The sequence below is a fragment of the Flavobacteriales bacterium genome, assembly GCA_021739695.1.
Taxonomy (GTDB): Bacteria; Bacteroidota; Bacteroidia; order UBA10329; family UBA10329; genus UBA10329.
The window spans coordinates 57,672-173,014 of record JAIPBM010000001.1; the positions used below are offsets into that span (position 1 = coordinate 57,672).

108 protein-coding genes (2 of these 108 cut by a window edge) are annotated in these 115,343 nt (G+C 44.5%); 65 read left to right on the forward strand and 43 right to left on the reverse strand.

Annotated features, from left to right (window positions below; all coding sequences use genetic code 11):
• The 3 genes from K9J17_00215 to K9J17_00225 all read left to right on the forward strand — a co-directional run.
• A protein-coding gene (locus tag K9J17_00215; GenBank protein ID MCF8275127.1) for a TonB-dependent receptor crosses the window boundary here: on the forward strand, window positions 1-1,883 show its 3' portion. 637 nt of this gene lie to the left of the window's left edge; only the last 1,883 of its 2,520 coding nucleotides appear in the window; the start codon falls outside the window, past its left edge; its stop codon occupies window positions 1,881-1,883.
• A 78-nt stretch (window positions 1,884-1,961) separates the two neighbouring features.
• A complete protein-coding gene (locus K9J17_00220) occupies window positions 1,962-3,407 on the forward strand; it encodes a Glu/Leu/Phe/Val dehydrogenase (GenBank protein MCF8275128.1) in 1,446 nt (481 codons plus the stop codon).
• Window positions 3,408-3,575: 168 nt separating this feature from the next.
• Window positions 3,576-4,472: a M48 family metallopeptidase gene (locus tag K9J17_00225; protein ID MCF8275129.1), complete on the forward strand. Its 897-nt coding sequence runs from the start codon at window positions 3,576-3,578 to the stop codon at window positions 4,470-4,472.
• A 34-nt stretch (window positions 4,473-4,506) separates the two neighbouring features.
• Here the strand turns inward: K9J17_00225 and K9J17_00230 are convergent, their stop codons facing one another.
• The gene (locus K9J17_00230; protein MCF8275130.1) at window positions 4,507-7,977 is read right to left on the reverse strand and encodes a hypothetical protein; all 3,471 of its coding nucleotides are present in this window, start codon (window positions 7,975-7,977) and stop codon (window positions 4,507-4,509) included.
• Window positions 7,978-8,094: 117 nt separating this feature from the next.
• Window positions 8,095-8,430: a tRNA-binding protein gene (locus K9J17_00235; protein MCF8275131.1), complete on the reverse strand. Its 336-nt coding sequence runs from the start codon at window positions 8,428-8,430 to the stop codon at window positions 8,095-8,097.
• 131 nt (window positions 8,431-8,561) lie between these two features.
• Between K9J17_00235 and K9J17_00240 the strand changes: the two genes are divergently transcribed.
• The 13 genes from K9J17_00240 to K9J17_00300 all read left to right on the forward strand — a co-directional run bounded on the left by K9J17_00240 (window position 8,562) and on the right by K9J17_00300 (window position 20,790).
• Window positions 8,562-9,794, forward strand: a complete 1,233-nt coding sequence (locus K9J17_00240) for a fatty acid desaturase (GenBank protein ID MCF8275132.1) — start codon at window positions 8,562-8,564, stop codon at window positions 9,792-9,794.
• Window positions 9,795-9,966: 172 nt separating this feature from the next.
• Complete coding sequence (hisG, locus tag K9J17_00245) at window positions 9,967-10,821, forward strand: ATP phosphoribosyltransferase (protein MCF8275133.1); 855 nt, start codon at window positions 9,967-9,969, stop codon at window positions 10,819-10,821.
• Window positions 10,821-12,101 (forward strand): histidinol dehydrogenase, encoded by a 1,281-nt coding sequence (hisD, locus tag K9J17_00250; protein ID MCF8275134.1) that lies wholly within the window; start codon window positions 10,821-10,823, stop codon window positions 12,099-12,101. The genes hisG and hisD overlap by 1 nt, the downstream gene beginning before the upstream one ends.
• Window positions 12,094-13,128, forward strand: a complete 1,035-nt coding sequence (gene hisC, locus K9J17_00255; protein ID MCF8275135.1) for a histidinol-phosphate transaminase — start codon at window positions 12,094-12,096, stop codon at window positions 13,126-13,128. Before hisD ends, hisC begins: the two co-directional genes overlap by 8 nt.
• Complete coding sequence (gene hisB / locus K9J17_00260; GenBank protein MCF8275136.1) at window positions 13,125-14,210, forward strand: bifunctional histidinol-phosphatase/imidazoleglycerol-phosphate dehydratase HisB; 1,086 nt, start codon at window positions 13,125-13,127, stop codon at window positions 14,208-14,210. Before hisC ends, hisB begins: the two co-directional genes overlap by 4 nt.
• A complete protein-coding gene (gene hisH / locus K9J17_00265) occupies window positions 14,207-14,788 on the forward strand; it encodes an imidazole glycerol phosphate synthase subunit HisH (GenBank protein MCF8275137.1) in 582 nt (193 codons plus the stop codon). Before hisB ends, hisH begins: the two co-directional genes overlap by 4 nt.
• The gene (hisA, locus tag K9J17_00270; protein ID MCF8275138.1) at window positions 14,785-15,507 is read left to right on the forward strand and encodes a 1-(5-phosphoribosyl)-5-[(5-phosphoribosylamino)methylideneamino]imidazole-4-carboxamide isomerase; all 723 of its coding nucleotides are present in this window, start codon (window positions 14,785-14,787) and stop codon (window positions 15,505-15,507) included. Before hisH ends, hisA begins: the two co-directional genes overlap by 4 nt.
• A 37-nt stretch (window positions 15,508-15,544) precedes the next feature.
• Window positions 15,545-15,922 (forward strand): four helix bundle protein, encoded by a 378-nt coding sequence (locus tag K9J17_00275; protein MCF8275139.1) that lies wholly within the window; start codon window positions 15,545-15,547, stop codon window positions 15,920-15,922.
• 45 nt (window positions 15,923-15,967) lie between these two features.
• Window positions 15,968-16,720, forward strand: a complete 753-nt coding sequence (gene hisF, locus K9J17_00280; GenBank protein MCF8275140.1) for an imidazole glycerol phosphate synthase subunit HisF — start codon at window positions 15,968-15,970, stop codon at window positions 16,718-16,720.
• A complete protein-coding gene (gene hisIE / locus K9J17_00285) occupies window positions 16,717-17,307 on the forward strand; it encodes a bifunctional phosphoribosyl-AMP cyclohydrolase/phosphoribosyl-ATP diphosphatase HisIE (GenBank protein ID MCF8275141.1) in 591 nt (196 codons plus the stop codon). The genes hisF and hisIE overlap by 4 nt, the downstream gene beginning before the upstream one ends.
• A gap of 31 nt (window positions 17,308-17,338) precedes the next feature.
• Window positions 17,339-18,322, forward strand: a complete 984-nt coding sequence (locus tag K9J17_00290; GenBank protein MCF8275142.1) for an SDR family oxidoreductase — start codon at window positions 17,339-17,341, stop codon at window positions 18,320-18,322.
• A gap of 236 nt (window positions 18,323-18,558) precedes the next feature.
• The gene (locus K9J17_00295) at window positions 18,559-19,611 is read left to right on the forward strand and encodes an OmpA family protein (protein MCF8275143.1); all 1,053 of its coding nucleotides are present in this window, start codon (window positions 18,559-18,561) and stop codon (window positions 19,609-19,611) included.
• Window positions 19,612-19,632: 21 nt separating this feature from the next.
• Window positions 19,633-20,790 carry a glycoside hydrolase family 27 protein gene (locus tag K9J17_00300; protein MCF8275144.1) on the forward strand — a complete coding sequence of 386 codons (1,158 nt, stop codon included), beginning with the start codon at window positions 19,633-19,635 and terminating at the stop codon, window positions 20,788-20,790.
• A 129-nt stretch (window positions 20,791-20,919) separates the two neighbouring features.
• On the opposite strand, the gene K9J17_00305 is transcribed toward K9J17_00300, so the two are convergent.
• The 13 genes from K9J17_00305 to panC all read right to left on the reverse strand — a co-directional run bounded on the left by K9J17_00305 (window position 20,920) and on the right by panC (window position 31,766).
• Window positions 20,920-21,564: a carbonic anhydrase gene (locus K9J17_00305; GenBank protein MCF8275145.1), complete on the reverse strand. Its 645-nt coding sequence runs from the start codon at window positions 21,562-21,564 to the stop codon at window positions 20,920-20,922.
• A 24-nt stretch (window positions 21,565-21,588) separates the two neighbouring features.
• The gene (locus K9J17_00310; protein MCF8275146.1) at window positions 21,589-22,689 is read right to left on the reverse strand and encodes an MBL fold metallo-hydrolase; all 1,101 of its coding nucleotides are present in this window, start codon (window positions 22,687-22,689) and stop codon (window positions 21,589-21,591) included.
• 64 nt (window positions 22,690-22,753) lie between these two features.
• Window positions 22,754-23,380, reverse strand: coding sequence for a hypothetical protein (locus tag K9J17_00315; GenBank protein ID MCF8275147.1), 627 nt, complete (start codon window positions 23,378-23,380; stop codon window positions 22,754-22,756).
• Window positions 23,377-23,946, reverse strand: a complete 570-nt coding sequence (locus K9J17_00320; GenBank protein ID MCF8275148.1) for a phosphoribosylglycinamide formyltransferase — start codon at window positions 23,944-23,946, stop codon at window positions 23,377-23,379. The genes K9J17_00315 and K9J17_00320 overlap by 4 nt, the downstream gene beginning before the upstream one ends.
• A gap of 21 nt (window positions 23,947-23,967) precedes the next feature.
• Complete coding sequence (locus K9J17_00325) at window positions 23,968-24,300, reverse strand: cation transporter (protein ID MCF8275149.1); 333 nt, start codon at window positions 24,298-24,300, stop codon at window positions 23,968-23,970.
• A gap of 6 nt (window positions 24,301-24,306) precedes the next feature.
• Entirely contained in the window at window positions 24,307-26,517 is a 2,211-nt protein-coding gene (locus K9J17_00330; protein ID MCF8275150.1) for a TonB-dependent receptor, read from the reverse strand.
• Between the two features lie 66 nt (window positions 26,518-26,583).
• A complete protein-coding gene (locus K9J17_00335) occupies window positions 26,584-26,988 on the reverse strand; it encodes a hypothetical protein (GenBank protein ID MCF8275151.1) in 405 nt (134 codons plus the stop codon).
• 18 nt (window positions 26,989-27,006) lie between these two features.
• Entirely contained in the window at window positions 27,007-27,576 is a 570-nt protein-coding gene (locus K9J17_00340) for a MarC family protein (GenBank protein MCF8275152.1), read from the reverse strand.
• 76 nt (window positions 27,577-27,652) lie between these two features.
• Window positions 27,653-29,020 (reverse strand): DNA repair protein RadA, encoded by a 1,368-nt coding sequence (gene radA, locus K9J17_00345; GenBank protein ID MCF8275153.1) that lies wholly within the window; start codon window positions 29,018-29,020, stop codon window positions 27,653-27,655.
• 20 nt (window positions 29,021-29,040) lie between these two features.
• The gene (locus tag K9J17_00350) at window positions 29,041-29,481 is read right to left on the reverse strand and encodes a hypothetical protein (GenBank protein ID MCF8275154.1); all 441 of its coding nucleotides are present in this window, start codon (window positions 29,479-29,481) and stop codon (window positions 29,041-29,043) included.
• A 39-nt stretch (window positions 29,482-29,520) separates the two neighbouring features.
• Complete coding sequence (locus K9J17_00355) at window positions 29,521-30,531, reverse strand: flippase-like domain-containing protein (protein MCF8275155.1); 1,011 nt, start codon at window positions 30,529-30,531, stop codon at window positions 29,521-29,523.
• A gap of 11 nt (window positions 30,532-30,542) precedes the next feature.
• The gene (locus K9J17_00360; GenBank protein ID MCF8275156.1) at window positions 30,543-30,893 is read right to left on the reverse strand and encodes an aspartate 1-decarboxylase; all 351 of its coding nucleotides are present in this window, start codon (window positions 30,891-30,893) and stop codon (window positions 30,543-30,545) included.
• Between the two features lie 15 nt (window positions 30,894-30,908).
• Window positions 30,909-31,766 (reverse strand): pantoate--beta-alanine ligase, encoded by an 858-nt coding sequence (gene panC / locus K9J17_00365; GenBank protein ID MCF8275157.1) that lies wholly within the window; start codon window positions 31,764-31,766, stop codon window positions 30,909-30,911.
• Between the two features lie 146 nt (window positions 31,767-31,912).
• Between panC and K9J17_00370 the strand changes: the two genes are divergently transcribed.
• The 3 genes from K9J17_00370 to glmS all read left to right on the forward strand — a co-directional run bounded on the left by K9J17_00370 (window position 31,913) and on the right by glmS (window position 35,975).
• Window positions 31,913-32,743 carry a glycogen/starch synthase gene (locus K9J17_00370; GenBank protein ID MCF8275158.1) on the forward strand — a complete coding sequence of 277 codons (831 nt, stop codon included), beginning with the start codon at window positions 31,913-31,915 and terminating at the stop codon, window positions 32,741-32,743.
• Window positions 32,744-32,818: 75 nt separating this feature from the next.
• A complete protein-coding gene (locus K9J17_00375) occupies window positions 32,819-34,126 on the forward strand; it encodes a DUF4270 domain-containing protein (protein ID MCF8275159.1) in 1,308 nt (435 codons plus the stop codon).
• A gap of 4 nt (window positions 34,127-34,130) precedes the next feature.
• On the forward strand, window positions 34,131-35,975 hold the full coding sequence (gene glmS / locus K9J17_00380) for a glutamine--fructose-6-phosphate transaminase (isomerizing) (GenBank protein ID MCF8275160.1): 1,845 nt from the start codon (window positions 34,131-34,133) through the stop codon (window positions 35,973-35,975).
• A 91-nt stretch (window positions 35,976-36,066) separates the two neighbouring features.
• Here glmS and K9J17_00385 read toward each other — a convergent pair whose 3' ends face one another.
• A complete protein-coding gene (locus K9J17_00385; GenBank protein MCF8275161.1) occupies window positions 36,067-36,513 on the reverse strand; it encodes a nucleoside deaminase in 447 nt (148 codons plus the stop codon).
• 156 nt (window positions 36,514-36,669) lie between these two features.
• Between K9J17_00385 and aspS the strand changes: the two genes are divergently transcribed.
• The 21 genes from aspS (at window position 36,670) to K9J17_00490 (ending at window position 58,912) form a co-directional block, all read left to right on the forward strand.
• A complete protein-coding gene (gene aspS, locus K9J17_00390) occupies window positions 36,670-38,421 on the forward strand; it encodes an aspartate--tRNA ligase (protein ID MCF8275162.1) in 1,752 nt (583 codons plus the stop codon).
• A gap of 54 nt (window positions 38,422-38,475) precedes the next feature.
• Entirely contained in the window at window positions 38,476-39,360 is an 885-nt protein-coding gene (locus K9J17_00395; protein ID MCF8275163.1) for a glycosyltransferase, read from the forward strand.
• Window positions 39,357-40,148: an MBL fold metallo-hydrolase gene (locus tag K9J17_00400; protein ID MCF8275164.1), complete on the forward strand. Its 792-nt coding sequence runs from the start codon at window positions 39,357-39,359 to the stop codon at window positions 40,146-40,148. The genes K9J17_00395 and K9J17_00400 overlap by 4 nt, the downstream gene beginning before the upstream one ends.
• Entirely contained in the window at window positions 40,145-40,825 is a 681-nt protein-coding gene (locus K9J17_00405) for an acylneuraminate cytidylyltransferase family protein (protein MCF8275165.1), read from the forward strand. The genes K9J17_00400 and K9J17_00405 overlap by 4 nt, the downstream gene beginning before the upstream one ends.
• 4 nt (window positions 40,826-40,829) lie before the next feature.
• Complete coding sequence (locus K9J17_00410) at window positions 40,830-41,762, forward strand: phosphoglycerate dehydrogenase (protein MCF8275166.1); 933 nt, start codon at window positions 40,830-40,832, stop codon at window positions 41,760-41,762.
• Between the two features lie 3 nt (window positions 41,763-41,765).
• Complete coding sequence (locus tag K9J17_00415) at window positions 41,766-42,503, forward strand: SDR family oxidoreductase (protein ID MCF8275167.1); 738 nt, start codon at window positions 41,766-41,768, stop codon at window positions 42,501-42,503.
• 20 nt (window positions 42,504-42,523) lie between these two features.
• Complete coding sequence (locus K9J17_00420) at window positions 42,524-43,960, forward strand: hypothetical protein (protein ID MCF8275168.1); 1,437 nt, start codon at window positions 42,524-42,526, stop codon at window positions 43,958-43,960.
• The gene (locus K9J17_00425; GenBank protein MCF8275169.1) at window positions 43,957-44,925 is read left to right on the forward strand and encodes a Gfo/Idh/MocA family oxidoreductase; all 969 of its coding nucleotides are present in this window, start codon (window positions 43,957-43,959) and stop codon (window positions 44,923-44,925) included. The genes K9J17_00420 and K9J17_00425 overlap by 4 nt, the downstream gene beginning before the upstream one ends.
• Entirely contained in the window at window positions 44,922-46,004 is a 1,083-nt protein-coding gene (locus tag K9J17_00430) for an NAD(P)-dependent oxidoreductase (protein MCF8275170.1), read from the forward strand. Before K9J17_00425 ends, K9J17_00430 begins: the two co-directional genes overlap by 4 nt.
• Before the next feature lie 8 nt (window positions 46,005-46,012).
• Window positions 46,013-46,840, forward strand: a complete 828-nt coding sequence (locus tag K9J17_00435) for a DUF115 domain-containing protein (GenBank protein MCF8275171.1) — start codon at window positions 46,013-46,015, stop codon at window positions 46,838-46,840.
• A gap of 9 nt (window positions 46,841-46,849) precedes the next feature.
• The gene (locus K9J17_00440) at window positions 46,850-47,737 is read left to right on the forward strand and encodes a sulfotransferase domain-containing protein (protein MCF8275172.1); all 888 of its coding nucleotides are present in this window, start codon (window positions 46,850-46,852) and stop codon (window positions 47,735-47,737) included.
• 13 nt (window positions 47,738-47,750) lie between these two features.
• Window positions 47,751-48,650, forward strand: coding sequence for a glycosyltransferase (locus K9J17_00445; protein MCF8275173.1), 900 nt, complete (start codon window positions 47,751-47,753; stop codon window positions 48,648-48,650).
• Between the two features lie 23 nt (window positions 48,651-48,673).
• Window positions 48,674-49,969: a hypothetical protein gene (locus tag K9J17_00450; protein MCF8275174.1), complete on the forward strand. Its 1,296-nt coding sequence runs from the start codon at window positions 48,674-48,676 to the stop codon at window positions 49,967-49,969.
• A 285-nt stretch (window positions 49,970-50,254) separates the two neighbouring features.
• Window positions 50,255-50,938 (forward strand): DUF115 domain-containing protein, encoded by a 684-nt coding sequence (locus K9J17_00455; protein ID MCF8275175.1) that lies wholly within the window; start codon window positions 50,255-50,257, stop codon window positions 50,936-50,938.
• The gene (locus tag K9J17_00460) at window positions 50,907-51,680 is read left to right on the forward strand and encodes a WecB/TagA/CpsF family glycosyltransferase (protein ID MCF8275176.1); all 774 of its coding nucleotides are present in this window, start codon (window positions 50,907-50,909) and stop codon (window positions 51,678-51,680) included. Before K9J17_00455 ends, K9J17_00460 begins: the two co-directional genes overlap by 32 nt.
• A gap of 81 nt (window positions 51,681-51,761) precedes the next feature.
• On the forward strand, window positions 51,762-52,871 hold the full coding sequence (locus K9J17_00465; GenBank protein MCF8275177.1) for an endo-1,4-beta-xylanase: 1,110 nt from the start codon (window positions 51,762-51,764) through the stop codon (window positions 52,869-52,871).
• Between the two features lie 194 nt (window positions 52,872-53,065).
• Window positions 53,066-54,160: a GDP-mannose 4,6-dehydratase gene (gene gmd / locus K9J17_00470; GenBank protein ID MCF8275178.1), complete on the forward strand. Its 1,095-nt coding sequence runs from the start codon at window positions 53,066-53,068 to the stop codon at window positions 54,158-54,160.
• Window positions 54,161-54,165: 5 nt separating this feature from the next.
• The gene (locus tag K9J17_00475; protein ID MCF8275179.1) at window positions 54,166-55,113 is read left to right on the forward strand and encodes a GDP-L-fucose synthase; all 948 of its coding nucleotides are present in this window, start codon (window positions 54,166-54,168) and stop codon (window positions 55,111-55,113) included.
• A gap of 96 nt (window positions 55,114-55,209) precedes the next feature.
• Window positions 55,210-55,974: a polysaccharide export protein gene (locus K9J17_00480; protein MCF8275180.1), complete on the forward strand. Its 765-nt coding sequence runs from the start codon at window positions 55,210-55,212 to the stop codon at window positions 55,972-55,974.
• Window positions 55,975-55,986: 12 nt separating this feature from the next.
• The gene (locus K9J17_00485; GenBank protein MCF8275181.1) at window positions 55,987-58,395 is read left to right on the forward strand and encodes a polysaccharide biosynthesis tyrosine autokinase; all 2,409 of its coding nucleotides are present in this window, start codon (window positions 55,987-55,989) and stop codon (window positions 58,393-58,395) included.
• A 208-nt stretch (window positions 58,396-58,603) separates the two neighbouring features.
• The gene (locus K9J17_00490) at window positions 58,604-58,912 is read left to right on the forward strand and encodes a cupin domain-containing protein (GenBank protein MCF8275182.1); all 309 of its coding nucleotides are present in this window, start codon (window positions 58,604-58,606) and stop codon (window positions 58,910-58,912) included.
• Between the two features lie 249 nt (window positions 58,913-59,161).
• On the opposite strand, the gene K9J17_00495 is transcribed toward K9J17_00490, so the two are convergent.
• The 6 genes from K9J17_00495 to cysC form a co-directional block, all read right to left on the reverse strand.
• Complete coding sequence (locus K9J17_00495; GenBank protein ID MCF8275183.1) at window positions 59,162-60,841, reverse strand: hypothetical protein; 1,680 nt, start codon at window positions 60,839-60,841, stop codon at window positions 59,162-59,164.
• Window positions 60,838-62,211, reverse strand: a complete 1,374-nt coding sequence (locus tag K9J17_00500) for an undecaprenyl-phosphate glucose phosphotransferase (protein ID MCF8275184.1) — start codon at window positions 62,209-62,211, stop codon at window positions 60,838-60,840. The genes K9J17_00495 and K9J17_00500 overlap by 4 nt, the downstream gene beginning before the upstream one ends.
• Window positions 62,212-62,333: 122 nt before the next feature.
• Window positions 62,334-63,713, reverse strand: a complete 1,380-nt coding sequence (gene rfaE1, locus K9J17_00505; protein MCF8275185.1) for a D-glycero-beta-D-manno-heptose-7-phosphate kinase — start codon at window positions 63,711-63,713, stop codon at window positions 62,334-62,336.
• 14 nt (window positions 63,714-63,727) lie between these two features.
• The gene (gene cysN, locus K9J17_00510; GenBank protein ID MCF8275186.1) at window positions 63,728-65,020 is read right to left on the reverse strand and encodes a sulfate adenylyltransferase subunit CysN; all 1,293 of its coding nucleotides are present in this window, start codon (window positions 65,018-65,020) and stop codon (window positions 63,728-63,730) included.
• A gap of 11 nt (window positions 65,021-65,031) precedes the next feature.
• Complete coding sequence (cysD, locus tag K9J17_00515; protein MCF8275187.1) at window positions 65,032-65,937, reverse strand: sulfate adenylyltransferase subunit CysD; 906 nt, start codon at window positions 65,935-65,937, stop codon at window positions 65,032-65,034.
• Between the two features lie 3 nt (window positions 65,938-65,940).
• Entirely contained in the window at window positions 65,941-66,543 is a 603-nt protein-coding gene (gene cysC / locus K9J17_00520) for an adenylyl-sulfate kinase (GenBank protein ID MCF8275188.1), read from the reverse strand.
• A gap of 100 nt (window positions 66,544-66,643) precedes the next feature.
• On the opposite strand from cysC, the gene deoC reads away from it, so the two are divergent.
• The 5 genes from deoC (at window position 66,644) to K9J17_00545 (ending at window position 72,161) form a co-directional block, all read left to right on the forward strand.
• Window positions 66,644-67,546 carry a deoxyribose-phosphate aldolase gene (gene deoC, locus K9J17_00525; protein ID MCF8275189.1) on the forward strand — a complete coding sequence of 301 codons (903 nt, stop codon included), beginning with the start codon at window positions 66,644-66,646 and terminating at the stop codon, window positions 67,544-67,546.
• Window positions 67,546-69,018, forward strand: coding sequence for an aldehyde dehydrogenase family protein (locus K9J17_00530; GenBank protein ID MCF8275190.1), 1,473 nt, complete (start codon window positions 67,546-67,548; stop codon window positions 69,016-69,018). The genes deoC and K9J17_00530 overlap by 1 nt, the downstream gene beginning before the upstream one ends.
• A 62-nt stretch (window positions 69,019-69,080) precedes the next feature.
• The gene (locus K9J17_00535) at window positions 69,081-69,458 is read left to right on the forward strand and encodes a GxxExxY protein (GenBank protein MCF8275191.1); all 378 of its coding nucleotides are present in this window, start codon (window positions 69,081-69,083) and stop codon (window positions 69,456-69,458) included.
• Window positions 69,459-69,507: 49 nt separating this feature from the next.
• Window positions 69,508-70,395 carry an aldehyde dehydrogenase family protein gene (locus K9J17_00540; GenBank protein ID MCF8275192.1) on the forward strand — a complete coding sequence of 296 codons (888 nt, stop codon included), beginning with the start codon at window positions 69,508-69,510 and terminating at the stop codon, window positions 70,393-70,395.
• Between the two features lie 5 nt (window positions 70,396-70,400).
• Window positions 70,401-72,161 carry an SLC13 family permease gene (locus tag K9J17_00545; protein MCF8275193.1) on the forward strand — a complete coding sequence of 587 codons (1,761 nt, stop codon included), beginning with the start codon at window positions 70,401-70,403 and terminating at the stop codon, window positions 72,159-72,161.
• 11 nt (window positions 72,162-72,172) lie between these two features.
• On the opposite strand, the gene cphA is transcribed toward K9J17_00545, so the two are convergent.
• Window positions 72,173-74,827 (reverse strand): cyanophycin synthetase, encoded by a 2,655-nt coding sequence (gene cphA, locus K9J17_00550; protein ID MCF8275194.1) that lies wholly within the window; start codon window positions 74,825-74,827, stop codon window positions 72,173-72,175.
• Between the two features lie 101 nt (window positions 74,828-74,928).
• Between cphA and K9J17_00555 the strand changes: the two genes are divergently transcribed.
• A complete protein-coding gene (locus tag K9J17_00555; protein ID MCF8275195.1) occupies window positions 74,929-75,792 on the forward strand; it encodes a cyanophycinase in 864 nt (287 codons plus the stop codon).
• A gap of 3 nt (window positions 75,793-75,795) precedes the next feature.
• On the opposite strand, the gene K9J17_00560 is transcribed toward K9J17_00555, so the two are convergent.
• The gene (locus K9J17_00560; protein MCF8275196.1) at window positions 75,796-76,725 is read right to left on the reverse strand and encodes an isoaspartyl peptidase/L-asparaginase; all 930 of its coding nucleotides are present in this window, start codon (window positions 76,723-76,725) and stop codon (window positions 75,796-75,798) included.
• A gap of 357 nt (window positions 76,726-77,082) precedes the next feature.
• On the opposite strand from K9J17_00560, the gene cysQ reads away from it, so the two are divergent.
• Entirely contained in the window at window positions 77,083-77,877 is a 795-nt protein-coding gene (gene cysQ, locus K9J17_00565; protein ID MCF8275197.1) for a 3'(2'),5'-bisphosphate nucleotidase CysQ, read from the forward strand.
• Between the two features lie 37 nt (window positions 77,878-77,914).
• Here cysQ and K9J17_00570 read toward each other — a convergent pair whose 3' ends face one another.
• Together K9J17_00570 and K9J17_00575 are read right to left on the reverse strand one after the other, a co-directional pair.
• Entirely contained in the window at window positions 77,915-78,508 is a 594-nt protein-coding gene (locus K9J17_00570; GenBank protein MCF8275198.1) for a 4'-phosphopantetheinyl transferase superfamily protein, read from the reverse strand.
• Entirely contained in the window at window positions 78,508-79,416 is a 909-nt protein-coding gene (locus K9J17_00575) for an alpha/beta hydrolase (GenBank protein MCF8275199.1), read from the reverse strand. Before K9J17_00575 ends, K9J17_00570 begins: the two co-directional genes overlap by 1 nt.
• Window positions 79,417-79,443: 27 nt before the next feature.
• Here K9J17_00575 and K9J17_00580 point away from each other — a divergent pair, with 27 nt between their 5' ends.
• Entirely contained in the window at window positions 79,444-80,010 is a 567-nt protein-coding gene (locus K9J17_00580; protein ID MCF8275200.1) for a DUF1287 domain-containing protein, read from the forward strand.
• On the opposite strand, the gene K9J17_00585 is transcribed toward K9J17_00580, so the two are convergent.
• Complete coding sequence (locus tag K9J17_00585) at window positions 80,007-80,165, reverse strand: hypothetical protein (GenBank protein ID MCF8275201.1); 159 nt, start codon at window positions 80,163-80,165, stop codon at window positions 80,007-80,009. The genes K9J17_00580 and K9J17_00585 overlap by 4 nt on opposite strands.
• Window positions 80,166-80,233: 68 nt before the next feature.
• Here K9J17_00585 and K9J17_00590 point away from each other — a divergent pair, with 68 nt between their 5' ends.
• A complete protein-coding gene (locus K9J17_00590) occupies window positions 80,234-80,758 on the forward strand; it encodes a GNAT family N-acetyltransferase (GenBank protein MCF8275202.1) in 525 nt (174 codons plus the stop codon).
• On the opposite strand, the gene K9J17_00595 is transcribed toward K9J17_00590, so the two are convergent.
• Window positions 80,755-81,216 carry a hypothetical protein gene (locus tag K9J17_00595; GenBank protein MCF8275203.1) on the reverse strand — a complete coding sequence of 154 codons (462 nt, stop codon included), beginning with the start codon at window positions 81,214-81,216 and terminating at the stop codon, window positions 80,755-80,757. The two genes, K9J17_00590 and K9J17_00595, sit on opposite strands and share 4 nt — an antisense overlap.
• Entirely contained in the window at window positions 81,216-82,265 is a 1,050-nt protein-coding gene (locus K9J17_00600; protein MCF8275204.1) for a fatty acid desaturase, read from the reverse strand. The genes K9J17_00595 and K9J17_00600 overlap by 1 nt, the downstream gene beginning before the upstream one ends.
• 156 nt (window positions 82,266-82,421) lie before the next feature.
• On the opposite strand from K9J17_00600, the gene K9J17_00605 reads away from it, so the two are divergent.
• From K9J17_00605 to K9J17_00650, 10 genes are all read left to right on the forward strand, one after another.
• Window positions 82,422-84,821, forward strand: a complete 2,400-nt coding sequence (locus K9J17_00605) for an MMPL family transporter (GenBank protein MCF8275205.1) — start codon at window positions 82,422-82,424, stop codon at window positions 84,819-84,821.
• Complete coding sequence (gene rfbA / locus K9J17_00610; GenBank protein MCF8275206.1) at window positions 84,818-85,678, forward strand: glucose-1-phosphate thymidylyltransferase RfbA; 861 nt, start codon at window positions 84,818-84,820, stop codon at window positions 85,676-85,678. The genes K9J17_00605 and rfbA overlap by 4 nt, the downstream gene beginning before the upstream one ends.
• A 2-nt stretch (window positions 85,679-85,680) precedes the next feature.
• Window positions 85,681-86,646 carry an NAD-dependent epimerase/dehydratase family protein gene (locus K9J17_00615; protein ID MCF8275207.1) on the forward strand — a complete coding sequence of 322 codons (966 nt, stop codon included), beginning with the start codon at window positions 85,681-85,683 and terminating at the stop codon, window positions 86,644-86,646.
• Entirely contained in the window at window positions 86,647-87,615 is a 969-nt protein-coding gene (locus K9J17_00620) for a polyprenyl synthetase family protein (protein ID MCF8275208.1), read from the forward strand.
• A gap of 45 nt (window positions 87,616-87,660) precedes the next feature.
• Entirely contained in the window at window positions 87,661-88,041 is a 381-nt protein-coding gene (locus K9J17_00625; GenBank protein ID MCF8275209.1) for a hypothetical protein, read from the forward strand.
• An 80-nt stretch (window positions 88,042-88,121) separates the two neighbouring features.
• Window positions 88,122-88,574 (forward strand): hypothetical protein, encoded by a 453-nt coding sequence (locus tag K9J17_00630; GenBank protein MCF8275210.1) that lies wholly within the window; start codon window positions 88,122-88,124, stop codon window positions 88,572-88,574.
• Complete coding sequence (locus tag K9J17_00635) at window positions 88,571-89,782, forward strand: hypothetical protein (protein MCF8275211.1); 1,212 nt, start codon at window positions 88,571-88,573, stop codon at window positions 89,780-89,782. The genes K9J17_00630 and K9J17_00635 overlap by 4 nt, the downstream gene beginning before the upstream one ends.
• A gap of 198 nt (window positions 89,783-89,980) precedes the next feature.
• Entirely contained in the window at window positions 89,981-92,716 is a 2,736-nt protein-coding gene (locus K9J17_00640; protein ID MCF8275212.1) for a 2-oxoglutarate dehydrogenase E1 component, read from the forward strand.
• Window positions 92,717-92,736: 20 nt separating this feature from the next.
• Window positions 92,737-94,005 carry a 2-oxoglutarate dehydrogenase complex dihydrolipoyllysine-residue succinyltransferase gene (gene odhB, locus K9J17_00645; protein MCF8275213.1) on the forward strand — a complete coding sequence of 423 codons (1,269 nt, stop codon included), beginning with the start codon at window positions 92,737-92,739 and terminating at the stop codon, window positions 94,003-94,005.
• Between the two features lie 141 nt (window positions 94,006-94,146).
• The gene (locus K9J17_00650) at window positions 94,147-95,544 is read left to right on the forward strand and encodes a serine/threonine-protein phosphatase (protein MCF8275214.1); all 1,398 of its coding nucleotides are present in this window, start codon (window positions 94,147-94,149) and stop codon (window positions 95,542-95,544) included.
• 9 nt (window positions 95,545-95,553) lie between these two features.
• Here K9J17_00650 and K9J17_00655 read toward each other — a convergent pair whose 3' ends face one another.
• From K9J17_00655 to K9J17_00670, 4 genes are all read right to left on the reverse strand, one after another.
• Window positions 95,554-96,027, reverse strand: coding sequence for a YkgJ family cysteine cluster protein (locus K9J17_00655; protein MCF8275215.1), 474 nt, complete (start codon window positions 96,025-96,027; stop codon window positions 95,554-95,556).
• A gap of 18 nt (window positions 96,028-96,045) precedes the next feature.
• Entirely contained in the window at window positions 96,046-96,765 is a 720-nt protein-coding gene (locus tag K9J17_00660) for a redoxin domain-containing protein (protein MCF8275216.1), read from the reverse strand.
• 71 nt (window positions 96,766-96,836) lie between these two features.
• Window positions 96,837-97,442, reverse strand: coding sequence for a NifU family protein (locus tag K9J17_00665; GenBank protein MCF8275217.1), 606 nt, complete (start codon window positions 97,440-97,442; stop codon window positions 96,837-96,839).
• A 2-nt stretch (window positions 97,443-97,444) separates the two neighbouring features.
• Window positions 97,445-100,945: a PKD domain-containing protein gene (locus K9J17_00670; protein MCF8275218.1), complete on the reverse strand. Its 3,501-nt coding sequence runs from the start codon at window positions 100,943-100,945 to the stop codon at window positions 97,445-97,447.
• A gap of 104 nt (window positions 100,946-101,049) precedes the next feature.
• On the opposite strand from K9J17_00670, the gene K9J17_00675 reads away from it, so the two are divergent.
• The gene (locus tag K9J17_00675) at window positions 101,050-101,571 is read left to right on the forward strand and encodes a gamma carbonic anhydrase family protein (GenBank protein ID MCF8275219.1); all 522 of its coding nucleotides are present in this window, start codon (window positions 101,050-101,052) and stop codon (window positions 101,569-101,571) included.
• Between the two features lie 58 nt (window positions 101,572-101,629).
• Here the strand turns inward: K9J17_00675 and murI are convergent, their stop codons facing one another.
• From murI to K9J17_00725, 10 genes are all read right to left on the reverse strand, one after another.
• The gene (murI, locus tag K9J17_00680) at window positions 101,630-102,460 is read right to left on the reverse strand and encodes a glutamate racemase (GenBank protein ID MCF8275220.1); all 831 of its coding nucleotides are present in this window, start codon (window positions 102,458-102,460) and stop codon (window positions 101,630-101,632) included.
• Between the two features lie 183 nt (window positions 102,461-102,643).
• Entirely contained in the window at window positions 102,644-103,141 is a 498-nt protein-coding gene (locus K9J17_00685) for an OmpH family outer membrane protein (protein MCF8275221.1), read from the reverse strand.
• A 32-nt stretch (window positions 103,142-103,173) separates the two neighbouring features.
• On the reverse strand, window positions 103,174-103,698 hold the full coding sequence (locus tag K9J17_00690) for an OmpH family outer membrane protein (protein ID MCF8275222.1): 525 nt from the start codon (window positions 103,696-103,698) through the stop codon (window positions 103,174-103,176).
• Between the two features lie 12 nt (window positions 103,699-103,710).
• Complete coding sequence (gene bamA, locus K9J17_00695; protein MCF8275223.1) at window positions 103,711-106,185, reverse strand: outer membrane protein assembly factor BamA; 2,475 nt, start codon at window positions 106,183-106,185, stop codon at window positions 103,711-103,713.
• A gap of 25 nt (window positions 106,186-106,210) precedes the next feature.
• On the reverse strand, window positions 106,211-106,954 hold the full coding sequence (locus K9J17_00700) for an isoprenyl transferase (GenBank protein MCF8275224.1): 744 nt from the start codon (window positions 106,952-106,954) through the stop codon (window positions 106,211-106,213).
• A 53-nt stretch (window positions 106,955-107,007) separates the two neighbouring features.
• Window positions 107,008-107,832, reverse strand: coding sequence for a DUF6089 family protein (locus K9J17_00705; GenBank protein ID MCF8275225.1), 825 nt, complete (start codon window positions 107,830-107,832; stop codon window positions 107,008-107,010).
• A 21-nt stretch (window positions 107,833-107,853) separates the two neighbouring features.
• Entirely contained in the window at window positions 107,854-108,816 is a 963-nt protein-coding gene (locus tag K9J17_00710) for a hypothetical protein (GenBank protein MCF8275226.1), read from the reverse strand.
• Between the two features lie 78 nt (window positions 108,817-108,894).
• Window positions 108,895-109,758, reverse strand: a complete 864-nt coding sequence (locus tag K9J17_00715) for an NAD kinase (GenBank protein MCF8275227.1) — start codon at window positions 109,756-109,758, stop codon at window positions 108,895-108,897.
• A 3-nt stretch (window positions 109,759-109,761) separates the two neighbouring features.
• On the reverse strand, window positions 109,762-111,153 hold the full coding sequence (locus K9J17_00720; protein MCF8275228.1) for a BamA/TamA family outer membrane protein: 1,392 nt from the start codon (window positions 111,151-111,153) through the stop codon (window positions 109,762-109,764).
• A complete protein-coding gene (locus tag K9J17_00725) occupies window positions 111,153-111,848 on the reverse strand; it encodes a CBS domain-containing protein (GenBank protein ID MCF8275229.1) in 696 nt (231 codons plus the stop codon). The genes K9J17_00720 and K9J17_00725 overlap by 1 nt, the downstream gene beginning before the upstream one ends.
• Window positions 111,849-111,933: 85 nt before the next feature.
• Between K9J17_00725 and K9J17_00730 the strand changes: the two genes are divergently transcribed.
• From K9J17_00730 to gldM, 5 genes are all read left to right on the forward strand, one after another.
• Window positions 111,934-112,653, forward strand: coding sequence for a pyridoxine 5'-phosphate synthase (locus tag K9J17_00730; GenBank protein MCF8275230.1), 720 nt, complete (start codon window positions 111,934-111,936; stop codon window positions 112,651-112,653).
• Window positions 112,650-113,417 (forward strand): alpha/beta fold hydrolase, encoded by a 768-nt coding sequence (locus K9J17_00735; protein MCF8275231.1) that lies wholly within the window; start codon window positions 112,650-112,652, stop codon window positions 113,415-113,417. Before K9J17_00730 ends, K9J17_00735 begins: the two co-directional genes overlap by 4 nt.
• 158 nt (window positions 113,418-113,575) lie before the next feature.
• On the forward strand, window positions 113,576-114,130 hold the full coding sequence (locus K9J17_00740) for a sigma-70 family RNA polymerase sigma factor (GenBank protein ID MCF8275232.1): 555 nt from the start codon (window positions 113,576-113,578) through the stop codon (window positions 114,128-114,130).
• Complete coding sequence (locus tag K9J17_00745) at window positions 114,127-114,351, forward strand: hypothetical protein (protein ID MCF8275233.1); 225 nt, start codon at window positions 114,127-114,129, stop codon at window positions 114,349-114,351. Before K9J17_00740 ends, K9J17_00745 begins: the two co-directional genes overlap by 4 nt.
• Window positions 114,352-114,665: 314 nt before the next feature.
• Window positions 114,666-115,343, forward strand: the start of a protein-coding gene (gene gldM, locus K9J17_00750; protein MCF8275234.1) for a gliding motility protein GldM. 936 nt of this gene lie beyond the right edge of the window; the window shows 678 of its 1,614 coding nt (coding positions 1-678); the start codon lies at window positions 114,666-114,668; its stop codon lies beyond the right edge, outside the window.

A 115,343-nucleotide genomic window follows, 5' to 3' on the forward strand; every position in this document is an offset into this window, starting at 1 on the left:
CATCGTCTGTACTCTACGGTTCTTCGGCACTTAATGGTATCATTAACATTAGAACAGCATATCCAAAGGACAAGCCTAAGACGAAAATCAATATCTATACAGGTCTATACAGTGCTCCTCAACAAGAGAGTGCTATTTGGTGGGATAAGAATGATGTGCCTATTTATAGCGGAATGAACTTCTTCCACTCTCGAAAAATCAAGAAAACATGGGACCTTGTAATAGGAGGTAACTTCCTTATTGATAACGGCTTCATCGGACCAGAACCTTCTGATACTCTGATCAATTCCGTGGGGTACGTTACCAATGTGAATAAAGATACGGACGGCAACATCGTTGACACCACTTATACACAACCACGTAAAGGTTTTGAGAACAGGTTTAGAATGAATTTCAATTTGCGCAAGCGCTCTGAGAAGATTCCGGGCCTCGCGTTCGGGATCAATGGTAACGCCATGTATTCTAAAAGTGCAGGAAGCCTTTTGTGGCTAAATAAGGATGATGGTCTTTTCCGACCTTTCGGTGGTAGCATCACGCTTACTAAGCAGACATCTTACAACATTGACCCTTTCATCACCTATTCTGGTCCTGCAGGATCCAAGCATACTTTGCGTGGACGTGTATTTCATCAGAACAACGATAACAACAACAATCAAGGAAACTTGAATTACGTAGGGTTTTTGGAGTATCAGTTTGCTCACAAATTTGCCAATATCAACGATTTCACCATCACCATTGGGGCTATGGGACAATATGTTTACAGTAAGGCACAGCTGTATGCCGGTAATGGAAAAGGAAACGGAATCAATAATGCGATAAATGCTGCTGCGTACGTTCAATTAGACAAGAAATTCTGGAAACGTGTGAACGTGAATGGTGGAGCTCGTTTCGAGTACTTCGCAGTGAACGGAAATGACACGATCATCCGACCTGTTTTCAGAATCGGAGCTAATACTAAGCTTTGGAAAGAAGGTTATTTGAGAGCGTCTTTCGGAGAGGGTTTCCGATTCCCTACCATTGCAGAACGCTACATTTTCACGGTAGTTGGAGGTTTACCAATTGTGCCAAACACCAACATTAAACCAGAGCGAAGCTATGCCGCAGAGGTGGCTTTAATGCAAGGAATCAAGATCGGCAAGTTCATGGGCTATTTGGACATTGCGGGTTTCTACCAATACTACAAGAATTTTGTTGAGTTCAATGGAGGTAACTTCGGTCCAGTAACCGGTCCATTTGGACGCTATGCATTCAGATCATTAAATACTGGAGATGCCCGTGTTTATGGAGCGGACGTTTCGTTGATGGGTAAAGGCGAATTCAATTCTTGGTTCGGCATGAATGTCCTTTTGGGATACACCTATGCTCGTCCAGAAACAATGGACCCGAACTACGTGTATGGAACGGATAGTACTGGCCAGCAACTTACCCAATTGAATACAAGTTCAACGATTCCAAACGCAACAGTTTTCGATACTCCAGAACAAACTGCAGCTCGTGAAAAGGCTATTGCAGATTTCATAAAATATCCTGTGCTTAAATACCGATTTGAGCATTTGGTGAATGCGGATGTGGAATTCCTTTTTACCATTAAGAAGAACCAAAAATTGTCTGTTGGTCTGACTTACCGTTATTACAGCTACATGAAGAGTGTGGATAAGGTATTCTATACCTTGGACGCACTTGTTGGTTGGGGCGCTGTGGATTTCCGCAATAGCCACAACAAAGGCGACCATGTATTTGATTTAAGGGCAGCTTACGATTTTTCGGAAAACATCAAACTTGGAGTTTCGGTCAAGAACCTAACTAATCGTTTGTATGCACTTCGCCCTTTGAAGGTAAATCCACCTAGAACCATACAGCTTCAGCTTACGGTAACTTTCTAAGTTACGTCTGAAAAACGTCAGTTTCTGTTTGGATAAAATTTTCACCTTTGAGCCCTTACAAACAAACAAAGGGATCAAATGGCTAAAAGGAAAATTGAACCGCTAACCGAGAAACGGGAACACAGTTTCTTTGGTGATGTATTGAAGTATTTTGATCATGCCGCCCAGTTTTTGGAGCATGACAGTTCGTTGCTTGAGCAGATTAAATACTGCAATAGCGTTTATCGCATGCGCTTTCCTGTGAAGAACGATGAAGGCAAGATTGAAACCATTGAGGCTTACCGTGTAGAGCACAGTCACCACAGACAGCCGACCAAAGGTGGAATCCGTTTTAGTTTCCACGTGAATCAGGACGAGGTAATGGCATTGGCTGCGCTGATGACCTACAAATGTGCCTTGGTAGATGTGCCTTTTGGAGGAGCAAAAGGAGGCATCAAAGTAAGTCCACGAACATGCAGTGTAGGCATGCTTGAGCGTATCACCAGACGCTACACCACAGAGCTGGTTAAGAAGAATTTCATCGGTCCCGGAATCGATGTTCCTGCACCTGATTATGGTAGTGGTGAGCGTGAAATGGCATGGATGGCTGACACTTATTCGACTTTCTATCCAACAGACCTCAACGCAATTGCCTGTGTAACTGGAAAACCGATTTCACATGGCGGTATTGCTGGTAGAAGAGAAGCAACAGGATTGGGCGTTTTCTATGGTGTGCGACATGCTTGCAGCTACAAGGAAGACATGGATAAGTTGGGAATGACCACAGGCTTGGAAGGAAAACGAATTGCCATTCAAGGTATGGGCAACGTGGGTTACTGGGCAGCTAAATTCTTTCACGATGGAGGAGCAAAGATTATTGCTGTTGCCGAGTGGGATGGATCTGTTTATAATGAGAATGGAATCGATCCAGACGATTTGCTTGCATACAAAAACAAGAACAATGGTATTCTAGGATTCCCAGGAGCCAAAGACCTTGGTGGTCCTGGAGCTGCGTTGGAAGTTGAGTGCGACATTCTCATTCCTGCCGCTTTGGAAAATCAGGTGAATAGCGAAAATGCCGCCAATGTCAAGTGTAAGATCTTGGCCGAAGCAGCTAACGGACCTGTAACGCCAGAAGCAGAAGAAGTGCTTCTTAAAAAAGGTGTTCTACTTATTCCAGATATTTACATCAATGCTGGTGGTGTTAGCGTATCGTACTTCGAATGGTTGAAAAACCTTTCTCACGTTCGTTTTGGGCGAATGGAGAAACGCTATCGTGCAACTATGAATCACAACATCATTGATGCAATTGAAGGTGCCAGTGGAACGAAAGTTTCTGATGATTCCGTGAAATTGATAGAACGCGGAGCTGATGAGCGCGATCTTGTTTATTCTGGTTTAGAGGAAACGATGATCACTGCTTACGACAACATCCGTAACCGAATGGTAAGCACTGACGGAATCAACGACCTGCGTACTGCAGCATTTGTGGAAGCCATTGATAAAGTTGCGGTTAGTTACCACAACCTTGGAATCTGGCCATAATTCGTGAGATTGAAATATTTAAAAAGCCCGATCGCTTCCAACGGTCGGGCTTTTTTGTGTTCTTCACACACGATTGATCAGCATCAGCGCTCAAAACGGTGTTGAGAGCGAGGGCCAAAAAAATGATCAAGGTTCACTATTTTCATCACATCATTAATTTCTGCTACCATGGCAAAAACACCCAATTATAAAGTTGACCCTAAGGAAAATATCTATTTCGCTATCTGTCTTGTCTTCAGTCTGCTTATCTACACAAGCATCATTGTAGGCATTATGGCGGGCATGGATTTTGGCAAAGGTCCATTGATTGCAGCTTTCGGTTTCTATGCTCTGATGATCATTGTGGCATTACACATAATGCGAGGAGTAATGATCGGTTACATCCGTGGTAATGCTGTGAAACTTGGCCCTAAACAGTTTCCGGACATCTACCAAGTAGTCATGAGCCAATCGCAAGCTTTAGGGCTGAATCGCATTCCTGAGGTTTTCCTATTACAGCAAGGCGGTTTGCTCAATGCTTTTGCCACGAGATTCATGGGCTCGGACTACGTTGTACTTTATTCCGACCTGATGGAAGAAGCCTACAAGAAAAATCAGGAAACGGTTGATTTTGTCATTGCCCATGAATTAGGACACATAAAACGCAATCATATCTTGAAGCGCCTGATCGTACTTCCAAGTCTGATGATTCCATTTTTAGGAAACGCTTATTCGCGTGCCTGCGAATACACTTGTGATAGTATTGGTGCATCATTGAGTCCTGAAGGCGCACATTCAGGTTTGCTCGTTTTGGCTGCTGGAAAGCAGCTATATCGCAAGGTTGATGCACATTTTTTCATAGAGCAACGACAAACCGAATCAGGCTTTTGGACATGGTTTGCTGAGAAAATATCGACACATCCGCACCTCACAAATCGCTTGGCCCGTTTTACACACAACATTGGGTTTGCGGAAAAACCTCAAGTTTCAAAAAGTAATAGCTGGGATATGCCTCCTACGCAGGCTCCAAAAGAAGAGGTGACAAAAGAATCAGTATCTGACGCAAGCAAGTACATGCCGAAGTAATCAGAACTGTTCTTTCTCCTAACTCTTTCTTATTTCAGAAAAATGCTCGCACTTGCACGGTTCCTGTGTGCACCGCATTGTTCTTCTCGCTTTTCCGGCCACTGTATTGAATATTCACCTGCATGTTTTTGCCTACGCGTAGTTGTGCAAACGTGCTCCAAGTATAGTTGAGCCCCGCCTTCAAGCCTTCAAGCAACTCGAATTCTACCGTGTTGCCAGTAGAGCCATCATATGAAATGCTGATGAAATTGAATGTGGCATTGATGCTACCTCGCTGAAGAATATTGTACTTGCCATCAATCCCAGCATCGCGCAGAATGGCCTGTTCCGTTCCCACATTTTCAGGTTTGAAATTCAACTTATCTGCATAACGGAACTTGCCTCGTACGCGCCATTTTGTTCCTGGCTGAAATACCAACTGTGGTTCAATTTCGTAATACTGCACGTCCAATTTATTGTTGGCAAAAAATGAATCAGTGATTTTCCAGCCGAATTCGCCACTGGCATTCAGCGTAAAGATCTTAGCGAGATTCCAACGGATTTTCAGCGTATGGGAAGTGTTCGAGCGTGTTTCGAAACCATTGGCTAGGTAAACTTTACTCCGCGTATCTGAATACGTGTAATCAGCACCCACTTTAGAACTGCTTCGATTGAAGAAGAAGGTATTTCTGAGGGATGATGCGAGCGTGACGAGCGTACTGTCTGAAACCGTGCTGAAAAATGGATCGAAGGCAGCTAGTAGATTATTACGCTGCGTCTTTCTATCAATACGATAAACCAATTGGTCGGAGAATCGTGAAACAAATTTTCGAATTCCTGTCTTGCCTGCCCACACTACTTGCGGGCTCAGGTTGATGACTTCGTTGAATTGCGTTGTGTAAACTTTTGTGAAATTATTGGTGGGCGTGAATACGCGAATATAGCGTGCCGTATCCTGATACACGGCCTGCACATATTCGTTCAATTCCTTAATTCCATTCTCGTTTTGATCTAGCCAACTGTAAGCGCCCTGCCCCGCAGGTACTTCCACATACGTGTATTCCTTCTTGCTTTCTAATCCTGAACCAACTTCGTAAAATGTGGAAGAAGTGATGGCGCCTTTCAGCACTTTCAAATTATACTCCAAACGATTAACCAAAGTGTTGTCGGGACGATTGGTGCTCAATAAGGTGTCTTTCACAGAAAGTCTTCGGTAGGTCACCGTCAATTTCAAGATACTGTTCGGATTCTTGGCCAGTTCGCCTGTCAATCCTGCACTTTCTCCAACACTCGAATACTTGAGTTGAGCATTTCCAGGCAACCAATCGTCCCGTCTTTGATAAAAAAGCGAGAAGCGATTTTTCCAGCTATCGGGACTTTTGATGTAAACCTTCGAGTCGTTCCATCGGTAACTCGTGCTCGATAGCGAATCGGCTGTGGAGATGAAGAAGCGGTTGTCTTCGAAAATATCGGTACCACCCAAAACAAACCATTTGAATTTCTGCTGAACGCCTGCCTGAAATCGCCCAAAACGGTTGTTGGTCTCGGTTCCATTGGAAAAAATATGACTTCCGTTCAGGTCAAAACTGAATCCTTTATGGGCAATTTTGGCCGTAATGGCATTTTGGTACGCATTGAAAATGTTCTCATTCAGAAATGAACGGAATGAATATTCCACATCGACAATGTCTTTTCGGATAAAGCCAACACGTGCCGTGGATATGTACTGCGTGGTGTAAGCAGTTTGGCTTCGAAGATTCCAATCGCGGTCAAACTCTACCGAACGGAAACGTTCAATTGGTCTAAACCGATCGTTGATATTCTCAAACTCAAGCCCAGATTTAATGGCCCATTTGGCCGAATCATCTAAAGGAATTACATGGTCGTATTTCACTTTCACCCCGTAACCTACATTATCGTTGTTGTTCACGCTCGAAAAGCGATTCAGATCACTGTTCGATAAGGCGCCTTCTACTGCTACGTTTCCGTTCTTCCCTATTCGATACTCAGCGCCCAGCGTATAGAGCTGGTTCATTTTTGGGGTGATGATCTGCTGTGCTGGAATGTATCGGCCTTTGTGCGCACCCGTTATCGAATCTGGTGCTATCCACTGATAAACACGACCATTGGCAGCACTCTGAATCTGAACATAATCTCCGTTGCCAATTCCAACATCTGAAAATCGAACTTGATACAAAGCCTTGTTCGGGTCAATGCTGTAGATATAGATCTCTTGGAAGTAAACAGGAATGCTGTTCACGTTCACAGTTGTGTCTGCCTTCTGATATCGGACTTGGTCATTGTCAAATCCTACCGAATCGATGGCGGGGATGATGGCCAGCTGAACACTATCGCCAATGTCTTGCAAGAGCTGCAGTTGGTCTCCGGTCAGGTCGCCATTTAACAGGCTTGATTTTCCATCCTGTTCCGAATAAAGATTGAAATGAATTTTTGCGCGATTCTTTTCATAATCGGCACTTGCGTGGAACAGCGATCGCGAATAGTTCCGCTCCGAATATTGGAACTCAACAATGATTCTCGAATCCTTTGTGATCAACCGCTTGGAAGTAAACGTCAATTCAGCCGTATTGTAATCGATCACATAATCGTGTTCTTGGCCTCGTGTAAGTAATTGCCCGTCAATATAAACCCGTTCCGTTCCGGCAATGACGATGATGAACGATTCATTTTCCGCTCCGCGAAGGCGATATGGCCCTTGGTTACCTTCAACTCCCTGAACGATCTGCCTGTTGAATTTTCCGCGCGAAAGTGCTCCGCTACCTTTCACTTCCAAAAACCCAGGATGTTCGTCCGTTACCTTTTTCTTAATGATCGGAAACCGATGTTTGATGCTCAAACCCTGCGCCCTTTTTAGGAAGGTCATGAAGTAGCTGTTGGCTTGCTGAATCCGGAAATCGCCTGCGGTAAGTTCCGTTTCATCCGTAAAAATTTGAATATAGATCTGATCGAAATCCTGCAATTGTTGGGTGTTCCCTTCTGGCTGAAAAGGAATGTTATTGTCAGTGATGGAAGCGCGGATACCGATCTTTTGCGTCAACTGACCAGAAAGGTTCAGGTTCAAACTCGAACTCACGCCCAGATCCTGGTTGTTTCCGATAGTAATGCCTCGCGAAATAGAACCACTCTTGCTCAAAGTTCCCAGATCGAACAACTGATCGGCCGTTCCCGGTTTTACCGTGTAGCTGAACGGATTCTGCGGCACATCTCGAATGTCTCTGATCAGCGATGGGTCTTTATTGAAAGTTCTTTCAGAATAGAGCGAAGGAAAAACCCGATAACTAGCCACAACAGATGAACCGATCATCGATTCATCGAGCATCAATTTTCCAGAATACCATTCCAAATTGTACTTGGTCGAATCAATGGAAATCCCGTTTAAGGTCAGCTCGAAACTCGTTGGAACAATACTCAGCGTATCAAGCATGATCGTATCATTGGTCAGCTCGATGGTCCGATTGCGCAGGCTGCTAAGATTCTGACCCCAAACGGGTAGAATAAAAAGCATAGTCACTAATGTGAGTATAGGTCTTAACAATCGTATATGGCCAATAGGAACCGGCAATTGAACAAGTATAACGCAATAAATTCTGAGAAGTATGTGACGAGTGGTTTGCTCTTTATCTTATCCCACTACCGATCCGTTCGGCAATTTGTTTTCTGGACCAAGAAGTACCACATCGTCTGCTTCGGGAGTTGCTCCCAGAACCAGCACTTCACTTTTAAATCCTGCCACTTTCTTGGACGGAAAATTGAAAACAGCCACAATCTGTCGCCCAACCAATTCTTCCGCTGTGTAGCGCTTGGTTACCTGTGCGCTACTCTGTTTTGTGCCAAGCGTACCGAAATCTATCGTGAGTTTATAGGCCGGTTTTCTTGCTTCTGGGAAAGGCTCAACTGTAGTAATTGTTCCAACCCGCAGGTCAATTTTCTGAAAGTCTTCGAACGTGGCATTTTCCATGGAAGCAAAGATACTTCAAGCTTCATGCAAGGCATCTATGGTCTCTAGTTGACATAAGTCAAATTTCGTTCTCAAATTTCGCTTGTTCCCTATTACATTCGCAACGTATTGAAATATTCACCAATAGATATATGGCCTATTTAAGTCAAACGTTAAATGAAGCTGCCGAAGGAAAAACCTTTGCGCTGAAGTCTAAATACGCACTATTTCTTGTTGCAACTGGCGTGTTGCTCCTGCCTATTCCGTGGTTAGTAGTGGTCATCGCCCTCACCATGCTTTGGGTGGGCATCATTGGATGGACCTACAAAACCGCTCCAGCAAAATGGTTGACTGCCAAAACAGATGCGGCAACGCTTTGGTTGGCACGAAAGATCATGAAAGATGAGCGCGACAGCCCATACCTCTATTCCTATATCGGAATCGGAATTATTGCGCCAATTCTGTTCTTTGGTTCGTACTACATTCAGGTAACCTATTTAGGCGCCAACGAATCTTGGGGTTGGAAGAACTGGTTGGCGGCATTGGCTTACAACGTGCTCAATTACGGCCCGTATTTCGCATTTTTCTCGAAGGTAGCCACCATGATCCACAAGGAAGGACATACTCCGAAAGGCATGTTCAAGGGTGCTTTTGGCATTTTCAACAATTTTCACGGACACGTACTTTCCTTGCTTTACGGTCACGTTCCACAAGGTTACCCAATGGGGCACATGCGTATCCATCACAAGCATGATAATGCAGCCGATGATGTCACCTCCACCATCTTTTACGACCGTTCGCACGCAGCACGTTTCCTCATATATCTCTTCGAATTCTCGCTCTTTTGGACCGGGCTTTCCGTAGCCAATTACCATTACAAAAAAGGCAAAATGGAAGAGTTCCGAAAGATGGTTTACGGGATGATCGCTTTTTACGGATTCATGGCTTTGGTGATGTACATCAACTTCTGGTTTGGTGTGGCGTATCTTCTCATTCCGCACATGAGTTGCATTTTCCTCCTTGCAGCCATCAACTACACGTGGCACGCTTGGACTGATCCATCTGAACCGAAAAACATTTACAAAAACAGCATCACCGTACTTTCTGGTCAATACAACGTTTACAACGAGGATTATCACGTGGAGCATCACAAGCGTCCGCAAACGCATTGGACAGAATATCCGATCAATTATGCTAAGCACATTGAAGAATACAAGTCAAATCGTGCAGTCATTTTTCAGGACACGCAGGCATTTGAAGTCTTCTTTCTCATTCTGTTCAATGATTTTGAGAAGATGGCAGATAAGTTTGTTGACCTCAATGGAGACATGAGCCGTGATGAAATCATTGCGTTGCTTAAACACCGATTACAACCCGTTCATTGATTGGAAAGGATTTCTTTCGTTAATTAGCGGCTCAATTATGAACAGAACACACCATCACCATCATCTTACCTACTCGGAAAACCCGGAGTAAGCTGATGCATTGATGCCAATTAAAAGGATTTATCAAGCCCCATCGGAACTCCGATGGGGCTTTTTTGTTGAATGAACTGACATGGAAAAACTAAGAATAGCGATACAGAAAAACGGGCGGTTAAGCGAGAAGAGTCTCCAGCTTCTGGCAGACTGCGGCATCCGCGTGAATAACGGAGGCAAACTGAAGGCCGATGCTGCCAATTTCCCCTTGGAAGTACTTTTTCTACGTGATGATGATATTTCGCAATACGTGGAAGAAGGAGTGGCCGATGTAGGCATGTTGGGCGAGAACACGGTTCTTGAAAAAGACAAGAATGTGGAAATTGTGCGGCAATTGGGCTTTGCCAAATGCAGGCTTTCATTGGCCGTCTCTAAAGAGGTGAATTACACTGGAACCAATTGGTTTGAAGGAAAGAAAGTAGCCACGAGTTATCCGAAAATATTAGGCGACTACTTCAAAAATAAAGGCGTGAATGCCACCATTGAAGTCATCAGCGGAAGTGTGGAAATTGCCCCAGGAATCGGTTTGGCCGAAGGAATTTGCGACATCGTAAGTACAGGAAGTACGCTTTTGGCAAACGGACTGAAGGAAGTGGAGCAAGTATTGACGAGTCAAGCCGTGCTCATCGCCAATCCGAATCTATCTGAGGGAAAGAAGGCGCTTTTGGAAAGCATCATGTTCCGAATGAACGCGGTTCAGAAGGCATCAGAGAACAAATACATTCTCCTCAACGCACCGAATGCGAAGCTTAAAGAGATAACCGCAGTTCTTCCCGGCATGAAAAGCCCGACCATTTTGCCGTTGGCCGAAGAAGGTTGGAGCAGCCTCCATAGCGTGGTGAAGGAAGATGAATTCTGGGAAGTGATTGACAAACTGAAAGCCCTTGGCGCAGAGGGAATTCTTGTGTGTCCAATTGAAAAAATGATTCTGTGATGAAGGTATTCCGCAATCCAGCCCGAAGTGAGTGGGCCACTATTTCGCAGCGACCAAGCATCGATATGTCTGAGCTTCAACCAAAGGTGCAATCCGTTTTGGATGAAGTGAAAAACCGTGGAGATAAGGCTTTGCTGGAACTCACCGCCAAGTTCGATGGCGTTGAATTGAAATCATTGAAGATGGATATTCCAGAAGTGGTTGAACTCGATGAAAAGCTCAAATTTGCTATTGATGTAGCTTGGAATAATATCCACAAATTCCATTCAGCGCAGCAATCAATTCCTGAAAAAGTTGAAACTACCCAAGGCGTTTTCTGCTGGCGAAAAAGCATTGCCATCGAAAAAGTAGGGCTTTACATCCCGGGTGGAAGCGCGCCTTTGTTCTCCACTTTACTGATGCTCGGAATTCCAGCCATCATTGCAGGAAGCAAAGAAATTGTGGTCTGTACTCCTCCGAGAAAAGACGGTTCTGTTGACAGCGCCATTCTTTATGTGGCGCAAAAACTTGCTTTGAAACATATTTTTACCATTGGTGGTGCTCAGGCAATTGCCGCAATGGCTTCAGGCACCGAAACCATCCCCAAAGTGGACAAGATTTTTGGCCCTGGAAATCAGTATGTGACCATGGCGAAGCAACTGGTGAAGCAGCAAGGTGTGGCAATTGACATGCCTGCAGGACCAAGCGAAGTGCTGGTGATTGCTGATGAAAGTTGTGAACCTGCTTTTGTGGCTGCCGACCTGTTGAGTCAAGCTGAGCACGGACCGGATAGTCAAGTGGTGTTGGTAGTAATACAAAGTGAGAAAGTCGTTACTGAAATTCTTTCTGAAGTTGATGAACAATTGAATCTACTTCCACGAAAAGACATCGCAAAAATGGCATTGGGAAATAGTTCCGTGATTGTGGTGAATTCACCCGAAGAAGCGATGGCTTTCTCAAATCAATACGCTCCAGAACACTTGATTCTTGCAACAAAAAACGCGGATGAGTTGGCCGAGAAAGTGGTGAACGCTGGCAGCGTTTTCATCGGAAATTACAGCTGCGAAAGCGCGGGAGATTACGCCAGTGGAACGAATCACACATTGCCAACTAACGGTTATGCGCGCAGCTACAGTGGTGTTTCATTGGACAGCTTCGTGAAGAAAGTGACCTTCCAAAAATTGAGTGCCGAAGGCATTCAGAATATCGGTCCAGCGATTGAGACAATGGCTGCGGCAGAACAACTCGATGCGCACCGAAATGCCGTTTCAATCCGATTAAAGAAGTTGAACAATGGTTGATATTCAGAAATTGATTCGGCCAAATGTGCGGAATCTGAAACCGTACAGCAGTGCCCGCGATGAGTTCAAAGGCTCGGCTTCTGTGTGGTTGGATGCCAATGAAAACCCGAATGATAATGGCCTAAACCGTTACCCCGATCCATTACAGAAAAAGCTGAAAGCCCGTATTTCTGAACTAAAGAACATTTCAGCGGAAAACATCTTTCTTGGCAATGGAAGCGATGAAGCAATCGACCTGCTTTTTCGTGGGTTTTGTGAACCCGGAAATGACAAAGCATTGATCTGTTCGCCAACCTATGGCATGTATCAAGTGAGTGCCGACATCAACGATGTGGAGGTGATTGATGTGCTGCTAACTTCCGATTGGCAGCTAAACATGGAAGGCATCCAAAAGCATTTTAGTGATTCGAATCTGAAACTCATTTTCATCTGTTCACCCAACAATCCAACGGGAAACAGCATGAACAGGGAAGATGTGCTTGCACTCATTTCCGCATTCAATGGCTTGGTGGTGATCGATGAGGCCTACATCGATTTTTCCAAGGAAGAATCGTTCACAAAGGAATTGGGGAGCTTCAACAACCTAGTGATTCTCCAAACCCTCAGCAAAGCGTGGGGTTTGGCGGGCATCCGATTGGGAATGGCGTTGGCAAACACGGAAGTAATTGACGTCCTGAACCGAATCAAACCACCTTATAACGTCAATCAACTCACGCAGGAGGTTGCCTTGAAAGAATTGGCTGATGAGGCAAGTTTTAAGAACGAAGTTGAAGCGATTCTTGCAGAAAGAACGCGCTTGACAAAAGAGCTTTCACGATTGAAAAACGTGCTGCATATCTATCCTTCCGATGCCAATTTCCTGTTAGTGAAATTCACCGAACCAAAGGCGGTTTATGATGCATTGACAGAGAAACGAATTGTTGTTCGTGACCGTTCCAAAGTTGCTGAAGGCTGTCTGCGAATTACGGTGGGAACAAGCGAAGAGAACTCCCAGTTGATCAACGAATTGATGAAATTACAATCATGAAAAAGGTCTTATTTATTGATAGGGACGGAACAATCATCAAGGAGCCCACTGACGAGCAGATTGATAGCTTCGAGAAGTTGGAGTTCTATCCTGGGGCAATTTCAAATCTATCGCGAATTGCGAAGGAGTTGGATTACGAATTGGTTATGGTCACCAATCAAGATGGATTGGGAACCGATTCCTTTCCTGAAGATACCTTTTGGCCTGTTCATAATTTGATGATGCAAACCCTGGAAGGCGAAGGAATTCGTTTTTCGGAAGTATTGATTGACCGTAGTTTTCCTGCTGATCATGCACCCACTCGAAAGCCTCGAACGGGATTGCTGACACACTTCATCAAAGGCAATTACGACCTAAAGAATTCGTTCGTAATCGGGGACCGAAAAACAGATATTGAATTGGCCGAGAACCTTGGAGCGCAGGCTATTTTCATTTCTTCTGAGAAAATTGATTGTGCACTTTTCACTACTTCTTGGGACGAGGTCTATCGCTTTCTGAAGTCGCAACCAAGATTGGGCTCCGTTCATCGAAAAACGTCAGAAACGGACATAAAAATTGAGTTGAATCTAGATGGTTCTGGAAAATCAAGCATGGAAACAGGGCTCGGATTCTTTGATCATATGTTGGAGCAACTGGCGAAGCACGGAAATATGGATCTGTCGGTGAAAGTTGCTGGTGATTTGCACATTGACGAGCATCACACGATTGAAGATGTGGCGCTGGCTTTGGGTGAAGCTTTTGACCAAGCCCTCGGTTCGCGAAAAGGTATTCAGCGCTATGGTTTTCTGCTTCCAATGGATGATTGTCTCGCACAGGTCGCCATCGATTTTGGCGGTCGACCGTGGTGTGTTTGGGAAGCCGATTTTAAACGTGAGAAAATCGGAGAAATGCCAACCGAAATGTTCTCGCATTTCTTCAAATCGTTCTCAGATAAAGCGCGTTGCAACCTCAACATCAAAGCCGAAGGACAGAACGAACATCATAAGATTGAGGCGATTTACAAGGCTTGGGCACGTGCCATTAGAATGGCGGTTTCTCAAACTGAAGACGGAGCAATGCCATCTACAAAAGGAGTTTTATGATCGCTATTGTCAAATACAACGCAGGCAACATCCGTTCGGTGTCGAACTCGCTGCATCGATTAGGTGTAGATGCAATCGTTACCGATGATCCAACATTGCTTCGCGAAGCGGGTAAAGTGATTTTTCCTGGTGTTGGTGAGGCCAGTTCGGCCATGAAATACCTACGCGAAAGAGGCTTGGATGAAGTGCTGAAAAACCTGCATCAACCGTTTCTCGGAATTTGTCTAGGGTTGCAATTGATGTGCAAACATTCAGAAGAAGGTGATACCGAATGCCTTGGCATTTTCAGCGAGAACGTCAAGAGGTTTCCTGCTTCAAAAGAGAAAGTGCCCCATATGGGTTGGAATAATTGTGCTGAATTGAAAGTTCCACTTTTCGAGAAAATTTCAACTGAAGACGATTTCTATTTCGTGCACAGTTATTATGCGGAATTAAGCTCGCAGACCACCGCGCAGTGCGATTACATTCTGCCGTTTTCGGCTGCTTTGCAAAAGGATAATTTCCACGCTGTTCAATTCCATCCTGAGAAGTCGGCCGATGTCGGGCAGCAACTCATCAAGAACTTTCTGATGCTATGAGAATCATTCCTGCCATTGATATCATTGACGGAAAGTGCGTGCGGCTTTCGCAAGGTGATTACGCTCAGAAAACCGAGTACAACGAAAATCCGCTGGAAGTCGCCAAGCAGTTTGAAGCTGCAGGATTAGAATATTTGCATCTGGTTGATCTGGATGGCGCGAAAGCCAAGAAAGTGGTCAACTGGAAAGTGCTGGAAACAATCACTTCTCAAACCAATCTGAACGTGGATTTTGGTGGAGGTTTGCGCACAAGGGAAGACGTTGAAACGGTATTCGACTGCGGAGCGAAACAGATCACGGCTGGAAGTATTGCTGTGAACGACCGTGAAACAGTTTTGGGTTGGATTTCCGAGTTCGGAGCGGAGAAAATTATTCTTGGAGCCGATGCCAAAAACGGTCGCATTGCAACACATGGTTGGTTGGATGATTCGGGTTTGGACGCTATCGAATTCATCGCTGCTTATCAGCAAGAAGGAATTGAATATGTGGTCTGTACTGATATCGCCAAAGATGGCATGCTCGAAGGGCCGTCCATTGAGCTATACATGCAGATTCTGAAGAAGAATGCTGGCTTGAAATTGATTGCTAGCGGTGGTGTTTCTTCGCTTGAAGACCTCATCAAGTTGAAGGAGATTGGTTGTGAAGCTGCAATTGTAGGTAAGGCGATTTATGAAGGAAGAATTCAGATTTTAGATTTACGATTTTACAAGTACGATTAGTGATTTTAAATCTTGGAAGTACGTTTTTAGATTGACCATGAATTCAAATACGCTGAAGGACCGAACTAAGCAGTTTTCGATTGATACTGCCAAGTATTTGTACAAATTACCGAAGGACGCTACCTTTTTGGCTTATCATAGGCAACTGGTGAGATGTTCGAGTTCGGTCGGTGCCAATTATCGGGCTGCCTGTAGAGCAAAATCTGACAGGGATTTCTTGAATAAGCTGAAAATTGTTGAGGAAGAATGCGATGAAAGCATGTTCTTTCTCGAACTCATCAACGAACTAACTGACGTTGAAAACGAAACAAACATGCGGCTTCAAATGGAAGCAAATGAATTGCTATCAATCATTGTAGCCTCAATCAATACCGTAAGAAAACGTCTGAACTCTTCGAGTAACTCCAAAACTTAAAATCAAGGGCCCATTCTAAAATCGTATTTCTAAAATCTAAAATCCTTGTTAAAGAAACGCATCATTCCTTGCCTCGACATCAAAGATGGCCGCACCGTGAAAGGTGTCAATTTCGTGGATATCCGCGATGCGGGTGATCCTGTGGAATTGGCTAAGGTCTATGTTCAGCAAGGAGCCGATGAATTGGTATTTCTCGACATCACAGCCACAGTTGAAGGCCGCAAAACCTTCGCAGAACTGGTCGGACATATTGCGAAAGAGATCAACATTCCATTCACCGTTGGTGGTGGAATCAGTTCCATTTCTGACGTGGAGAAATTATTGGCGGCTGGTGCAGATAAAGTGAGTATCAACTCATCGGCCGTCAAACGACCAGAACTCATTTCAGAACTCGCACAGCAGTTCGGAAACCAATGTGTAGTGGTGGCAATCGATGCTGGAAAAGTAGATGGCAAATGGCGTGTTTTCACGCATGGCGGAAGAACCGCAACCGATTTGGATGTGTTTGAATGGGCGAAAGAAGCGGAACAGCGCGGTGCTGGCGAATTGCTGGTCACCTCGATGGAAAATGATGGAACGAAAAGCGGTTTCGCCATCGAACTATTGAAGGAATTGAATGCTATTACCACTATTCCGATCATCGCATCGGGCGGAGCTGGAAACGCAGAGCATTTTGCAGAAGTTTTTGAACAAACAGGCGTAGATGCCGCGTTGGCCGCAAGTATTTTTCACTTTGGAGAAGTGCCGATTCCGCAACTCAAAAACGAATTAAGAACAAAAGGAATTCCCGTAAGATGAAGGTAGATTTTAGCAAAGGTGATGGATTGGTTCCCGCCATCATTCAGCATTACGCCACCAAAACGGTGCTGATGTTGGGTTACATGAACGAAGAAGCGCTTGCCAAAACACAAGAGTTGGGAAAGGTGACTTTCTATTCGCGCAGCAAGAACCGATTGTGGACGAAAGGCGAAGAATCGGGCAATTTCCTTCTGTTGAAATCGATGGAGGTTGACTGCGACAACGACACACTGCTCATTCAAGCAGATCCGATTGGTCCGACTTGCCATAACGGAACGGACACATGTTTTGGAAATGCCAATGCAAGTGGTTTTGTCCATCAATTGCAGCGAATTATCGAGGGTCGAAAAGCCAATCCATCCGAGAAATCCTACACAACTTCTTTGTTCGAAAAAGGCATCAATAAGATTGCGCAGAAAGTGGGCGAAGAAGCGATTGAAACCGTGATTGAAGCGAAAGACGATAACGATGAGCTGTTCCTGAACGAATCTGCCGACCTGCTCTTTCATTATTTGGTTTTGCTAACAGCAAAAGGCAAATCGTTAGAAGATGTGGAAGCGGTTTTGAAAGCGAGACATCAAGCCTGAAATTGTACTTTCGGAGTAAACCATCCTTGATATGAAAACTGCTTTCGTTACAGGTGCCACAGGCTTTCTCGGCATCAATCTGGTTCAACAACTTTTAGCTGACGGTTGGCAAGTCACAGCTCTACATCGCAAAACTTCTGATCTTACTTATCTGAATCGGTTTGATGTGACCTTGGTTGAAGGCGCGATTACCGATTGGGAATCGTTGATGAAGGTTATGCCGGATTCGCCAGATGCAGTTTTTCATGTAGCGGCTAATACTTCCATGTGGTCGAAATGGAACGACCAACAGTTTCAAGACAATGTGATCGGCACTCGGAATATGGTGGAGATTGCGTTGCAGAAAAAGGCCAAACGATTCATTCATACTTCGTCCATTTCGGCTTGGGGGCATCATGATCATGAGATGGATGAAACCGAGCAATCGAATGCCATAAACAGTCCGGTGAATTACAACAAGACCAAGTATTTGGCGGAGTTGGAAGTTGATAAGGCGATTGCCAATGGATTGGATGCCGTGCTGGTTAATCCGTGCGACATTATGGGTCCGTACGATTCGCACAATTGGGCACAGGTAATTCAGGCGGTTTACAACAATGACGTGCCAGGAATTCCGCCCGGAAATGCAGTCATCTGCCACGTGTGCGACATTGCGCGTGCGCATATTTCGGCCTACGAAAAAGGAAGAACTGGTGAACGGTATTTGCTTGGCGGTCAGGATGTGACGCTCAAGGAGATTTTCAATACGATAGAGCGATTCATGGATAAGAAGGAATCGCAATTTGTGATGCCTAAGTGGGTGATGAAAGCTGTGATTCCGTTCTACACGCTTCAGTCAAAACTGAATGGAAAAGAACCGATTCTTACTCCAGAGAAGTTCATTGAATTGACCGTTCCAAAGCATGTGCGTTCGGGAAAGGCAATTTCGGAACTGAACTACAGCATGTCGTCTTTAGAAGACTCGATACGCGATTCGTATGAATGGTTGAAGCAGGAAAACCTGCTGGCCCGATAACTGAAGCTTGCTACTTGAGCGCGTTAAGGATGGAAGCGACATCCTTTTTTCATTCACTTGCATTTCGAGGCCCTCAGTGACCGTTATGAAAAAAGATATAGCGGACAGCCTGACCCCGATTTTCTTCGGGGGAACGCCCAAATGGAAATTAACATGTTGGTGTTGAATACGAACAGGTTTTGTTCCAGCGAGCCGAAGGTGCTGGGGTAACTTTGAACGAATCTAAGCTCATATTCATGTACACGCTATCCAAAAGACTTTTGATCATCTTCCTTCCTGCCATTTTGCTGACTTCGTGTGTGGCAGAAAGACGGTTTCAGGATGAGGTTTCTGCCAGAGCCAAGGCGGAGGAAGAGCGCGCAAGGCTTAAATCTGAGAATATTGACCTGAATGCGATGAATGCTGACCTTACAGATCGGATGAAAGACTACGATCGGCAGTTGGTGCATTTAAGAAAAGACACTGCGGTGATGTCGACATCGTTGAATCGAATGACGATTAACTACGATAAGTTGAACCAAACGTACGAGAAGCTTCTGGACCAAATGGGCAAGCTGCGCGAAGGAAATGCGGAGGATACCAAGCGACTAACGCGCGAATTGCAGGATGCGCGTAAAGACATTCAGGTGGGCGAAGATGAACTGCGCGAATTGGAATTGACACTTGCCAAGAAGGAAGGTAATTTGGATGTTGTGGGAGCAGAACTGGAAAGATCTAAAGCGGAATTGGAGGATAAGCGATTGCAGTTGATGGCGCGTTCTAAGCGGATAAATGAACTGGAAGGCGTGTTGGCCAGAAAGGATAGTGCTGTGGTAGCTTTGAAGAATAATATTGCGAATGCATTGCTTGGTTTTGCCGATCAGGGATTGACGGTTGAGCAGAAGAACGGAAAGGTTTACGTTTCGTTGGAAGAGCAGTTGTTGTTCAAGTCTGGAAGTTGGGTTGTTGATAGCAAAGGAAAAGAGGCGCTCATCAAACTTGGTAAAGTGCTGCAAACGCAACCGGAAGTGGGGATTTTGGTTGAAGGACACACGGATAATGTTCCTTACGGAGGAAACGGAAACGTGGCCGACAACTGGGATCTTTCTGCAAAACGCGCTACTTCGATTGTCAAACTGCTGATGGAGAACAGCTCCATCAACCCAACGCAATTGACCGCAGCCGGCCGATCGGAATACTTGCCGCTTGATTCTGCTGATACAAAAGAGGCTCGTGCTAAGAATCGTAGAACAGAGATCATTATCACGCCAAAATTGAACGAGTTGTTCAAGATTTTGGAGGGAAACTGATACTAAACGTCATTTCCAGCGATGACCACGTTGAGATATACAATCTTGCTTTTGTTGGCATCGAACGTGGTTTTTGGCCAATTTCAAAAGAAAGACATCGCGCTTACTCCGCCACTTGGATGGAACACGTGGAACACTTTCCATTGTGATGTGAACGAGAAACTGATCATGGGTGCGGCTGATGCCATGGTCAGCTCAGGCATGAAAGATGCGGGATATGAATATGTGGTGATTGATGATTGCTGGCAGATTGGCCGCGACTCTACCGGAAAGATCATTGCAGATCCAGAACGATTTCCTTCGGGAATCAAAGCTTTGGCCGATTATGTCCATTCTAAAGGATTGAAATTCGGAATTTACTCGGATGCGGGAACCATGACATGCGCCAAACGCCCAGGTAGTCTTGGATATGAGAAAATGGACGCGCAGACCTACAGTGATTGGGGCGTTGATTATCTGAAATTCGATTGGTGTCATACACGAAAATTGAAACCAAGCGAAACCTATCCCATCATGGGGAAAGAACTTTCATTGGTTGATCGGGACATCGTTTTCTCCATCTGCAATTGGGGCGTTGATGATCCTTGGCTTTGGGCAGGCGAATCGGGACATCTATGGCGAACAACAGGCGACATAACCCCGCATTTCAGTGGGTTTAAGATTCCCTTCTTTCAAACCGTTGTTTCCATCATCGACCGCCAAGCAAAGCTTTATCCTTACGCTAAACCTGGAGCATGGAATGATCCTGACATGATGGAAGTAGGCAACGGACTGAGCCAACGCGAGGATCGCGCTCATTTCAGCATGTGGTGCATGATGGCCGCTCCGCTCATGGCCGGAAATGACATAAGAACAATGTCGGCAGAAGTGACAGAAATCTTGACCAACAGGGAAATGATCGCTATTGATCAAGACCTGTTGGGAAAGCAAGGCCAACGCATCATTGATAATGGAAATCACGAGGTCTGGGTGAAGGAATTATCAGATGGCGGAAAAGCCATTTGCTTCTTCAATCGTTCCAAGAAACCATGGACTATCTCGCCAAATTGGAACATGCTCGGAATTGATGCAACCAAAGAACTGAGAGACGTTTGGAAGCATGCTGATGTTGGCGCGGCTGGTTCAATTTCTTCAATCACTATTGAGGGACATGACGTGGTGGTCTATCGCGTCAAGTAGTCCGTTTAATTCAAAACTTTAGAGCAGATTTTTATTGCGAAAGGAGATTACCCCTCTGCTAACCCGTTATTCTCAGGGTTTTCAAAATGCTTCTTATCCGAACCTGTGATGATGGCGTTGATTTTCACATTAACCATTCGTTGTGCCCAGATCATAAATTTCCTGGATGCCCTTCAGTCTCTCCTCAAAATCGATATTCAGATCTATCAGATTCCCCGTTTTCACATCGAAAACCCAGCCGTGTACATGAGGGTAGCCAGTGGTCAGATATGCTTTCTGTACCACAGCTGTTTTGATCACATTCATGCATTGCTCATATACGTTCAATTCCACCAGTCGATTGTATTTTCCGTTCTCATCTGCAATGCAATTGAGCTCATTCTTATGCAGCCGATATACATCTCGGATATTTCGCAGCCAAGGATTCAAGATTCCTAGATCCGCAGCTTGCATAGCTGCTTTTACACCACCACAGAAATAGTGTCCGCAGACGACCACATGCTTCACTTTGAGGTGGGCTACAGCATATTCAATCACCGAAGCAGAACTGCCATCGTTATTGGGAACCAAATTGGCCACGTTTCGGTGGACAAACATCTGTCCGGGTTCCACACCGGTCATCTCTTCAGCTGTTACGCGACTATCGCTGCAACCGATATAAAGAATATCGGGGTTTTGGCCTTCGGAGAGATGTTCAAAAAAGTCAGCGTTATTGGCTTTTTTCTCAGCAACCCATTTCTGGTTGTTCTTGAATACGTCTTCGTAAAGGCTCATTAAAATATGATATTTAGATGGTTATTACTTCAATGGTTCCCACCAGCAAGTGGATGGTTCGCTTTCAAATATGGTTATTTCCCCAATTTGTGGAGTAGAAATATTCTGATTTTTGGCTTCCGCTTCACGCGTAAACCGCTCAATACTTTCTTTCCAAGGATGAAGCGCCAACGCAAAACCTGCCCAATGAACAGGAATGGCCACGTTCACTTTGGCATCATTTGCGGCCTGTACCGCTTCTTCGGGATACATGTGAATGGCGTGCCACAGTTCGTTGTACTGGCCGTTTTCCATAAAACCCCAATCGAACGGGCCGTATTTCACACCCACTTCTTTGAAATGGTGCTGATAACCGCCATCGCCACTCCAATAAACCCGATGCTTTTCAGCGATGAAAACCCAACCGCCCCAAAGCGACTGAGCACGGTCGAATGGGCCACGGCCTGAGAAATGTCGCGATGGCGTATAAGCGATCTTGATGCCTTCAAATTCCATTTCCTGCCACCAATCGAATTCGGTGATCTGATCTGATGGAATTTTCCATCGTTCCAGGTGGCGGCCAATTCCCAATCCAACAAACCACTTATCGACTTTCGGCATCAGTTTCCGAACGCTTTTAAGATCGATGTGGTCGTAATGATCGTGCGTAAAAAGCACTGCGTCAATCTTCGGAAGCTGATCAATCACATCAATTGAATTTTCCGAAAACCGTTTAGTTTTGATCGGTGCTATGGGTGAAGCATCCGACCCCAACATCGGGTCGATGAGAAGGTTTTTTCCATTCAGTTGGAGCAACAGCACAGAATGTCCATACCAGATGAATTTTGGTTTCTCCGGTTCAGCATTCCACTTCGTTTCATCAAACGGAATAATTGGAATTGGTTTTTCTGGCATCCGCAGCTGCCTGTCTTTGAATTGCGCCCGAATCAGACCTGGCATCGTTTTCAGATTTACGTCCATCGTGGTTTCGGTGAGGTTTTCAAAAATCGTTCCCTTCCAATTTTTGGAGTGTGCGTACTTCTGTTTGTGTCTTTTCCTCAATCTTCCACCAAACTGCGGACTGAACAGCAAAAGCACCAATAAGATTGGCGAGAATTTAAGAAGCGCTATTACAATTGAGAACATTGATCCGGACGGTTGAAGAACTTAATCCGTATTAATGCGGGAACCAACAAATTGTTCCAGCTTCTTATTTGATGAAGGCGAACTTCTTTCCTTGATATCGTTCCAATTTCACCAACTTGTGGAAATTGGTCAGCATTCTGAAGGGACTTTCTTCAATGACAGAATTGGCGACCCAAGCTGGAATGCTGCCTCCAGGATCACCCAAATAGTAGTATTCCAAAGAAGTATGGGTAGCATCAATTCGTTTGAATTTCCAAGTGCCTGTGCCTTTGTTCAAACGAACAATTCCAGATTGCTCGGGATAAGCACCGGGAACCATTTTAGCTTCAATCGTCACAGTTTTTTCAGCTGCATTGTATGAATATTCAAGGCCAAAGGCTCCATCGCGATCCGTAACTGGCCATGGAGCTTTGAGCTGTAGATAATGCGTTTGCGAAGATTCGTCTTGTTTCACCTTCACCACTTTTTCGCAGTCTGGGAAAAGTTCGTTCAAATGGTCAATATCGCGCAGCACAGCAATGCAGGTTTCTAATGGTGCACTAAAAACCGTTTCTGCTCTAACTGCTTTTAGGGAATAACCTTCCTCATGGCGCGTAAAGAGTTTGATTCCATCTTTGTCCTTCTTCAATTCCCAAGTTGAATCGTGCAACGGAAGAATAGCAATCAGCAGAAGGATGGATAAGGATTTCATGGGGTTGAAATGAACTGTTCTATTTGTACTGGAAAGTTAGCGTATTCCAACGCATGAATTTTGGCCGCTATTGTGTCTGCTGTATCTTTTTTTTCTACCGCACAGGTTGCTTGAAAAAGCACGCGTCCTTTGTCGTATTCCTCATTCACCAAATGAATGGTGATGCCCGTTTCTGTTTCTCCCGCTTCCTTCACAGCCCTGTGCACGTTCATGCCGTACATTCCTTTTCCACCGAATTTGGGCAACAATGCTGGATGCACATTGATCATTTTATCTGAGTACGCTCTGATCAGATATTCAGGTACGAGCCACATGAATCCTGCAAGTACAACGAAGTCAATCTTTCGTGCTTGAAGTTCCTCTAAAACCTTGTTGCTTTCGTAAAATTCACCCCGATTGAAAGTGAAGGTTTCAACTCCTGCCTTCGCTGCTTTTCCGAGAACAGGCGCATCTTTTTTATTTGAAAGCACAAGGGACACCGCGATGCTCGGATGTCCCTTGAAATGGTGCATGATGCGTTCGGCATTAGTGCCTGAACCTGATGCGAATATGGCAATACGTTGCATGCCGCAAAAGTAACGAAGGGCTTAATGCGAATCCTTCTTGCAGCAACTATGTAAATTCTCGTAAGCTTCTTTGGTTGCTTTGCTTTCATCCGCATCGTATCCAACTTCGTTGATTGCCACTCGGATGTCGTCAATCGTTGTCTTGTTGGTTTTATAACTGACAGTGACGATTGCCGTTTTTACATCCAAATCGGCTGCTGTTACGCCTTTGGTAAAGGCCAGTTGCTTTTCGATTGTTTCCTTGCACATATCACAAACTGCAGATGTTTGGATTTCTACTGTTTCGATACTTTTCTGAGCATGCGCCACGCTGAAAGAAAGCGTGAGAATGATTCCAATAAGTATGTTTTTCATGTCGATTTATTTAAGTCTATAACGTAATCCGAGATAAGGGTTGATTCCCATTGAACTGCCCCAAACCAACGATGCATCAAAGAACGAACCATAAGGATCATCTGCGGCAATAATGGGATTTTTCTGACGGAAATTGGTCAAGTTTTCTGCACCAACATACAGGTCGAACCACTTGAAACGCTTGGTTACTTGCAAATTGAGGATTGGATACCAAGGCGATTTTTCCTCCAATCGGTATTGTTCCGGATTTGATGCCGTTGAAGGAATCCTCGCTGGACCATTCACCGTGGCGTTGAGGTCAAATTGCCACTTGTTGAAGTTGGTGGCGTAGCTCAACGTGGTCAGGAATTTATGCTGTTTGGTCAGCATTCTGCGTTGCAACTGTCCATCGGTATTCGTCCACACGTCATTCCATTTATAGGCCACTTTTATTTCAAATCGTTTGATCGGTTCATAAGTAACATCTGCCTGCAAAGCGTTTGAGTAAGAGCGGCCTTTCAGATTATAAACATTGACCGTTTGCGCTCCGGCATCTAGGTCAAGAATTACTTGGTTCTCAAAATCGGTTCGATAGAAACTGGCGTAAACCGAAGCAGGACGCCCAAGAATTTTGAACTGATGGGAGGCACTAAATCCGTAATTCCAAGAAATTTCAGGATTCAGATTTTCAAGAATGTTCACCTTGCGAGAACTCGCCATTAGCGTGCTGCTTTCAGCAAAAACGTTGGTTGTTCGATAGCCTCTTCCGCCCGTCAAACGCAACACGGTTTTGTCTGTTGGATTGTATTTCAGATGAAGTCTTGGCGTGTAGAACCAACCGTATTTCGAGTTGTAATCCGTTCTAAAACCGGCAACTGCTGAGAATTTTTCCTTTACACGGAACGTGTATTCTGCATAAATCCCTGGCACAATTTCTTCACGTCCGAAGGTGCTGTCATTGAAAGCTTCAGCATAGTTATCATAGTTGAACGAGGCTCCAGATTTCACACTGTGTTTGTCAGACTTCCAGCCCTTCAAGAAAATTAAATTGGCATTAGCCGTTTTCTGAACACCGTCATAGGATTTGAGTCCGAAATAGGAATGCTGGTCATGGTAACGCCAATTGGTTATAATAGCAACGCTCATGTCATTCACAGTCGGAACCGAATAACCTGTTTTTGTGTGAATATTTGCTAAGCGATTTGTGATCTGAATACCGTAGGGAAGTGAAGTTTCAATGCCGTTTGCTGGTCGGAAACCGACCTGTCCGCCAATTTTATTATCGTACAATCCATGGATGACAATTTGTCCCTCTACATGTTTGCCCGAAAACTTCCAGCGATTAAGCAGGTTATATTGTTGCGAACGTGGAATATCAAGAAAACCGTCTTTGTTCATGTCGTTTTCGCGCAAAACCGTGCTTGCATGTGCGTTGATGTTCATGCCAACTTTCTCGTTGAAAACGTATCCAGATTGGACGTTTGCCTCTAGCCTTCCACCTACGTTTCCGTACACATTCACAAATAGTTTTTCGGCCTGATCGGGTTTGAAATATTCGAGATTGATCTGTCCGACCATGCTTTCATATCCGTTAGAAACGGAGCCTGGACCTTTGATGATCTGAATGCTTTCAATCCACGTTCCGGGAATAAAACCCATCCCGTAGTTGGATGAAAGTCCGCGAATCAGCGGAACATTTTCGGCCTGAATCTGTGTGTAAACGCCATCCAATCCAAGCATCTGAATTTTTCGTGCGCCAGAAACCGCATCCGAAAAAACAACATCTACCGAAGCGTTCGTTTCGAAGCTTTCGCTAAGGTTGCAGCAGGCGGCTTTGCCCAATTCGTGACTATTGATGCTTTCGGCTATAACAGGATCAAGCAGTTTGAAACTACTTCCGGCCTGTCGTTCTGTTACCGTCACCTCGCTCAACTGAACGGATTGTTGCAGATGGATTTCAATCTCCTTTTTGGCGTTTTTCACCAAGATGGTATCGGATTGATATCCTACAAAACTGACCACCAATTTTGCTGGAAGCGCTTTCGGGTTTTCAATCGTGAATTCGCCATTGACATCGGTTGCCGTACCAATGGTGGTGCCCAACCAAAATACGCTGGCTCCGATTAGCGGACTATGTCCATTTTCGCCCTCTTCGTGGACGTGTCCGTTCATGGATTGCCCGCGGACATTTACTATGATGAGCGCTTGCATTGCTGCAAGCAGTATGATTTTTTTCATAATTACAGTTTTGATGACTACTAAAAAGCGCGCTCCAAGTGTGTCGGAGCAATCAAAACTGTGGTATCAGATCAGGTAGGTTTCCAGAAGAATATGCCGTTCTATAGACGGTAAGATGTCTGTTTCTTCAAAGAGGCGAAAACAGAAGTTTTCAGCACAATTCAGGTCGGCAAAAACCTGATGCAACGGCACAAAACGGAATGCCGAGGCAAATGTCTTTGAACTTGTTTCAGTCGCGGTGGCTGGAACATCTTCTTTGAAATAGAAGGATTCGTAATCGCAACAGGTTCTTTTTACCGCGTCTTCATCCGCTCGTTCGCAACTATCAGAACAACTATCAATCGTTTGATTGATGGCCAATTTATGTTCACCACTCATCCCGCAGACCATGTGGTCAACGTAAAATCCCATGCTGCTCAATAGAATGAGCAACGACAAGATGAATGATGATATGGCTTTCAGCACTTTCACGTTACAAAGGTACGAAACTCAAACTCCAAGGTTCGTTCTGAATAGTTTAACGGCAATTGCCAGTAATATTATTCCGAACACTTTTCTCAGCACATTTATGCCGCCCGTGCCTAGGAAACGCTCAATGTGCCGAGTTGTTTTGAGAACCAGATAGACCAGCCCGATATTGATAACGATGGCCACAAGAATATTGATGACCTGATATTCTGCGCGCAGTGAAAGTAGCGTTGTAAGTGTACCGGCCCCAGCAATGAGCGGAAAAGCCAATGGTACCACAGAAGCGGTTGAAGGGCTTTCATCTTCCTTATATAATTGGATACCCAGAATCATTTCCAACGCGATAAAGAAGATAACAAGCGAACCAGCAATGGCGAAATCGCTTACTCCAATACCTATCAGGTTCAACATGCTTTTTCCTACAAATAGGAAAACAATCATCAGTACAAGTGCTACGATAGTGGCCAAACCAGAACGGATGTGGCCGTTTTTCTGCCGAAGTTGAATAATGATCGGCACGCTACCGACAATATCAATCACAGCAAAGAGAATCATGGTTGCGGTGACTATTTCTTTGAAATTCAATTGCATGATAATCTGTTTTGAATGGGCGCGCAAAAGTAGATTTCGCTCCGCGCCTCGCAACCCTTAAAACGTTAAAAGAACGTTAACCGAAAAGTTGCGCAAACACGTCATTCACCTTAGACACGGCAACGACTTCAATCGATTTTGTCTTCATCACGTTCGCATCCGCATTGCGCTTGGAGATGAAAATGCGCTTCATCCCCATTTTGGAAGCTTCTTCAATGCGCTGCTCAATTCTGTTCACGGGACGAATTTCTCCACTCAACCCAACTTCTGCAGCAAAACAGTTATCAGGTTGAATCGGTAGATCCGCGTTCGATGAAAGAATGGCGCAAATAACGCCCAGATCCAATGCTGGGTCGTCCACTTTCAAACCTCCAGTTATATTTAGGAAGACGTCTTTTGAGCCCAGATTGAAGCCACAACGCTTCTCCAACACGGCCAAAAGCATGTTCAATCTGCGCATGTCAAAGCCAGTACAAGATCGTTGAGGCGTTCCGTACACTGCTGAACTGACTAAGGCTTGCGATTCAATAAGCATCGGTCTTATTCCTTCCAGCGTGGCGGATATCGTTACTCCGCTCAATGGTTCATCACGATCTGGAACGAGAATGCGACTTGGGTCAGAAACTGCTTCCAATCCTGCTGATTTCATCTCATAAATACCCAATTCTGGTGTGGAACCAAAACGGTTTTTTACTGCTCTTACGATGCGATACAGGTGATGGCGATCCCCTTCAAACTGAAGCACCGTATCAACCATATGTTCCAAGATTTTTGGCCCCGCAATAGAACCATCTTTGGTGATGTGTCCGACCAGAATTACTGGCGTATCGGATTCTTTCGCGAACCTTAGAAACTCTCCAGTGCACTCTCGAATTTGCGAAACGCTTCCGGGAGTTGATTCAATCAATTCAGAATAAACCGTCTGAATAGAATCTACAATAATGACTTCTGGTTGTAGCTTTTTAATCTGTTTGAAAAGCTTGAAAGTGGAAGTTTCGGTGAGGATGTAGCATTCGGAATTTCGAATCCCGATGCGTTCCGCTCGCATTTTTATCTGTCCTTCGCTTTCCTCGCCAGATATGTAGAGGATCTTCTTTCCGGTCCATTGAAGCGCCAATTGAAGAAGTAACGTGGATTTCCCGATGCCAGGTTCACCACCTATTAGCGTAAGAGAACCAGGAACTAAACCGCCTCCAAGCACACGGTCAAATTCAGAATCAGGTGTTTTATAACGCGTTTCAGGATTGGCCTCAATCTCCGTAATAGAACGGATCTCATACTGTTTTCCGGCACTTCCGAGTTTTGGAGTGTCATTGGAGGATTTTGGAGAAACCACCTCTTCAACGTAGGTGTTCCATTCGCCACAAGAAGTGCATTTCCCTTCCCATTTGGGAGAAGAATGACCACAATTCTGACAGAAAAAATTGGTTTTGACTTTAGCCATGTAGGGCCAAAGATGGGGAATTAGTCGGCTTTACTGAATTCTCGGATAACGTAACTACCACCGCTTCCTTCCTGATCTGTGGTCGCCAAGCGCATCACGTCATTGTCAATCTTGTCAATCGTCCATTTACCGTTTGACACTTGAGAAATCACCTTCGGATTCATCGTTGATGGGGTTATGCCAGAGATTTCAACAACCGCATCAAGAAACTCAGAAGTCGTTTTGTATTGACCGCGACCACCAACTGTTGGTTGTGGTAGTGGACTGTTTGGGTCATAAACAAGAATGGTTAATTCCCCTCCCTCAAAATTCCAAATGTAATAATTTGGGTCGCTGATGTCGTTGATCCAAAACAACTGCCACCTACCTTCGAGTTTGCCAATATTGGTTTTGCTGCATGAATTAAAAGTCATGCTTACAGCGACAAACAATACAACGGAAAAGAAACGAGTAGCTCTCATTGGTCGAAAAAATCAGTTAGTAAATATAGGTACAAGTATCTAAAGTGTCGATTTTTCCGTGCGGCTATTGTATAGCGGCATGAAGATCAATGATGCGACTCCGAACGAAACGATCATAATGGTCTGAGCCACCCAAATAATCCATCCCATGGCGAATCCAGCCTCATATCCGATTCCGTAGAGTGCAAGTGTTTGAGCAACGGCAACTGGGTAAACTCCGATTCCGCCTTGGACGAGCACAATACTGAAACTGGCCATAACGAATGAGGCCAATACAGCCGAAATGGACCCTCCACTTGTTTCAGGTAATGCTAGGAATGGCATGTAATACATGGCCAAATACATAAGCCAAATAAAAATTGTGTGAGCTACGAACGGCCATTTTTTTTCCATTTTGGCGATGGACATTACGCCTTCAAACAAGCCTAGAATAAGAGCACGTATTTTAGAAATGTATGTGTTTTCAGATTTCGAAATGATGCGCCAGCCTATGACGGACGCAACAATGCCGCAAATAGCAAGAACTGCCAATTTGATGACAAGCTCAGAGATTGAGTTGGTCTTCATGAACTCTGCCATCAGATCGCTAAGTGCATCTTGCAACCGGGAAAGTTGTAGGACAACAACCGTTGCCACGATTATTAGCAGCACGATCATATCAGCAACTCGCTCAGCCACAACGGTACCAAACAGTTTCTCGAACGAGACTTTTTCATAACGAGCCACCATGACGCATCGCCAGACTTCTCCGAACCTAGGCAGCACAATATTGGCCACATAACCGATCATGACGCCAAAGAAATTGTTCAAGAATTTGGTCTTATACCCCAACGGCTCCATGGTGTATTTCCATCTGTAGGCTCGACTAAAATGGCTGAGGATTCCAAACGTGACGCTCAATCCAACCCAGAAGTAATTGGCGTTGGCGAAAGAATCAACAATCTGATCTATCTGCTCTTGCGAAAGTTGAGTGAACTGATACCAAATAACGTAAACCCCAATACTGAGAGGCACGATCACCTTAAGAACGTTGACTACCTTCTCCTTCAAAAAATCGAGGTTTATACGAGTCGGTTAGTTGCCGTATCTGGAAAAACCAAGTTCGGTTTGAACGTTTTCGCCTCTTCGAAATCCATCGTTCCATAACTAATTATGATGATGATGTCTCCGACAGCTACACGTCTGGCGGCAGGTCCGTTGAGGCAAATTCCTCCAGCATTCCGTTCACCGGTAATGACATAGGTTTCCAACCGTTCGCCATTGTTGATGTTCACGATCTGCACCTTTTCTCCTTCAATGATATTGGCTGCCTCCATTAAATTGGGGTCAATGGTTATGCTTCCAATGTAATTCAGGTCGGCTTCAGTGACCGTTACCCTATGAATCTTGCTCTTTAATACCTGTATGTGCATGGGCCGCAAAATTAGTTATTTCACTTGCATGTTATCAATGAGTCGAACACCTTCTATCCAAGCGGCAACGCAAGCCTGAATTTGGAGTGAATCGTTCGTGGCCTGAGCTAATGTTACAGGATCTACCAATTCAAGATATTCAAGTTCGAGCCCTTCACTTTCACTAAGCGATTTTCTTGCATCATACAACACTAGATCCAACGCTGAATCTTGTTCTGCAAAGTGAGATCTGATCTCTCTGAGACTCCGACTAATAGCTATCGCTCGCTCTTTTCCAGATTCGGAAAGTCGCACATTGCGCGAGCTCATTGCCAAACCTGACACTTCGCGCGTAGTTGGGCATCCAACGATTTTGGTCGCATAACCCAGTTTGTCTGACATGTATTTAACGATGGCCAATTGCTGGAAATCCTTTTCACCGAAGTAAGCTGAGTCGGGCATTACAATGTCAAAAAGACGTGTGACCACCTGCACCACTCCATTGAAATGCCCTGGTCTATTGGGACCTTCCATCATCAGGTCCAATCCATCCATCTCGTACGTTTTGGTTTCGTTTGTTGGATATATTTCCAACGCATTCGGAAAGAACATCACATCTGCCCCTACTTCGGAAAGTAATTTAAGGTCTGCTTCGAATGTTCGCGGGTAATTATCCAGATCTGAGGTCTCATTGAATTGTGTCGGATTCACAAACACGGATACCACCGTCACGTCATTGTTTTTTCTAGACTCGCGGACCAACGCCATGTGACCCTCGTGTAAAGCCCCCATGGTGGGAACAAACCCAACCGTTTCTCCAGCGACTTTCTTTTGCCGCGAAAAAGTTGACATTTCTGCCGCAGTGGTAATCACCAACGTGGTGGGATTTGACATTATTTGATGGCGCTAAAATGGAAGCTTGCAAATGTCTGAAAAATATCGTATAAGAGGATGCTAGACTTTCTGAAAGCCGCGTCATTACTTGCATTCAGCGCATTTTCTTTGTAAATTTGCACCCTATTTCACCAAAAAATAAAAACATGTCGCAAAAGGAGAGAGTGCTGTTCGTATCCCAAGAAGTTGTACCATATCTACCAGAAAGTCACATAGGAAAAATAGGAAGGCATCTTCCGCAAGGAACCCAAGAGAGGGGTCGGGAAATAAGAACATTCATGCCTCGTTTCGGCTGCATCAACGAACGAAGAAACCAATTGCACGAAGTGATTCGTCTTTCAGGAATGAATCTGATCATTGACGATACGGATCATCCATTGATCATCAAAGTTGCTTCCATTCAGCCTGCTAGAATGCAGGTTTACTTCATAGACAACGAAGAGTATTTTCAGCGAAAATTCTTCATGAATGGTAAAGACGGTAAGTTCTTTACTGATAATGATGAGCGCGCCATCTTTTTCTGTCGTGGTGTAATTGAAACGGTTAAGAAACTTGGATGGGCACCGAACGTTATTCACTGTCATGGTTGGATGACTGCTCTTTTACCATTTCTGATCAAAACTGTCTACAAAGACGACCCATTGTTCGAGAATTCTAAAATCGTTTACTCGGTTTATAATGATGCTTTTGAAGGATCGTTGGATGCTAGAATGGCTGAGAAAGTGAAATTCGACACGCTTACGGATGAAGACGTTACTGCCTTTGCAGATGCTACATATTTGGGTCTGACAAAAGCTGCTATCAAATATGCTGATGCGGTGATTATCGGAAACGAAGAACTTACACCTGAAGCGGCTGCTGCCATTACAGGAGCAGACAAGCCAATGCTTGGTTTCAAGGATGAAGACAATTATCTGGATGCGTATTCTGAGTTCTACACAGAAGTATTGGCAAATGAGTCAGTGCTAGCTGATTAATAGTTGTTTTCACAGTTTGCATAATAATCTTTGAAGCGGAGGGTTATACCCTCCGCTTACTTGTTTTATAGAATCATGGATCTTATCAGAAAGTACTTGCTATTGGGCCTGATGGCCATGGTAATGTTAAACGCGTGCAAGGAACCTGATGGTATTGGTCTTGAAGTGCTACCTGATGGGGAAAAAATGCCCATCGCATGGGACGAGACATTTTCCATTGAGGCTCGGACGGTATACTATGACTCTGTTCAGACATCTGGGTTGCAATCTGGGACTTATTTGATCGGTGATTTTGGCGATCCTATATTTGGGCGTGTAACATCAACGTTCTACGGGCAATTCCAATTACCAACTACGAATCCTGAATTCAGCTCACAGGCTGTGTGCGATTCCATTATTCTGAACCTCGTTTATCTTGGGGCATACGGAAGCATCGACAAATTGAAAGGAACAATGAGATTCGGTGTGTATGAACTTGCGCAGGATCTGTATGACACGCGTGATTCTACCTATTATTCAACCTCTGACATTACATTGGGAACGCAGCTGGCCGATGTAACTTTCCGTCCTGACCTGTACTCTGAAGTTCCAGCTGGTGCAGATACTCTGCCACCATCTCTACGGATTGCGCTAGACCGAGATCTTGGAGACAGAATTCTTCGCTCCACAAATTTGGCTTCTGACGATATTTTCTGGGAAGAATTTGAAGGTCTTTGCGTGAAGTCACTGGCATCAACCATGCCTGATGGTTTTGGTTCTATCTTGTATTTCAATATTGCTTCTACGAATTCTAGACTTGAAATGTACTACCATGATGAGGCTGACACCACGGAGATGATGTTTAATATCGTCAATCCGAATGGTATTCATACTCGTTTTCAACATGAGTTTCCAAGTGAAATTACCACTGCTGTAGCCGACAGTACCGTTGCTGGCGCCAATACGCTCTACATTCAGTCAATGGCGGGTCTTCGGATGAAACTTGACATTCCATACCTGACCGAATTGAATCAATTGGGCGCTGTGGCAATCAACAAGGCAGAGCTTGTAGTTCCGATTGATGAAAGTGTTATTACAGAATTCGGCTATCCTGAAAAGTTGAGCATTACCGGCATCGATTCAAGTGGAAATTCAACCATTCTAACTGATTTCTTCGAAGGAACCGATTACTACGGTGGAGTTTACGATTCCGAGAATAAGGAGTATGTATTCAATATAGCGCGATACGTTCAATATGTGCTCAATCATCCAGAAAAACCTAATTACGGCTTGTATGTGGTCAATTCTGGTAATGCCGTTAACGCTCGCAGAGGGGTTTTCAATGGTCCGAACCATCCCGATAAACCCCTAAAACTAAGAATGACTTACACCATTATAGAATAATGCCATGTGTGGAATTGTTGCTTACATCGGAAAACAGGAAGCGTACCCAATTCTTATAAAAGGCCTTAAACGGCTTGAATATCGTGGTTATGACAGTGCTGGTATCTGTCTGCTGAACACTCAGCTCAATGTCTACAAATGCAAAGGCAAAGTATCTGACCTGGAAAAATTTGCGTCCGGCATGGACATTTCGGGTTCGATCGGAATTGGTCATACCCGTTGGGCCACCCATGGAGAGCCAAATGATGTAAACGCCCATCCTCACTATTCCGGTAATGAGCGATTGGCCATCATTCATAATGGAATCATCGAGAATTATGACTCGTTGAAAAAGGAATTGGCCAAACGCGGACATGTTTTCAAAAGTGATACGGACACGGAAGTGCTCATCCATTTGATAGAAGATGTACAGGCGAATGAAAACCTCCAATTGGCAGAAGCCGTGAGAGTTGCCTTGACGCAAGTTGTCGGAGCTTATGCCATTGCAGTTTTAGATAAGACGGATTCCAATGTGATCATTGGAGCCAAAAAAGGAAGTCCGATGGTAGTGGGAATTGGAGCAGATAAGAAGGAATTCTTCCTTGCTTCTGATGCTACACCGATTATCGAATATACCAAAGAAGTAGTTTATTTAGAAGACGAGCAGATAGTTGAACTACGAGTTGGCCAAGATCCGGTAATACGATCTATCGAAAACGAGGTGTTCACACCATACATCCATGAATTGGAGATGAAGCTGGAAGCGTTGGAAAAAGGCGGATACGAACATTTCATGCTCAAAGAAATATTCGAACAACCGCGCTCAATATCTGACAGTATGCGCGGTAGATATCACGTAAACGCTGGCACTGTCAGTTTGGGTGGGATCATAGACTACGAACAGAAAATGGCCAATGCCAAACGCATCATTATTGTGGCGTGCGGAACATCTTGGCATGCAGGTCTTGTAGGCGAGTATTTGATTGAAGATCTAGCTCGAATTCCTGTTGAAGTGGAATATGCGTCAGAGTTCAGATATAGGAATCCTATCATTACTGAGGAAGATGTTGTCATCGCCATTTCACAATCTGGAGAAACAGCAGATACACTTGCTGCTCTTGAATTGGCTAAATCGAAAGGAGCAACAATCATTGGCGTCTGTAATGTTGTAGGTTCTACAATTTCAAGAGTTACCGATGCGGGTTCTTACACGCACGCTGGTCCTGAAATTGGTGTAGCTTCAACTAAGGCATTCACATCTCAGGTTACTGTTTTGTTGTTAATGGCGTTGAGATTGGCACATAAAAGAGGTTCCATTCCTGAATCGCGATTTCATCGCATTCTTGCAGCTCTTGAAAAAATACCCGCTCAGGTAGAAGAGACCCTTCAATCGGCAGATCTTGTCAAATACATTGCTTGTCAATATAAAGATGCACGCAACTTTTTATACCTCGGAAGAGGCTACAATTTCCCTGTTGCGTTGGAAGGTGCTCTGAAACTCAAAGAGATCTCTTACATCCATGCTGAAGGTTATCCTGCCGCGGAAATGAAGCACGGACCAATTGCACTTATTGATGAGGAAATGCCCGTTGTTGTGATTGCCACTAGCAAAGGTTCTTATGAGAAGGTGATCAGCAACATTCAGGAAGTGAAAGCCCGAAAAGGAAAAATCATTGTTGTAGTTACCAAAGGAGATACATCAGCAGCAGAATTGGCCGATCACGTAATTGAAATACCAGATACGGAGGAGGAATTGGTTCCGATTCTCGCTTCAGTTCCCCTTCAATTATTATCGTATTACATTGCGGTGATGCGCGGATGTAATGTTGATCAACCTCGGAATTTGGCCAAATCGGTTACTGTAGAATAGTCTGAATCAAACAAGGCTTTTAAACACAAGTTTACCGACCAAAACGGTGCATTCCTAAGTTCAGAGGGGTTTAGTGAGACCGGAATTAATCCTATTTCCTCTTCTTCTGAAAGAACAGCCTGAGCAGATCGGCACAATCATCAGCCATTACACCACTCTTCAACTTCGTTTTGGGGTGAAGGAGGTTGCCAACAGTAGAGAAGCCGCGCTTTTCATCGCTGGCACCATAGACAACCGCATCGGCCTGGCTCCAGAACAAGGCTCCGGCACACATCACACAGGGTTCGAGCGTTACATAAACGGTGCAGCCTTTCAGGTATTTGCCACCAATGTAATCGGCCGCTGAGGTAATGGCCTGCATTTCGGCATGGGCCGTCACATCATTCAATGCTTCTGTCAGATTATGAGTTCGGGCAATCACACGTTTGTTGGCCACCACCACCACGCCCACAGGCACTTCGTCCCGTTCAAATGCCTTGTGCGCCTCTTTCAAGGCCTCCTTCATAAAATGCTCGTCAGAAAACACACTTAACTCCATGCGCTAAAGGAAAAGATTTTAGACGTCAGAACACAGCCATCATACGATTGAGTATTGAAACCATCCCGCTCATAGAGATACTTTTTTCGAATTTCCTTTTTTCGAATTTCTTTCTTTTCGAAAGAACGTACCTTCGCGCCCTGAAAATCAAGCACAATGCATCGTTCACATACTTGCGGAGAATTAAGGGCAGAACACATCGGTTCTGAAGTGACATTAAGCGGTTGGGTCCAACGTGGCCGCGACCTTGGCGGAATGACCTTTATCGACCTCCGCGATAGATACGGCATCACGCAATTGGCCTTCAATCTTGACGTGAATAAGGAACTCTGCATGCAAGCACGTTCTCTGGGTCGCGAATTCGTGATCAAGGTAACCGGAAACGTGGCCGAGCGCGAAAGCAAGAACAAGAACATGCTTACAGGCGATGTAGAAATCATCGTCAACAAATTGGAAGTGCTGAACTCAGCCAAAACGCCTCCTTTTACCATCGAAGACAATACAGATGGTGGCGAGGAGATCCGGATGAAATACCGCTACTTAGACCTTCGCAGAGGGAAAATGCGCAAGAACCTGGAGTTGCGTCACCGTCTTTCCATCGAAACACGGAAATACATGGATGAACATGGCTTTCTGGAAGTGGAAACGCCTTACCTCATCAAAAGCACTCCCGAAGGAGCACGCGATTTCGTAGTGCCATCACGCATGAACGCAGGACAATTCTACGCCCTACCGCAAAGCCCACAGACCTTTAAGCAATTGCTGATGGTTTCGGGTTTCGATAAATACTATCAGATCGTTCGTTGCTTCCGCGATGAAGATTTAAGAGCGGACCGTCAGCCAGAATTCACACAGCTAGATTGTGAAATGGCTTTTGTAGAGCAGGAAGACATTCTGAACATGTTCGAAGGCCTGACCCGTCACCTGTTCAAAACCGTAAAAGGGATTGAATTGGAGCAATTTCCACGTATGGAATATGCCGATGCCATGCGCCTTTATGGTTCAGACAAGCCGGATATCCGCTTCGGAATGCAATTCGTAGAACTGAACGAAGTTGCCAAAGGACAAGGTTTCGGAGTATTCGATAATGCTGAGTTGGTGGTTGGCATCAACGTGAAAGGCGGAAACGTTTTCACTAGAAAGCAGATCGATGAACTGACCGAATTCGTGAAACGACCACAGATCGGAGCCACGGGCCTCATCTATTGCCGTCACAACGATGACGGAACCTTGAAGAGTTCTGTCGATAAGTTTTTTGCAGAAGACAAACTAGCCGATTGGAGTTGTGCCCTAAGTTCTGAGGCAGGCGACCTGATGTTCGTGATGGCCGGAATGGAGGAGAAAGTGAGAAAGCAACTCTCAGAGTTACGTCTTCACGTGGCAGCCATGCAAGGCCTGATGGACCCCGCAGTGTTTGCCCCACTGTGGGTGGTCAACTTCCCATTATTGGAATGGGACGAGGAAACCAATCGTTTCCATGCTATGCATCATCCGTTCACCTCGGCCAAACCAGAAGATCTGCATCTGATGGAAAAAGAGCCAGGGAAGGTTCGTGCCAATGCCTACGATATGGTCATCAACGGAACAGAGATAGGTGGAGGGTCCATCCGTATTCACGATAGAGGTCAGCAAAAACACATGTTCGATCTGCTCGGATTCACCGAAGAAGAGGCTAAGAACCAATTCGGATTCCTGATGGATGCCTTCGAATTCGGAGCACCGCCACATGGTGGTCTTGCTTTCGGATTTGACCGCCTTTCGGCCATCTTCGGAGGTCAAAAAGACATTAGAGACTTCATCGCATTCCCCAAAAACAATGCAGGACGAGACGTGATGATCGATTCACCATCGGTGATTTCGGAGGAGCAGTTAAAGGAGTTGGGGATTAGAACCACTGCACTTAAATAACCAAACAAGAAAATGCATGTTGCTTTACCGAGTAGAACACTCAGAAAATAAAAAATGGCAGTAGTAAGTGTAGTTATCAGAACCTACAACGAAGAAAAACATCTTTATGAGTTGCTACGGGCCGTTAGCGATCAGAAATCGCTTCATACTATTGAGATTGTCATGGTCGATTCTGGTTCAACCGATAAGACCTTACAGATTGCCAACTCATTCGGAGTAACCTTGGTCAATATTAAAAAGAGCGACTTTACATTCGGACGCTCCTTAAACTTTGGCTGCAATGCGGCTAAAGGCGATTACCTCATTTTTATTTCTGGTCATTGTATTCCAGAGAATAATCAATGGATTGTCAATTTGGTCAAACCTTTTGAAAATCCTGAGATTGCTATGAGCTATGGTCGTCAGATAGGAACAGATGACACCAAGTTCAGTGAGCATCAGATATTTGCCAAGTATTTTCCAGAATATGACAAGATACCGCAGGAAGGATTTTTTAGCAACAATGCTAACTCCGCTATTCGAAAATCGCTTTGGAAGGAATTACCTTTCGATGAAGAATTGACTGGACTTGAAGACATGTATTGGTCTAAAGAAATGTGCAATCGAGGTTTTAAGATTGCATATAGTTCGAAGGCTGCTGTTTATCACATCCACGAAGAAAGTTGGAGGCAGGTAAGGATCAGGTATGAGCGAGAAGCAATTGCTCTCCAGGCAATCATGCCAGAGATTCACCTTTCCATTTGGGACTTTATGAGATACGTGACGGCTGGCGTTTTTTCAGATGTTTCCAAGGCTTTGGAACAGAAGAAGTTACTTGGAAACTTTTTCAGCATCGTGGCTTTCCGTACCTGTCAATTCTACGGTTCGTATCGTGGAAATCATGAACATCGCAAACTGTCAAAGCATAGAAAAGAGACTTACTTCTATCCAACCAAATGAAAGGATTGAACATAACGGCTCTCGGACAAACGGGATACCTGATGGAATACGCGAATACGCGAATTCTAATTGACCCGTATTTGTCTGAATACGTTGCAGACAAGTATGGCGTTCATTTGAAACGAATGAGCCCCTCAGCTATTTCCCCCGCTGAACTGATGGATATTGACATCATTCTCATTACCCATGCGCACGAAGATCATTGTGACCCACTGACGCTCAATGCACTCATTCTGAACAATCCATCTGCGCGGATTTTCGGAAGCTACAACTGCCTTGATATACTGAAGGAAAACGATATTGATACGACTTCCTTCCATGTTTCGGACGATGCTTCAGGTGTAAAAACAGGAGATACAGACATCAGTATCGTAGCTCTGCCATCTGCCCACACCAAGCTTGAGTATAATGAACATGGGAATTCCAAGTTTTTAGGTTACCTGATCAGATTCGGTGACATTGTTCTCTATCATGCTGGAGACACTATACCACACGAAATAATAACGGAAAGGCTGTCAACCAAAACAATCGATTGGGCATTTCTTCCAATCAATGAGCAAAATCACTTCAGAGATAGAGAAGGAATTATTGGCAACATGTCGCCAAAAGAGGCATTGCTTTGGGCCAAAGAACTTCGGGTTAAAAACCTTATCCCAACTCATTGGGATACTTTTGAACCGAATTCAACCGATCCAGACGAGTTGAATCTACTTTATGAGAAAGGACAATATGATTTCAACCTGAAATGGTTGGAGATAGATAAATCAATTTCAATCAATTTATTATGACGTATAAAACAGTTGCGTTGTTGCCAATGAAGGCAAACAGTGAGCGCGTAGTAGGAAAAAATTTCAAAAATTTTGCTGGAAAACCATTGTTCAAATGGGTGTTGGAAGCGCTTTTGGCGGTTGACGAAATCGAAAAAGTAATCATCAATACAGACGCGCGGCACATCTTAGCTGACAACGGCCTTGTTGAAACTGATCGCATTATTATCCGCGACCGACCAATTGAAATTCAAGGCGATTTTGTTTCCATGAACAGGGTTATTGAAGACGACATCAAAAACGTTGCGTCCGAATCTTACCTCATGACGCATACAACCAACCCAAATATCTCTGCAAACACCTTTGCAAAGGCAATAGAAGAGTACCAAAAAGGATTGGCAGCAGGATTCGATAGTCTATTCTCTGTAACGAAACAACAGACCCGCTTTTATCGCGAGGATGGAAGTGCAGTGAATCACGACCCAAATGTGCTTCTCAGAACACAGGATCTAGAAGCTTGGTTTGAGGAAAATTCTTGCTTGTACGTATTCTCAAACAAAGCTTTCGAACAAACAAATGCACGTATAGGTAAGAAACCAATGTTGTTTGAAACACCACGCTTCGAGTCTATCGACATTGATGATGCTCAAAGTTGGAAACTAGCAGAATTGGTTAAAAAATCACTTTTAAACGGTTAAGAAAATGAAAGTTCTTGTCACATGTCCCCCCATGTTGGGAATGATAGACGAATTCAGAGATCAATTTGCAGAAAAAGGCATTGAGTTGATTGCTCCGAATGTAGTGCAAACACTTTCTGAAGAACAACTGATGGAAATACTTCCTGGTGTTGACGGTTGGATAATCGGTGACGACCCCGCTACCGAAAGAGTGTTTGAAGCTGGCAAAAAAGGAAACCTTAAGGCTGCGGTAAAATGGGGAGTTGGCGTTGACAATGTCGATTTCAAAGCCTGCGAAAAACTCGGCATTCCAATCATAAACACTCCAAACATGTTCGGAGCAGAAGTGGCTGATATTGCCGTTTCTTATGTAATTGGTCTTGCGCGCGAAACTTATGCCATAGACAGGGGTGTACGGAATAACCAATGGCCAAAGCCTGCTGGCATATCATTGACAGGGAAACACGTTGCATTGGTAGGATTCGGAGATATTGGGAAAGCTGTTGCAAAGCGTCTTCACGCCTTCGATATGTTCGTCCATGTTTATGATCCACTTGCCGAAAAACGATCAGAGGACCTCGTGCGTTACGGTTTTGACACATGGCCAAACGGACTTGGTGCCTGTGATTTTGTGGTTACTACTTGTGCCCTTAACCAACACACCAAGCACATGATTAATCAGGAAACTCTTTCTCTGATGAAAAATGATGTGAGAATTGTGAATGTATCAAGAGGCCCAATCATTGACGAGAATGCGCTGATTAATGCAATTGAAAGCGGGAAAGTTCACTCTGTAGGATTGGATGTGTTTGAAGTTGAGCCTTTACCGCAAGATTCAAAACTACGAACGTATGATAAAGCCATTTTTGGAACTCACAATGGTTCGAACACCAAAGATGCCGTAATGAGAGCAAGCCATAAAGCTATCTCGCTACTATTTGGATTCCTCAAGGTTTAAATTATGGAGAAAAAAGTAGTTCTTATCACTGGAGCCTCTGGTGGAATCGGAAGCTCAATTGCCAAAATCTATAAAGAAAATGGTTTTTATGTTGTGGGTGTAAGTCGCTCAGAACCAAATCACCAGTACGTTGATAAAAACTACGCTATTGACCTCGACCGCTTAGTAGAAGACGCCACCTATTTTGAGGCCTGGGCAAAAACCTATTCCAAAGAGATTGGTAGGCTAGATGTTCTCATAAATAATTCGGCAGCACAGATATTAGCACCTATTGATGAGTTGACACACGAAGCTTGGCGCAAAACGCTGAATGTTAACCTTAGCGCTCCTTTTGTTCTTTCTAAGTTTTTCGTTCCTATGCTGGAGCTGAATGGTGGTTGCATCATCAATATAGGGAGTATTCATGCAAAGCAAACCAAACCACGATTTGTTGCTTATGCCACAAGCAAGGCTGGCTTGGTGGGTCTTACTCAAGCCCTATCAATCGATTTAAAAGATCGGGTTCGAGTAAATTGTATTAGCCCAGCAGCTGTAGAAACCGAAATGTTGAAAGAGGGTTTTAAAGATGATGAAGCTGGTTACAACCTGCTAAAAAGCTACCATCCGATAAACCGAATTGGCCAACCAGAAGAAATTGCAGAACTATGCCTGTTCCTTTCCTCTGATAAATGCAAATTCCTGACCGGTGCAAACCTTGAAGTGGATGGAGGCATCAGTAAACGGTTGCATGATCCATCATAATTAGCGCAATCTTGGAGTAGATGAAAAATCTCTTTAAACGTGCTTGGGAATCTCCTACGATAACTACTTGGTTTAGTTATTTCGCGAAATCCGGAAGCCTACTCTTCGTTTTGCCTTTGGTGCTTACCCAGTTCCAGACGGAAGAGGTTGCCGTCTGGTATTTATTTGCCAGCATTATATCAATGGGTGGTTTAGCTGATTTCGGTTTCAGTTCAACGTTCATTAGGTTAATCGCCATGGCGTTGGGGGGAGCAAGAGATGTTCTGGTTATAAAAAAGCATGCAAATCCTCAAAGTAATACTGGCGCTGAGAATTGGGAGTTGGTCAGTAAGCTTTTCAGTACTATGAAGGTCATTTATATAGCTGTCGCCTCTACAGCGTTCATCTGTTTGGCCATTTTTGGCACACTGGCGCTTAAACGCCCAATCTCTCAGGTCAATGATCAACAATTTGCTTGGTTAGCATGGGGAATATTGATTGCCGCAACAACAGTTGATTTCTATGGGAAAATCTACTCAAACTACTTAGAGGGGCTTTTTAAAATCGCGTTGGTCAGAAGGGTTGAAACGGTTTTTAAAGTGTTGAACATATTGAGCAATATTGGTGTTCTTTTGTATTCACCATCTCTACTAAATCTTGTTGCAGTAAACTCCTTTTGGATAGTAACAAACACCGTCAGAAACCGAATGCTCGCTGTCAGGGTTTATGATGGTAAACTATCCAAATTCGCAAATCATCCTTTTGAATTGTCATTTTTTAAAAAAGTTTGGAAACCGGCCTGGAGAGGTGGTATTTCAGGTTTAATGTCAAATGGTTTGACAAATTTGACAGGTGTATTATACGCTCAAATGGCAAGCTCTGAAATGCTTGCATCTTACTTGCTAGCACTTAGGATTATTACGGAAGTCAAACGCGTGTCAAACGCCCCTTTCTACAGCAAGATTCCATTCTTGGTCAGGACAAGAGCAAAGGGACAAATAGACAAGTTGATTACTGATGCGCAGAAAGGGATGCTGTTATCCTATTTGGTGTTTGTTCTATTTGTTATTTTGTTGGCATTTCTCGGACGTCCATTGCTTACGATTCTTAACAGCAATGTTGAATTTGCAGACCCGCTCCTTTGGTTCCTATTATCAATCGCCTTTCTTGCTCACAGATACGGTGCTATGCACATGCAATTATATTTGACCACAAATCACGTTATATCGCATATAGCTGATGGGATATCTGGTTTCATATTTATTGTAAGTTCAAGTCTTCTTTTGAACTGGGTTGGTGTTTATGCCTTTCCTTTGGGAATGTTAACTGGATATTTAGGGTTTTATTCATGGATGGCGGCTAAATACTCTCTTGAATCCATGAATATTGGTTTTTGGGAGTTTGAGAAAAAAGCACTTGCTCCGCCTTTGCTTTTAATGACTATTTACGTACTAATATTCTTATACATTTGCGCATGAAATTGATTGGAATTATCGGGTGCGGGGCTGTTACAGAGAGTTTCTATCTTAAGGTCTTTCCCAATTTCGCTGGGTTTAAGCTTGCTTACCTTGCAGACATGAACGTTGAACAAGCTAACAGGCTTGCCAGCATTGTGGGAGCCACAGTACTTGACACGGACTCTTTAATTCAGAAATCTGACATCGTAATAGTCTGTACGCCACCCTCCTCGCATTTTGTACTGGCTAAGCAAGCTTTAGATGCTGGTAAAACCGTAATATGTGAAAAACCTTTCGTACCAAGCGCAACACTTGCAAGCGAGCTGATACTGAAATCAAAAGAAAAGAACAGTAAATTATATGTTGCTCATTTTCGGAGAGCCTTCCCTTCCGTACTTTTGGCTAAGAGCCTGATTAAATCAGTGGGATACGGAAGATTGAAGCATATTAATGTGTCAGAAGGTGGGCGGTTTACATGGAAAGCCAAGTCGGACTATTTTGCAACTGATTCATTGGGAGGAGTTATTCTTGATACTGGCTCTCATACAATAGACATGGCTTTGTTCATGGCTGGATTGGATGATGTGAGTAATTTAGGAGTTCAGGTCCTCTCAATAAAAAAAGACAAGGAAGAACCAGCTCATGAAGTGAGTGCAGAACTTGCCTTGAAATTGCTAGATCAAGCAGAATCTATTGATGTAAGTTTACATCTATCCCGTTATCAAATCTTGGCAAATCAAATTGTTTACACTTTTGAAAAAGGAAAGATTATTGTTCCAATCGCACCTGGCAATTTTGTTAAACTGGATAACGGCCATAAGACCATTGTCAGATCGTTAGGAAATACACATTCAGCAATTGAAGGCTTCTTTAAACAATACCAACAAATACTTTATCAGGTGAATGACCACCATTTTGATGCCGCTAAATTTTACAATCTCACCAACGTATTAGAACAACTAAGTAACATAGAAGGGCAACAATGAAGATAGCGGTAATAGGAGCTGCAGGGTTTGTAGGGCAGGTGCTGATTTCTGATTTGAACCAGATGGGTATTGTTCCCACCACCATTACCAGAGGCAACGGTCTGTTCATGTTGAACGGAAAATCTATTAACAATATACTTTTTCATCAGGTAAGCAATCAAACCGAAAAGTTCGATGTGGTCATTAATTTGGCTTTCCCAACTGGAGACAAGTCATATCAGATTAAGCAACTCAATGATGGGCTAATAGAGGTGATAAAGAAATTATCACACGAATCTACAAAAGTCATTCACACATCTACGCTGGCTGTATTTGGTTTCGATCTGAGTCATCCGATAAGGGCTGAGGTTATAGAATCCCGAAGGGATTACCAATATGTCGAAAGCAAAATTTATTTTGAAAACGCGTTGCGAAAGCAGTTCAGTAGGAATGAAGTTCACATAGTGAGACTGGGCAACGTTTGGGGGCCTAGTTCTAAGAACTGGACGGTGCCGTTGTTGAATAACATATTATATGGGCTACCAACCGCTGTATATCAGAAAGATGGATTCTCGAATACGACTGATGTGGCAAATGTTTCTAGCTACTTGCGATTTTTGGCATCTGAAAATAATTTGGGGAGTCACACTCATTTTCATCACTTAGCTGAATTTAGTAATGTCAAATGGTCACATTGGCTTAGAAAGTTCAGCGATTTGGTTGACATGCCGGTCGAGTATCTATATAACCCACCTAGTATTTCCGAGAATAAATCGGTTTACCAAGATGTGGTAACCCAGATTAAAAGCAATTCTCCCAAACGCATGTTTAAAGATCTGTATAAAAGCAGAATGGCAGGTTCGGTTATGAGGTCGTTGGTATCAAGACTTCCAACCAACATCATATTGAAAATGGAGAAAGAAAATGTTTTTTCACCACGAAAGGATGATGTTGCGGGAATGGAAGTATTCTTTGAGATTATGGGTTCTGACATTCGTTTTGAAAGTTCCACCGTTGAAGGTTGGAAGCCTGAAGTTAATCAAGAGCAATCTTGGAATGTAGTCAAAGATTGGGTTGAAGACATTAAGGTTCTCTATTAAATTATCTCATGTTAGATAAGATTTCACGAAAGAGAAGGTCATTGTCAAATCCTAGGTATTGGTGGTCGTACAATGTATTTCCACTTACGCCCAACGATCAAACCCTAAAGGGTCTGGAAAATAAACATGCAGGCAAACGGTGTTTCATAATTGGAAATGGCCCGAGTTTAAATAAGCTAGACCTCAAGCGTCTTCAGAACGAGTACACATTTGGGACAAATGCAATTTATCTTAACCATGATAAAATGGGCTTCTACCCAACATACTATGCTGTTGAAGATCACTTTGTGGCTGAGGACCGTGCCGATGAAATAAACAAATACAAGGAAAGCTTGAAATTCTTTCCCAATTATGTAAAGCATTGCATTACTCCAGATGAGAAGACGCTATTCGTTAACTTCTTAGTGACTTATCCGAAAAATGACACCCCTCCCAGTTTTTCCACAAATGCGGCAGTTACCACTTATTTTGGTGGTACCGTCTCGTACCTATGTATGCAGCTAGCTTATTTTATGGGGTTTACGGAGGTTTACCTTATTGGATTTGACCATTCCTATGTTATTCCTGAATCTGCAAAAATCGAAGGTGCGAACATAACCTCTACAGAAGACGACCCTAATCATTTTGTACCAGGGTATTTTGGTAAGGGTTTGCGTTGGCACGATCCTAAAACCGACCGAATGGAGCAATCTTATAGAGGAGCAAAAAAAGCATTTGAGAAAGCGGGGAGAAAAATCCAAAACGCCACCTCTGGGGGTATGTTAGAGGTTTTTGAAAGAGTCGATTACAATAACCTGTTCAATTCGTCTCAGCCACTTACTAAAGTAGTGAAGTAAGATTCTTAGATGACAACGAAAAGAAAAGTTGGCGTTTTTATTAATAGGCTCAGGATTTTCCTAACAGGTGCTAACCTGGATAGAAGACTCTTTTTTGTAACAGGCAGAAGCAAATGTGGTACAACTTGGCTTGGAAGAATGCTTAGTTCGCACATTCTAATCCATTGTGACATCAACGAGAACAACCTGACTCATCAGGATAAGAAGGTGACTTTCTTTAATGATGATGAATTCTTTCTCCATTCTCAAGCACAGACGTTTTATCATGAAAGGGAAAATAACCTTATCAAGTCAGCAGCTCAGAAGAAACTCATTTATGACTGTCCTAAACCCACTGCTATCACATTTGGAGATAAGACTCCGCGACAACACATTCCAACTTTAACAAAGATTTTCCCGAAGGCACCTATCATCTTCATGGTAAGAGACCCACGGGATATGATTGTGTCATTGGCGTTTCATAACAAAAAGCTTTCTCCAAATGAGGTCGGTGAATTTTCTGAATACGAAACTGACAAAGTAGATTTCCGCTTTGTACAAAACCACATACTGAACTACAAGACCCATGATGACCTTATGACAGCCATACGCGCAAAGGAGACGGGTTGTAACGTGCTGGTAATTCGTTACGAAGACCTTAAGACCAATTGCGAAAAAACCTTAGCAAATTGCTTCAAACATTTAGGAGTTAGGAGCCCCACATTTTACACCAGGTATATTGTTAAGAAAAACTCTTTTAAATCCTACACCAAGGGGCGGAGTGCCGGTCAACAGGATGAAAAGAGCTTTTACAGGAAAGGAATAATTGGTGATTGGAAAAACCACCTTACAGCAGAGAGCAGAGCCTTCATTGAAAATGAGTTAGGCGAGGAAATGAGACAAATGGGTTACTTATAAGAAATCTATTCCCGTGGTAAGAAAAACAACAGTTTCTGTACTGATTAACAATTACAATTACGGGGAATACATAGGTGCCGCAATAAATTCAGTTTTGTCTCAAACCTATGATGGGCCCATAGAAATTATCGCGTATGATGATGGTTCTACTGATGATTCACTTAATGTTCTAAAGAGTTACGGAAAGACCGTGTCAATCCTAACAAATGATGTCAAGGACCTTGGGAAGTACCCTTCTTGGCATCAACTACAGGCTATCGAACATGCGTTTGAAGTCTCAACTGGGGACATCATTTTTCTACTTGATAGTGATGACCTATTCGAACCTAATAAAGTAAGTGATGTTGTTAGTAAATTCTCACATTGCCCGAATGCCGTTGCCGTTCAGCATCAATTCCAAATGATGGACGGTAATGGGATGGCTTTAAAACTGGAAAAGCGTCCGTTCGTGTACGGAATTGATCATCTTCATGCCATTTTCTTTATTGGTCGGCTTGATTTTTTTTTCTCGCAAACTAGTGCATTGGCTTTCAAACGGTCATTTCTTGAAAACGTTCTACCCCTCAAACGCGATGAATTGGATTTTCTTTGGCCGGATTTAAGGCTTACACGTCTTGCCATTTTTCATGGAACCGTGGAAACTATTCCTAGGAAGCTGGGGCAATACCGCGTTCATGGAGTTAATGACTCTGACAAGTTGAAGGATAAAGAATTTAAGCAAAAGTTTGACCTTCAACAAAAAGCATATTTCAAACAACTGTGTGAATGCTATGGTGAAACACGCACACTTGATGAAAAAGGAAAGTTGAACTCTATTTTGCGAGTTTTACTGGTTGTATTCAGTTCCAAAATGAAGCCAATCGGAAAGCTAATCTTCATCTACACATACATTAAGTATTTGCAGAGCAAGTAGTCTAAAGAAGGCGCATAGCTGGTATGAAAAGATTCGCTTTCATTTTCCTTGTCGTTTTAATTAGTCCTGAGAAGTATTTTCAGGACAACATGGTGGTGCGACTAATTCCTGGAGTCCTAACGATTGGCTTAGTTCTATTAAACATGGGTCACCGGAAGGTTCGTAACATTAAATACTCAACGCCAGGGATTTTACTACTTACGATGGCGATGTTGGTTATTGGAGTCATACGCGATAATTCGCCAGATAAAAGTTGGCTGTTCAATACTTTTGAAGTATTAGTGTATATCTCGTTGGCAGTTGGCTTTGTTCAAACAGCAAAAAGACACCTCTACAACCCTAGTCCCGCCAATTGTCATCGGTTTTTAGTTTGGTCCATTTACATTCCTATTTTCTTACTTCTCGTAATCAATCTACTTGGGTTTGCCGTTGGATTAAAATCCGAAAGTGCTGAAGGAATGGATATCGGTAAGGCAGTGATGCTCTCATCCATTGGAATCGATATTGACCGAGCCAGTTTTCCTTTTGCTCCTTCTTTCAACACCTACGGGGCAATAGTCGGGCTCTTGCTACTAATCAGCTTATTCATGCTAGAGTATTTTAACCGTTATCGGATATTGATGTTGATGGGGATTGGTGTCTCAATCACAACCCTGTTTGTACTTGACACCCGATCAGCCATGCTCTATCCATTCCTCATTTATGGAGGGTTTAAGTTTTGGGGCAAAAGAGGGGAATGGTTTGGCGGCAGTAAGCTCGTTCCTGTGATTATGCTTCTAGGTGCCCCAACACTTCTTCTAATACTGACAATTTTGACTCAAATCCCCGAAGCTTCCTTTATAGCGCGAACATCATCTGACCTCCAATCAGCAAATTCCCGGAGCATAATCTGGTTTATTTCAATGAAGGAATTCCTTGATTTCAAGCTCGTCCATCTATTCGGTTATGGCCAATTTGGACACTACGCTTCTGGAGCATCTTTTGAGTGGAGTGGGTGGTTTTCGGAGTGGGGAGATAATGCGGCTTTAGTCACTCCGCACAACACATTTTTCTCGGTGCTATTTGATTTCGGCTATTTCGGGTTAGTAGTTCTCGTTACGTTGCAGTATAGGTTGATCCATTGGTTAAAGGTGGCTTCAGGTAGCTATTATGGGCTTAGCACATTAATTCTAGCAGTGCTCGTATATTGGAATTTGATAGGTGTCACCGAAACTTTTTTCGGATTCTACAGCGCACATAAAATCAGAATTCTTACTCTACTGTTTTTCCTTGCGCATTTTCTGAGCATTAATGCGAAACGTAAAAACAGTTACGCATAAAACTGTAAGGTTCCCTTGTAATCATCTAGATTATCCTGAAGTTACCGAACAAACATAAGTTGTGAGGTTGTTCGGTTAAAGAAATTAAACCCAAACCACTGATTTTGTCTTAACTGTCTGATTATCTTTGCCTTTTCAGATTGGCAAAAGGGAGATATTAGCACGAATTCACAATAATAAATGTTTGATTATCGAAGGCTTAATCCACAGCGAATCTTTGGGGCCGCAAAGAGGCGGTTTATTGAATTTCCGCATTCACTGGCATGGCGTTTCTCAAAAAAATCCATGGACAATAAGAACAAAATTCGAGACTATAGGAATAAACACCTAGGAGAGACGCTCTATCTGTTGGCCAACGGACCATCTATAAAAAAAACAGACCTCAAGGCGCTAAAAGGTAGGACCGTAATGTGTATGAATCGATTCTACATCAAGTTTAGTGAATTAGGCTACACTCCAAACTACCTTGTTTGCATTGAGGAAACCGTATTGGAAAGATTCAGCGAAGATTTTCAAAATCTATCGATCCCTATTTTCATTAATTGGAGAACACGCAATGAGATACCCAATGGGATATACTTAAAAGAATCCTTTGACATTGTCCCATTTTTTCAAAAAGACATGACCTTACCGGCAAATTCAGGAGGTACAGTTACATATGTTTGTTTACAATTGGCGTACTACATGGGATTCCATAAGGTAGTGATACTTGGTATGGATCACTCATTTAAAGAAAAAGGAATTGCTGGAAAGGCTGAAATTAGAAAAGAGGAGAAAGACGAGAGCCATTTCGACCCCAATTATTTCCCAAAAGGTATGAAGTGGATAATTCCGGATCTTGTAAAATCTGAGTTGTCTTATTCTATTGCAAGGAACGAATTTGAAACCAATGGTAGACAAATAGTTGATGCTACAATTGGAGGCAAATGCGAGGTGTTTGAAAAAATCAGCACAGAAAGTGTATACTGAGCAACATAGGAGGGACATCAAGGGAGTACCAATTGACGTAAGATGCAAAACACGGGTTTTTGATGAACTGGATGAGGCATGTTCTAAAGAAGGATGCCCAAAACTTGTTTACTTCCTCAATGCCCATTGTGTTAATCAAGCATTTAGCGACACAAGCTATCTAGAGACACTCCATAGAGCAGATTATGTGCTTAATGATGGTATTGGAGTTGATATAGGAGCTTGGTTTCATGGGTTCAAATTCAAGGAGAATTTAGTGGGAACCGATTTCATCCCAGATTATATACACCACATCAGGAACAAACCTCTTAGGGTTTTCTTCTTCGGAGCTAAACCCGAGGTGCTAAAGGCGTTACTTTCTAAGTACAAGCGCATCTACCCCAACCTTGTCATCTCAGGGCTTGATGGCTATTCACTGCCAATAATGAGTAAGATGACAGTTCAGACGATAAATGATTTTAAAGCAGACATTGTGGTTCTCGGGCTTGGAGTTCCTCTTCAGGAAAAATGGGCTGATTCGTGCTCAAAGGACTTGGGTACAGTAAAAGTGATTTTTGCTGGAGGGGCAGTTCTTGATAATATGTCAGACTCTATAAAGCGAGCTCCTAAATGGGTGCGCAGATTGAAGTCTGAATGGTTATTTAGAATATATTTGGAGCCTATAAGGCTTGGTAAGCGGTACTTTTTTGGCATTCCCCAATATTTCATCAACATTGTTTTTCGAACTAGAAGGAGACTGTGATAGTTTTAAGACCAATTCACCAATAGCCATTACACATTCTAATTTCTTTGCCCTGCATTCATTAAATCGACTAAACATCCTGTGAACCATAAATTGATTCTATATGGACTGCTTAGCATGGTGCTTCAATCGAGTTGTACAACGCGTAGTATCAAACCCTCGTCAAAGGAAGTTAAAACCACCCCAAACACAACTATTCATTGTTGCTTAAAAGAGGCATATGAAGATTATTTCCCTATTGGCGTTGCTGTAGAACCTTGGTCTCTACAGAATGACGAAGGGGAACTCATCAAACAGGAATTCTCAAGTATTACCGCTGAAAACCGCATGAAGATGCACCATCTTCGGAAAAGCGCCACAGATTATAACTGGCTTCCGGCAGATAACATTGCAGAATTCGCCCAAAAGAACGGACTATTGCTGAGAGGACATACCCTATGCTGGCATGACCGGATTCCAGAATGGTTTTTCGTTGACAGATTGGGAAAGGAACTTTCTAAAGAACAACTGCTTGCACGGCTCGAAACGCATATCACAGATGTTGTATCGCGTTACAAGGGACAGGTTTATGCTTGGGATGTGGTAAACGAAGCTATCTCCAACAAAGACTCGGAGTTCATTGAGCCTTCGCGATTTCAAAAAATATGTGGTAACGGTTACATTGCAACCGCTTTCAAGTTTGCTCATGACGCTGACCCAAATGCTAGACTTTACTACAATGAAAATGGGTTTCTTCAGGAGGACAAACGAAAAAAAATATGTGCGTTAGTTAAATCGTTAAAAAACGAAGGCGTTCCTATACATGGGATTGGCATACAGGGTCACTGGTCAATATATGAGCCTACAGAATCACAATTAAGAGAAGTCCTAGAAGAAGTTTGCTCTTTGGGGCTGAAGGTTCAAATTACAGAACTTGATATTTCAGTCCTATCAAAAGAGGACATGAAAAAACAACATGGTAGCATCAAGCCAATGACTGAGGAGCAGGAAACTCGCCAAGCCGAGACTTATAACATGCTATTTAGAGTCTTCAGGGAATATAACCGACATATCGATGGAGTAACTTTTTGGAATGTATCAGATAGACACAGTTGGAGAGATACAGAAAATTTCAAATCATACCCTCTCTTATTTGACCAAAACCTAAAGCCAAAGAAAGCATACCAGGCAATCTTAGACTTTATGAAATAACAACAGTTTTGAAATACTCTCCTCAGGAGTTCCTTCGCTTCGGCCAAAAATTAAAGCATTTGGCACCTTCAAATTCGCCCAATTGAGTATTATATGCTAATTATGGGAGAGTTTATTTTTTGGCATTGAGACTATAATAAAACGCCATTAAATTAGGTCGAAAATTTAGCACCACCTACTGATTCCCATAAGAAATGACACACAAAAAGGCGCTTATTACAGGTATAACAGGACAGGATGGTGCCTACCTCTCCGAGTTATTACTCAGTAAGGGCTATGAAGTGCACGGCATAAAAAGAAGAGCTTCTCTGTTTAATACAGAAAGAATTGACCATCTGTATCAAGATCTTCATCAAGAAGATGTACGGTTTAAGTTACATTATGGAGAACTTTCTGATTCGATGAACTTGGCAAAAATCATCAAAGACGTAGAGCCCGATGAAATCTACAACCTTGGAGCCATGTCACATGTCAAGGTAAGTTTCGATTTGCCAGAATATACCGCCAATGTAGATGGTTTGGCAACCGTACGACTTCTAGAAGCAGTAAGATTGTTAGGTTTAAGCAAGAAGACAAAAATTTATCAGGCCTCTACGTCTGAACTTTTTGGCCTTACTATCGAAAGCCCACAAAATGAAAAAACAGCTTTTTATCCACGTTCTCCTTACGCCATTGCAAAACTCTATGCGTATTGGACAATTGTGAACTATCGTGAAGCTTACGGTATGTACGCGTGTAATGGAATCCTTTTCAACCATGAATCTCCACGGAGAGGAGAAACATTTGTTACAAGAAAAATCACACGGGCTGTGGCTAGAATTGCTCTAGGTTCATCCGAAATTCTCTATCTCGGTAATTTGGATGCAAAAAGAGATTGGGGTCATGCCAAAGACTATGTAAACGCCATGTTTCTTATGCTTCAGCAGGAAGAGGCTAAAGATTATGTAATTGCCACGGGGATTTGCACAAGTATCAGAGACTTCCTCACCTTGGCCTTCAGCGAGGTTGGGGTTACACTAGAGTTTCAAGGAAAAGGGAAAGAAGAAGTTGGGGTTATCGCCAAAAGCGAAAATGCAACCCTTCCTCTGCGCGTAGGACAATTGGTAATGAAAGTAGACCCAAATTATTTTAGACCTACTGAAACAGGTGACCTGAAAGGAGATGCTTCTAAAGCTCATAAAGAATTAAAGTGGTTTCCAGAATATAATCTTGAATTACTTGTTGCCGAAATGATGCAGGCCGACCTAAATTTGGCCAAAGCAGAAATTCGTTCAAAATTGAATACCTAGCCGATATGTCCATCGATAAGGCATCGAAAATATACGTAGCTGGGCACCAAGGCATGGTTGGCTCAGCCATTGTAAGAAGCCTTGAAGAGCATGGCTTTAAAAACATTGTCACACGTACTTCCGGTCAACTAGATCTCCGGAATCAAGCCGCAACAAGCGATTTCTTTGAAAAGGAAAAGCCTTCATTCGTTTTTCTGGCGGCAGCAAAAGTTGGAGGTATTCAAGCAAACAACACGTATCGGGCAGAGTTCTTATACGACAACTTGATGATTGCTTCGAATGTGATTCATGCTTCATACTTACAGAAAGTCGAGAAATTGCTGTTTCTCGGCTCTTCATGCATTTATCCAAGATTGGCAGAACAACCAATCAAAGAATCAGCCCTATTGACTGGATCGCTCGAACCCACAAACGAACCGTATGCTATTGCCAAAATAGCAGGGATAAAACTTTGTCAAGAATACCGTCATCAGTACGGCTGTAATTTCATTTCGGCCATGCCTACTAATCTTTATGGGCCAAATGACAATTACGACCTGAACAATTCGCATGTACTTCCTGCATTGCTCAGGAAATTTCATGAGGCCAAGTTGAATGGAGTTTCTAAAATAGAAGTTTGGGGTTCTGGAACCCCAAAACGAGAATTTTTGCACGTCAATGATCTTGCCCAAGCATGTATCTTCTTAATGGAAAACTACAACGGAAGCGAACCGATAAATGTTGGATCTGGCAAGGAGGTTACCATTCGAGAACTAGCAGAAACAATCAGTTCTATAGTAGGGTTTCAGGGAAACTTAGTATTCGACTCCTCTAAACCTGATGGTACCCCGAGAAAATTAATGGATATCAGCAAGCTAGAAGAGATGGGATGGAAACATCAAATTAATCTAACTGAGGGTATTTCCTCAGTTTACAAACTCTATTCCGCTTCTGGTGGAGTTGCACGTCATTGATTTGTGATGCCCATTTGTTATCATCTTGCTGGGACTTGAAAACTTGTGCTTAAATAACGGCATTCAATCTCCGAACTCAACTAGTATATTTGCGCCATGAAAATCCGCTCGGCAGTCCTACTTTTGCTGTTGTCCCTTATCGTATTGCTTTCTCAATCTTGCATTACGCGAAAAGACATCTCTTACTTCCAAGATATTTCAGACACATTGTCCACACAAACAATTGGTCAGAATTTTGAAGCCACCCTACAGTCTGGAGACCTTCTCTCCATTCATGTTACCAGCCTGAGTAAAGAGGCCAGTAGTTTTTTCAATGTCGTTGGTGAAAATACCGACCAACAAGTGGCCAATACGTATTTGGTAGATGCACTCGGAAACATTGAAATGCCGCTGATTGGTACCGTGAAAGTTGCTGGTAAAACAACGCAAATTGCGAAAGGCGAAATCAAGGACTTGCTAGAAAAGTATTTGAATAATCCGACAGTAAACCTAAGAATCAGGAACTTCAAAGTCACCGTATTGGGCGAGGTACAAAACCCTGGTGTCTATACAATTCCGAATGAAAAAATCACCTTAGTAGAAGCCTTAGGATTGGCTGGGGATATGACCATCTTTGCTAGAAGAGTCAATGTTTTGGTCATCAGGGAAGAAAGTGGTAAGCGAGAATTCATGAAACTTGACCTAACCTCGAAAGGATTTTTCGAGTCAGAATATTACTACCTACACAGCAACGATATTCTGTATGTCGAACCAGGAAAAGGCAAGTTTGCCTCGGCCGATGCTTGGTATAAGATTTTGCCGATTGTGTTCAGTGGTCTCACAGCGCTTGGGCTTTTCCTATCAAGAGTCAGTTTCCAATAACCATTGAAATCAATGTCGGACATTCAATCACCGTACCGCTCTGAAGAAGACGAGTTAGACCTAGGAAAGGCGTTCCAGCTTATTCTAGAAAACTGGAAGCTTTTTATTGTATTCATTCCGTTCGGACTTGTCTTAGCCGTGGGATATGTTTGGTACGCTCATCCCGTATTTCAGATGCAGGCAACTGTTTTGGTTGAGGATGAGGGCAATGATATATCTCAAAGTATTTTGGATGAGGTAGGTGTACTTGGCAAAAAAAGAAATATTGAAAATGAGATTGCAATTCTTTCATCAAGAAGCATGATGGAAAGAGCTTTGACTCTTGAAGACCGAGGGGTAGATTATTCAGTCAACTTAGGGCTCAGAAAGCGAGACCTTTATGAAGAACTGCCTTTCCAATTGGATTATGTTCTTTCAGAAAACGTTCCTCAAACGTTCCAAATAAATGTGTTGGTAAGAGATGAAGATAATAGCGCAGAAGTCACCTTTTCATTCATCAATCCAAAGAGCAAGGAAGAAACCGAATTCGTGAATGACATTCAATTTGGGGAAGGATTAGACAATGAACTTGGGCATTTCCGTTTTAACAAAACCGACTTTTTTGAGAAGATGGTTGTTGGCGATACGGCTCTTAGTCGAGATTATGAACTTACAGTTAGCAGCATTGATTTTCTAACAACTCTATACCTCGAAAACCTCAAAGTGGAGGAAGCTCGTGAAAAGGCTAGCATCTTGAGGTTAACACTTGAAGACAATGTTCCTCAAAGAGGTGAGGACTTACTCGATGCGATTTTAAACGTTTATATCCAAGACAATATTCAGAAGAAAAATCAACTTGCTTCCAACTCCCTCAAATTCATCGAGAATCAGCTTCAAATCATCACAAAGGAACTTGGAACAATTGAAGGGGACATTAAGCACTATAAAAGTAGCTCTGGCATTACTGATGTTAGTGAAGAAGCAGGGTTCTTTCTTGCACAAGTTGGTCAGTTAGATCGCTCCATGTCAGAACTCAATGTAAAACTAAGCATCATTGATTATTTAGAGGAATATATTAAAAGTGACCAAAGTTTAGACAATGCATCCCCTTCAAGTTTAGGATTAACTGACCCACTTCTTACCAGTCTTATCGTTACATTAAGTGAACTTTCAGCTGAGCGACAGAGTCTGTTGGGTTTTACCAAACAGGATAACCCGCTCATTGCCTCAATTGACACCAAAATTCGAGAAACAAAAGAGGCTTTGATCAAGAATATGTCCAGCATTAGGGGTAGTTTCTTAGCTTCTAAAGAAGAGCTGCAAAAGCAGCTGACTAAAGTGGAGGCGAAGGTTAGCCTGTTGCCTAAAGCCGAGTATGAATTATTGGCATTGCAACGTCAGTACACGATAAAGGAAAGTCTGTATCTATTGCTGCTGGAAAAAAAATCTGAGAACTCCATCCTTCTCGCTTCGACTATTTCTGACAACATGGTGCTCGATAAGGCACGTAGTTCCGACAAGCCTATCAGTCCAAAAAAGAACATCATTTATCTTTTAGGATTACTTGTTGGTTTCGGAATTCCTCTTGGTTATATCTTGCTTCTTCTCCTTTTTGATAATCGGATTAAAAGTCTGGATGACCTTAAACGAACGACACAGATTCCATTTTTAGGAATTATTCCACACAACGGAGAGGCTGAATATTTAGTTGTTAGAGACAACAACAACTCTCCTATTGCTGAAGCATTTCGTTCTATTCGCACTAACCTTAATTTTCTTGTTACCGGTAACAACAGCTCTAAGGATGAGGGTCAACGGATTATTCAAGTTACATCAGCCATGGGTTCGGAAGGAAAGTCTTTCTTTTCAATCAATCTGGCTGCTTCACTGGCTTTGGGGGGAAGTAGAACTATTGTTGTTGGGCTCGATCTGAGAAAACCACGACTCGCAGAGTATTTTAAAGTTTCTAACACGGTTGGTGCCTCTTCTGTTTTGGCTGGTTTAACTGAACTGAAAGAAGCAGTAAAGCACTCCGGCCAAGAGAATTTGGACATATTAGTAGGTGGGCCAGTACCTCCAAACCCGTCAGAACTTCTTATGGGAGAAGGGCTAGCCACACTACTCAATAACCTTTCTAAAGAATACGATTATGTCGTAATTGACACCCCACCCATTGGACTGGTTACTGATAGCCTTATAATTGCTGAGCGCGCCACAACTACAATTTATGTTGTTAGGCAGGGAGCCACCAATAGCTCCACACTTCAGTATACAAATGATCTATATAAGTCGAAAAAAATCAGAAGTCTCTCCATTGTACTAAATGACGTGAAGCGTTCACGATTTGGTTATGGATATGGGTACGGATATGGCTATGGATATGGATATGCTGAAGAGGCTGATTCTAAATGGAGTTGGAATTCTTTGTTCGGTCGTAAGTAAATAATAAAGCTCAAACCAGAAGTAGTTATTTCGCAGAAATCAATGGACGGAATTTGAGCGATTCCAATTGCTTAAAGTTGCAACTGAATCAAATAGTCTTTACGAGTAAGCCGTTACCATTTCCGAGGAATACTAGAATCAATATCTGACTCATTATTGCCAAATTCTTTCTGTGAAACGCTCAATTAAATTATCCCAACTTCCAGAAATGGAAACGTCACATGGAGGAACCCAAAAGCGGTTTTTTATCTCGAAAGACGATTTACCCAACGCATTGACACAGATTGCCTACGGAACTTTTCAAATGGGCGAAAGTTGCCCTATGCACAAACATCAAACTATGGATGAATACTTCTATTTCATCAAAGGCCATGGGACCTACTTGATTGACGATGAAGTGGTGGAAACAGAACCGTGTATGCTTGTGAATATTCCAGCAGAATCTAACCACCAGTTATTGGCAAACAAAAATGAATCTCTAGAATTCATCTATTGGGGAGTAGCAAAAACCAATTAAGTCTTTGTTTAACTGATTCCCCTAAAGTTTACCAGTTATACGTTTCACAGAGAAAGAATGAGAATGGGAGATGCACAGAAAGCTTTTTCTTCGAAGGGAATTCAAGCTGTTCCGCAAGTTCACCCAGACCAAGGTTTGCTTCTGTAAGCACACGGCATGTCGGAACATCTCTGTGTATCTCTGAGACTCTAAGTAAGCTCTGTGCAAATCTCAAGTGGCAAACTTTGGGGGAATCAGATTTGTTTACTACTAAAACCCAACATTCAAGGTCAGATTAACCCAAGTGCTTTTGCTTTTAGCCGTACTTACATCAGGGAAAAAATAAGTACCGTCCGTGGAACCGGTAATATGGTTTACCATAAGTTGCGCTGAAAGATCGTTGATGATGTGATAGCGCACTTTAAACGTGATTCTATTGGTAGAAGCAACGGTCTGCGACATGAACCTAGCGCCAGTTAAATTAGAAGCATTGTTCCCAAAAACATGTTCTGGCCCTTTTCTCCATCTTTCGTATTCCATAATCACACGCAGCTTTGCAATTGGTCTAAACTGAAGACCAACGATTATCTGATCGGCATTCTCTCCTAAGAAATTACCAAGTCCATAGTTTGCATGCGCATAAGTGGTAGTTGGGATGTAATGGCTATAAACTCCTGGGCGTGTTCTTGTATAGCTACCGTAAGCTTTCAGGTTCCATTTGGTGAACGGTCTTGTTTGCAATCCAAGCTGATATCCTAAAGAATTACGTTGGTTTTTAGAATCAAACATGGTGGATAGCCGTATTTCATCTATTAGAATACTGCCGTAAACCTGTCCCCATCCAAATACATCCCAACTCAGATCTGCATAAACCTGACTGTTTTGTCCAGCACTGTTATTCTGGCCATTAAAGCTTTGATCAAGAGCTGTGTAAAACATCAATGGTATAAAATGACCGATGTTGAGATTATTATCTGCGATTATGACAGAGCTACCAAAGCTTAGAGAAAGATATTTCCAAAGACGAACCGTAATCAAGTTGGCCGCGAAGAATTTTTGATGAAAAACTTGCCTATATGCTCCATTTCCTGTGATGTACGAACGAGAACTGTCAACAATTTCAGAGTTCAACCATCCGATAGTATAAGTTAGCTCTGCCCATTTTATTGGCTTCAACTGTAAATGGAATCGTGGAAAACTCGGTGGGCGCTTGGAGAGAATAACTTGATTTCTTCCAGCAGACCCCAATTCCAAATTATCCTTTAGAATTCCAACCTGTCCCCATTTCCATCCGTAAGTTATTCCTCCTCTCAATTCGTAATATTCTATTGCGCCATTTGTAGTTTTAGAACCACGATAAACCCCTCCCATTTCGGGACTAAGGTTTGGGCTACTGCTCCAATTCGGCTTTTCAACAAAATCAATTAGGCTGAAATAGAACCCGAAACCTTTACCTATACGTCCGAACATTTCACCTCCCCGCCAATGTTTCAATCTAAGATCTCCGTTAGTGTTTATTCCACCAAGGCCTGAAAATATTGGGTTGACTGTGACCTGAAAAAGATCATTTGCGAAGTAGAAAAGGTCTAAACGCTTCTTGGTGTCTCGGTCAGCAAACATCCTTCGTTTAAAGAACTTTTTCTTCGGTATCACCTTCCCCATACCGATGTCTTTGCCAAATTCCTGCATCCAAAATCCAAGCTCCTTCTGTTGAATCGGATTCAACTTTGCAGATGTATCTGCAGCCATGAGCATATCTGCAATTTCCTTCCTAGAGAGTGGTAATACAGCTGGATTATAATGCACTACACCTAAAACCCGTAGCTCTGAAAGAAAATTGTAAACGTCCTCGTGATCTGTGTGATACGGAATGTATTGCGCCTTAGCTTCTCTTCGCAATCCGCAGAAAATGATCGTAAGCACCAAGATGAGTAAAGTAGTTGTTCTCAATATGCGTGTTTTTCTCCTTTATACATGTTCCAAACTGTTTGCAGTATGATCCGGATATCAAGCATAAAACTCCAATTTTCTATATACCAGATATCGTAATCTACGCGTTTCTGCATCTGAGATACCTGTTTGGTTTCTCCTCTTGCTCCATTCACCTGAGCCCACCCGGTAATTCCTGGTTTTACCAGATGGCGTTGCAGGTAGTTGTCCACCACCTTTTTGGATTCAACATTTAGCGGTTCGGGGTGCGGCCGTGGGCCGATTACGCTCATATCGCCAAAAAGAACGTTGATGAACTGAGGTAACTCATCCAAATTAGACTTTCGCAGAAAGGCTCCGACCTTGGTAATTCTGGGATCGTTCTTTTTCGCCTGCTGATACTTCCCTTCCTTCACGTCTTCAGAATCCGTACTCATACTTCTAAATTTCAAGGCCTTGAATGGAATATTATTGAGCCCCCATCTTGCCTGTGAAAAGAATATCGGACCCTTTGAATCAAGCTTTATGAATATGGCTATAAGAATGAACAATGGCGGAAGCACCGTTATCAATAGCAAGCCACTGAAAATGATGTCAAACATTCTTTTCAACGTCTTGTAACGAAGTCGTTCCAACGGGTTTTTCCGTACGGCAATTATTGGAATGTCATCAAAGAATTGTACCTGATATCGTTCTGAATAGAACTTAAGACCTTGCGGAAGTACATATGGCTGAACTGTATGGGAAAGACATTCGGAAACCACTCGGTCAAGATCATCCTGACTCAAACTCCTCTCATCAATAAAAACCCTGTTCGGTTTAGCTGAATCAATCAGTTCATCCAGCTGCCGTATCATCTCATCGATCGAATACCCTTTTTCACAATCAAGTCTTCCCATAATAGAATAGCCCATCCAAGGCCGTCTTCGAATAGCCTCATATATCTCCAAACTCACTTTAGAAGTGCCAACAAAAATTACTTTGTCCTTTCTGTTGGAACTGAGAAAATGAAACAGCCTACGGAACAGGTATTTTCTCAAAAACAACAAAGGGAATAGAACTACGAAGAACGCTAAAAACCCGACCCGCTCATCTCCACCAGTATCTACCAGAAACGCTGAGATAGTGTAAACAGCAACCATCATAATGGCAATCCGCATGGAGATCAACAGGTCTTGTGCCGCATTCTTCAATCGGAAATTGTTGTAATAATCGAGATTGTCAACGAACTGAAACCATCCAAACAGTAGAATGAACCAATGAAGCAAGTCGCGCTTCCTTAAAGGAAAATTGAAATTGTGCGATAACCACAAAGCAGCAACAAATGCTAATGAGACGCAAATGAGGTCTGATAAGAACCTAAGGGCTATGGAACGGTCGCGAAAGTTCATTTACAACTATTGCAAACAAATTTCGTCAATGTACGAGACATTCTGATGGTATTCCAACTGACCCTGTCTTTCATTCGAATTCGACAATTTTCCTGTTAATTCACGTAACACTGAGTGAACAATCATCGCTTCTGTAAAAGGTTGGTTGTAGAAACGCCTTCCACCAACGGAATAACAACTACTTCGTCCACCAAATCGCGGCCAACAATTTCTTGTGGAAGATAGTCTCCACCCTTTACAAGAATATTGGGCCTAAGTTCTTGAAGAAGCTCGAAAGGTGTGTCTTCCGAAAATACCATAATGGCATCCACAAAAGGTAACGCAGTCAGCGCTTCAACCCTTTGGTCAACGGAATTGACAGGTCGCGTTTCTCCTTTCAGTCGTTTGATGGAATCGTCAGAGTTCAATCCAACCACAAGCATATCGCCAAGGTCACGCGCTTCCTGCAATAACTTTCTATGTCCTTGATGCAACACATCGAAACAGCCGTTGGTGAAAACAACTTTTCTACCCGAGTTCTGGTGCTTGAAAACGGAGATGTCGCTATGAGAAATAATCTTAGAATGTCCTTTAAGAAATGCATCTAGTTCAGCACGGTGAACAACTGCTGTGCCCAATTTACTTACAACAATGCCAGCTGCAGCGTTGGCAACGAAAGCACTTTCTGCCAACGATTTTCCTTCTGCTAAACTGACACCGAACGCTGCCAGCACGGTATCTCCTGCTCCACTTACGTCATAAACTTCAAGTGCACGCGTTGGGATGTTCAAAACTCCATTCTCGGAAACAACGGTCATTCCATAGCTTGAACGGGTAGCAACAATATTCTGCACCTTGAACTGCCCACGGAGCTTATTGCAAAGCGCCACAACCATGTTGTCGTCATTCTTGATGCCTTTTCCGGCAATGGTCATTTCCAATTCGGCCAGGTTCGGAGTAATGAGAAATGCCCCTTCGTAACTCGTCCAATCGGACCGTTTAGGATCCACCAAAACGCGTTTCTGGTGTTGATTTGCTGCTTTGAAAATCAGTTCGAGAACCTCGTCCGACAGCGTTCCTTTGGCATAATCCGATAGAAGCACGATGTCTGATTTCGGAAGTTGCGCTAACAGATTGGCTTCAAATTCAGCCAATTGTTGTGTGGTCCAAATTAGGTCCTCTTCTCTATCAAATCTAACTATCTGCTGACCTGAAACCACACGGGTTTTTACAATGGTCGGCTGATCACTCTGAACAGCTGCGAATTGAACCCCTACTTTTTCACACGATTCAGCAACAATTCCTCCAGAAACGCAACCACCTACAAGTCCGAGCAAAACGACCTGAGCTCCTAACGAAGATACGTTTGCAGCTACATTTCCAGCTCCTCCAAGGGTGCTCCACTCTCGGTCTACCTTAACAATCGGAACCGGTGCTTCTGGGCTGATACGCGTAACCTTTCCCGCCACATATTGGTCGAGCATGATGTCGCCAATTACCAATATGCGTGGTCGGGGTTCCATAAATTCAGTTAAAATCAGACAATCATTCCAGCTCCAACAGTATTGTTGGTAGCCTCGTCAACTAAGATCAACGATCCTGTGTTTCGGTTCTTTCTATAACCATCAATAAACATTGGAACAGTTGTTCTAAGCGTAACTCTACCGATATCGTTCAAGCCAATCTGCTTGTCATCTTCAAGTTTCTGCATGGTATTGATGTTCATCTTATACTTGACATCTTTTACAATGCATCGTGCATCGCGAGAAGTGTGTTTCAACGCATATTTTCCACCAACTTGCATCGGACGGTCGCTCATCCAGCACATCATCACGTCAAACTCTTGCTCCTGTTTTGGCTGGTTTCCAACCTTTACAATCATGTCGCCTCGGCTGATATCAATATCATCTTCCAAGGTAATCGTGACGCTCATTGGCGGAAACGCCTTCTCAACAGGTCCATTCATAGAATCGATGGACTTGATCTTTGAAGTAAATCCTGAGGGAAGTACTGAAATCTCATCGCCTGCTCGGAAAATACCACCAGCTACTCGGCCTGCATATCCACGATAATCGTGATATTCAGTTGTCATTGGCCGGACAACGTACTGAACAGGGAAACGTGAATCAATATGGTTCTGATCGCTTCCAATATGTACGTTCTCCAGAATGTGCATCAACGTTGGTCCCTGATACCAATCCATGTTTTTAGACCTATCCACCACATTGTCTCCCAGCAAGGCGCTGATAGGCACAAAGCGAACATCCTTTATATCCAATTTAGCAGAGAAGTCTTCAAAATCCTTCCGAACCTTTTCGTAGGCTTTCTCACTGAATCCCTCAAGGTCCATCTTATTCACGCAAACAACCACGTGCGGAATCTGAAGCAATGAAGCAATGAACGCGTGCCGTTTGGTTTGCTCAATTACACCATGTCGTGCGTCCACAAGGATGATGGCCAAGTTGGCTGTTGACGCTCCGGTTACCATGTTTCTAGTGTACTGGATGTGTCCTGGAGTATCAGCAATGATGAACTTTCGCTTTGGTGTGGCGAAATAACGATAAGCCACATCGATGGTGATTCCCTGCTCACGCTCAGCACGCAATCCGTCTGTAAGCAAAGCAAGATTCACGTACTCTTCGCCTTTACGGTCGCTTACGGCCTGAATGGCTTCCATCTGATCTTCAAAGATCGATTTGCTATCATAAAGCAAACGCCCGATCAGTGTGCTTTTACCATCATCAACGCTTCCTGCGGTGGTGAAACGCAAAAGCTCCATATCCAGATAGCCAGTGCTGTCGTATTTTTCTATTGTTCCGTCTTCAGTCATCTTTTCTAAACTCAAAAATATCCTTGTTTCTTTCTGTCTTCCATTGCCGCTTCTGAACGTCTGTCGTCCGAACGTCCGCCTCTTTCTGTTACTCTTGTCGAAGCAACCTCATCAATGATGTCTTCCAATGTTGAAGCACTAGATAGCGTTGCTCCTGTACAGGTAAGGTCACCAATAGTCCGGAAGCGAACCTGCATCTCTTTCACCTCTTCATTGTCTTTCAGTTGCATGAAATCAGCATATGCCAAAAGATTTCCGTCACGTTCAAAACATTTACGCATGTGCGTGAAATAGAGACTAGGAATTGGAATTTCTTCTAGCAAAATGTACTGCCACACGTCCATTTCAGTCCAGTTAGAAATTGGGAACACACGGAAGTGCTCGCCCATGTTTTTCTTACCGTTGAAGATGTTCCAAAGCTCTGGGCGCTGATTTTTAGGGTCCCATTGTCCGAATTCGTCTCTGTGTGAGAAGAATCTTTCTTTGGCACGTGCCTTTTCCTCATCGCGTCTTGCTCCGCCAATAGCACAATCGAATTTGTGCTCTTCAATTGCATCCAACAATGGGGTAATCTGCAACGCATTTCTACTTGCGTTCACTCCTTTTTCCTCTACAACACGTCCTTTATCGATGCTCTCTTGAACTGAAGCCACAAGCAATCGGGCTCCAATGCGTTCTACCATCTCATCGCGGAATTCAATCGTTTCGGTGAAATTGTGGCCTGTATCAATGTGCATTAATGGAAATGGGATTTTTGCTGGCCAAAAAGCCTTCCGAGCCAAATGTGTTACCACAATTGAATCTTTTCCTCCGGAAAAAAGAAGAACCGGATTTTCGAATTGTGCGGCAACTTCGCGAAGCACATAAATTGATTCGGCTTCCAGTTCTCTCAGGTGTGTCAATTTGTATGAATCCATGAACTATTGTTTGATCAGCGGCAGTACCGAATCATAAATTTGTTTGGCGCAATCTTCTACCGATCGACCAACGGTTTTTACATCTAAAAACGGATTCTCAGGAGCCTCAAAGGGCGCATCCAACCCAGTAAAATTCTTGATCTGTCCAGCTCGTGCTTTGGCGTAAAGCCCTTTGACATCACGCTTTTCGCATTCTTCAAAAGGTGTATTCACGAAAACCTCCACCATATCATCGCCAAGAATGTCTTTTGCCTGCTGGCGGATGTCTTTTGTAGGACTCACAAAGCAATTCAATGTGACAATTCCGCAATTGACAAAAAGCTTCGACACTTCTGAAATCCTACGGATATTCTCCTTCCTATCTTCTTCCGAAAAACTCAGATTATTGTTGATGCCAGAACGGATATTATCCCCATCCAAAACCTGAGTCAGTATGCCTTCTGCCGCCAACATTTGTTCTAAAGCAACGGCAATGGTGGTCTTTCCAGAACCCGATAACCCTGTCATCCAAACCACCAGCCCCTTTTGGTGCAATAGTGTTTCCTTATCAGACCGCTGCAAAATGCAGTCGAACGTTGTATGGATGTTATCTGGAGTGGTGCTCATTTGGGCGCGCGAAGGTAAGCAATTGCTTGTTTTTAAACGAATTCGCGTTTGGATGCTGCGTAGTCCGAATACTTAACTTCGCATCATTCATTTTAGAAAAATGACCAATAATGAACTGTTAGCGTTGAAACGGCCGATCGATCAGGTTGGTGTAGAGGAGCGCGTTGCCCGTTTTCAGACCAGAAGCATCAAGAACGAGGCGAAAAACCAAGGCATGAAGATGGTCTTGAGCATGATTGACCTCACCACATTAGAAGGGAAAGACACTCCTGGAAAAGTGCGGCAGATGTGCTACAAAGCGGCTCATTTGCATGATGCTTTGCCCGGACTTCCAACCGTTGCGGCTGTCTGCGTCTATCCAACACACGTAGCTACAGCAGTTGATGCGCTGAAAGGAACGGGTATCAAAGTAGCATCCGTTGCAACCGCTTTTCCATCAGGAAATTCATCCAGAGAAATCAAATTGGCTGACACCAAAATTGCGGTTGATGCGGGTGCGGGTGAGGTGGATATGGTCATTTCCAGAGGTGAATTCCTTTCTGGGAATTACAGTTTTGTGTTTGATGAGATTGCAGCTATCAAAGAGGCTTGTGGCAAAGCGCGCTTGAAAGTGATTCTGGAAACAGGCGAACTCTCTACCTTGGATAATGTGCGCCACGCAAGCGATATCGCCATGCTGGCCGGAGCCGATTTCATTAAAACCTCCACGGGAAAGATCAGTCCAGCGGCTACAATGTCTGTTACTTTGGTGATGCTAGAGGCCATTCGCGATTTCTACTATGAAACCGGCAAAATGGTTGGAATGAAACCCGCTGGTGGCATCAGCAAAAGCAAACTGGCTCTTCACAACCTCGTGATGGTGAAAGAAACATTGGGTGATGCATGGCTGAGCAACGAATGGTTCCGTTTTGGCGCCAGTAGCTTGGCCAATGATGTGCTGATGCAATTAGCACGACAGGCTGATGGACGATATCAAGGATTGGATTATTTCAGTAAAGATTGATGACAAAAAAGACAGAAACTAAGCTCGATTTCGGTTCAAAATGGGATTATTCGGCTGCGCCAGAGAGTGCAGACCATGCTTCCATCAAGGAGGAGTACAGCCTATTTATCAACGGGAAATTTGTGAAAGCGGAGGGCGGGAAGAAGTTCGCTTCCATCAGTCCGAGCACCGAAAAGCACATCGCTTATTTCGCGGAAGCTTCTGATAAAGATGTGGATAAAGCGGTGAAAGCTGCGCGGAAAGCCTACAATGAAGTTTGGAGCGTAATGCCTCCGAAAGAACGGGCGAAATACATCTATCGCATTGCTCGATTGATACAGGAAAGAGCTCGTGAATTCGCTGTCTTGGAAAGCATCGATGGTGGAAAACCGATCCGCGAAAGCCGCGATGTGGATGTGCCAATTGCGGCAAATCACTTCTTCTACTATGCGGGTTGGGCAGATAAATTAGAGTACGCTTTTCCAGGTAAAACGGCCACACCAGTTGGTGTTGCCGGGCAGATCATTCCGTGGAATTTCCCTTTGTTGATGGCCGCGTGGAAGATCGCGCCAGCATTGGCCTGCGGTAATACAGTCGTGCTTAAACCAGCCGAAACAACTCCATTAACTGCCATGAAATTGGCCGAACTCATTCACGATAGTGGATTGCCCGCTGGTGTGGTGAATATCGTGACGGGGGCAGGTGCAACTGGTGCAGCGATTGTCAATCACCCCGATGTGGACAAAGTTGCTTTTACTGGTTCAACTGGCGTTGGAAAGATCATTCAGAAAGCAATTGCTGGCACGAATAAGACCGCCACTTTGGAGCTAGGTGGAAAGGCAGCAAACATCATTTTTGATGATGCTCCAATTGATCAAGCAGTCGAAGGCATCATCAACGGGATTTTCTTCAACCAAGGACATGTTTGCTGTGCTGGTTCTCGACTTTTCGTTCAGGAAAATGTGAAAGACATCGTTATCAAGAAATTGAAAGACCGATTGAGCACACTGATCGTGGGCGATCCGATGGACAAGAACACGGATGTAGGCGCCATCAACTCGAAAGAGCAGCTCGACACCATTAACAAATACCTGAAGATCGGTGTGGAAGAAGGCGCAGAGATCTATCAACCCGATTGCACGCTTCCAAAGAAAGGAAACTGGTGCAAACCAACACTTTTCTTAGAAGCATCGCAAAGCCACCGAATTGTTCAGGAAGAGATTTTCGGACCTGTTCTCACTGTTCAGACTTTCCGAACCATTGATGAGGTGATTGATAAGGCGAACAACACCCCCTTCGGTCTTTCAGCAGGTGTGTGGACCGACAAAGGATCTAAAATCTTCAATCTTACCTCTAAGTTGAGAGCTGGAGTTATTTGGGCGAACACCTACAACAAATTTGACCCAACATCGCCTTTCGGTGGTTACAAGGAAAGCGGCTACGGACGCGAGGGTGGATTGCAAGGATTGTTGCCTTACGTACGATTAACTTAACCGCAAAGACGCAAAGGTTTTTCGCAAAGGGCGCAGAGAAAATGATTAGTAATGCAGCAATATTGACTGAGAATGAACTCGCGAAAGAGGTCATAGGCTGTGCGATCACGGTTCATCGGAATTTGGGGCCAGGACTTTTGGAGAACGCGTATCAACAATGCTTAGCATATGAACTGCGAAATCATGGATTGAGTGTTGAAGTTGAAAAACCGATGCCTCTGATTTATGATGAAATTAAAATGGACTGCGGTTATCGGATTGACATTCTAGTTGAAAACAAACTAATTCTGGAATTGAAAGTGGTTGAGGAACTGAATGACGTTCATCTTGCTCAAACCCTGACCTATTTAAAACTGAGCCGGTGCAAACTTGGTCTGCTTATGAACTTCGATGTTGCGATTCTCAAAAATGGAATTAAACGAGTAGTTAATGGATTATAACTCCGCGTTCTTTGCGCAACCTTTGCGCCTCCGCGGTTAAAAGATAAACATGAGCAGATTGGAAGTACTCAAAACATACAAGATCTACATCGGAGGAGCTTTTCCGAGAACTGAAAGTGGCCGATTTTATCCAGTGACGCTGAAGAACGGAACAGTGACGAATATCTGCCTAAGTAGTAGAAAAGATCTACGGAATGCGGTAGTTGCGGCTCGGAATGCTTTTGAAGGCTGGAGCTCAAGGACTGCATTCAATCGAAGCCAGATTCTGTACAGAATTGCTGAGATGTTGGAAGGTCGAAAAGCTCAGTTTGTAGAGGAATTGATGGCTGTTGGCACTTCGACAGGCTCAGTGACCGAGGCAGCTGCCGCGCAAGAAGTTGAGGCTTCGATTGACCGCTGCGTCTATTTTGCTGGCTGGTGCGATAAGTACACGCAGGTTTTCGGCAGCGTCAACCCCGTAGCGTCCTCCCATTTCAATTTCAGCACGCAGGAGCCAACGGGCGTGGTGACCATCATCGCGCCTGAAAGTCCTTCTTTGCTTGGTCTGGTCAGTTGTGTGATGCCAGTAATCGCTGGCGGAAATACCTGCGTTGTTCTTGCTTCAGAGAACTCGCCACACGTGGCAGTCACCTTTGCTGAGGTTCTGAATTCATCCGATGTCCCAGGCGGAGTCATCAACATTCTCACTGGAAAAGAAGACGAATTGGCCGATCAATTCAGTTCGCATATGGATGTGAATGCCACCATCTACTGCCGCCAGAAATACCTCAAAAAGACGAAGGAAAATGGCGCGCTGAACGTAAAACGAATCATCGATTGGAGCGGAAAGGATTGGTATAAAGAAGGCGATGACCCTTATTTGCTTCTGGCTACGCAAGAGGTGAAAACCACTTGGCACCCGATTGAAAACATTGCTGGCACCAAATCCGGTTATTGAGATAAATGCCTGAATTTGCTCCGATATTAGTTGGGATCTCGGTCCTTTTTCTGCTGGTAGCGCTCTATTCGGGCAAGATCAGGGCTGAGGTTGCCTTCTTCTCAGCAGTAATGTTCCTCACGGTTTTTGGCGTTCTGACCCCGAAGGAAGCGATCAGCGGTTTTGCGAACGAGCAGTTGGCGGTCATAATCCTGTTGCTCATTCTCAGCGACACCATCCGAAAGACCAACGTGATGGACGCGCTTTTCAACCGCCTGTTCAAAGGCACAAAAAGTCAGCGCTCGTTCGTTGCTAGAATGATGCTTTTCATTGCGCCTGCATCTGCCTTCTTCAACAATACTCCACTTGTGGCCATGATGATGCCCTATGTGCATAGCTGGTCGAAGCGGAACGGAATGTCGCCTTCAAAGCTGCTCATACCGCTTTCGTATGTCACCATTGTTGGTGGATGCATGACGTTGGTCGGCACAAGCACCAACCTGATCGTGAACGGAATGGCGGTAGATGCTGGCCTTCCTAGCTTGGGAATATTTGACTTCACGTGGATCGGATTACCACTAGCCGTAGTTGGCGGTGTTTACATGTTTTTCTTTTCCGACAAATTGTTGAAAGACCACCGTGACGCCATTGATGAATTTAAGGACGATTGGCGCGAATATTTTGTCGAAACAGAAGTGGGACAGACAACTGCTTTAATCGGAAAGTCCATTCAAGAGGCCGGATTGCGCAACCTGAAGGGGAACTTCTTGGTGGAAATTGTGCGCAACGACCGCATCATCACACCTGTTTCTCCCTCACATATACTTCGAGCGCACGATAGATTGATCTTCACTGGTGGTTTGGATACGATTCAGGAACTGGCTAAGGCAGACATGGGTCTCAGCTTGCCAAAAACCTGTGATGCTGATCACCTTTCCGATGTGGTGGAAGTGGTCATTTCCTACAACAGTTCGCTGATTGGAAAGACCGTTAAAGACTCTGATTTCCGTGGAAAGTATGATGCCGCCATTGTTGCCGTGCACCGAAACGGAGAGAAACTATCTGGCAAACTGGGAGATATTGAGTTGGAAGCGGGAGATGCACTTCTACTGTTTGCCGGTCGAGATTTCTACAAACGGGCTACAGAGAACGCGTTCTATACCATTTCGAAAAAACAGAATGTTCGGGTTCAAGGTAGAAAGGCCTTGATGGTGATCTTGGGTGTAATGGCCTCCATTATCATATCTGCACTTACGCCTGTTCCATTGTTCACTTGCCTGCTTCTGGTACTTGCCGGATCACTTTTGGGAGGAATATTAACAACCACAGAAGTGCGTAAAGGGCTAGATGTGAACCTTCTTGTGATCATGGCTTTTGGACTCGCGCTCGGAAAGGCACTGATAAACAGCGGTGCCGCAGATCTCATTGCCGATCAGGTTCTACTTCACGGAAAATCGCTTGGTCCGGTGGCGGTCATTGCTGGCATCTTCACCGTTACAAACGTTCTTGGCGCTTACATGACCAACAAGGCGGCAGTGGCGCTCATATTCCCCATTTCCATCAGCCTGGCGCAAAGCATGAACCTGCCCATTGAGCCCTTCATTCTTGTGGTAGCATTTGGTGGAGCGGCAAGCTTCATCACTCCCATCGGTTATCAGACAAACCTGATGGTTTACGGTTCGGGCGGTTACAGCTTCGGAGATTTTATGCGCATCGGACTTCCACTCGCGCTCATATATATCATTCTGGGAACGCTACTGCTTTCTTGGCGGTATGGTCTTTTCTAAAAAGGAGTTCCTTACATATTTGGAATGTCGCCTTTGTCGAAAGCACCGTAAAGATCTTTCACCTCGTCTTCCTTGAATTTCATGACCAGATCCAAGGCTGCAGGCACCACATCTGAACTGACAATGATCAAGGTTCCAGGGGTTGCGTTCTTCACCGCGTAGGTAATCGCTTCTTCTTCAGATCGGATCACTTTCCTTGGCTTGTTCGGGTCTACCGAATCGATGCCTGCCTCTAGTAGCGCGATCAACTCTGAGTCCGTTTTGCCACGCAGGTTTCTATCCTGACGGATGATGATCTCGTCAAACATCTCAGCAGCAATGGCACCGAGGTCTTTCGTGTCCTCATCGCGTCTATCGCCCACACCTGCAATGATGCCCACTTTTGGAGAACCATCCATTTTGGCCACCAATTGCGCCAAGGCCCTGAAGCCAGCTGCATTGTGCGCATAATCCAGCATGATATTGAAATTCTTGAACTGGAACAGGTTCAGTCGTCCAGGCGTTTGCGATGGCGAGGGAATGAACGACTCCAGCGCCACCTTGATATCTTCCACTGAAAATTCCCTCAAATAGGCCGTCAAAGTCGCAGGAAGCACGTTCTGAATCATGAAATCAGCTCGTCCGCCCATCGTCAACGGCACATTCACTGCCTTGGTGATGCGGATCTTCCATTCTCCTTTCATGATGGTGATGTATCCGTTCTCATAAATGGCCGAAATACCCCCGTTTGCCGCATGTTTCTTGATGCGCGGGCTGTTCTCGTCCATGGAGAAAAGTGCCACGTTGCTCTTCACGTTCTGTCGCATTTCGTACACACGGTCGTCATCGGCATTCAGAATGGCATATCCCGAAGGAAGAACCACTTCTGGAATGACGCCTTTCACTTTGGCCAATTGATCGAGTGTGTGAATTCCTTTCAATCCGAGATGATCAGAAGCTACGTTCGTCACAATGCCGATATCGCAGCGCTTGAAACCAAGACCCGCCCTGAGCAATCCGCCTCTTGCGCATTCGAGCACGGCAAAGTTGACAGTTGGGTCTTTCAGTACAAATTCGGCACTGGCCGGACCCGTGCAATCGCCCTTCATCAAAAGTCTATTCTGAATATAAACGCCATCGGTGGTGGTGTAGCCGACCTTGAAGCCCTTGAGGCGCATCATGTGCGCTATCAAACGCGTAGTTGTCGTTTTTCCATTTGTTCCGGTAACGGCCACAATTGGAATTCGGGCCGTTTCTCCCGGAGGATAAAGCATGTCCATGACATGTGCGGCCACATTTCGGCCCAAACCACTGCTTGGCGCCAAGTGCATTCGGAAGCCTGGTGCAGCATTCACTTCAAGCACCGCTCCACCTGTTTCGGTCAACGGAACATCAATGGCGGTGGTCATGATATCGATGCCGCAGATGTCTAGACCAATGATACGGCTGATGCGTTCGGCCATGAAAACGTTGTAGGGATGAACGATATCCGTCACATCCTCAGCCGTTCCACCTGTACTCAGGTTTCCTGTGTCCTTCAGTTTCACGAATTCCCCCTCCGGAGCGACCGTTTCGAGTGAATAACCCTTCGCCTTAAGAATGGCCAAGGTCATATCATTTACAGTGATCTCGGTCAGCACATTCTCGTGTCCGTAGCCTCTTCGCGGATCTCGGTTGGTTTCATCTATGAGTTGCTGAATGGTGCTTTTCCCGTCTCCAACCACATGGGCTGGCGTTCGCTTGGCGGCTGCCACCAATTTGTGGTCGATGACCAACAAGCGATAATCATCTCCTGTGATGAATTTCTCCACAATCACCGAACGGCTGATCTCCTTAGCTGCTTCAAACGCCACAATGGCGTCTTCTGTGGTCATTATATCGGTGGTAATTCCACGCCCGTGATTTCCATTGATCGGTTTTAGCACCAGCGGGAAACCGATGCGGGCAATGGCATCTTCCAATCCGCCAACAGAACGAACGATGTCGCCTTTTGGAACAGGAACCTCCGCAGCTTCCAACAGGAATTTCGTGTCTTCCTTATCGCAAGCAATTTCCACTCCGATGCTCGAAGTTTGGCTCGTTACCGTGGCCTGAATGCGTTTCTGATTGGCGCCATAACCCAATTGACAGAGTGAATATTTATTCAATCGAATCCAAGGAATGCCGCGGACCTGAGCTTCTTCCACAATAGAACCTGTGCTAGGCCCGAGGCGTTCGCTTTCGCGGAGTTCGCGCATCTCGCGAACGTCCTTTTCGAGGTCATATTCTTCGCCTGTGATCAATGCTTCGGCAATGCTGACGGCTGCTTTGGCGGCATAACGACCCACCTTTTCTTCCATGTAGCTGAACACCACGAAATAGACGCCATCTTCTCCATAGGTTCTGGTTCTTCCGAAACCCGTGTCCATCCCCGCGAGGGTCTGTATTTCGAGGGCGATGTGTTCAATGACATGACCCATCCAAGTTCCTTCCTTCACTCGCATGAAGAATCCTCCTTCCACGCTTTCGGAACAACGATGCGAGAACATGCTTGGGAACATGGCTTCCAAGCGGTCGCCAAACCCAGGGATCTTATCCGTAGGTTGTTGCTCCATTTCTTCCAGATCCAAGACCATCACGATCAACTTATCTCTATTCACCGACCAATAGTTTGGCCCTCTCATCGCATTGATCTCTCTAATTCTCATTTTTTCGGTTGTTCAAATTCTTGGGGGAATTAACAAAAAAGAAGGGTCGATCGGACGAATTAAATGAGGAATATTGAAGTCTTGAAAATTCAACGACCATAATGAGCAGTCATTCGAAGCCAAGGGGGGTTCTTGTTCCGATAGGAGGAGGAGAAGACAGGGGGGAAGAGACGGCACCAGCATTGCCATTTGAGAAGAAAGGCGTTCTGAAACACGTTCTTGATAAGGCGAAAGGAGCTCAGTCTAAGGTCGTTCTGGTCACTTCTGCTTCTAGCATTCCGAAGGAAGTGAGTGAGGCTTACCGTGCCGGATTCAAGCGACTAGGCTGCGAGAATCTGGTTCATTATCACATGGTTGAAAAAGCAGAATGCAACGAAGAAACGTTGCTGAAAGATTTTGCTGAAGCGGATGTAGTCATGTTCAGTGGTGGAAATCAATCCAAGTTGCCCTTGAGGATCAGAAAGACCAAATTGCATCAGCTACTCAAAGAGCGATATTGGAACGACACCTTGGTCATTGCTGGAACCAGCGCTGGAGCTATGGCCATGTCGGAATTCATGGTAGCTGGTGGGAGCGCTTCAGAAGCGTTTGTAAAAGGGGCCGTTCACATGCGGACTGGCCTTGGTTTCATTCCTGAGTTGATCATTGATACGCATTTTGTGCGAAGGGGTCGTTTCGGACGCTTGGCTGAGGCCGTTGCCATTCATCCACAGTGCGTGGGCATTGGCTTGGCTGAAAACACGGGTGTGATCATTGAAGACGGAGACCATTTCACGGTCATCGGTTCAGGAATGGCCATTTTGATGGATCCGCGAAGCGTGAAGCACAACAACCATTCGATCTTGAAGGAAGGAACCTTGATGTCGATGACCAACCTGACCACCCATTTTCTATCGAACGGTGATAAGTTCCGCCTGTCGGACCACAGCACCGAGGTGTTGCCGATGGGACAGTCGTTTATCTAAAACCTACTTGTAAATAGCGAGCTGCATCGCTTCACCCTCCTTCACGTAACCGCGATACATGCCGGCCGTGTTGAATTCCATGCTCAGGTTTCCTTGCTGATCGAGCGCAATGAGGCCGCCATCGCCACCTAGTTCCAACACACGTTTTCGGATGACCTCCGCGCAAGCATCGACCAAGGAAATTCCTTTGAATTCAATGAGGGCAGAAACCTCGTACGCCACCACACCACGGATGAAGAACTCGCCACTACCCGTGCACGAAACAGCACAAGTATTATTGTTTGCGTAGGTTCCAGCCCCGATGATCGGGCTGTCTCCTACCCTTCCGTATTTTTTGTTGGTCATGCCGCCAGTAGATGTGGCTGCTGCGAGGTTGCCTTCCTTATCCAAGGCCACCGCGCCTACTGTTCCGAATTTTCGGTCGGGATTAATGTTGTGATCCAAGGCAATTTCATCCGTTCCACGAACAGAAAGCCACTGTTTTCTTCTCCATTCCTCGTCAAAATAAGATGCTGGCTCAAAGTCAACATTCATCTCTTTACCGAAGGCTTCAGCTCCTGCACCCGACAAGAGCACATGTTCCGATTTTTCCATCACCAAACGCGCCAGAGAAACCGGGTTTTTCACGCTTGTCACGCCACAGACTGCACCTGCCATCCGGTCCTTTCCGCTCATGATGGATGCGTCCATTTCGTGCAGACCATCAGCCGTAAAAACGGAACCTTTCCCTGCGTTGAAAAGCGGACTGTCTTCCATGATCTTCACCGCCAGTTCCACGGCATCCAAGGCCGAAGCACCTTTCGAAAGAAGGGCATTCCCTGCTTCCAAGGCCACTTTTAATGCTTCCAGATAGGCAGCTTCCTTCTCCGCACTCATCTCACTTTTTAGCAGCGTTCCTGCTCCACCATGAATGACCAATGTTGTCTTGTGCATCTCCTTGAATTTGAGGCGAAGATAGTGGGCAAAGTTTGACCGAGGCGGCTCTCTTCCTCGACAAGGCAATCGCATAAAAATTTGATTAGCGAATAACGATTAGCGAACTGCGATTGACGATTTCTGCTACTTCAAGAACAGGGATTGATTGGCTTTCAGAATTTCATATTTCGGCTTGCCCAAAAAATGAATCCTATTGATTGCGACAATCGCATTTCGCTGATCGATAATCGTTGTTCGCAAATCATCTGAATCGAGAATAAACAAGTTTACTGATTCAGGGATTTAGTAGGCGATTGTTCTGTCCTCTTGGAAAGAAGGGGTTGGGAAAGGCCTTCAAAATCTTACTTTCGCGGCATGATGGAGCAAGCAATAAAAGGCGCCTACGAAGGCGGATTGGAGATACTGAAAGTGTACGGAACCGAGTTTTCGGTAGATGTGAAAGAGGATAAAAGTCCGCTGACCGAAGCCGACCGCAGAGCGCACAACAAGATCATGGAGTTTTTGGATGGAACCGGAATTCCTGTTTTGAGCGAAGAAGGAAAAGCACTTTCGTATGATGAGCGCAAAGCTTGGAGCCAATTCTGGCTCGTAGATCCGTTGGATGGCACCAAGGAGTTCATCAAACGCAATGGCGAGTTCACCGTGAATATTGCTCTTATTGAGAATGGCGTGCCTGTTTCGGGTGTGATCTACGTTCCAGTGAAGGACGAAATGTACCTCGGAATAGAAGGAAAAGGCGCTTTCAAGATCAGCGAATATTCTAAGATTCACGCTTCTCACACCGATCTGGAAGACCTTCTATCCAAAGGAAATAAACTGCCGATTGATACTGGAAGAACCACTTTCTCGATGGTAGGAAGCCGTTCGCACATGAGCGATGAAACGTTGGAGTACTTTGAAAAGATGAAGCAAGAGCATGGCGATGTGGAAATGGTTTCGATGGGAAGCTCTTTGAAACTGTGTTTGGTAGCCGAAGGCGCTGCCGATGTGTATCCTCGCTTTGCCCCAACCATGGAATGGGACACGGGTGCTGGCGATGCCATTGCCCGTAATGCAGGCTGCGTGGTGACCGAACAGGACGAAGTAACGCCACTGCGCTACAATAAGGAGAACCTGCTAAACCCTTGGTTTATCGTAAAAGCTCCTTAAACACAAAACCAGCTAGGTTTTGGAAACCTAACAGGTTTCAGACAGTCCAAACCAGCATAGCTCCATCCAGTTTTTTCCACCCCAAGTTGAGTTCCGTTTTTACGTCTTCGTAAACGAAACTGCTTGGTAGAAACTCTTCCTCAATGGAATGAATGGTGATCGGGTCGCGGAAATCCAACGCAGGCAAGGCGTTGTATTTGTAGATGGCCTCTTTGGCCGCCCAAAAGAGCGTAGTGGTTTCGATGTCTTGCGCCATTTGCAGTTCATTCTCATCCAGAAAACGGTCGCGCACTTTCAGCACATTGGGTTTGTAGTGCTGCACATCCACTCCCAATCTACCTTTACCTAGCAGGATGGCCGCATAACCTTCGGTGTGCGAAATGGAAACATCGAAGGGAAGATCGGGCAGCAGTGGTTTTCCGTGCTCATCTTTGGAAACCTTGGGCATGGCACCCAGCATTTCGGCCAATAACAATCGCGAAGCATAGCGCTGCAACTGCGTGCGCGGATGCCTTACAGAAAGTGCTGCTGACAGTTCGGGGAAATCCTTCTCAAATCGATTCTCAGAACCGTCAATTCTCCAAAGCCCCAGTCGGTTTCTTCCGACCACTATTTCCTCTATAAGTGGCACTATCTGTACTTGGCCAAATGTATTTTAATGGGCTGGTAGCATCCATCAAATGCCTCTTGCATGAGCCAATGCCCAGCGGCCAATTCCAGGTATTCGTAAGGTCCTTTCATGTACTGTGCGGTGCCTTGCACGCCAACAGGTCCGATGGCAATGTCCTTATTACCCCAGATCATCAGGGTCGGAGTTTTCACCTCCAGGTATTGGTCTACTTTCTCCCCCTTCTTAAGCAATTTGTAATTGGCCCTATAGTAACCGAGTGATGCTTTCAGGGCGGGTTTATTCCCTATCACATCCAAGTAATCCTGTAATTCCTCTGGCGAACTCTTTTTCCACACTTTCCGCAGGTTCTGCCTGTCTTTCTTCAGCAAGAACCATTCGGGAATGCCGCGCCATTGGAAAAAGGCCATGTACTGGCTCATTTTCTTTTGCTTCTTATCAAAACGAACAGCATCGCTGAAAGCCTTGAGATGCGGAACAGACATGGCCGTCCAACTTTTCACCCGCTCGGGATAAAGCCCCACCACTGCCCAGCCAATGGCCGAGCCCCAATCGTGACCAATAAGTTGGAAACGCTTTATTCCGAATGCATCGGCAATTCCAACCACATCGCTCGCTAGTTTTTCTATCTCATATGCCTTCACGTCCGTTGGTCTGGCCTGCGGACTGAAACCGCGCTGATCGGGTGCAATGCAGTAGTAGCCTTCGGCAGAAAGTTTCTCCATCAGCTCCGTCCACATATGCGAGGTTTCGGGCCAGCCGTGAAGCAATATCACAGGTTCATCTGTTGGTTTTCCAGCCACGCGGCATTTGAACGTGAGGCCGTTTACTTCTTTATTTACAATATCGATGGTTGCCATGGCGTTGAGGGTTGCGGTCAGAATGACCATTGACAAAAACAGTCGTTTCATTACTACAATACTACGTTATTCATCAAGATGAGAACATTCCTTACTCTCCTTTCCTTCTGGATTCTGGTGGGAAAAGCACAGAATCTGGCGCTTTCCAAAGCCGCCACAGCACTGACCGAGCAGAAAGTGATCTACGACCCAAGCTACTTCAAAATCAGTTATCCGAATGGGGATGTTCCAAGCGATAAGGGCGTTTGCACCGATGTGGTTATCCGTGCTTATCGCAAACTGGGCACCGACCTTCAGCAGCTGGTGCACGAAGACATGGCTGCCAATTTCAGTCTTTACCCGAAAAATTGGGGATTGAAATCGACCGACAGGAACATTGATCATCGTAGAGTACCCAATCTGATGCGGTTCTTTGAGCGTCACGGAACATCATTACCGAAATCAAAAAAGCCTGAAGATTACTTGCCAGGCGACATCGTTACATGGAATTTGGGAGGTGGGCTAACACACATCGGGATAGTGGTTGACCAGACAAGCCTATTCGGCAAAACGCCATTGATCGTTCACAACATTGGTTCTGGACAAGTGGTGGAAGATTGCCTGTTCCGCTTCGAAATAACGGGGCACTATCGCTACGGAAACTAGGCGCAGCCCTTCAGCGGACACGAACCGCAACGCGTGCCTTTGCGCTTATACTTCTCGCAGCAGCTTTTCTTTTTCTTCTTCTTGAATTCAAGAATTGGGAAAGACCACGGAGTTTCCTTTTCGGTGATGGAAGAAATAAGCGGAATTGTTTGCACGGAATAAAAGTATCTGACCAATGGTCGGTGAGCAATACCCTATTTGGGCTATTCCTCATATTTGCAGGATGAACCAAGTAGCTACATTTCTCGAAACCGAACGGCTTAGACTAAGACCACTCAGAGCCGATGACCTCGAACTTTTTGTGGATCTTGATAGCGACCCCGAAGTAATGCGCTACCTGACAGGAGGTGCGCCACAATCGCGCGAGCATTATGAGAAGCGCGTACCCGAATTGCTGCTTTACATGTCCGAAAATCCTGGCCTCGGGCTTTGGCCCACCTATCTCAAAGACACGAATGAATTCATTGGTTGGTACATCTTAAAGCATTTGCCCGATAATGGCGAAGTGGAGGTCGGTTTCCGCATCAAGAAGAAATTCTGGAGCAAAGGCTATTCCACCGAAGCAGGAAAGGCACTCATCAAACACGGTTTCGAAACGGTCGGACTGGAGAAGATAGCCGCCATCGTTGACCCCGAAAATCTGGCTTCACAAGCGGTGATCAAGAAGATCGGCCTGAAGCAGAAAGGAACAGGCGTTTGGTATGGGGTGGAGTGTCTTTATTTTGAGTTGAACCTCTCCTCTCTTTAGACGCATTTTGCCTGAAGGGTTTCAATCGCCTGGTCTGAAAGGCTTTTAACTGGAAGATACACCTTACTCCTCTTACCAAGGCTCAAAACGAAATACTCAGGCCTTCTGCAAATTTTATCAAACTTCCCATAATCTATTTTTGTGAAGGCACCGTCTTCCTCAATCATCAGTTGGTTTTCTCCCAATTCCAATTGGAAGTCGATGGTTTTGAAGTTCTTCCAAAAAACAACTACCCACCAAACAGGTTTGAAAAAATAGTAAACGGATAATACGACTAAAAAACCTCCAAAAGCAATTTCGAGTCTATCAGTGGCGAAATCATAGATTTTGAGTCCTATTACAAAATAAACTGGGCCACCAATAAAGCGTACTAATCCAAGCCACTTGCTTACACCGAGATAATATTCGTAAACGAACATTTTGATTCGCTGCTTGCGGGTAATTGTTAGTTGCACCATCAAACCAACTTTTCCTCAGGCAGCCTTTTCAATCTGGTTTTAAGGAACGCAATCACTTCTTCATCCGATTTGAAGGAATCATCCAAGCGCACGAAGTGTTTGGCGAGTGCTTTGTAATTGTGTGTCATGGCAAAAAACCAGACCATAAAGAAGTCGATGCCTTCGAACACAATGGCTTTTTCCTTCACGTAAGAGTCCAAGTTATCGCGGAATTCCTTGGCCATATCCGTGTAGTGCATGGCGGGTTTGATGTGATGGATGATGTGGTAACCATCGTTAAAACACTGCTTGTTGTAGGCAACCTCGATGCAGGTAATGCTGTTGCGATAGCAATTGGCGGGCGCATCAGCATCTACAAAAGCGTGCTGTCCCCAGTTTCCGGCCATCATCGCGAAGCGAGTAAAAACGAACGGAATGATGAACACTACCAGAGTAGCCTGCCAGTTAAAAAAGCTCATTCCGATTACAAAAAGATACCAGGCCAACTCGCCTAGAACGGTGTTCTTGCGCAACTTGAATCGTTTTTTCCGCGTGAAATAATTGGTCAGATCCACCATTCCCAAGGTGAAGAAGCGTAGGAAATACTTCATGAAATCGCCAAAGCTATCGCGCTGATACTCGATGGTGCTGCTCAGGTCTTCGCGCAGGTTATTCTCAGGATGGTGCATGCCCATGTGATGCCCGAAATAGGTTTCGGGCGTTTCTCCGAAAAACGGTCCTAGAAACCATGGAATGATCTTGTTCATCCAGTCATAATCGCGCTTAAAAAGCGGTCGGTGACTGGTGCAATGCAGCATGAGAATGTAAGGTGGTGTGAAAAACGCCCAATTGATTCCCAGATAAATAGGTGCGATCCACCAACTGAATCTGCCCGGAATGTAGAGGTAGGCGGCAATCGGTATGATCACCAACAGGATCTTGATGATGAGATGGATGAAAACAATGTCGCGCTCATCGCGGATGAATTTCATCATGAACCGAGTGAAACTGCTTGTTTCCTTCGGAACAAACACCGGATCAGTAAAAGGTATTTCGGCTACGTGTCTCAATTTGCGAGGCGAAATTAACGAAATGCAGCTGCGCCTTTGGTTATTGCTCGTCAGTTCGGTCTCTGGGCAGACACAAGCCAATTGGTTTGGCTACGCGATTTTCTTAGCTTCGCAGCCCGTTAAAAACAAGCAATTCGCTGACTTTCAGCATTGACCATGTGGCAGACCATTGCTCGCATCATTCTTAGAAACCGTGTTGCTTTTTTGGTAGCGATAGGACTGATCACGGTAGTGATGGGCTACATGGCCACTTCCGTGAAGATCCGCTACGATTTTGCTGCGCTGCTGCCTGCCACAGATAGCACCTTGATCAATTACAAAGCCTTCAAACAGAAGTTCGGAGAGGATGGCGATGTGCTCATTATCGGTATTGAACAAGAGCAGCTTTTCAGAAAAGATATTTATGATGCCTGGTATGATCTGGGTGAAGAAATCCGCCAATTGGAGGGAATTGACCAGGTGATATCCGCAGCCAGATGTTATCATTTGGTTAGGAATGACAGTTTGAAAAGGTTCGATTTTAAACTGCTGAGTGAAGGGAAACCGAGCACGCAGTCCGAACTGGATTCCATCAAGGCGGAGATCATCAAGCTTAAATTCTACGACAAGTTGATGTGGAATGAGGAATCGCACATTTCGGTGATGGCGATAACCATGAACGCCAAGGTGCTGGACAGCAAGAAGCGTGTGGCACTTACGGACAAGGTCGTAAAAGCAGGAAAGAAATATGAAAAGGCGCTGGGCACGAATCTGCGCTATTCGGGCATGCCGTACATCCGCAGTCTGTTGGCCAAAATAGTGGCCAGCGAGATGCTGCTGTTCATCCTTTACGCAGCATTGGTAACAGCACTTATCATGTTCATCTTTTTCCGCTCGTTCAAAGTGGTGATGGTGGCCATGTTGGTGGTTGGAATCGGTGCCATTTGGTCCATCGGATTGGTGTCAGTCTTCGGTTTCCAACTATCAATCCTTACTGGCCTCGTGCCTCCCCTCATCATTGTGATCGGTGTGGCGAACTGCATCTTCCTGCTGAACAAGTATCATACAGAATACCGCTTGCACGGCAACAAGATCAAAGGGCTTTCGCGCGTGGTGCAAAAGGTGGGCAAAGCCACGCTTTTAACGAATGCTACCACGGCCGCAGGCTTCGCCACTTTCACAGTAGTAGAAAGCTCTGTAATGCGCGAATTCGGAGTGGTTGCATCCATTTCCATCATGCTCATTTTTGTTCTTTCTCTACTGATAGTTCCAATCGTGTTCAGCTTTTTGAAAGAACCGAAAGCGCGTCACGTAAAACATCTCGACCGCAAGTATTCTCAAACCTTCATCTCAAAAGTGGTAGAGATCGTTCTCTCCTATCGAACACGTGTTTACTGGTTTTTCGGAACAGTTGTGACAATTGGTATTTACGGCATCACGCTCATCACATCCAACGGAAATATTGTGGATGATTTTCCGAAAGACAGCCCAGTACTTACAGATCTCGCATTTTTTGAAAAACACTTCAATGGCGTTATGCCGTTTGAAGTGGAAATAGATGCGCTTAAACCAGACAAGGCGCTTTCTCCAGCTACACTGAAGCGAATTGACGAGATGCAGGATGTCATTTCTGCCTATCCACAATTTTCGCGTGCGGTAAGTATGGCCGAAGTGGTGAAATCACTTAAGCAGGCCTATTACGGAGGAATGCCCTCTAAATACAGTTTACCAAATGGAAGTGAGCGCAGTTTCATCCTATCGTATGCAGATAACAATGGCGGAAACGTGAGTGGTAACGACCTGCTGGCCAGTTTCATTGATAGCGCCAAACAGGTTACGCGTGTGAGTTTTCAGATGAAGGACGTAGGAACAGATGAAATGGACCGACTGTTGGCAGAAATCCGACCAAGAGTGGATAGCATTTTTGACCCGGAAAAGTATCGAACCGTACTTACAGGAACCTCCGTTGTTTACCTGCGTGGAACAGATTACCTGGTAAAAAACCTGTTTATCAGCTTAGGAATTGCTGTTGTGCTCATTGCGCTGCTGATGGCATACATGTTCAAATCGTGGAAAATGGTGGTTGTTTCACTTATTCCCAACATCATTCCGCTGATCATCACCGGTGCGTTGATGGGATTTTTGGAGATCACCATCAAGCCTTCTACCATTCTTGTATTCAGCATTGCCTTCGGTATTTCGGTTGATGATACCATCCATTTCTTGGCCAAATACCGACAGGAATTGGAAGTGAACAATTGGAAGATAAAACGAAGTGTGATTCTAGCACTTCACGAGGTCGGATTGAGCATGGCTTACACTTCCATCGTGCTGTTCTTCGGATTCTCGATCTTCAACATGAGCACATTTGGTGGAACCAAAGCGCTAGGGATGTTGGTTTCAATCACGCTGTTAGTGGCAATGTTCTCCAATTTGATCTTGCTACCGTCCCTATTACTTACATTAGAGCGTTCATTAACGACCAAAGACTTTAAAAACGCAGACCAAAATCCGATTGGTCCGACTGACGAAGATTCAGTCCCAAAAACACTAGACGTTAAAAATCATCCTGCATGAAAGGTATTATTCTGGCCGGTGGCTCCGGCACGAGGCTGCATCCACTTACACTTGCCGTGAGCAAGCAGTTGATGCCTGTGTACAACAAGCCGATGGTGTATTATCCGTTGAGTGTGTTGATGCTAGCTGGTATCCGGGAAATTCTCATCATCAGCACGCCTCACGATCTTCCACATTTTGAGCGTTTGTTCGGAACTGGAGAACAGATAGGCTGTAAATTCTCTTATAAGGTTCAGGAAATTCCGAACGGACTGGCGCAGGCATTTGTGCTAGGCGAAGAATTCATTGGAGACGATAAGGTGGCGCTGGTTTTGGGCGACAATATTTTCTACGGTCACGGATTGGAGCAGCTTCTGAAATCGAACAATGATCCCGAAGGTGGTGTGGTTTACGCCTATCACGTAAGCGACCCTGAAAGATACGGTGTGGTTGAGTTCGATGCCGAAATGAACGCCATTTCTATCGAGGAAAAACCGACTCAGCCAAAATCGAACTATGCGGTTCCAGGGCTTTATTTCTACGACAATACGGTGGTTGAAGTGGCCAAGAACCTGAAGCCAAGTGCAAGAGGTGAGTATGAAATTACCGACATCAACAAGTATTACCTGAAGGAAGGAAAACTGAAGGTCGGTCTTTTGGGACGCGGAACAGCTTGGTTGGATACCGGCACATTTGCCTCTTTGATGCAAGCAGGCCAGTACGTGCAAACGATAGAGGAAAGACAAGGATTGGCCATCGGCTGCATCGAAGAAATAGCATATCGCCAAAAATTCATCACTGCCGATCAATTGAGAAAAATAGCCGAACCGTTGGTGAAAAGCGGCTACGGAGAATACCTTATGAAACTGCTGAAATAAACATGAAGTATCCAGCACAGATAAAGAATAAGATCCTGGTGACCGGTGGTGCCGGTTTCGTTGGTAGTGCCATGGCCGAAAAGCTATCGCAGAACCCAGACAATTATGTGGTGATCGTTGACAGTTTGCTGACAGGTTCAATCAAAAAAATTCCAGAATCGGACCACAACAACATCCGTTTCATCAAGTGCGATGTGAACGATTTCAAAGACATTTCGAGCGTGTTCTATGCCTATACTTTCGATTACGTATTCCATTACGCAGCCGTTGTTGGGGTGAAACGCACCTTGCAAAACCCAGTGATGGTTTTGAACGATATCACTGGTATCAACAACATTCTTTCTTTGAGTAAAAACACAGGCGTAAAACGCGTGTATTACTCCAGTTCATCGGAAGTTTATGGCGAACCTGTTGAGTTTCCACAGAATGAGGAAACCACTCCATTGAACTCACGATTGCCGTACGCGATTGTAAAGAATGTGGGTGAAGCATACCTTAAATCGTATCAGCGAGAGTATGGATTGGAATACACCATTTTCCGATTCTTCAACACCTATGGACCAAAACAGAGCAAGGAATTCGTGATCTCAAGATTTCTGTCTTTGGCTCTTCAAAATCAAGACATTACGATTTACGGAGATGGTTCGCAGACCAGAACTTTCTGCTACATCAATGATAATATTGATGCCTGTGTGTCTGCATTTTACAACGATCTGTATGTGAATGATGTGGTCAACATCGGTGGAAACGTGGAGATGCCGATTCTTGAACTGGCCAAAGTGGTCATCCGTGTTACCGGTTCAGAATCGAAGGTTATTCACCTTCCTGCTTTGGAAGAAGGCGATATGACACGCAGATTGCCTGACACAAGCAAAATGCAAGAACTTCTAAAACGGGACGTGACCCCATTTGAAGAAGGTCTGAAACACGTTATCCAGCAAGGTCAGTTCATTTCGCTGATCAAATAAATGGACGGAATTAAAGGTTTACAGAAGCTGTTTGACACAGCCTTGGATGCGTTGGAATTCCCCTCTGAACCCAAGTCGCTTTACGAACCTATTTCTTATACGCTTGCCAACGGAGGAAAACGAATGCGTCCGCTGCTGGTTTTGCTTGGATGCCGAATTTTCAGCCGTTCAGTAGAAGAAGCCATTCACCCTGCCATCGGCATCGAATTGTTCCACAATTTCACCCTACTGCATGACGACATCATGGATAATGCCCCGCTGCGCAGAGGCAAAAAAACCGTGCATGAAAAGTGGAATAACCATGTGGCGATATTAGCGGGAGATGCCACATTCATCATAGCCTATCAGGAACTGATGCAAACGCGGCCAGAAGTGCTGGCAGATATTCTCACTGAATTCAACAGAACGGCTCTCGAAATCTGTGAAGGACAACAGCTGGACATGGATTTTGAGACTCACGAAAATGTCTCAATCGATGATTACTTGCATATGATCAGTCTGAAAACGGCTGTGCTGCTAGGGGCAAGCCTGAAGATCGGAGCCATCATTGGTGGTGCAAATGCTGAACAGGCGCAACTCCTTTATGATTTCGGGTTGAATGCTGGAATTGCTTTCCAATTGCAGGATGATATGCTGGATGTATATGGAGAAAGCCACAAAGTAGGCAAGCAGAAAGGAGGCGATATCATCTCAAGCAAAAAGACCTTTCTTCTGTTGAAAGCCATGGAATTGGCTGAAGGAAAAGAATCCAATTCACTCACAAATTGGATTGAAAGTGATTCTGATTTGGAAAAAGTGAGTGCGATAACGGATATCTACGATCGGCTCGGAATTCGAAAGCTTGCCGAAGAGCGCATGTGGGATTATTACAACAAAGGAATTTCGAGTTTGGATAAGGTGAAAGGTGACGATGAATGGATTGCAATCCTTCGCGCATTTTCCGAAAAACTCATGCACCGCGAATCGTGAAAAGACCTACTAGGTTTTGAAAACCTACTAGGTCTCAGAGACCAAATGGATAATCTCCCGCTCTCCACATCCGATTTTGACCGCTACGAACGAAGCGTAGCCTTGCTACAAGAAGTGGTGGCTCAAATAAACAAGGATTTCCGATTGAACGGATTTGATGTGGCGTTTTCTGGTTCGGGCGATACGGCTTACCAAGAACTATCATCCCAACTGGCTCCAGTCATCGATTACATGCTCGAACATCAGACCGAGACTTTTTGGAACCTCATTTATAGCATCGACCTGAACGAGAATAAAGTGAAGCGCATTCTGTTTGGCGATGATGAGAACATTGATGCCATTCACGAACTCACCGACCTCATTCTCAAACGCGAGTTGCAAAAGGTAGTCATCCGCCATTTTTATTCGGGAAAACAACTACCTTGAATTTTCGTTCCCTGTTCCATTGATTTGCGCTCAAATTAAACCATTGGGAGAGACGTCTGTCTTACACCAAATCCTCACTCATGAAAACCCCCATTTCTATCCTTATATTAGTTATTATCTGTACGTTGAGCCATGCTCAGACCAAAGTGATTGCCCACAAAAGTCATAGTGGGTCAAATCATTCATTCGCAAAGGCTTATCACCATAATTTGTTCGAAATAAACGATTCGAACTTTGGCTTAGGCCCCATGCCATACCGAATAACCCTCCTTGATACAGTTGTCGCGGTAAATGATACTACTACTTTGCTACGGTTTAGGGCATCAATGGATTATTTTACCAAAGAAAAAGAACCTGACTATACGGATTTAGTGGAATTAGAATTCGAATCTATGATTGACACCATAGTTAACGATACGGTGTTTACAAGAAAAAAACCTCTAAGCATTATAAAGGCTATAGATCAGCATCGTTACCCAATCTTGTTCAGAAACCCAATTGAGGAGGTTGTATTTATCGGGTTTAAGGAATGAATCATATTGGAACTACGGCACACCGATCACTGCTGTTTTTCGCGCTTTTCGGAGTACTCTTTATTCCATTTTCCTTCAGCACTTTTCGGTTTCAAACAGAACTGACCCGATACATTTTTCAAGACTTAATTCTTTTTGCCTCACGGCATTTTGAAATTCTTGATGTGACCAATCCTGAGATCTCCTCGGATTCCGCTGCGCTGTACTGGTTGTTTCTAATGCTATTGATTTTAGCTGTCATCGCGACAACCGTTCTCTCATTTTTCACGTTCGAGGAAAAGCAGCTTCAACGAATGTTCGGGGCAATCCAGATTATCTTGACCTACTATCTATCCGTTATAATGTTGAAGTACGGTTTTGACAAGATTTTTGGTATTCAATTCTACATCCCCGAGCCAAACACGTTGTACACCCCATTAGGAATGCTCGATAGGGACATTGCGTTTTGGAGCGTAATGGGAACATCATATTCCTACAGTCTTTTCATGGGAATGATGGAAGTTGTACCATCTCTCATGTTATGGTTCAGGAGAACTAGAATCTTGGGAATTATTATTCTACTTGGTGTCCTTACTCATGTAGTTTTCGTCAATCTCTGTTTCGATATTTCGGTAAAGCTGTTCTCGTCATTTCTGTTACTCCAGTGTTTCATATTGCTTATACCTCATTTTAAATCTCTGGCTCGGTTTCTTATTCTGAAAAAGGCGGCTGTTTTGTTCAGCTTCTCAGGTATTGATATCGTTAAATCAAGAAAGGTTCGCTATGCGATAAAAACCACTGTGCTGATCCTTATCTCTTTCGAATCGATTTATCCTCATATCGAAAACGGGCATTCTCATAATGCAAATCAAATTGTGGACGGCTTGCATGGAGCTTATGAAATTGTCAAAATCGAATCAGATTCTGACAATACTAATTTGCCAAACATGAAACGGTTTTTCGTTCATCGTTCCAGCTACCTGATTTTTCAATATCAGGATGACTCAATGGAGGATTATCGCTTGGAAGCTTCCCAAAGCAGCAACACCCTGATATTGACCGATTATGATGGGCAGATGAGGATATTCCATTATCAGTACTCTACCGTTTCTGATACTTTGGAACTTAAGTCAAACGAACTAGGTATCACAATCTATTCTAAACCAATACCATGGCATGAACTGCCAATACTCCAACCGCTGTTTCATTTCACGGTAGATGAAATTTGATTACCAGTTCAAAATAGGCGATTGCAACACATATGCGTGTGATTGGGCGGGGAATTACAAAAGGTGGTCATCCGTCATTTTTATTCGGGAAAACAACTCCCATGAAAATGCTGTTAAGCTGTTGGTAACCTGTGCTTAACCCGAAGCGATAATCTTATCTTTGCGCAAACTTTCAGAATAGGTACCGTCCCCGAACAAATGGATAAGTTCTCTTACCTCTCTAACATGGATGTCTCTGCAGTAGAACATCTCTATCAATCTTACAAATCCGAACCATCATCTGTAAGCACAGATTGGCAGCAATTTTTTGCTGGTTTCGACTTTGCGGAACAGCTTTATGACCAAGACGATGCGTCTTTTGGTATTCCGGCCAATGTGAAGAAGGAGTTCGATGTGATCAACCTTATTGATGGTTATCGAAAGAACGGTCACTTGTTTACCCGAACAAATCCAGTTCGCGAACGAAGAAAATATGCTCCAACGCTGGCCAAAGAGAATTTTGAGCTTCGCGATGCCGATCTTGAAACCACGTTCCGCGCGGGGACAATGATCGGAATCGGTCCGGCCACGTTGCGCCAGATCATCGAACATTTGGATGCTACCTATTGCCAAAGCATTGGGGTAGAATACATGTATATGCGAAGGCCCGAAGTGGTTGAGTGGATGCAGAAAATGTTGGAATCGAACCGAAATCAACCTAATTTCTCGTTGGAAGAGAAAAAGCAGGTGCTGAAGAAATTGAGCCAAGCTGTGCTTTTCGAAGAGTTTCTTGGAAAGAAATTCACGGGACAAAAACGCTTTTCGTTAGAAGGTGCAGAATCGCTGATTCCTGCCTTGGATATGGTGGTTGAGGAAGGTGCCGATCTTGGAATTGAGGAATTTGTGATAGGAATGGCGCACCGTGGACGTTTGAACGTGCTGGCCAACATTCTGAATAAGACCTACAAAGAGATCTTCTCCGAATTTGAAGGGAAAGATTACGAAGATGCAGACATTGAAGGAGACGTGAAGTACCACATGGGCTACACTTCGTTCATGACCTGCGATAATGGCAAGGATGTGAAGATGAATCTTTGCCCAAACCCATCACATCTTGAAGCTGTTGGTCCTGTTGTAGAAGGAATTTCTCGCGCTAAGATCGACCGTAAATTCAAGGGCGATAACAGCAAACTGTGTTCAATTCTTATTCATGGCGATGCGGCAATAGCTGGTCAAGGCGTTGTTTACGAAGTGGTGCAAATGGCCAAATTGGATGGCTATAAAACAGGCGGAACAATCCATATTGTCATCAACAACCAAGTTGGTTTTACCACCAACTACACCGATGGCCGTTCAAGTATCTATTGCACCGATGTGGCCAAAGTGACACATTCACCGGTTTTCCACGTGAATGGAGACGATGCTGAAGCTGTTTCGCACACCATGCGTATGGCCATGAAATTCCGTCAGCATTTCAAAGGAGATGTGTTTGTGGATCTGCTTTGCTACCGAAAATACGGTCACAACGAAGGTGATGAACCACGATTCACGCAACCGAAACTGTACGACATCATTGCCAAACATGAGAATCCACTGACGATTTACGCGCAAAAACTCACCTCTTCGGGGTTGGTTGGTGCCGATCTGGTCAAGAGTATGGAGCAGGATTTCAGCGATATGCTTCAAGAACGTTTGATAGAGGCAAAAGAAATTCAGAAAGCCACAGTCACCCAATTTTTGGAAGACACTTGGAAAGGTTATCGCTTTGCCAAGAAGGAAGATTTTGAGTTTTCCATTGAAACAGGCGTAAATGAAAATACGCTGAAGGAGATTTCCAGAGTGCTGACAACTGTTCCGAAAGAGATCAAGGTTTTCCGAAAAATGCAGAAGATCCTGAAAGACCGTGAAGACATGGTTTTTGAAACGGACAAGTTGGATTGGGGAATGGCTGAATTGCTTGCCTATGGTTCGCTGCTAAAAGAAGGTCACGAAGTGCGTATTTCAGGTCAAGATGTGGAACGCGGAACATTTTCTCACCGCCATGCTGTGCTTATCGTTGAAGAGTCTGGACAAGAATACGTTCCGCTCGATCACCTAGGCGAAGGCCAAGGCGAATTCAACATTTTCAACTCGTTCCTTTCGGAATATGCCGTACTCGGGTTTGATTACGGTTACGCTTTCGGATGCCCTAATTGCCTACCGATTTGGGAAGCGCAGTTCGGAGATTTCAACAATGGAGCGCAGATCATCATCGACCAGTTCATTTCTTCTGCTGAGGAGAAATGGAAAGGAATGAACGGAATCGTCATGCTTCTTCCGCACGGATACGAAGGCATGGGAGCGGAGCACAGCAGCGCACGTATGGAACGTTTCCTTATGCTTTGTGCAGACGATAACATGCAAATCGTAAACTGCTCTACGCCTGCCAACTTCTTCCACGTGCTGAGACGACAGATGAAGCGCGAATTCCGCAAACCGTTAGTGGTTTTCACACCGAAGAGTCTACTTCGTCATCCACGTTGCGTTTCATCGCTGAAAGAACTGGCCACTGGCGGTTTCCAAGAAGTGATAGATGATGTAACTGCTGATGCCAAGAAAGTGACTCGCGTACTGCTTTGCAGCGGAAAAGTATATTACGATCTGCTTGAGAAGAAAGAAGAACTGAATGCAGAAGAAGTGGCCATCGTTCGTTTAGAACAATTGGATCCATTGCCACGCAAGCAAATTGCCAAACTTCAGGAGAAATACAGCAACGCCAAATGGGTTTGGGTACAAGAAGAACCTGCAAACATGGGTGCTTGGGCTCACTTACTGCGTAAACTACGCCAAGTGAATCTTGAACTCGTTTCGCGCCCATCTTCAGGCGCTCCGGCCACAGGATCTGGCCAACGCCATAGAGCAGAACAAGCAAAATTGATGAATCAAGCGTTTGCCGATATTGCGGTGACCGCTTAACCACATAATACGATAAAAGCATGCCGATTGTAGAGATCAAAGTACCAAGTCCGGGAGAGTCGATAACCGAAGTAGAAATTGCCACTTTATTGAAGCAAGATGGCGATTACGTATTTCTTGATGAGGAGATATGCGAAGTAGATTCTGATAAGGCCACATTGGCCATTCCAGCGGAGCAGGCGGGCACCATCATTTGGAAAGTTGCCGAAGGCGATGCCGTGAATGTTGGCGGTGTGATCTGCACCATTGATACGGATGCTAAAGCTCCAGAGGGAAGTGCCCCAAAAGCAGAGAAAAAAGAGGCTGCTCCAGCGGCAGCTGTAGCTGCTCCAGTTGCTGAAACAGCCAAACCTGCTGCCGCTCCTGCTGCGAAGAACACTGATTCCTATGCAAGTGGAACGCCATCTCCAGCAGCCAAGAAAATGATGGCTGAAAACGGCATTTCAAGCAACCAGGTGAAAGCATCTGGCAAAGACGGTCGCATTACCAAGCAAGATGTCCTTTCGGCCATGTCTTCAGGATTTTCGTTGGGCGATGCTGGAAAAAGCTGGTCAGGCGGACGAGAACAACGACCTGAGAAAATGAGCATGCTCCGCAGGAAAGTGGCCGAGCGCTTGGTTTCTGTAAAGAACGAAACGGCCATGCTCACTACCTTCAATGAGGTGAACATGAAACCGATCATGGACCTGAGAGACAAATACAAAGGCAAGTTTGCCGATTCTCACGGTGTGAATCTTGGTTTCATGAGCTTCTTCACAAAAGCCGTTACCGAAGCACTGTATCATTTCCCTGCAGTGAATGCGATGATTGATGGTCAAGAGATCATCTATCACGATTACTGCGACATAGGCATTGCCGTAAGTTCTCCTAAAGGACTTATGGTTCCTGTGGTTCGCAATGCGGAGCAAATGAGTTTGGCCGAAATTGAGGCAGAGATCAAACGATTAGCCATCAAAGCAAGGGACGGAAAGATCAGCGTGGAAGACATGACCGGAGGAACATTCACCATCACAAATGGTGGTGTTTTCGGTTCAATGATGAGCACACCGATCATCAACCCTCCACAGAGCGCCATCCTTGGAATGCACAATATTGTTGACCGTGCTGTGGTAGAAAATGGAGAAATTGTTGCTCGACCTATGATGTATCTCGCTTTGAGCTACGATCATCGAATTATTGACGGAAAAGAGTCTGTTTCTTTCTTGGTAAAAGTGAAAAACATGCTCGAAAACCCTGCAACTATGTTGTTTGGTGGTAAAACCGGAGAAGAGGTGCTTTTGGGTCTCTAGACATCTAAATTTTTACTGAAAAGCCACAACCTAGCCACAGGTTGTGGCTTTCTTGTAAAAAAGAATCAGATAGCAGAACCTAAGCTACGTGTTTCGCGTAAGTCAGTAGCAGCTTGCAAAGCGCCAAACTGAAACGCACCGTTGATCGAAAAACATCTATTAGAGAAAGCCTTAGAGGAAAAAATGTTCACCTCCGAAAAACGGGTGTCCATTTTACGTGTGCTCCTGTTTGCGCTGAACACAGTTGTGTTCGTGTGGTTCATGGATCATACGTACACCAACGATCCATTAGCATATGGCGTTTTGGCAATAGCTAATGTCTATGCCCTCATTACATTGGTTTTCCAGCCTTACAAGAAATTCAAAGTCCTGCGTAGCATCTACTTCACCACCGTGAGTGACGGTGCGCTGGCCACATTGCTCATTGTGGCTACAGGATACATGGATTCGCCCTATTATCTCATTTGGTACATCTCACTGGTATCAATCGCATTCAGATATACGCTGCAACAGACGGTTATTACCACTTTCATCTACCTGTTGCTGTACATGTGCGTTTTCATACTAGATGGAAACAGTACGATTGAGCTGAGTGATTTTATGCTTAGGCTAGGTTACATTCCTTTGGCTGGTATGCTTGGCATGTTCGTTTCGCTAGAAATTACCGATCAACTTGATGGCAAAATGTCCATTATAAGGGCGGAAAATGCTCTGAAACAGGCGCACCACGAATTGGAAATGAAAGTGGAGACACGAACTAATGAATTGCGTCTGATCAATAAAGATCTGACAGACAGCATTAGTTATGCGCATCGGATACAGAGCGCTATTCTTCCCAAACTAGAAGACATTGCCGCTCAGTTTGAGCAATTCTTTGTCATTCATCTACCGAAGGATATTGTAAGTGGCGACTTCTATTGGTTTCACCATCGGGATGGAATCTCGCATCTTGCCGTGGTTGACTGTACAGGACACGGAGTTCCTGGAGCAATGATGTCGATGATCGGAAACAATCTGCTTAATAGCGCCATTATACAGCAGCGCATTGTATCGCCAAGCGAAGTGCTTCAAAACATGGACAAATCCATAGGTAAACTGCTTAAAGATGATGAACAAGGCTTGGCGGTTAATGACGGAATGGACCTTTCGCTCTGCATGATAGACCATCGGAACAACATCATTGAATTTGCTGGTGCGCAAAGCATGGCGCTGTTCTTACGAAATGGAGAATTATTAGAGATTCGAGGAAACAAGTTTTCAATTGGCGGTTTTGGTTTTGATTCGGCCAAAGAATACCAAACCACTCGACACACTTTTAGCGCCAACGATCAACTCTTTCTTTTCTCAGATGGATTTCAGGATCAGTTTGGTGGAATGAAAGGCAAAAAGTTTTACCGAAAAAACCTGATAAACCTTATTGACAGTTGTTCCGATAGGCCGATGAAAGAACAACGGGAAACCATCAATTCCACGTTCTTTAACTGGAAAGGAAACGAGACACAAATGGATGACGTGACCGTTCTTGGAGTAAAATTCTAACTCTTAGAGCTAGACTTTAGTCGGCATAACCTTGCTTGAAACTTCCTTCAATACTTGCTCTACGGCTGGGCAGATGGATGCATTCTTCAAATGAAGACCAAGTAATTGATGTTGCTTTACTCTATCTGTATGAGGATAATCTCTGCAAGCTTTGGGTCTGTTATCATAGATTGAGCAGTAATTATCGGAGCCAAGGAATGGACAGGGCATCGACTTAAAAACCTGATCACCATCTTCATCAACGCGCACATATTGGCTTACAAAATCCACTTCCTTCATCCGAAGATGTTTTGCAACCCGATGAATGTCCCTATCGGTCAGAAGTGGTCCTGTGGTAGTGCAGCAATTGGCACATTGCAAGCAATCGATGCACGAAAATGCCTTATTGTGTGCTTCATGGAACAGATCATCCAATTGACGCGGATTCTTGCGCTTTAATTGAAGCATCAATGGTTCAAATTCCGAACGCGATCTCTTAGCCATTCAGTGAGAATATGCCTCTCAGTTTAATACAACCTTACCGCTGAATCGATGCCCTTGCTCATCCTGCATTTGATAAACATAAATTCCTTGTAAGTGAGTGACGTCAATTTGTTCTTGACCTTGAACCAATCTCGACACGATAATTCGGCCACTCAAATCACTGATGGTCAATACCGCTCGAGAATTTGAAGGTGCCTGCCAAGAAAGACCATTTGTTGTAACTTGTAGTGCTGCCAATTTAACTTCATCTTCCTGAACACTGGCTGCGACAGATTCCAACGCAGCATCCACTTCTGTTTGCATCGAACTATAGCCTATCTGCTGAACAAAGGTTCGGTCTGGAGAGATGATATAATATTCGGGTTGATAGACAACGCCATATTGCTGTGCAACCGAATATGCCTCACCAATTACAGGAAACGGAATGCTGTGGTTGTTTCTGTAAGTGGTAGCATCTGCATTGGTTTCGTTCTGGTCGCGATCAAGCGCCCAAAAAGTAACCGCATCACCATTTGTCTGATATTCATTATAGATTGCCACGACCTCATCTGCCGTATTGTTGCAAACTGAGCACCAGTTAGTAAAGAATTTCAGAACAACGATATTTCCCGCATCCAACTCATCATACAGGTGACGACTGTTCCCGTCAATATCGTTTATGGTAAAATCAGGAGCCGTCTGTGCAATAGAGCCAATACTTAATAACAACAGCAATATGTTGCTTCGAATACTTTTCATGAACTGTTTTCTTAATTGAAAAGCAAGTTAGGCAATGACAAGCTGCGAGAATATCGCCTGTCCGACAAACCTTAACCGTTCACTGCAACCACTTCACGGATTTCTCCTGGAAGTCGATTCTTGAGAAGGGTTTCAATTCCATTCTTCAGCGTTACGGTGGAAGATGGGCAACCGCTGCATGATCCGCGTAGTACTACATTCACCACTCCATTTTCAAGTCCTTTGAACGTGATGTTACCACCGTCTTGGGCAACTGCAGGGGCAATTTCGCTATCAAGAATTGCAATGATCTGTTCTTCCAATTCATTCGCTGGGGTGCTATGAACCGTGGTTGCTGCCACTTCAGCATCAGTTAACACGTTTGAATCCACAAAGTCAGTTACAATCGCACCGCCATCATTCAGATAATCGCGAATGAATTCTCTCAACTCAAGCACTACGTCTTGCCAACTGATCATGTCAGATTTCATGACCGTGATAAAATTGTACTGAATGAAAACGCCTGTTACAAAAGGAAACCCAAAGAGCTTCATTGCCAACGGGCTTCCCTTTGCGTCATCCATGTTGGTGTACTCGGCCAAACCAGATTCGAGCAAGACCCGATTGGCCACGAATTTCATGGTGGTTGGGTTAGGGGTGCTTTCTGCGTAAAGCGAGTATGGGATGGTTTTTTCCATGTTTAGTCTATGATCACCTTTCGTTGCATTACGCCACTATCTGTAGATATCCTGAGTAGATAAACGCCTTTCACATACGAGCTCAGGTCAAATTCCTTGCGCCAATAGCTGCGTGATTCCACGTTTGTCTGATAAACCCGCTGACCCAAGACATTGTTCAGTTCCACTGCAATTTCTGATGGCGAATCCAATTCCAACTCTACTGTGAACAATCCTGTATTTGGGTTTGGATAAACAGACAACTGATCTCGTAAGCCAAGCTCATTAATTCCTACCCCGAATTCTAACACGACTATTGACTGTGTGGTTGTGGTGGTGCAATTATAATTGATGGCTGTCAAGGTGATTGTGTAGGTTCCTGGACTGGTATACGCATGAATTAGGCTATCCTCGGAAGATGTGGCTGTGCCATCGCCAAAATCCCAAACGTATTCAACCGCGTTTTGGCTAGTGTTGGTCACCTGCACGGTTCCTGCACCGGAAAGCACGACTGGATTCGGATTCATTGTGAATCCTGCAGTAAGACCAATTTGTGGACAGTTCCAATTCACGTCAACTTCAGCGTAAGCCGTATCCGAACAGATTCCGTTGGAAGCTATCAAGAACACTGGCCGTACGCCAACAGCAATAAAGGCATGACTTGGATTCTGCTGATTGACCAATCCTGTTCCATCCCCAAAGTTCCAAGTCCATGGATTGTTCATTGATATGTTCAGAGGTGGCGTGGTCTGATCTTGGAATGATACTGAACTGCCTACAGTAGCGCTTGCGGGCCCTGAAAAAGCAGCATTCAGTGCTGGGAATGTATCTATCTCCAATTGATCCATGGCTTGACAACCATAAATATTGGTGATCACCACATCATAAGTACCGCCCTGCGTGGTCTGCAAGGTCTGCTCCGTTTCGCCTGGAATCAAATTGCCACTATGGAACCATTCGTAAGTTGATCCTTGATTCAGTGCGTTTAGGATAGGATAAGCCTCATTCGCGCATACGTTAATGTCGGCTCCGAGAAAAACACTTGGTTCGCTCACCAAAACCACCACATCATCTTCGCCAGAACATCCGTCTTCTTCGATAACAGAAACACCATAAGTGCCCGGAAGATTTACTTCCAATTCAATGTCGTTCGTTCCAATTGGGTTTCCGCCAACAGTCCAAGCGTAATCTGCATTATCGATTCCTGCATTGAGGATCGGTAATGGATTTCCCGGACAGATAGCTTGATCTGGTCCGAGATCAACTGGCGTGATCGTATAAATTTCAACCTCCACTTCATCCGTTCCTGAACAATTTGGCCCGTAACTGACCTGAACACCATAGGTTCCTGTAATGGTTGCATCCAAATATTGTTGTGGAAGTCCTGTTGGAAATCCATTCAAGGTCCAAGCATAGGTTGCTCCATCATTTCCATTGCCATCTAGCACTGGAAGGTCGCCAAGGAAACAGGCACGGAGGTCTTCTCCAAGATCAACCACCACCTGATCGAGCACATGAATGGTATCTGTGGTCTTAGATGTTCCGCAACAGCTGGTTGTGATCAATTCTATGATGTAATCTCCTGCATTGGCAAATGAAACTGTTCCTGGATTTTGATCGGCAGAAGAAGTGATTGAGCCACCAGGAATTGTCCATTGGTAAGTGTCTCCAATAAAGGTTGTGGTTAGGTCGGTTGATTCTCCTACGCAGATGGTTGTGCGCGTGGCATCGATAACTGGAGGAACAAAATCCTCTTCAACAAGGATATAATTGGCGTAGAAATACGGTACACCATCAACAATCAATGTCAGGTTTCTTGAACCTAAAAGTCCTGAGTACTGAACCGTATCTACCTGTAGTGTACTGTTCTGAGGTTCGGCACCGAAGCCAAAGATCCAGTTGATGACGCCCGTTGCATCTGTTTCTACACGCACATTGGAATTGGTACATCCGAAATACTCGACCCTTACCTCAGGCTCCCATGGATTGTAAATGTTGGGGTCGAGCACAAGAGTACCGTCAATCTGTTCAAGTCCTTTCCTTGCTCCATCAGAACCTTTTCCTCCTTGGCCACCAAAACCGCCAACACCACCATCACCACCATCACCGCCTTCGCCATTGTTACAGCTGTTGTTCGGACCATTGTCACCAATAAATCCACCAATACCTCCGATTCCTCCTGGGCCGCCAGGTCCACCAGCGCCTCCTTGCCCACCTTGTCCACCATATCCAGGAAGATATCGGTTATCTTGAATCACTCCGTTTGTTCCATTATTGTAGGTGAAAATGCAGAAAACTCCGCCTCCACCTTCGCCACCAAGGCCGCCAAAGCCATTCTGTCCGCCTTCGCCACCTCCGCCTCCACCTCCGCCAGTACCAGCGGTATTATAGGCAGTATCTCCGTTGTACGGAGACGAACCAGTGCTTGGAAAGTACGGTTGAAGCGCTGCTGGTTCGCAGCCTTTGGCGCCACCGCCACCGCCACCGCCACCACCAGCTCCGTTGGTCTGGCCTGGGTCTCCGGTCTCTCCTAATCCTGGAAGATAAAAACCGCCTCCATAACTTGCGTATCCTTGAATACCAGGGCCGCCATCAATCCCCTCAATTCCATCCGTGCCGTCATCTCCATTATTCAAGGGAGCCACCGCGCAATTTGAATTGGCGTAAGTAAGTTCGCACAGACCTGTACCATGCTGGCCTCCTTGACCAGAGCCAGAGCCCTGACCATCTTGCCCATCTTCACCTGGATTGGTGAACTCACTATCTGGAGTGATGATCCATTGACAAAGGTTTACGATTGGCACACAAACCTCCTGAACCTCAAAACCGCCCCATTCTCCTCCATTGCCTCCGTTTCCTCCGGCATTACTGCCCGGGAAAGATCCAGAAGCGCCAGCGCCACCAGCTCTGCAACATGAACCTTCATCCTCGCCTGTTTCGCCATTCGCTCCGTTTGCTCCGGGCAATCCCTGTTGACCTGTTTGTCCGGGAATTCCATCCGAACCATTTCCTGTTATCACAATACAACGAGACACGTAATAATCGGAGCAGCCCGCTATGTACATGCCGTAGATGCTGACTCCATTGGCCGGAGCATCGTCCACTTTAATGGTTACATCTTGAAATCTGAAATTGGATCGGTTGATGGCGCGGACTGCTACGAGTGCCTTATTCACCGCATCGTAGTTGCTTGCATCGCGATGAAGAATGGTGGAATCAGCATTGGTCTTGTACCAAGTGCCTGCTTCAAAACCTCCTTCAATTACAATATCCGATGGAATTTCGAGCGGCTCGGTGAGTTCGTAAACACCATGCGCCAACCGCATATGGTTATTTGCTGGATTGACCAGGCCGAAGGCGTATTGAAAGTCGGCCGGATTATCGCGCGTGCCTGTTGTGCCGCTGGTAGCGCCATTTGGAGCCACGTAAATGATACCGCACTCTTGAGCAAACAGGTTTGCATTGATGCCTAGAAAGGCTACAATGAGCCCAATTATCGGATATGTGAAGCACTTGTTTCTCACGAGCTACAATTTTACGGAAAAACTATCGCCTTTCGGGTCATTAACACGTCTCTTCGGCAAGGGATTCGTTTATTTAACGGCAATATCCATAAGAGGTTGTTTTCATGGGACTTATAAGAACATTGAGAGGAGTGACGCCAACGCTCGGCAAAGATTGTTTCGTTGCCGAAAATGCAACGCTGATCGGCCACGTGATTGCAGGAGACAATTGCAGTTTCTGGTACAATTGTGTGCTTAGAGGTGATGTGAATGAGCTGATCCTAGGCGATAGGGTGAATATTCAGGATGGAGCGGTGGTTCATGGAACGTACCAGAAAAGCCCCACGCGGATAGGAAATGATGTGACGGTTGGCCACAACGCCATTGTGCATGGATGCGTTTTACATGATAATGTGCTGATAGGCATGGGAGCGATCGTGATGGATGATGCGGTGGTGCATTCGGGCGCTATTGTAGCCGCTGGAGCGGTGGTGTTGGAAAGAACGGTGGTTGAGCCCCATTGTATCTATGCCGGTGCGCCCGCCAAAAAGGTCAAACAACTTGACCCTGATACTTCGGAAGAAATGCTGAAAGAGATTGCCAGTAAGTATGTGATGTATTCGGGCTGGTACGCCAGTGGAAAGTGATCCAGTCTGTGCTCCTTCAACTTAAGCTTATCTCGGGATGGAAATGATTAAAGTCCACTCACCTGATATGTGAAATGGAGCAGAATTCAGACCGGATATCACTACCGAAGAAGATGGACGCATGTTCATCGAACGTATTCGTATCATCCGTGGTCAGAAACCTGCGCGAGCCGCCTTGGCCGCATGAAAGTTCCATTTCGGGGTGCCGATGTAGGTAATCCTCTAGACTTGCCGCCACAATCTCTCCCTGCGAAACGATGCTGACCCCTTTGGGGATGTATTGCTCAATCTTATCTGCCAAAAGCGGGTAATGGGTACATCCAAGCAGGATCGTGTCGATTTCGGAATCCTTTTGCATGAGCTGCTCTACATACTTTTCCACGAAATACTCCGCTCCAGCGCCAAGGTGTTCATTATTCTCGATGAGTGGCACCCACATGGGGCAAGCCTGCTGATGCACTACCAAATGAGGGAAGGTCTTGCTAATTTCGATGGGATACGATTCTGAGGCAACCGTACCCACTGTTCCCAGCACGCCTACCTTACCTGTGGTGGAATAATTGCCAATTACCTCTGCTGTAGGCCGTATCACCCCAAGCACCCGAAGCTTCGGGTCCATGTTTGGCAGGTCTTTCTGTTGAATGGTTCTAAGCGCTTTGGCCGATGCCGTGTTGCAGGCCAAAATGACCAGCGGACAACCAGCATCGAACAATTTGAACACGCATTCGCGCGTGTATGTATAGACACTTTCAAAAGAGCGCGTTCCGTAAGGCGAACGCGCATTATCACCTAGGTAAAGATAATCGTACTGTGGAAGGAGGGCTACCATTTCGCGCAGAACTGTGAGGCCTCCGTAGCCTGAATCGAATACGCCTATTGGTCCTTGCATGTTCATTTCGTTTTCGCTATCACCCTGATCTCCATTTGAGCTATCTGTTCAGGTGCCTGATCTGCCTAAATCGGACGGCTGGAACCAGTTTATCAAATTCTGATCAAAAAAAAGACCCGCCTTTGTAAGACGGGTCTAATGTTAATCATTTGTTCTGTGTGTCCTTCGAAGGACGGTCAAAAATCAAAGGCCAAGTTTGGTCTTAACGTCTGCCATGATGTCTTCAGAGTCCTTTGTGAAAAGCAGGAATCCTAAGGAGCTATCGAACACATACGTGTATCCTTTTGCTTCTGCCACATCATCAATTGCCTTCTTAGCCTTATCGATGATCGGTGTCAACACTTCTTGCTCTTTCTTAGAAATTTCATCCTGAGCTTGTTGTTGAAACTCTTGGATTCTTCTTTCCAACTCAGAAATCTCACGAACCTTGGTATTTCGAACCGTTGGAATCATGTCTTTCTCTGTTTGTTGAAATGAAGCCACTTTTCCTTCATATTCTTTGGCCATTGCCTCCAATGCTGTTTGGAATTCTTTGGCAAATGCCTCCAATTCTTTTTCGGCCTGTGCTTTTTCTGGCATCAATTCCAAAAGGGCAGCAGAATCGATATGACCCAATTTTTGTTGGGCAAAGGTTGGCACTGCCATGGCAAGTGCAATAATCGCAACTAGTATCTTCTTCATTTTTCGTGTTTTTCGGGGCGCAATATTAGAAATTATTTATCCGTCTTAACTGAGTAACCCAACTCGTCAAGAATGTCTTCGCTTAGGTCGTATTTTTCTGATGTATAGAGCATTGTAAGCGTTCCTGCTTTATCGAAGATGACTGCGTAACCTCTGGCATCAGCAATCTCCTTGATGGCGGCATACACCTTATCTTGAATAGGTTTGGTGAAATCTTGGCGTTTTTGGAAAAGATCGCCTTGAAAACCAAATCGCTGCTTTTGCTTCTCCTTCGCTTCCTTTTCTTTTTCTATGATCTGTTCTTCCCGCTTGCGTTTCATATCATCAGTAAGCAATATCTGCTCTGCCTGAAAATCTTTGTACATCCGGTCTATTTCAGCATACATCTTCTCAATCTCTTGTTGCCACTGAACAGAAATTTCGTTGAGCTCCTGTTGTTTCTGCTGATATTCTGGAATGTTCTCGAGAATGTAATTTGAATCTACGTAGCCAAAGCGCTGAGCCATTGAACTGAACGTAAAACTTAAAGCGATAAGAGTAAAAACGACTCGTTTCATGTTATTGAAATATTAGAATTGTTGTCCGATTGAGAAACTGAATTGTCCTGGCGCCATGTCGGGTCTACCTGGCACATCGTCAAACCTCCATCCATAATCGAGCCCAAGTAGTCCGAACATGGGCAGGAAGATACGGACTCCAACCCCAGCAGATTTCTTAAGTTGATAAGGTTTGAACTCGTTGAATGTGAGCCATGAATCTCCTGCTTCTGCAAATGCAAGAACGTACACAGTTGCCTGCGGATTTGGTGAAATTCTATAACGGAGTTCGGCAGCATATTTTGTAAAGATCGTTCCTCCTACTTGCACGCCACTGACTGTTGGTGTAAGCGAATTGTTGTCGTAACCTCTCATTGCAATGATCTCTCTTCCATCCAGGGCAAATCCACTTAAACCACTACCTCCAACAAAAAACCGTTCGAATGGGGCAATGCCCAACTGGCGATTATAAAGACCGAGGAATCCGAATTGCATCTTGGTCTCGATAACCAAATTCTTTGCCAAACTCACATACCACTTGGCATCGAACCTCCATTTATGATACTCAATGAGCTTATACTTGGTTGGTGCGTCAGCATTTGCATAATCAATATTGGAGAATGCAGAAAACGGTGGTGTAAGCTCCAAACTACCGGAAAGAATCGAACCTTTCGTTGGGAAGATAGGTTCGTTGATGGAGTTTCTTGAAACAGTGATCTTGTAGCTTACCGTGTTGGAATTTCCATTGTTGAAACCGGAAATGAGCTGATAATTATCCAAGATATAGTTTTGGTAGCTGATTTCCTGTTGCAGAACAAAAAAGTCATCTGGCCACTTCATTCGCTTTCCAAGCCCAACGGTTACCCCGGTGATACGAATAGCTTGTCTACCATCTTGATTTTTAGGAATTCCATTTGATTGTACCGAATGATAGGCTGAAAGGCTCAGGGCATTTGGTTTATTTCCTCCCAACCATGGTTCCATGAAAGAGAAGTTATACGACTGAAAATACAATCCGTTGGATTGCGCACGAATACTCAGACGCTGACCGTCTCCAGCAGGTAGTGGTCTCCAAGCTCCTTTTTTAACCGTATTTCTCAATGAGAAATTGTTGAAGGTTACACCAAGTGTTCCAACAATTCTGCCTGCTCCCCAACCACCTGAAAGTTCAATCTGATCAGAAGGTTTTTCCTCAACCGTGTACTCGATATCAACCGTTCCATCTACTGGATTCGGCTTTGGCTCAACACCCAATGTTTCTGGGTTGAAATAACCCAATTGCGACAACTCCCGTTGTGAACGGATGATATCTGCCCGGCTGAAAAGCTGCCCTGGTTTTGTTCGTAATTCACGAAGAATAACGTGATCGTTGGTCTTGGTGTTTCCGACAACAGTAACCTTATTGATCGTTGCCTGCTTTCCTTCGCGAACACGCATTTCCAGGTCAATACTATCATTGACAACTAGAATTTCAATTGGCTCAACATTGAAGAAAAGGTAGCCATCATCCAAATAAAGTGAGCTGACATCTCTGCCGTTCGGGTTCATGAAAAGATTGGCATCCAAACGCGATTGGTCAAATACTTCACCTTTCTTAATTCCCAAAACCTTATCCAACACATCGCTAGGGTATTTTGTATTTCCTGACCACGTTATGTTTCTGAAATAGTACTTGCGGCCTTCTTCAAGATTCATCTCCACATTGATGGAGCCATCACGATTGGCGTAAATGGTATCGCTTATGATGCGCGCATCGCGATAGCCCATTTGGTTGTACTTGGCGATAATGGCTTTCTTATCATTCTCGTATTCGAAATCGAGGAATTTCGAACCTTTCCAAACTCTCCACCACTGGCGCTGTTTGGTCTCTTTCATTGATCGGATAAGCTTGCCTTTTTTCACTTCCTCATTTCCGCGAAAAATGATCTTGTTGATCTTTACTTTTTTGCCTTTGGCAACATTGAATTTCAGAATGACGCTGTTCGGAAGCGTTGTGTCATTCTCTTCAATCGTTTCCACATTCACATTCAGAAAACCCTTGTCGATAAAGTGGTCTTTGATGATGTTTTCCGTAGAAACGATCAGGTTTTCGTTCACCACTTTCCCTTTGATGAGCCTTATTGACTCCCGAATGTCGTTCGCGTCACCTTTCTTCACGCCTTTCAGCGCGTATTTGCTCAAACGCGGACGTTCCTGTAAATGGATGTTCAGAAAGATCTTGCCGTCAATGATCTTGGTTGCTGTAATATCAATATCGCTGAAAAGCCCTTGGTCCCAAAGTTTGTGGATTGCTTCGGTGATGGCTTCTCCCGGAACTTGAACTTTATCTCCTTCAGAAAGACCGGAAAGCAGAACCAGCACCTTCTTATCAAGATATTTTGTGCCGCTTACCGTAATAGGCCCGATCTCGTATTCCTTGGGTGCCGAATAATCAATCTTCGTGTCGCCACCGACCACGATAGAATTCTGTGCGGAAACGGAAGCTGAGAACAGCAACAGTACCGACACTAAGGCTAACAATATTTGACTGCGCCTAGGCACTGACCTGCTCACTGATCTTTCCAAATCTTCTTTCTCGTCCTTGATAGTCAATTATTGCCTGCTCAAAATCTGTCCGTTCAAAATCAGGCCATAGTTTGTCGGTGAAATACAGTTCCGCATAGGCAATTTGCCAAAGCAGAAAGTTGGAGATACGGTGCTCTCCACTTGTACGAATAAGTAATTCTGGGTCAGGAATTCCAAGCGTGCAAAGATGCTGATCGATGATTGATTCATCAATTTGATCTGGCTCCAAATTTCCTGATTTAACATTTTTTGCAATCGCTCGTACTGCCTCTATCATTTCCCACCTTGACGAATAGCTGAGTGCCAACGTCAAAGTCATTCGCGTATTGTGCTTGGTCTTTTCAATCGCCTCATTCAGTTCTTTGAAGCAGCTTTTAGGTAGACTTTTTAGATCGCCAATCGCATTCAACTTGATATTGTTGTCTGTAAGCGTTTTCGTCTCCTTATTTATTGTCTTGACCAACAGCGTCATCAGTGCATTTATCTCGTACTGAGGTCTGTTCCAATTTTCTGTAGAGAATGCATAAAGCGTGAGATATTCAACTCCAATTTCTGCTGCACATTCAACCGTTTCTCTTACTGCTTTCACTCCTTTACCATGTCCAAAGGTTCGCAGTTTGCCGCGCTGCTTTGCCCATCGCCCGTTTCCGTCCATAATAACGGCAACGTGCTTAGGTAATTTACTTTGATCTATTCGTTTATCGATGGCCATAGAAATGAAAATCGCCCCGAAAGGCGATGCAAATGTACTTTACTGAATGAGACTTATTGATAAGCTGGACATTTGGCTGGTCTGGCCTTGATATTCATGGAAATAGAAATGAGTGCAAACGAGTACCAATCATTGGTTTTTGAATTGCCACGTTGGCGTCCTTCCAACTGGTCATCGTTCAATGTCGACCTATTGGCCAATTCATATGCGATGTTTCCTCTCTCTGCCTGAATCACGTCAGGAGAAGCATATGTTCCGCTTACGTCATCGAGGTAATCGGTGAACGTATATCGCATTCCCCATTCCAATCCGACCGAAAACGTTTTAGATATGTTCGCCTTCATGCCAAGACCAAATGGAATGGACGCTGTGGTAAGCGAATATTTTTTTCTGTCCGGATAAAAGGTCGTGCCCTGACCTTCAGTCCCTAGTGGCTGCAACTCATATTTGTTCCCGTCAGCAGCTTTAGTGGTTGGGTTGAACTTGAAAACAGCAATCCCTCCAAAAAGAAATGGTGTGATCGGATGATGCATGTCTCCAGGAGCGTATTTAAAAAAGTTGAACTCGCCAGTTATTGCAAAGTCATATACCCACGACTGAAAATTCAGATTGCGCTCTAATTGTGATGCAACTTTAGACTTGGCATCATCTCCTCTTAAATAGCCTAAAGTGAATGCGCCTCGCAGTGAAAAGCGTTCGTTAAAATTGTAACGATAGAAAGCCCCTCCTGCTGGCATTACTTGCTTAAAGGGAATGTCAGGATTCAAGTCTCCCATATAAAACGACACGCCACCCATTACCCCGAACTCAGAGAACTGAGCCTTGAGTGAAGTATTGAACAGAAGAACAAAAAGGATTAAACCACCTACTTTTTTCATGACGACTATTGCCCTTCGCAATTAGAACTTCGGAAGTCCTTTTCTTGTTGTGCGTATTTTTCGTTGATAGGTAATGGTCAAAAACATATACGAGTCCAGATCGGATGGGTCTCCACGTTGCTGACCTGGACAAGTAGAACAAGCTCCAGGGAATGTATCAACCCCTCCGGGCACTGGGGCTAAGGATGGGTCTGCAAGTCCCTTGGCGATATTATCATAGCCCAAGGCATTGCTGATTATCTGTGCACCTACAGGGTCTCTTCTTTCGCCTTCTTTTGTGTATACATAAGTAGTACTTACGTCATCCATGTAATCTGTGAATGTCTTTCTAAGTCCATATTCCAAGCCGATACTGCTCTTCTTATCTAGAGCGTACTTCATACCAACGCCAAATGGTATTACAAATTGCCAATTAGAGTATTCATTTCTAGAAGGCACGAATCCTTGACCTTCGGTATGATACTTTTTGAGCGAATACCACTTGCCATCATATCTACCCATCGGATTCATATATGTCAAACCGACTCCCGCAAAACCATACAGGTAAAGATTACTTCCTTTCTTTCCTCTACCGCGGACACGCCTGATCTTGTAACGGCTTCCAACAGTCTCGCGCATCCAAGACACCTCAATTTGAGTAGCCCATTCAACGATAGGAGACCTGAATTGCAAGTTTCTATTGTTCCTAAAAGGCTCTTGGGTGAATTTGTCATTTCCCGCAATTTCTCCAAAACTGAAACCCGTCTTTGCAGATACGTATTGAGAAATCTTATATCGGAAACCAAGATTCACTATGTATCTGGTTGAAGCTGCATCCAAATCGAAGAACCAATCTGAACCGATTTGATTACGCCCACCAAGATCGCCTAGAAACTGAGTAGCTCCAATTCCGCTTACCCACTCGTAACGCTGTCTTTTCCAGCGTTGACCACTGACGAACATCGGCAGTATAATCAAACAAAGTAAGATCGTTCTTATGCGCATTTCAATTGATTCCTAGACGGTTAGGCTAAGATTGCAAATATAGCCATATTATCATGGAACATATCGTTTTACGCACGATCAGTTACGCATATCATGTCCCCACATGAGCTTTCCGCGCAAAGTGTCGAAATAATCATGTGGCCCGAACCGTACCAAACCAACCTTGAAATCAGCTTTTGAAACTCTGATTTCAACTTTAGAATTCAGAATTCGTGACTGTGAATCGAGCGAAATCATGAAGTTTGGATCGGTTTGATCAATTCGTAATGTCACTTTGCGATCATCACCAATAACCAGCGGTCGAACGTTCAGATTATGTGGGGCAATTGGCGTAATGATGAAATTACTTGTACTCGGAGCAACGATTGGTCCACCAGTGCTCAGAGAATATCCAGTAGAGCCTGTAGGAGTGGAAATGATCAATCCATCGGCCCAATAAGTGTTCAGGAAAAAATCATCTAAATACGTTCTTACCACAAGCATGGATGATGTGGCGTTCTTATGTACACTTACTTCGTTCAACGCAAAGTTGTCTACTCCAAAAAGATCAGAGTCAGCTTCTGCCTGGACCAATGTCCTTTGATCTACCTGAAAACTACCGGCTTTGAGTTTCTCCAATGCTTGTTCAAGCTCCTCAAAAGGCGTACTGGCCAAAAACCCTAATCTTCCAACATTCACACCAAGAATTGGGATTTCAGAACTGCCCACTTTCCTCACAGACTCCAAAATGGTTCCGTCTCCGCCAATGCTGATCAGCGCATCAAATTCGCCTTTCTGAAACTTTCTGTTTTCCATTACAGCGCCCTCTTCTACGGCACCAATGGAAGCGAGATCTTGAGTAAACGAAACAGATTCAAATTTGCTCAGTAGTGAATTTATAACGGATTCTAGCCTACGCTTATCGGCTTCAAATCGTAATCTCCCATGAACAGCGATTCTCATAAACTAAATGTGCTTGGTGAAATGTACAAAGAAACCATGTTGAAGATTTTTGTTCATCGAATACTCAAACCTCCATGCAATATTGTAGAAAGTGACCATGTCTAATCCAAGCCCTCCGCCCATAAGCAATGAGCCAGCGAGCGGGTTTCCTTTATTGAACTGATTGTCTATCACGTATCCCATGTCGAAGTTAGCATTCAGGTAAAATGCCAAGGGAAGTGTGTTGAACCTGTCAGACTTGAGAAATTTCAGTTTCACTTTACGAAACGGGAAAGCAGCCCACCTCAACGATGTTTTTAGCAAGCCATACTGCTGTCCATCAATCACATACAATTCGTAGCCCCGAACAAAATCCTGTTCATATCCCAGCCCTTGTTGCAACGAATAAGGTTGTTCGTTTATGGAAGAAACCTTGATCTTTTGCCCATGAGCAAAATACCACCGTTTATGAATCTGCCAATATTTGGCAAATTCCAATTCCAAGGACCACATGTCAATCGGGCTATCGAAAATCCGCAGACCATCTTTTCTAAGTCTAAATTCAAGTCTGTAACCTTTCAATGGATATTGGGAGAAGTCGGTCAGGTCACGTTTTACCTCGTACTCTATCGAAAAATATCGGCTCGTATGTTCCCCTGCCCCATAATATTCTGGCTGCAATTTGACAACGGAATCGGTCACCCAAGCATGTGTGTACCGAAGTTCTAGCTTATGCGTGTTGTAGAGATTTGGTCGCCATCGTGGTGTGATTGCACCATAAGACTCTTTCCGAATGTGCACATCCGAGTTTTTATAGAAAAGCCGTTTATTATCTACAGATCTGTAAGCCACCTGATGCGATTGCTCGTAGCCGCCTTTGAATTCAATTCCCCACTTTTGAGCCTTATCAAGGTAAGGAATCTCATACCTGAGTTCATATCGATTGTTGTAACCGAAGCGAAGCTGGAGCACCAACCTTTCGTTCATTCCTCGAAAGTTGTTCCACTTGATAAGTGTCCCGAAATCCAACCTGTCCCAGCGTTTGGTTTGCCACCATTCGCTCAGATTCCGATCGGCAAATTCGACAAACGGAATCGGCCACAGATACCATTGCTCTGTGACGCGGACCACCACATCAATCTCATTATAACTTACCCAACAGGTGTCGATATCAACAAAATTGAAGAGTTCTAAGTTCCAAACGTTGCTTCGCGAACGGGCCAAATTGTAGGACAGATTCTCTCTCGGAATGGATTGACCTTCCCTAAATGTGATTTCGCGAAGCAGGATTCGTTCTCGCGTTATCTTGTTCCCTTCAAACGTGAGCGAGCTTATCAGAACCTCGTCTTGAGCCAAGGCCGAAAAGGAAATGATGATTGAGAGAAAAAGCGCGAGCGGTCTAAAAAATCCTGTCACTAGATATTGATGTACCGCATCAATTCATCGTAGCGGCCTTTAAGGTCCTCAAGATGGGCACTTTCTTGGAAATACGCAATTACCTGATAACCGTATCGTTCCAAACTTTGGACGATTGCCCCAACTTCCTCACGATTCACTTTCAGCGTAAGTTCAAGCATGCCCGTTTCGGGACGTTCAAAAACGTAACTGCTAAGGATTTTAGCGTTGTTCGATTCTACCACATGCGCGACTTGCGCAAGGGAATAATCGTTCTTATTCAAATTGAGTACAATAATTCCTCCTGGCTGATTGATCACGGCCAACTCTTCAAACTTGGTAACCAGATCTAAAAGTGTGATACAACCTAGATAACGTTCGTTGGCATCAAGTACAGCAACTACCGAAAGATCGGAAGCCGACATCTTTCTGATAACGTAATAGATGTGCTGCGATTCGAGTACAAAAGCACGATTGAAGACCTCTTTAGATGCAATGACGGTATCGTCCTTCGCCCCATCCAAAATATTGTCTTCGCTAATCAGACCTAAAAAATTCTCGCCATCCACAACTGGCAGATGCGAGACTTTGAACTCGTCCATCCACGCCAAAGCCCTAGCCACTTCATCATTTGGTCTGAGAGGTGGGACAATTTTCGATATGAGTTCTCGAGCAAGCATTTCCTTCGTTGGCGTGCAAAGTAAACGTATCTGCACCGTTTTTGTTATACATACGGAACTTTGAATCGTTCAGGTTCATTCATGAAACCTAATTTTGACCACTTTCCAATTGCTATTGATCATGAATCGGACCAAACTAAGCGTCAACATCAACAAGATCGCAACCCTGCGCAATAGTCGTGGTGGCGATAACCCAAGCGTGGTAGAAGCCGCCATCAAGGCACAGCAGTTTGGGGCGGATGGCATCACTGTTCATCCACGGCCAGATGAAAGACACATTCGATATCAGGATGTATATGAGTTGAAGCCTGTTGTCTCGACCGAATTCAACATTGAAGGATATCCGAACTCAGCATTCATGAAAATGGTATTGGATGTGAAACCAACTCAGGTAACATTGGTGCCAGACCCTCCAGGCGTGCTAACATCAAATGCGGGTTGGAATACGGTCGTTCATGCCGATTTTCTGAAAAAAGTCATCGGAGAATTAAAGGCTGCTGGAATTCGAACATCCATATTTATTGAAACGGATGAAGACCTGATCCGAGCGGCCAAACTTACCGGAACAGACAGAATAGAACTTTACACGGAGAGCTACGCAATTGGGTTTCCGAAAGACCGAGAAATAGCGATTGCGCCATTTATTGAAGCAGCAAAAATTGCACACAAAGTCGGTTTGGGAATCAATGCGGGCCACGATCTGAGTTTGGAGAACCTTGCATTTTTCAATCAGAACATTCCTGAGCTTTTAGAGGTTTCCATTGGACACGCTTTAATTTCAGATGCCTTGTATTTCGGGATGAGCAACGTGATAAAAATGTATAAGAACGCGCTTCAATGAAGCTGAATTACAAAGAATATGGTGAAGGAAAACCGTTGGTCATTCTTCACGGACTGTTCGGTTCGTTAGACAATTGGTTTTCGCTGGCCAAAGCCTTTACAGACCATCATCATGTTTACCTGATCGACCAGCGGAACCACGCACAATCTCCACATAGCGACACTCACACCTATGATGAAATGGCTGATGATCTTTTTGAGTTCTTCAGCGCGCACGGGGTAAAAGACGCTGTTCTGATAGGGCATTCAATGGGAGGTAAAACAGCCATGAAATTTGCGGCACTCCATTCGGAACTATTGGAAAAGCTGATTATTGTGGACATGGGAATCAAACAATATCCCGTGCATCACGACCTCATCATTCGGTCCATGCAGGCCTTGGATCTGGATGCCATGACATCTCGGAAAGAGGCCGAAGCCTTCCTAAGTCACATGCTTGATGAAGATGCAGACACGATTCAATTCCTGCTCAAGAACATCTATCGACAAACGAAAGACGATGGCTCGGTAGGCTACGCTTGGAGATTCAATCTACCCGTGCTGGCACAAGACATTGAAGAGATGGGATTGCCGATTCTTTCGGGGTCCGAAGTGCCTACGCTTTTCATTAACGGAACAAAATCCAAATACATCGTAGATGAAGACAAATCTGCGATTCTAGACCTTTTCCCGAACGCTCAATTCAAAGCCTTGAACACTGGTCATTGGGTTCATGCGCAAGATCCTGAAGGATTTGTAAATGCAGTGAAAGCGTTTATTGATTGATCTCTTAAACCAAGCTTTTCCATTCTTGGCAAAACGCTGCTCAAAACAAACGAGCAGTGCTGATTTGGATTTACGCTGCAGTTTGCCAAAAGCCATTTCTACAACATCCACACACTTTTTGGCTTACTTCGGAGTTCTAAGTCACCGTCAACCAACCAATGCTAAGTCGCGAACAGGAGGCCGAAATCATCCGCAAGGCGCAGAAGGACATCAATGCCTTCGGCCCGCTCTACGATGCGCATTTCAGCACCGTTTTCGGCTTCATTTTCAAACGTATCCGCGATCAAGCGATCACAGGCGAACTCACCTCCGTGGTCTTCATGAAGGCTCTGAATTCGCTTCCGAAATACACCATCACAGGCGCACCGTTCTCATCGTGGCTCATTCAGATCGCGCTCAACGAGGTTCGACAGTACCATCGAAGGACAAACAAGCATTCATCCGTTCCGCTCAGCGAAGCCGACCTGCTCTCGGTTTACGAAGAATTAGACGAAAAACAGGAGCACGAACGCAATCTGGAACAACTGCTCAAAGGCCTCAACCAGCTCGATGAAGAGGCAGCCATCTACATCGAAATGCGTTTTTTTGAAGGAAGGTCATTCAAAGAAATGGCAGAGATCTTGAGCATTTCTGCCGACAACGCCAAGGTGCGCACCTACCGCGCCCTCGACCGATTACGAACAATAATGACCAACTTCGGCACCGCAAAATGACGCGCTACCACGCAAATACCGACACCGAAAAGAAGAGCTCCTTCAACGAGGTTCCTTCCCAAGAGGAAATGAACCGCTACAAGGATTTCGGCAAACTCACGCACAATTACCAGCGCATGACCAGGCCGCTCTACAAGCGCCCCATTTACCGCTACCGCAAAGGATTTCTCATCATCCTACTCGTGCTCCTCGTCCTTTGGTTGATCATGGAGTTCGGTTAAGCGTTTCGAATTTCTTCAGTTAGGATTTAGTGCTTTTTTCTTTGGGCGTTCCCGCAATGCTTCGCAAAGCGGTCGGGCTTTCCGCTTTTACTCCTCGCTTCGCTGCGGGGTAACCGCTGCAATCCCTAACGCGATCCGATCCGCGAACATCAGTCCGATCAGTTAAATCTGTGTTCTCACAAAAAAGTTTGTTCCCTTTTTCTTTTCCTGCATTCTATTAGCAGGACACCCAGATCTCCGGCCGGTTATCAGTCCAAAAAACCACCACGCCAAAAGGCGTGGACAAGGATTGTATTAACCAAAACTCAACTATAATGGCTGGACAGCAAGAATCACCAAGACAAAAAATGATCGGGATGATGTATCTCGTTCTCACCGCCCTTTTGGCGCTCAACATTTCAAAGGACATTCTCGATGCCTTTGTCATTGTCAACGAAAGCCTCGCGGCCAGTTCCGAGACCACGGGCAAAAAGATGGATGCGCTCTATTCCGACTTCGAATTGGCGCGCAGTATCGACCCCGAAAAGGTGGATAATTATTGGGCACGTTCGCAAGAAGCCCGCAGGCGAGCGACTGAGTTGAACACGTTTATCGATAGCCTCAAGACTACCATCATCGCCAAAACCGAAAAAGTGGAACGTTCGGTTGCCGATACACTTTCGATGGACCTCATTTCCAAGAAAGACGACTACGATACTCCAACGAATATTCTTGTGGGCGAGAAGGAAGATGGTTCTGGAGGATTGGCCAATATTCTCAAGAACAAAGTGGCTGAATATCAGGAGTCAATGCGTGAGTTGCTGAGCGAGGAAGATAAAAAGTACTTCAACGACCGCATTGATCTTTCCGATCGAAAGTTGGCTGACCAGACCTCAACGTGGGAAACCAACAACTTTTACCACACACCTTTGGTCGCTTCGCTGGTCATCCTCTCCAAGCTGCAAATGGATGTGGCCGATGTGGAATATGATGTGGTGAGCAAACTCTACCGC

Excerpts from the sequence above, each read along its gene's own strand:
- K9J17_00220 (MCF8275128.1), top strand. The coding sequence starts at position 1,962 with ATGGCTAAAAGGAAAATTGAACCGCTAACCGAGAAACGGGAACACAGT.
- K9J17_00225 (MCF8275129.1), top strand. The coding sequence starts at position 3,576 with ATGGCAAAAACACCCAATTATAAAGTTGACCCTAAGGAAAATATCTAT.
- K9J17_00230 (MCF8275130.1), bottom strand. The coding sequence starts at position 7,977 with ATGCTTTTTATTCTACCCGTTTGGGGTCAGAATCTTAGCAGCCTGCGC.
- K9J17_00235 (MCF8275131.1), bottom strand. The coding sequence starts at position 8,430 with ATGGAAAATGCCACGTTCGAAGACTTTCAGAAAATTGACCTGCGGGTT.
- K9J17_00240 (MCF8275132.1), top strand. The coding sequence starts at position 8,562 with ATGGCCTATTTAAGTCAAACGTTAAATGAAGCTGCCGAAGGAAAAACC.
- hisG (MCF8275133.1), top strand. The coding sequence starts at position 9,967 with ATGGAAAAACTAAGAATAGCGATACAGAAAAACGGGCGGTTAAGCGAG.
- hisD (MCF8275134.1), top strand. The coding sequence starts at position 10,821 with ATGAAGGTATTCCGCAATCCAGCCCGAAGTGAGTGGGCCACTATTTCG.
- hisC (MCF8275135.1), top strand. The coding sequence starts at position 12,094 with ATGGTTGATATTCAGAAATTGATTCGGCCAAATGTGCGGAATCTGAAA.
- hisB (MCF8275136.1), top strand. The coding sequence starts at position 13,125 with ATGAAAAAGGTCTTATTTATTGATAGGGACGGAACAATCATCAAGGAG.
- hisH (MCF8275137.1), top strand. The coding sequence starts at position 14,207 with ATGATCGCTATTGTCAAATACAACGCAGGCAACATCCGTTCGGTGTCG.
- hisA (MCF8275138.1), top strand. The coding sequence starts at position 14,785 with ATGAGAATCATTCCTGCCATTGATATCATTGACGGAAAGTGCGTGCGG.
- K9J17_00275 (MCF8275139.1), top strand. The coding sequence starts at position 15,545 with ATGAATTCAAATACGCTGAAGGACCGAACTAAGCAGTTTTCGATTGAT.
- hisIE (MCF8275141.1), top strand. The coding sequence starts at position 16,717 with ATGAAGGTAGATTTTAGCAAAGGTGATGGATTGGTTCCCGCCATCATT.
- K9J17_00290 (MCF8275142.1), top strand. The coding sequence starts at position 17,339 with ATGAAAACTGCTTTCGTTACAGGTGCCACAGGCTTTCTCGGCATCAAT.
- K9J17_00295 (MCF8275143.1), top strand. The coding sequence starts at position 18,559 with ATGTACACGCTATCCAAAAGACTTTTGATCATCTTCCTTCCTGCCATT.
- K9J17_00300 (MCF8275144.1), top strand. The coding sequence starts at position 19,633 with ATGACCACGTTGAGATATACAATCTTGCTTTTGTTGGCATCGAACGTG.
- K9J17_00305 (MCF8275145.1), bottom strand. The coding sequence starts at position 21,564 with ATGAGCCTTTACGAAGACGTATTCAAGAACAACCAGAAATGGGTTGCT.
- K9J17_00310 (MCF8275146.1), bottom strand. The coding sequence starts at position 22,689 with ATGTTCTCAATTGTAATAGCGCTTCTTAAATTCTCGCCAATCTTATTG.
- K9J17_00315 (MCF8275147.1), bottom strand. The coding sequence starts at position 23,380 with ATGAAATCCTTATCCATCCTTCTGCTGATTGCTATTCTTCCGTTGCAC.
- K9J17_00320 (MCF8275148.1), bottom strand. The coding sequence starts at position 23,946 with ATGCAACGTATTGCCATATTCGCATCAGGTTCAGGCACTAATGCCGAA.
- K9J17_00325 (MCF8275149.1), bottom strand. The coding sequence starts at position 24,300 with ATGAAAAACATACTTATTGGAATCATTCTCACGCTTTCTTTCAGCGTG.
- K9J17_00330 (MCF8275150.1), bottom strand. The coding sequence starts at position 26,517 with ATGAAAAAAATCATACTGCTTGCAGCAATGCAAGCGCTCATCATAGTA.
- K9J17_00340 (MCF8275152.1), bottom strand. The coding sequence starts at position 27,576 with ATGCAATTGAATTTCAAAGAAATAGTCACCGCAACCATGATTCTCTTT.
- radA (MCF8275153.1), bottom strand. The coding sequence starts at position 29,020 with ATGGCTAAAGTCAAAACCAATTTTTTCTGTCAGAATTGTGGTCATTCT.
- K9J17_00350 (MCF8275154.1), bottom strand. The coding sequence starts at position 29,481 with ATGAGAGCTACTCGTTTCTTTTCCGTTGTATTGTTTGTCGCTGTAAGC.
- K9J17_00360 (MCF8275156.1), bottom strand. The coding sequence starts at position 30,893 with ATGCACATACAGGTATTAAAGAGCAAGATTCATAGGGTAACGGTCACT.
- panC (MCF8275157.1), bottom strand. The coding sequence starts at position 31,766 with ATGTCAAATCCCACCACGTTGGTGATTACCACTGCGGCAGAAATGTCA.
- K9J17_00370 (MCF8275158.1), top strand. The coding sequence starts at position 31,913 with ATGTCGCAAAAGGAGAGAGTGCTGTTCGTATCCCAAGAAGTTGTACCA.
- K9J17_00375 (MCF8275159.1), top strand. The coding sequence starts at position 32,819 with ATGGATCTTATCAGAAAGTACTTGCTATTGGGCCTGATGGCCATGGTA.
- glmS (MCF8275160.1), top strand. The coding sequence starts at position 34,131 with ATGTGTGGAATTGTTGCTTACATCGGAAAACAGGAAGCGTACCCAATT.
- K9J17_00385 (MCF8275161.1), bottom strand. The coding sequence starts at position 36,513 with ATGGAGTTAAGTGTGTTTTCTGACGAGCATTTTATGAAGGAGGCCTTG.
- aspS (MCF8275162.1), top strand. The coding sequence starts at position 36,670 with ATGCATCGTTCACATACTTGCGGAGAATTAAGGGCAGAACACATCGGT.
- K9J17_00395 (MCF8275163.1), top strand. The coding sequence starts at position 38,476 with ATGGCAGTAGTAAGTGTAGTTATCAGAACCTACAACGAAGAAAAACAT.
- K9J17_00400 (MCF8275164.1), top strand. The coding sequence starts at position 39,357 with ATGAAAGGATTGAACATAACGGCTCTCGGACAAACGGGATACCTGATG.
- K9J17_00405 (MCF8275165.1), top strand. The coding sequence starts at position 40,145 with ATGACGTATAAAACAGTTGCGTTGTTGCCAATGAAGGCAAACAGTGAG.
- K9J17_00410 (MCF8275166.1), top strand. The coding sequence starts at position 40,830 with ATGAAAGTTCTTGTCACATGTCCCCCCATGTTGGGAATGATAGACGAA.
- K9J17_00415 (MCF8275167.1), top strand. The coding sequence starts at position 41,766 with ATGGAGAAAAAAGTAGTTCTTATCACTGGAGCCTCTGGTGGAATCGGA.
- K9J17_00420 (MCF8275168.1), top strand. The coding sequence starts at position 42,524 with ATGAAAAATCTCTTTAAACGTGCTTGGGAATCTCCTACGATAACTACT.
- K9J17_00425 (MCF8275169.1), top strand. The coding sequence starts at position 43,957 with ATGAAATTGATTGGAATTATCGGGTGCGGGGCTGTTACAGAGAGTTTC.
- K9J17_00430 (MCF8275170.1), top strand. The coding sequence starts at position 44,922 with ATGAAGATAGCGGTAATAGGAGCTGCAGGGTTTGTAGGGCAGGTGCTG.
- K9J17_00435 (MCF8275171.1), top strand. The coding sequence starts at position 46,013 with ATGTTAGATAAGATTTCACGAAAGAGAAGGTCATTGTCAAATCCTAGG.
- K9J17_00440 (MCF8275172.1), top strand. The coding sequence starts at position 46,850 with ATGACAACGAAAAGAAAAGTTGGCGTTTTTATTAATAGGCTCAGGATT.
- K9J17_00450 (MCF8275174.1), top strand. The coding sequence starts at position 48,674 with ATGAAAAGATTCGCTTTCATTTTCCTTGTCGTTTTAATTAGTCCTGAG.
- K9J17_00455 (MCF8275175.1), top strand. The coding sequence starts at position 50,255 with ATGGACAATAAGAACAAAATTCGAGACTATAGGAATAAACACCTAGGA.
- gmd (MCF8275178.1), top strand. The coding sequence starts at position 53,066 with ATGACACACAAAAAGGCGCTTATTACAGGTATAACAGGACAGGATGGT.
- K9J17_00475 (MCF8275179.1), top strand. The coding sequence starts at position 54,166 with ATGTCCATCGATAAGGCATCGAAAATATACGTAGCTGGGCACCAAGGC.
- K9J17_00480 (MCF8275180.1), top strand. The coding sequence starts at position 55,210 with ATGAAAATCCGCTCGGCAGTCCTACTTTTGCTGTTGTCCCTTATCGTA.
- K9J17_00485 (MCF8275181.1), top strand. The coding sequence starts at position 55,987 with ATGTCGGACATTCAATCACCGTACCGCTCTGAAGAAGACGAGTTAGAC.
- K9J17_00490 (MCF8275182.1), top strand. The coding sequence starts at position 58,604 with ATGGAAACGTCACATGGAGGAACCCAAAAGCGGTTTTTTATCTCGAAA.
- K9J17_00500 (MCF8275184.1), bottom strand. The coding sequence starts at position 62,211 with ATGAACTTTCGCGACCGTTCCATAGCCCTTAGGTTCTTATCAGACCTC.
- rfaE1 (MCF8275185.1), bottom strand. The coding sequence starts at position 63,713 with ATGGAACCCCGACCACGCATATTGGTAATTGGCGACATCATGCTCGAC.
- cysN (MCF8275186.1), bottom strand. The coding sequence starts at position 65,020 with ATGACTGAAGACGGAACAATAGAAAAATACGACAGCACTGGCTATCTG.
- cysD (MCF8275187.1), bottom strand. The coding sequence starts at position 65,937 with ATGGATTCATACAAATTGACACACCTGAGAGAACTGGAAGCCGAATCA.
- cysC (MCF8275188.1), bottom strand. The coding sequence starts at position 66,543 with ATGAGCACCACTCCAGATAACATCCATACAACGTTCGACTGCATTTTG.
- deoC (MCF8275189.1), top strand. The coding sequence starts at position 66,644 with ATGACCAATAATGAACTGTTAGCGTTGAAACGGCCGATCGATCAGGTT.
- K9J17_00530 (MCF8275190.1), top strand. The coding sequence starts at position 67,546 with ATGACAAAAAAGACAGAAACTAAGCTCGATTTCGGTTCAAAATGGGAT.
- K9J17_00540 (MCF8275192.1), top strand. The coding sequence starts at position 69,508 with ATGAGCAGATTGGAAGTACTCAAAACATACAAGATCTACATCGGAGGA.
- K9J17_00545 (MCF8275193.1), top strand. The coding sequence starts at position 70,401 with ATGCCTGAATTTGCTCCGATATTAGTTGGGATCTCGGTCCTTTTTCTG.
- cphA (MCF8275194.1), bottom strand. The coding sequence starts at position 74,827 with ATGAGAATTAGAGAGATCAATGCGATGAGAGGGCCAAACTATTGGTCG.
- K9J17_00555 (MCF8275195.1), top strand. The coding sequence starts at position 74,929 with ATGAGCAGTCATTCGAAGCCAAGGGGGGTTCTTGTTCCGATAGGAGGA.
- K9J17_00560 (MCF8275196.1), bottom strand. The coding sequence starts at position 76,725 with ATGCACAAGACAACATTGGTCATTCATGGTGGAGCAGGAACGCTGCTA.
- cysQ (MCF8275197.1), top strand. The coding sequence starts at position 77,083 with ATGATGGAGCAAGCAATAAAAGGCGCCTACGAAGGCGGATTGGAGATA.
- K9J17_00575 (MCF8275199.1), bottom strand. The coding sequence starts at position 79,416 with ATGAAACGACTGTTTTTGTCAATGGTCATTCTGACCGCAACCCTCAAC.
- K9J17_00580 (MCF8275200.1), top strand. The coding sequence starts at position 79,444 with ATGAGAACATTCCTTACTCTCCTTTCCTTCTGGATTCTGGTGGGAAAA.
- K9J17_00590 (MCF8275202.1), top strand. The coding sequence starts at position 80,234 with ATGAACCAAGTAGCTACATTTCTCGAAACCGAACGGCTTAGACTAAGA.
- K9J17_00595 (MCF8275203.1), bottom strand. The coding sequence starts at position 81,216 with ATGGTGCAACTAACAATTACCCGCAAGCAGCGAATCAAAATGTTCGTT.
- K9J17_00605 (MCF8275205.1), top strand. The coding sequence starts at position 82,422 with ATGTGGCAGACCATTGCTCGCATCATTCTTAGAAACCGTGTTGCTTTT.
- rfbA (MCF8275206.1), top strand. The coding sequence starts at position 84,818 with ATGAAAGGTATTATTCTGGCCGGTGGCTCCGGCACGAGGCTGCATCCA.
- K9J17_00615 (MCF8275207.1), top strand. The coding sequence starts at position 85,681 with ATGAAGTATCCAGCACAGATAAAGAATAAGATCCTGGTGACCGGTGGT.
- K9J17_00620 (MCF8275208.1), top strand. The coding sequence starts at position 86,647 with ATGGACGGAATTAAAGGTTTACAGAAGCTGTTTGACACAGCCTTGGAT.
- K9J17_00625 (MCF8275209.1), top strand. The coding sequence starts at position 87,661 with ATGGATAATCTCCCGCTCTCCACATCCGATTTTGACCGCTACGAACGA.
- K9J17_00630 (MCF8275210.1), top strand. The coding sequence starts at position 88,122 with ATGAAAACCCCCATTTCTATCCTTATATTAGTTATTATCTGTACGTTG.
- K9J17_00635 (MCF8275211.1), top strand. The coding sequence starts at position 88,571 with ATGAATCATATTGGAACTACGGCACACCGATCACTGCTGTTTTTCGCG.
- K9J17_00640 (MCF8275212.1), top strand. The coding sequence starts at position 89,981 with ATGGATAAGTTCTCTTACCTCTCTAACATGGATGTCTCTGCAGTAGAA.
- odhB (MCF8275213.1), top strand. The coding sequence starts at position 92,737 with ATGCCGATTGTAGAGATCAAAGTACCAAGTCCGGGAGAGTCGATAACC.
- K9J17_00655 (MCF8275215.1), bottom strand. The coding sequence starts at position 96,027 with ATGGCTAAGAGATCGCGTTCGGAATTTGAACCATTGATGCTTCAATTA.
- K9J17_00660 (MCF8275216.1), bottom strand. The coding sequence starts at position 96,765 with ATGAAAAGTATTCGAAGCAACATATTGCTGTTGTTATTAAGTATTGGC.
- K9J17_00665 (MCF8275217.1), bottom strand. The coding sequence starts at position 97,442 with ATGGAAAAAACCATCCCATACTCGCTTTACGCAGAAAGCACCCCTAAC.
- K9J17_00675 (MCF8275219.1), top strand. The coding sequence starts at position 101,050 with ATGGGACTTATAAGAACATTGAGAGGAGTGACGCCAACGCTCGGCAAA.
- murI (MCF8275220.1), bottom strand. The coding sequence starts at position 102,460 with ATGCAAGGACCAATAGGCGTATTCGATTCAGGCTACGGAGGCCTCACA.
- K9J17_00685 (MCF8275221.1), bottom strand. The coding sequence starts at position 103,141 with ATGAAGAAGATACTAGTTGCGATTATTGCACTTGCCATGGCAGTGCCA.
- K9J17_00690 (MCF8275222.1), bottom strand. The coding sequence starts at position 103,698 with ATGAAACGAGTCGTTTTTACTCTTATCGCTTTAAGTTTTACGTTCAGT.
- K9J17_00700 (MCF8275224.1), bottom strand. The coding sequence starts at position 106,954 with ATGGCCATCGATAAACGAATAGATCAAAGTAAATTACCTAAGCACGTT.
- K9J17_00705 (MCF8275225.1), bottom strand. The coding sequence starts at position 107,832 with ATGAAAAAAGTAGGTGGTTTAATCCTTTTTGTTCTTCTGTTCAATACT.
- K9J17_00710 (MCF8275226.1), bottom strand. The coding sequence starts at position 108,816 with ATGCGCATAAGAACGATCTTACTTTGTTTGATTATACTGCCGATGTTC.
- K9J17_00715 (MCF8275227.1), bottom strand. The coding sequence starts at position 109,758 with ATGAGAATCGCTGTTCATGGGAGATTACGATTTGAAGCCGATAAGCGT.
- K9J17_00730 (MCF8275230.1), top strand. The coding sequence starts at position 111,934 with ATGAATCGGACCAAACTAAGCGTCAACATCAACAAGATCGCAACCCTG.
- K9J17_00735 (MCF8275231.1), top strand. The coding sequence starts at position 112,650 with ATGAAGCTGAATTACAAAGAATATGGTGAAGGAAAACCGTTGGTCATT.
- K9J17_00740 (MCF8275232.1), top strand. The coding sequence starts at position 113,576 with ATGCTAAGTCGCGAACAGGAGGCCGAAATCATCCGCAAGGCGCAGAAG.
- K9J17_00745 (MCF8275233.1), top strand. The coding sequence starts at position 114,127 with ATGACGCGCTACCACGCAAATACCGACACCGAAAAGAAGAGCTCCTTC.